Annotated in this window: 86 protein-coding genes and 7 tRNA genes (1 of these 93 cut by a window edge); 21 read left to right on the top strand and 72 right to left on the bottom strand. The window is 71.5% G+C overall.

The genetic code is table 11. The features are described 5' to 3' along the window. Window positions 1–135 precede the first annotated feature (135 nt). The 14 genes from ACZ45T_RS07880 to pyrR all read right to left on the bottom strand — a co-directional run bounded on the left by ACZ45T_RS07880 (window position 136) and on the right by pyrR (window position 16,690). Window positions 136–2,274 carry a primosomal protein N' gene (locus ACZ45T_RS07880; protein WP_468438532.1) on the bottom strand — a complete coding sequence of 713 codons (2,139 nt, stop codon included), beginning with the start codon at window positions 2,272–2,274 and terminating at the stop codon, window positions 136–138. 63 nt (window positions 2,275–2,337) lie between these two features. After that, on the bottom strand, window positions 2,338–3,546 hold the full coding sequence (gene metK / locus ACZ45T_RS07875; RefSeq protein ID WP_079404387.1) for a methionine adenosyltransferase: 1,209 nt from the start codon (window positions 3,544–3,546) through the stop codon (window positions 2,338–2,340). A gap of 197 nt (window positions 3,547–3,743) precedes the next feature. Then, window positions 3,744–4,973 (bottom strand): bifunctional phosphopantothenoylcysteine decarboxylase/phosphopantothenate--cysteine ligase CoaBC, encoded by a 1,230-nt coding sequence (gene coaBC, locus ACZ45T_RS07870; RefSeq protein ID WP_468438742.1) that lies wholly within the window; start codon window positions 4,971–4,973, stop codon window positions 3,744–3,746. Window positions 4,974–5,068: 95 nt separating this feature from the next. Further along, window positions 5,069–5,341 (bottom strand): DNA-directed RNA polymerase subunit omega, encoded by a 273-nt coding sequence (gene rpoZ, locus ACZ45T_RS07865; RefSeq protein WP_004948662.1) that lies wholly within the window; start codon window positions 5,339–5,341, stop codon window positions 5,069–5,071. Between the two features lie 72 nt (window positions 5,342–5,413). Continuing rightward, complete coding sequence (gene gmk, locus ACZ45T_RS07860) at window positions 5,414–5,977, bottom strand: guanylate kinase (protein WP_468438531.1); 564 nt, start codon at window positions 5,975–5,977, stop codon at window positions 5,414–5,416. Between the two features lie 61 nt (window positions 5,978–6,038). Beyond that, window positions 6,039–6,362 (bottom strand): integration host factor, encoded by a 324-nt coding sequence (locus tag ACZ45T_RS07855; protein WP_030008746.1) that lies wholly within the window; start codon window positions 6,360–6,362, stop codon window positions 6,039–6,041. Window positions 6,363–6,665: 303 nt separating this feature from the next. Further along, window positions 6,666–7,499 (bottom strand): orotidine-5'-phosphate decarboxylase, encoded by an 834-nt coding sequence (pyrF, locus tag ACZ45T_RS07850; RefSeq protein WP_468438740.1) that lies wholly within the window; start codon window positions 7,497–7,499, stop codon window positions 6,666–6,668. Between the two features lie 2 nt (window positions 7,500–7,501). Then, window positions 7,502–8,611, bottom strand: coding sequence for a quinone-dependent dihydroorotate dehydrogenase (locus ACZ45T_RS07845; protein WP_468438738.1), 1,110 nt, complete (start codon window positions 8,609–8,611; stop codon window positions 7,502–7,504). Window positions 8,612–8,702: 91 nt separating this feature from the next. Continuing rightward, window positions 8,703–12,011, bottom strand: a complete 3,309-nt coding sequence (gene carB, locus ACZ45T_RS07840; protein ID WP_468438529.1) for a carbamoyl-phosphate synthase large subunit — start codon at window positions 12,009–12,011, stop codon at window positions 8,703–8,705. Next, on the bottom strand, window positions 12,004–13,146 hold the full coding sequence (gene carA, locus ACZ45T_RS07835) for a glutamine-hydrolyzing carbamoyl-phosphate synthase small subunit (RefSeq protein WP_468438527.1): 1,143 nt from the start codon (window positions 13,144–13,146) through the stop codon (window positions 12,004–12,006). Before carA ends, carB begins: the two co-directional genes overlap by 8 nt. Next, complete coding sequence (locus tag ACZ45T_RS07830) at window positions 13,143–13,724, bottom strand: PH-like domain-containing protein (RefSeq protein WP_468438525.1); 582 nt, start codon at window positions 13,722–13,724, stop codon at window positions 13,143–13,145. Before ACZ45T_RS07830 ends, carA begins: the two co-directional genes overlap by 4 nt. Next, window positions 13,721–15,007 (bottom strand): dihydroorotase, encoded by a 1,287-nt coding sequence (locus ACZ45T_RS07825; protein WP_468438523.1) that lies wholly within the window; start codon window positions 15,005–15,007, stop codon window positions 13,721–13,723. Before ACZ45T_RS07825 ends, ACZ45T_RS07830 begins: the two co-directional genes overlap by 4 nt. A gap of 2 nt (window positions 15,008–15,009) precedes the next feature. Continuing rightward, window positions 15,010–16,002: an aspartate carbamoyltransferase catalytic subunit gene (locus ACZ45T_RS07820; RefSeq protein ID WP_468438521.1), complete on the bottom strand. Its 993-nt coding sequence runs from the start codon at window positions 16,000–16,002 to the stop codon at window positions 15,010–15,012. 112 nt (window positions 16,003–16,114) lie between these two features. Continuing rightward, window positions 16,115–16,690, bottom strand: a complete 576-nt coding sequence (pyrR, locus tag ACZ45T_RS07815; RefSeq protein WP_468438519.1) for a bifunctional pyr operon transcriptional regulator/uracil phosphoribosyltransferase PyrR — start codon at window positions 16,688–16,690, stop codon at window positions 16,115–16,117. A 263-nt stretch (window positions 16,691–16,953) separates the two neighbouring features. Between pyrR and bldD the strand changes: the two genes are divergently transcribed. After that, window positions 16,954–17,454: a transcriptional regulator BldD gene (gene bldD / locus ACZ45T_RS07810; protein WP_030026184.1), complete on the top strand. Its 501-nt coding sequence runs from the start codon at window positions 16,954–16,956 to the stop codon at window positions 17,452–17,454. Window positions 17,455–17,620: 166 nt separating this feature from the next. Here bldD and nusB read toward each other — a convergent pair whose 3' ends face one another. The 16 genes from nusB to rpsD form a co-directional block, all read right to left on the bottom strand. Further along, window positions 17,621–18,055, bottom strand: a complete 435-nt coding sequence (gene nusB / locus ACZ45T_RS07805) for a transcription antitermination factor NusB (protein ID WP_468438516.1) — start codon at window positions 18,053–18,055, stop codon at window positions 17,621–17,623. Between the two features lie 3 nt (window positions 18,056–18,058). Further along, complete coding sequence (gene efp / locus ACZ45T_RS07800) at window positions 18,059–18,625, bottom strand: elongation factor P (protein ID WP_030008757.1); 567 nt, start codon at window positions 18,623–18,625, stop codon at window positions 18,059–18,061. A gap of 59 nt (window positions 18,626–18,684) precedes the next feature. Beyond that, the gene (locus tag ACZ45T_RS07795; protein ID WP_468438514.1) at window positions 18,685–19,791 is read right to left on the bottom strand and encodes an aminopeptidase P family protein; all 1,107 of its coding nucleotides are present in this window, start codon (window positions 19,789–19,791) and stop codon (window positions 18,685–18,687) included. A gap of 122 nt (window positions 19,792–19,913) precedes the next feature. After that, window positions 19,914–20,684 carry an AAA family ATPase gene (locus ACZ45T_RS07790; RefSeq protein ID WP_468438512.1) on the bottom strand — a complete coding sequence of 257 codons (771 nt, stop codon included), beginning with the start codon at window positions 20,682–20,684 and terminating at the stop codon, window positions 19,914–19,916. Between the two features lie 91 nt (window positions 20,685–20,775). After that, window positions 20,776–21,216, bottom strand: a complete 441-nt coding sequence (aroQ, locus tag ACZ45T_RS07785) for a type II 3-dehydroquinate dehydratase (protein WP_468438510.1) — start codon at window positions 21,214–21,216, stop codon at window positions 20,776–20,778. Then, window positions 21,213–22,304 (bottom strand): 3-dehydroquinate synthase, encoded by a 1,092-nt coding sequence (aroB, locus tag ACZ45T_RS07780; protein ID WP_468438508.1) that lies wholly within the window; start codon window positions 22,302–22,304, stop codon window positions 21,213–21,215. Before aroB ends, aroQ begins: the two co-directional genes overlap by 4 nt. Continuing rightward, window positions 22,301–22,819, bottom strand: a complete 519-nt coding sequence (locus ACZ45T_RS07775) for a shikimate kinase (protein WP_468438506.1) — start codon at window positions 22,817–22,819, stop codon at window positions 22,301–22,303. Before ACZ45T_RS07775 ends, aroB begins: the two co-directional genes overlap by 4 nt. Then, window positions 22,816–24,000, bottom strand: coding sequence for a chorismate synthase (gene aroC / locus ACZ45T_RS07770; RefSeq protein ID WP_189972644.1), 1,185 nt, complete (start codon window positions 23,998–24,000; stop codon window positions 22,816–22,818). The genes ACZ45T_RS07775 and aroC overlap by 4 nt, the downstream gene beginning before the upstream one ends. A gap of 160 nt (window positions 24,001–24,160) precedes the next feature. Continuing rightward, on the bottom strand, window positions 24,161–24,352 hold the full coding sequence (locus tag ACZ45T_RS07765; protein WP_468438504.1) for a hypothetical protein: 192 nt from the start codon (window positions 24,350–24,352) through the stop codon (window positions 24,161–24,163). Between the two features lie 31 nt (window positions 24,353–24,383). Continuing rightward, on the bottom strand, window positions 24,384–25,208 hold the full coding sequence (locus ACZ45T_RS07760; RefSeq protein WP_468438502.1) for a shikimate dehydrogenase: 825 nt from the start codon (window positions 25,206–25,208) through the stop codon (window positions 24,384–24,386). A 6-nt stretch (window positions 25,209–25,214) separates the two neighbouring features. After that, on the bottom strand, window positions 25,215–26,981 hold the full coding sequence (gene mltG, locus ACZ45T_RS07755) for an endolytic transglycosylase MltG (protein WP_468438500.1): 1,767 nt from the start codon (window positions 26,979–26,981) through the stop codon (window positions 25,215–25,217). Between the two features lie 128 nt (window positions 26,982–27,109). Further along, window positions 27,110–27,580 carry a Holliday junction resolvase RuvX gene (gene ruvX / locus ACZ45T_RS07750; RefSeq protein WP_266578252.1) on the bottom strand — a complete coding sequence of 157 codons (471 nt, stop codon included), beginning with the start codon at window positions 27,578–27,580 and terminating at the stop codon, window positions 27,110–27,112. 2 nt (window positions 27,581–27,582) lie between these two features. Then, complete coding sequence (gene alaS / locus ACZ45T_RS07745) at window positions 27,583–30,252, bottom strand: alanine--tRNA ligase (RefSeq protein WP_468438497.1); 2,670 nt, start codon at window positions 30,250–30,252, stop codon at window positions 27,583–27,585. Beyond that, window positions 30,252–30,605 (bottom strand): DUF6167 family protein, encoded by a 354-nt coding sequence (locus ACZ45T_RS07740; RefSeq protein WP_468438495.1) that lies wholly within the window; start codon window positions 30,603–30,605, stop codon window positions 30,252–30,254. The genes alaS and ACZ45T_RS07740 overlap by 1 nt, the downstream gene beginning before the upstream one ends. Before the next feature lie 8 nt (window positions 30,606–30,613). After that, a complete protein-coding gene (locus ACZ45T_RS07735; RefSeq protein ID WP_468438493.1) occupies window positions 30,614–31,042 on the bottom strand; it encodes a DUF948 domain-containing protein in 429 nt (142 codons plus the stop codon). A gap of 165 nt (window positions 31,043–31,207) precedes the next feature. Beyond that, a complete protein-coding gene (gene rpsD / locus ACZ45T_RS07730; RefSeq protein WP_008740451.1) occupies window positions 31,208–31,819 on the bottom strand; it encodes a 30S ribosomal protein S4 in 612 nt (203 codons plus the stop codon). 55 nt (window positions 31,820–31,874) lie between these two features. Between rpsD and ACZ45T_RS07725 the strand changes: the two genes are divergently transcribed. After that, window positions 31,875–32,786, top strand: a complete 912-nt coding sequence (locus ACZ45T_RS07725; RefSeq protein WP_468438491.1) for a DUF2470 domain-containing protein — start codon at window positions 31,875–31,877, stop codon at window positions 32,784–32,786. A 42-nt stretch (window positions 32,787–32,828) separates the two neighbouring features. On the opposite strand, the gene ACZ45T_RS07720 is transcribed toward ACZ45T_RS07725, so the two are convergent. The 7 genes from ACZ45T_RS07720 to ACZ45T_RS07690 form a co-directional block, all read right to left on the bottom strand. Then, a complete protein-coding gene (locus ACZ45T_RS07720; protein WP_468438489.1) occupies window positions 32,829–33,170 on the bottom strand; it encodes a YbaY family lipoprotein in 342 nt (113 codons plus the stop codon). Then, window positions 33,167–34,159: an MvdC/MvdD family ATP grasp protein gene (locus tag ACZ45T_RS07715; RefSeq protein ID WP_468438487.1), complete on the bottom strand. Its 993-nt coding sequence runs from the start codon at window positions 34,157–34,159 to the stop codon at window positions 33,167–33,169. Before ACZ45T_RS07715 ends, ACZ45T_RS07720 begins: the two co-directional genes overlap by 4 nt. After that, on the bottom strand, window positions 34,156–35,313 hold the full coding sequence (locus ACZ45T_RS07710) for a M12 family metallopeptidase (protein WP_468438485.1): 1,158 nt from the start codon (window positions 35,311–35,313) through the stop codon (window positions 34,156–34,158). Before ACZ45T_RS07710 ends, ACZ45T_RS07715 begins: the two co-directional genes overlap by 4 nt. A gap of 145 nt (window positions 35,314–35,458) precedes the next feature. Then, window positions 35,459–36,808 carry a replication-associated recombination protein A gene (locus ACZ45T_RS07705; RefSeq protein WP_468438483.1) on the bottom strand — a complete coding sequence of 450 codons (1,350 nt, stop codon included), beginning with the start codon at window positions 36,806–36,808 and terminating at the stop codon, window positions 35,459–35,461. Between the two features lie 41 nt (window positions 36,809–36,849). Beyond that, window positions 36,850–37,467 carry a vitamin K epoxide reductase family protein gene (locus tag ACZ45T_RS07700; RefSeq protein ID WP_468438481.1) on the bottom strand — a complete coding sequence of 206 codons (618 nt, stop codon included), beginning with the start codon at window positions 37,465–37,467 and terminating at the stop codon, window positions 36,850–36,852. Window positions 37,468–37,586: 119 nt separating this feature from the next. Then, on the bottom strand, window positions 37,587–38,849 hold the full coding sequence (hisS, locus tag ACZ45T_RS07695; protein ID WP_468438479.1) for a histidine--tRNA ligase: 1,263 nt from the start codon (window positions 38,847–38,849) through the stop codon (window positions 37,587–37,589). Between the two features lie 10 nt (window positions 38,850–38,859). Continuing rightward, window positions 38,860–39,570 (bottom strand): MBL fold metallo-hydrolase, encoded by a 711-nt coding sequence (locus ACZ45T_RS07690; RefSeq protein WP_468438477.1) that lies wholly within the window; start codon window positions 39,568–39,570, stop codon window positions 38,860–38,862. A 153-nt stretch (window positions 39,571–39,723) separates the two neighbouring features. On the opposite strand from ACZ45T_RS07690, the gene ACZ45T_RS07685 reads away from it, so the two are divergent. Together ACZ45T_RS07685 and ACZ45T_RS07680 are read left to right on the top strand one after the other, a co-directional pair. Further along, window positions 39,724–40,512 carry a peptidylprolyl isomerase gene (locus tag ACZ45T_RS07685; protein WP_468438475.1) on the top strand — a complete coding sequence of 263 codons (789 nt, stop codon included), beginning with the start codon at window positions 39,724–39,726 and terminating at the stop codon, window positions 40,510–40,512. 189 nt (window positions 40,513–40,701) lie between these two features. Continuing rightward, window positions 40,702–41,931, top strand: a complete 1,230-nt coding sequence (locus ACZ45T_RS07680) for a DUF349 domain-containing protein (RefSeq protein ID WP_468438473.1) — start codon at window positions 40,702–40,704, stop codon at window positions 41,929–41,931. Window positions 41,932–41,998: 67 nt separating this feature from the next. Here ACZ45T_RS07680 and ACZ45T_RS07675 read toward each other — a convergent pair whose 3' ends face one another. The 15 genes from ACZ45T_RS07675 to pgsA form a co-directional block, all read right to left on the bottom strand. Next, on the bottom strand, window positions 41,999–44,431 hold the full coding sequence (locus ACZ45T_RS07675; protein WP_468438471.1) for a RelA/SpoT family protein: 2,433 nt from the start codon (window positions 44,429–44,431) through the stop codon (window positions 41,999–42,001). A 306-nt stretch (window positions 44,432–44,737) separates the two neighbouring features. Then, the gene (locus ACZ45T_RS07670) at window positions 44,738–45,292 is read right to left on the bottom strand and encodes an adenine phosphoribosyltransferase (RefSeq protein ID WP_468438469.1); all 555 of its coding nucleotides are present in this window, start codon (window positions 45,290–45,292) and stop codon (window positions 44,738–44,740) included. Then, window positions 45,289–46,344 carry a protein translocase subunit SecF gene (secF, locus tag ACZ45T_RS07665; protein ID WP_468438467.1) on the bottom strand — a complete coding sequence of 352 codons (1,056 nt, stop codon included), beginning with the start codon at window positions 46,342–46,344 and terminating at the stop codon, window positions 45,289–45,291. Before secF ends, ACZ45T_RS07670 begins: the two co-directional genes overlap by 4 nt. Window positions 46,345–46,347: 3 nt before the next feature. After that, window positions 46,348–48,129, bottom strand: a complete 1,782-nt coding sequence (secD, locus tag ACZ45T_RS07660; RefSeq protein WP_468438465.1) for a protein translocase subunit SecD — start codon at window positions 48,127–48,129, stop codon at window positions 46,348–46,350. 156 nt (window positions 48,130–48,285) lie between these two features. After that, entirely contained in the window at window positions 48,286–48,732 is a 447-nt protein-coding gene (yajC, locus tag ACZ45T_RS07655; protein ID WP_468438463.1) for a preprotein translocase subunit YajC, read from the bottom strand. A 166-nt stretch (window positions 48,733–48,898) separates the two neighbouring features. Next, window positions 48,899–49,969, bottom strand: coding sequence for a Holliday junction branch migration DNA helicase RuvB (gene ruvB / locus ACZ45T_RS07650; protein WP_468438461.1), 1,071 nt, complete (start codon window positions 49,967–49,969; stop codon window positions 48,899–48,901). A gap of 230 nt (window positions 49,970–50,199) precedes the next feature. Further along, complete coding sequence (gene ruvA, locus ACZ45T_RS07645) at window positions 50,200–50,832, bottom strand: Holliday junction branch migration protein RuvA (protein WP_468438459.1); 633 nt, start codon at window positions 50,830–50,832, stop codon at window positions 50,200–50,202. Beyond that, window positions 50,829–51,365 (bottom strand): crossover junction endodeoxyribonuclease RuvC, encoded by a 537-nt coding sequence (gene ruvC, locus ACZ45T_RS07640; RefSeq protein WP_468438457.1) that lies wholly within the window; start codon window positions 51,363–51,365, stop codon window positions 50,829–50,831. The genes ruvA and ruvC overlap by 4 nt, the downstream gene beginning before the upstream one ends. A 118-nt stretch (window positions 51,366–51,483) precedes the next feature. Beyond that, the gene (locus tag ACZ45T_RS07635) at window positions 51,484–52,236 is read right to left on the bottom strand and encodes a YebC/PmpR family DNA-binding transcriptional regulator (protein ID WP_008740481.1); all 753 of its coding nucleotides are present in this window, start codon (window positions 52,234–52,236) and stop codon (window positions 51,484–51,486) included. Window positions 52,237–52,293: 57 nt separating this feature from the next. Continuing rightward, complete coding sequence (gene pdxT / locus ACZ45T_RS07630) at window positions 52,294–52,887, bottom strand: pyridoxal 5'-phosphate synthase glutaminase subunit PdxT (RefSeq protein ID WP_468438454.1); 594 nt, start codon at window positions 52,885–52,887, stop codon at window positions 52,294–52,296. Between the two features lie 7 nt (window positions 52,888–52,894). Next, complete coding sequence (gene pdxS, locus ACZ45T_RS07625; RefSeq protein WP_215018835.1) at window positions 52,895–53,812, bottom strand: pyridoxal 5'-phosphate synthase lyase subunit PdxS; 918 nt, start codon at window positions 53,810–53,812, stop codon at window positions 52,895–52,897. A gap of 178 nt (window positions 53,813–53,990) precedes the next feature. Continuing rightward, entirely contained in the window at window positions 53,991–54,533 is a 543-nt protein-coding gene (locus ACZ45T_RS07620) for a hypothetical protein (protein ID WP_468438452.1), read from the bottom strand. Between the two features lie 110 nt (window positions 54,534–54,643). Beyond that, on the bottom strand, window positions 54,644–55,807 hold the full coding sequence (locus tag ACZ45T_RS07615) for a glycosyltransferase family 4 protein (protein WP_468438450.1): 1,164 nt from the start codon (window positions 55,805–55,807) through the stop codon (window positions 54,644–54,646). Beyond that, complete coding sequence (locus ACZ45T_RS07610) at window positions 55,804–56,718, bottom strand: phosphatidylinositol mannoside acyltransferase (protein ID WP_468438448.1); 915 nt, start codon at window positions 56,716–56,718, stop codon at window positions 55,804–55,806. The genes ACZ45T_RS07615 and ACZ45T_RS07610 overlap by 4 nt, the downstream gene beginning before the upstream one ends. After that, the gene (gene pgsA / locus ACZ45T_RS07605; protein ID WP_468438446.1) at window positions 56,718–57,383 is read right to left on the bottom strand and encodes a phosphatidylinositol phosphate synthase; all 666 of its coding nucleotides are present in this window, start codon (window positions 57,381–57,383) and stop codon (window positions 56,718–56,720) included. Before pgsA ends, ACZ45T_RS07610 begins: the two co-directional genes overlap by 1 nt. Window positions 57,384–57,632: 249 nt before the next feature. Here pgsA and ACZ45T_RS07600 point away from each other — a divergent pair, with 249 nt between their 5' ends. The 3 genes from ACZ45T_RS07600 to ACZ45T_RS07590 all read left to right on the top strand — a co-directional run bounded on the left by ACZ45T_RS07600 (window position 57,633) and on the right by ACZ45T_RS07590 (window position 62,094). Further along, complete coding sequence (locus ACZ45T_RS07600; protein WP_468438444.1) at window positions 57,633–59,828, top strand: elongation factor G-like protein EF-G2; 2,196 nt, start codon at window positions 57,633–57,635, stop codon at window positions 59,826–59,828. Between the two features lie 141 nt (window positions 59,829–59,969). After that, window positions 59,970–61,637 (top strand): hypothetical protein, encoded by a 1,668-nt coding sequence (locus tag ACZ45T_RS07595; protein ID WP_468438442.1) that lies wholly within the window; start codon window positions 59,970–59,972, stop codon window positions 61,635–61,637. Between the two features lie 37 nt (window positions 61,638–61,674). Beyond that, window positions 61,675–62,094, top strand: a complete 420-nt coding sequence (locus tag ACZ45T_RS07590; RefSeq protein ID WP_468438440.1) for a DnaJ family domain-containing protein — start codon at window positions 61,675–61,677, stop codon at window positions 62,092–62,094. On the opposite strand, the gene ACZ45T_RS07585 is transcribed toward ACZ45T_RS07590, so the two are convergent. Beyond that, complete coding sequence (locus ACZ45T_RS07585) at window positions 62,091–62,651, bottom strand: HIT family protein (protein ID WP_468438438.1); 561 nt, start codon at window positions 62,649–62,651, stop codon at window positions 62,091–62,093. The two genes, ACZ45T_RS07590 and ACZ45T_RS07585, sit on opposite strands and share 4 nt — an antisense overlap. 71 nt (window positions 62,652–62,722) lie before the next feature. Next, a complete protein-coding gene (gene thrS, locus ACZ45T_RS07580) occupies window positions 62,723–64,699 on the bottom strand; it encodes a threonine--tRNA ligase (RefSeq protein WP_468438436.1) in 1,977 nt (658 codons plus the stop codon). 332 nt (window positions 64,700–65,031) lie between these two features. Between thrS and ACZ45T_RS07575 the strand changes: the two genes are divergently transcribed. The 3 genes from ACZ45T_RS07575 to ACZ45T_RS07565 all read left to right on the top strand — a co-directional run bounded on the left by ACZ45T_RS07575 (window position 65,032) and on the right by ACZ45T_RS07565 (window position 67,569). After that, window positions 65,032–65,535, top strand: coding sequence for a GNAT family N-acetyltransferase (locus ACZ45T_RS07575; protein WP_468438434.1), 504 nt, complete (start codon window positions 65,032–65,034; stop codon window positions 65,533–65,535). A gap of 91 nt (window positions 65,536–65,626) precedes the next feature. Then, window positions 65,627–65,977, top strand: a complete 351-nt coding sequence (locus tag ACZ45T_RS07570) for an effector-associated constant component EACC1 (protein ID WP_468438432.1) — start codon at window positions 65,627–65,629, stop codon at window positions 65,975–65,977. Then, window positions 65,974–67,569, top strand: coding sequence for a caspase family protein (locus tag ACZ45T_RS07565; RefSeq protein ID WP_468438430.1), 1,596 nt, complete (start codon window positions 65,974–65,976; stop codon window positions 67,567–67,569). Before ACZ45T_RS07570 ends, ACZ45T_RS07565 begins: the two co-directional genes overlap by 4 nt. 22 nt (window positions 67,570–67,591) lie before the next feature. On the opposite strand, the gene ACZ45T_RS07560 is transcribed toward ACZ45T_RS07565, so the two are convergent. Both ACZ45T_RS07560 and ACZ45T_RS07555 read right to left on the bottom strand, forming a co-directional pair. Next, window positions 67,592–68,797: a hypothetical protein gene (locus ACZ45T_RS07560; protein WP_468438428.1), complete on the bottom strand. Its 1,206-nt coding sequence runs from the start codon at window positions 68,795–68,797 to the stop codon at window positions 67,592–67,594. Next, window positions 68,797–69,399 (bottom strand): DUF4365 domain-containing protein, encoded by a 603-nt coding sequence (locus tag ACZ45T_RS07555; RefSeq protein ID WP_468438426.1) that lies wholly within the window; start codon window positions 69,397–69,399, stop codon window positions 68,797–68,799. Before ACZ45T_RS07555 ends, ACZ45T_RS07560 begins: the two co-directional genes overlap by 1 nt. 227 nt (window positions 69,400–69,626) lie before the next feature. Here ACZ45T_RS07555 and ACZ45T_RS07550 point away from each other — a divergent pair, with 227 nt between their 5' ends. Further along, complete coding sequence (locus ACZ45T_RS07550; protein ID WP_468438424.1) at window positions 69,627–70,352, top strand: exonuclease domain-containing protein; 726 nt, start codon at window positions 69,627–69,629, stop codon at window positions 70,350–70,352. An 87-nt stretch (window positions 70,353–70,439) separates the two neighbouring features. Here ACZ45T_RS07550 and ACZ45T_RS07545 read toward each other — a convergent pair. After that, window positions 70,440–70,511 (bottom strand) — tRNA-Val (locus tag ACZ45T_RS07545). 129 nt (window positions 70,512–70,640) lie between these two features. Between ACZ45T_RS07545 and ACZ45T_RS07540 the strand changes: the two genes are divergently transcribed. Continuing rightward, the gene (locus tag ACZ45T_RS07540) at window positions 70,641–72,971 is read left to right on the top strand and encodes an SCO7613 C-terminal domain-containing membrane protein (RefSeq protein ID WP_468438422.1); all 2,331 of its coding nucleotides are present in this window, start codon (window positions 70,641–70,643) and stop codon (window positions 72,969–72,971) included. 80 nt (window positions 72,972–73,051) lie between these two features. On the opposite strand, the gene ACZ45T_RS07535 is transcribed toward ACZ45T_RS07540, so the two are convergent. Together ACZ45T_RS07535 and ACZ45T_RS07530 are read right to left on the bottom strand one after the other, a co-directional pair. Next, window positions 73,052–73,123: transfer RNA gene (locus ACZ45T_RS07535), tRNA-Val, on the bottom strand. A 46-nt stretch (window positions 73,124–73,169) separates the two neighbouring features. Then, window positions 73,170–73,619, bottom strand: coding sequence for a TIGR02611 family protein (locus ACZ45T_RS07530; RefSeq protein WP_468438420.1), 450 nt, complete (start codon window positions 73,617–73,619; stop codon window positions 73,170–73,172). Between the two features lie 177 nt (window positions 73,620–73,796). On the opposite strand from ACZ45T_RS07530, the gene ACZ45T_RS07525 reads away from it, so the two are divergent. Continuing rightward, window positions 73,797–74,210 (top strand): SsgA family sporulation/cell division regulator, encoded by a 414-nt coding sequence (locus ACZ45T_RS07525; protein WP_030011909.1) that lies wholly within the window; start codon window positions 73,797–73,799, stop codon window positions 74,208–74,210. Window positions 74,211–74,409: 199 nt separating this feature from the next. Continuing rightward, window positions 74,410–75,030, top strand: coding sequence for a CGNR zinc finger domain-containing protein (locus tag ACZ45T_RS07520; protein WP_468438418.1), 621 nt, complete (start codon window positions 74,410–74,412; stop codon window positions 75,028–75,030). Here the strand turns inward: ACZ45T_RS07520 and ACZ45T_RS07515 are convergent. After that, a complete protein-coding gene (locus ACZ45T_RS07515; protein WP_468438416.1) occupies window positions 74,971–75,144 on the bottom strand; it encodes a hypothetical protein in 174 nt (57 codons plus the stop codon). The two genes, ACZ45T_RS07520 and ACZ45T_RS07515, sit on opposite strands and share 60 nt — an antisense overlap. A 99-nt stretch (window positions 75,145–75,243) precedes the next feature. Then, entirely contained in the window at window positions 75,244–75,702 is a 459-nt protein-coding gene (locus ACZ45T_RS07510; RefSeq protein WP_468438414.1) for a hypothetical protein, read from the bottom strand. A 183-nt stretch (window positions 75,703–75,885) separates the two neighbouring features. Here ACZ45T_RS07510 and ACZ45T_RS07505 point away from each other — a divergent pair, with 183 nt between their 5' ends. Next, window positions 75,886–76,380 (top strand): DsbA family protein, encoded by a 495-nt coding sequence (locus ACZ45T_RS07505; protein WP_468438412.1) that lies wholly within the window; start codon window positions 75,886–75,888, stop codon window positions 76,378–76,380. A gap of 39 nt (window positions 76,381–76,419) precedes the next feature. Here the strand turns inward: ACZ45T_RS07505 and ACZ45T_RS07500 are convergent, their stop codons facing one another. Genes ACZ45T_RS07500 through ACZ45T_RS07490 form a run of 3 tightly spaced genes read right to left on the bottom strand, consistent with a single transcriptional unit; the run spans window position 76,420 to window position 79,222 of the window. After that, window positions 76,420–77,262: a GNAT family N-acetyltransferase gene (locus ACZ45T_RS07500; RefSeq protein ID WP_468438411.1), complete on the bottom strand. Its 843-nt coding sequence runs from the start codon at window positions 77,260–77,262 to the stop codon at window positions 76,420–76,422. A 43-nt stretch (window positions 77,263–77,305) separates the two neighbouring features. Next, window positions 77,306–78,127 carry an aminotransferase class IV gene (locus ACZ45T_RS07495; protein WP_468438409.1) on the bottom strand — a complete coding sequence of 274 codons (822 nt, stop codon included), beginning with the start codon at window positions 78,125–78,127 and terminating at the stop codon, window positions 77,306–77,308. 12 nt (window positions 78,128–78,139) lie between these two features. Next, window positions 78,140–79,222 carry a chorismate-binding protein gene (locus tag ACZ45T_RS07490; RefSeq protein ID WP_468438407.1) on the bottom strand — a complete coding sequence of 361 codons (1,083 nt, stop codon included), beginning with the start codon at window positions 79,220–79,222 and terminating at the stop codon, window positions 78,140–78,142. A gap of 180 nt (window positions 79,223–79,402) precedes the next feature. Here ACZ45T_RS07490 and ACZ45T_RS07485 point away from each other — a divergent pair. From ACZ45T_RS07485 to ACZ45T_RS07465, 5 genes are all read left to right on the top strand, one after another. Beyond that, window positions 79,403–79,475: transfer RNA gene (locus tag ACZ45T_RS07485), tRNA-Gly, on the top strand. 41 nt (window positions 79,476–79,516) lie between these two features. Continuing rightward, window positions 79,517–79,590: transfer RNA gene (locus ACZ45T_RS07480), tRNA-Cys, on the top strand. A gap of 1 nt (window position 79,591) precedes the next feature. Continuing rightward, window positions 79,592–79,663, top strand: a tRNA-Val gene (locus ACZ45T_RS07475). 19 nt (window positions 79,664–79,682) lie between these two features. After that, window positions 79,683–79,754 (top strand) — tRNA-Val (locus ACZ45T_RS07470). A 48-nt stretch (window positions 79,755–79,802) separates the two neighbouring features. Beyond that, window positions 79,803–79,874, top strand: a tRNA-Val gene (locus tag ACZ45T_RS07465). 245 nt (window positions 79,875–80,119) lie between these two features. On the opposite strand, the gene ACZ45T_RS07460 is transcribed toward ACZ45T_RS07465, so the two are convergent. Continuing rightward, window positions 80,120–80,305, bottom strand: a complete 186-nt coding sequence (locus ACZ45T_RS07460; RefSeq protein WP_327261602.1) for a hypothetical protein — start codon at window positions 80,303–80,305, stop codon at window positions 80,120–80,122. A 551-nt stretch (window positions 80,306–80,856) separates the two neighbouring features. Here ACZ45T_RS07460 and ACZ45T_RS07455 point away from each other — a divergent pair. Next, complete coding sequence (locus tag ACZ45T_RS07455) at window positions 80,857–82,044, top strand: serine/threonine-protein kinase (protein ID WP_468438405.1); 1,188 nt, start codon at window positions 80,857–80,859, stop codon at window positions 82,042–82,044. A gap of 53 nt (window positions 82,045–82,097) precedes the next feature. Here the strand turns inward: ACZ45T_RS07455 and ACZ45T_RS07450 are convergent, their stop codons facing one another. The 7 genes from ACZ45T_RS07450 to ACZ45T_RS07420 form a co-directional block, all read right to left on the bottom strand. Continuing rightward, complete coding sequence (locus ACZ45T_RS07450) at window positions 82,098–82,919, bottom strand: TrmH family RNA methyltransferase (protein WP_468438404.1); 822 nt, start codon at window positions 82,917–82,919, stop codon at window positions 82,098–82,100. Between the two features lie 42 nt (window positions 82,920–82,961). Then, entirely contained in the window at window positions 82,962–84,197 is a 1,236-nt protein-coding gene (gene cobA / locus ACZ45T_RS07445) for a uroporphyrinogen-III C-methyltransferase (protein ID WP_468438402.1), read from the bottom strand. Window positions 84,198–84,621: 424 nt separating this feature from the next. Further along, a complete protein-coding gene (cobT, locus tag ACZ45T_RS07440) occupies window positions 84,622–87,765 on the bottom strand; it encodes a nicotinate-nucleotide--dimethylbenzimidazole phosphoribosyltransferase (RefSeq protein ID WP_468438400.1) in 3,144 nt (1,047 codons plus the stop codon). A gap of 276 nt (window positions 87,766–88,041) precedes the next feature. After that, window positions 88,042–89,256, bottom strand: a complete 1,215-nt coding sequence (gene cbiE, locus ACZ45T_RS07435) for a precorrin-6y C5,15-methyltransferase (decarboxylating) subunit CbiE (protein ID WP_468438399.1) — start codon at window positions 89,254–89,256, stop codon at window positions 88,042–88,044. A gap of 76 nt (window positions 89,257–89,332) precedes the next feature. After that, a complete protein-coding gene (locus tag ACZ45T_RS07430; protein WP_468438397.1) occupies window positions 89,333–90,022 on the bottom strand; it encodes a GNAT family N-acetyltransferase in 690 nt (229 codons plus the stop codon). Between the two features lie 207 nt (window positions 90,023–90,229). Continuing rightward, complete coding sequence (locus ACZ45T_RS07425; RefSeq protein ID WP_468438395.1) at window positions 90,230–91,090, bottom strand: MetQ/NlpA family ABC transporter substrate-binding protein; 861 nt, start codon at window positions 91,088–91,090, stop codon at window positions 90,230–90,232. A 76-nt stretch (window positions 91,091–91,166) separates the two neighbouring features. Beyond that, window positions 91,167–91,750 carry the 3' portion of a methionine ABC transporter permease gene (locus ACZ45T_RS07420; protein ID WP_468438393.1) on the bottom strand. The gene runs 103 nt beyond the window's last position, so only the last 584 of its 687 coding nucleotides appear in the window; its start codon lies off the right edge, out of view; its stop codon occupies window positions 91,167–91,169.

The raw sequence follows: 91,750 nt of genomic DNA, 5'->3' as shown, positions 1-91,750 counted from the left end.
CACAGCAACCCCACCCCCAGGAGAAACCATGGGCCAAACCTGCGGTGGTGCAGCCCCCCCCCCCCCCCCCCCCCCCCCCGCCGGCGTTCGAGGCGCGGGGGTCCGGGGGCGGAGCCCCCAGCGGCACCCGTCCCGTCAGCCGATGTCCGGCGGATCGATCCGCACCCGCACCGCCTCCGCCGCCGGAACACCCCGCGCCATGCGGGCCGCCTGCGCCGACTTCAGGGCAGCCGCCAGCGCCGCACCGCTCCCCGGCGGAACCCGGACCAACGCCCGCTCCCCCGGCGACGGTTCCCCGCGCCGCCCCGGCAACGGCACCGGCCCCAGGATCTCCGCATCCGGCGGGAGCCCGGCCCCGGCCAGGAAGGCCTCCACGGCCTCCCCCCGCCCGGCGACGGCCGCCATCCGGGACACCGGCGGGAAGCCGAGCTGGGCCCGCTCCGCGAGTTCCCGTACGGCATGGCCCACCGGGTCCCAGCGCACGAGCGCCTGGACCGGGCGCAGCGTCGGCTCGGCGACGACCACGACCTGCCCGGTGCCCCGTACCAGCGAGGCCGCGGCCATCCACCGCCGCAGCGCGTCCTCCCCCGCCCGCAGGTCGGGCCGGGTCAGCATCGCCCAGCCGTCGAGCAGCAGCGCGGCCGCGTACCCGTCGCCCGCCGCCACCGGCTCGGCCCCCGGGGTGCACACCACCAGCGCCGGCCGGTCCGGCACCTCGTCCAGGATGTGGTCGCGCCCCGAGGTCCGGACGGGCACGGCGGGGAAGGCCCGCCCCAGCTCCTCGGCCGTGCGCCGGGCGCCCACCACCTGGGCCCGCAGCCGGAACGACCCGCACTCCTCGCAGTGCCAGGACGGCTCGCCCCGCCCGCACCAGCCGCAGTGCAGATCCCGCTCGTCGGGTGCCTCCAGCGGCCCGGCGCAGACCGTGCAGCGGGCGGGCGTCCGGCACCGCTCGCACGCCAGCCGGGGCACGTAGCCCCGCCGCGGCACCTGCACCAGTACGGGCCCGGTCTTCAGTCCTTCCCGTACGGTCTCCCACGCCAGGCTCGGCAGTCGCGCGGCCCGGGCCGCCTCGTCGCGGGCCAGCAGTTCGTCGCCCACGGTCCGGATCCGGGGGGCGCACTCCCGTACGGTCTCGCGGCTCGCGACCAGGGGCCGGGCCCAGCCCGACTCGACGAGCTGGGCGGCCTCGACGGTGCAGCTGGTGCTCCCGGCGAGGAAGCCGCAGCCCTCGCTGACCGCGCGCAGCTCCAGTACCTCCCGGACGTGCGGGAAGGGCGCGTGGTCGTCGCTGTGGCTGGAGTCGCCGTCGTCCCAGATGGCGACGAGCCCGAGGTCCCGCACGGGGGCGAACATCGCGGCGCGGGTGCCGACGACGGCCCGGACCGAGCCCCGGCTGACGGCGAGCCACTGGCGGTAGCGCTTCTCCGGGCCGGACTCGGCGGTCAGCAGCGCGTGCCGCCCCTCGCCGAGCAGGGCGGTCAGGGCCGTGTCCACCCGGGCGGCGGTCCGCCCGTCGGGGACCACGGCGAGGGCCCCGCGACCGGAGGCCAGGGTGGCGGCCATGGCCCGGGCGAGTTCGTCGGCCCAGCCGGGGCCCGGCAGGGCGGTCCACACGGCGCGCGGGGTCCCGCCGGTGGCTAGCGCCCGCAGGAAGCCGGGCCCCGCGCCGTACCGCTCCCAGCCGCCGGGCTCGGGGACGGCGGGCGGCGGCAGCGGCTGCGGCGAGGGCTTGGCCTCGGCGCGGGCGCTGCGCGCGGGCAGGGCGAGCTGGAGCACGTCGGCGAGGCTGCCGGCGTACCGGTCGGCGACGGCCCGGGCGAGGGCCAGCATGCCGGGGCCGAGCACCACCTCGGGCGAGACCACGTGGGCGAGCGCGGCGAGGGCTCCGTTGTAGTCGGACTCGGCGCGGCGCTCCACGATGAAGCCGTCGATGAGGCCGCCGCCCTCGCGGCGGCCGCCGTGCACCTGGTGGGAGCCGGCCCCGAAGCGGACCCGGACGCGGACGCCCGGCTGCGCGGCCTCGGAGAGCTCCTCGGGGACGGCGTAGTCCCAGAGCTGGTCGAGGTGGAGCACGCCCTTGTTGACGAGGATCCGGGCGACCGGCAGCTCCGCGGCCAGGGCGGCCCCCCGCCAGGTACGCGGCTTCGCCTTGGGCGCCTTGGCCTTCGCCTCGGCGACCATCTCCCGGATCAGTGCGAGCTGCTCCGGCGGGGAATCATTCGCGCTGCTCACACCTGCATTCTTACCAAACCCCACTGACAGCCACGGCATGGATACGGCCCCGGACCAGGAGGTCCGGGGCCGTTCGTCGCGAGCGGTGGTGCTTACCGGTGCTTACAGACCGGCGGCCGCGCGCAGCGCGTCCACGCGGTCGGTGCGCTCCCAGGTGAAGTCCGGCAGCTCACGGCCGAAGTGGCCGTAGGCGGCGGTCTGGGCGTAGATCGGGCGCAGCAGGTCCAGGTCGCGGATGATCGCGGCCGGGCGCAGGTCGAAGACCTCGCCGATCGCGTCCTCGATCTTCTGGACCTCGACCTTGGCTGTGCCGAAGGTCTCGACGAAGAGACCGACGGGCTCGGCCTTGCCGATCGCGTAGGCGACCTGGACCTCGCAGCGCGAGGCGAGACCGGCGGCAACCACGTTCTTGGCGACCCAGCGCATCGCGTACGCGGCGGAGCGGTCGACCTTCGACGGGTCCTTGCCGGAGAAGGCGCCGCCACCGTGGCGGGCCATGCCGCCGTAGGTGTCGATGATGATCTTGCGGCCGGTCAGGCCGGCGTCGCCCATCGGGCCGCCGATCTCGAAGCGGCCGGTCGGGTTCACCAGGAGGCGGTAGCCCTCGGTGTCGAGCTTGATGCCGTCCTCGACGAGCTGGGCCAGGACGTGCTCGACGACGAACTCGCGGATGTCGGGAGCGAGCAGCGAGTCCAGGTCGATGTCCGAGGCGTGCTGCGAGGAGACCACGACGGTGTCCAGGCGCACGGCCTTGTCACCGTCGTACTCGATGGTGACCTGGGTCTTGCCGTCGGGGCGCAGGTACGGGATGGTCCCGTTCTTGCGGACCTCGGACAGCCGGCGGGAGAGCCGGTGCGCGATGTGGATGGGGAGCGGCATGAGCTCGGGGGTCTCGTCGCAGGCGTAGCCGAACATCAGGCCCTGGTCGCCGGCGCCCTGCTTGTCGAGCTCGTCCTCGTCGCCCTCGACCCGCTTCTCGTAGGCGGTGTCGACACCCTGCGCGATGTCCGGGGACTGGGCACCGATGGACACCGACACGCCACAGGAGGCGCCGTCGAAGCCCTTCTTCGAGGAGTCGTAACCGATTTCGAGGATCTTCTCGCGCACGAGCTGCGCGATCGGCGCGTAGGCCTTCGTCGTCACCTCGCCCGCGATGTGCACCAGGCCCGTGGTGATGAGGGTCTCCACGGCCACGCGCGAGGTCGGGTCCTCGGAGAGGAGGGCGTCGAGGATCGTGTCGCTGATCTGGTCAGCGATCTTGTCGGGGTGGCCCTCGGTCACGGACTCCGAGGTAAACAGACGACGGGACACAACGCTCCCTGGGGGTTGCAGCGGCTGCTGGCTGATCATTTGGCGGAACCACACCGGGGGCTGCGCCCGATCACGTTCCGAATGCAGTTTATCGGTCGCCACCGTTTGCCGGACCACCGTCTCGCCTTATGGGAGCCGTGTGACCTGCGGCACTCACATTCTTACGCACGGATCTGACCAGGAGAAGGGGAATCGGGTCAGGCGCGTCGCGGCGGCAGCAGGGCTGCCACCTGGTCCCAGATCACTTCTGCCAGCGCTTCCTTCGGTCCATAGGGCACCTGAAGGTCCGACCCGCTGGAGGAGAGGATGACAGCCTCGTTCTCCTCCGAACCAAAGGTCTTGGTCTCGCCGACCTCGTTCACGACGAGAAGATCACATCCCTTGCGCCGGAGCTTGGCCCGCCCGTGGGCGAGGACGTCGTCGGTCTCGGCGGCGAATCCCACCACCACCTGCCCCTCCCGGGCCCGGTCGGCCGAGATCTCCGCGAGGACGTCCGGGTTGCGCACGAGCGCGACCGGCGCGGGGTCCTGCCCGTCCTTCTTCTTGATCTTCCCGCCCGCGTACTCGGCGGGCCGGAAGTCGGCCACGGCCGCGGCCATCACCACTGCGTCGGCGTCCGCCGCCGCCTTGAGCACGGCCTCCCGCAGCTGCACGGCCGTCCCCACACGTACGAGGTCCACCCCGGCCGGGTCGGCCAGCGCCGTGTTGGCCGCGACCAGGGTGACCCGGGCCCCGCGGGCGACCGCGGTGCGGGCCAGTGCGTAGCCCTGCTTGCCGGAGGAGCGGTTGCCGAGGAAGCGCACCGGGTCCAGCGGTTCCCGCGTCCCGCCCGCGCTGATCACCACGTGCCGGCCGACTAGGTCCGGCTCGGCCACCCCGCGCCCCAGACTGTGCCTTCTCAAGACGTGCTTGCACACCTCGAAGATCTCGTCGGGGTCGGGCAGCCGCCCCTTGCCGGTGTCCTTGCCGGTGAGCCGGCCGACGGCGGGCTCGATGACGAGGGCGCCGCGCCGGCGCAGCGTGGCCACGTTCTCCTGGGTGGCGGGGTGCTCCCACATCTCCGTGTGCATGGCGGGGGCGAAGACCACCGGACAGCGGGCGGTGAGCAGGGTGTTCGTGAGCAGGTCGTCGGCGAGCCCGTGGGCGGCCTTGGCCAGCATGTCGGCGGTGGCCGGGGCGACGACCACGAGGTCGGCGGCCTGCCCGATGCGCACGTGGGGCACCTCGTGGACCGTCTCCCACACCTCGGTGGAGGCCGGATTCCCGGAGAGGGCGGCCCAGGTGGCCTCTCCGACGAAGTTCAGGGACGCCGCCGTGGGCACCACCCGTACGTCGTGGCCGGACTCGGTCAGCCGGCGGAGCAGCTCGCACGCCTTGTAGGCGGCGATCCCGCCGCTGACTCCCAGGACGACCTTCGGCTTATCCACCACGCACTCCCCTTCGACGACCTCGTACCTACCCATGACACACCACAGGCCCGGCAGATGTTCTGCCGGGCCTGCGGTGAAAGGATTCTCGTGCCTTACTGCGCCGGGGCCTCGATGGCCTCGGAGGTCAGCAGACCCGCGTTGATCTCGCGCAGCGCGATCGAAAGCGGCTTCTCGTGGACGTGGGTGTCCACCAGCGGACCGACGTACTCCAGCAGGCCCTCACCGAGCTGCGAGTAGTACGCGTTGATCTGACGCGCGCGCTTGGCCGCGTAGATCACGAGGCTGTACTTCGAGTCCGTGGCCTCGAGCAGCTCGTCGATCGGCGGGTTGATGATGCCCTCGGGCGCGGTGATGGAAGAGGACACGCTCTACCTTCCGAAGAATGGGGAAAGACCGAAACGATCAAGATCGGTCGATCATGAAAAATCGACCAACAATCAGCCAACTTCCATCAAGGCTAGCAGCTCACGCGCTACGTCCTCGACGGAGGTGTTCACCAGGGTGGTGTCGAATTCGGACTCGGCAGCGAGTTCGATCTTGGCGGTGGCCAGTCGGCGCTCGATGACCTCGGGCGATTCGGTGCCGCGCCCGGTCAGGCGGCGGACCAGCTCGTCCCAGCTCGGCGGGGCCAGGAAGACCAGCTGAGCCTCGGGCATGGACTCGCGGACGAGTCGTGCTCCCTGGAGGTCGATCTCCAGCAGTACCGGCTCGCCGTTGTCCAGGCGTTCCAGCACTGCGCCGCGCGGTGTGCCGTAGCGGTTGCCCGCGAACTCGGCCCACTCCAGCAGCTCGCCATTGGCGATCAGCTTGTCGAACTCGTCGTCATTGACGAAGAAGTAGTGGACTCCGTGTCGCTCACCGGGCCGCGGCTTGCGGGTGGTGGCCGACACCGAGAGCCATACCTCGGGGTGAACCTTGCGCATATGCGCGACGACCGTGCTCTTGCCGACCCCTGAAGGGCCGGAGAGCACGGTCAGCCGCGGACGAACCTCTGCTGCCATAGAGCGATTATCCAGGTTCTCAGGACTGCCTGAGAACGCCGGGAGAACTTCAGTCGACGCCTCAGGCGCCGGTGCTGCCGAACTCGCGCTCCAGAGAGGCGATCTGGTTGGAACCGAGACCTCGGACACGCCGGGACTCGGAGATGCCGAGACGCTCCATGATCTGCTTGGCGCGCACCTTGCCCACGCCAGGCAGAGACTCCAGCAGGGCGGAGACCTTCATCTTGCCGATGACGTCGTTCTCCTGGCCCGTCTTGATGACCTCTTGGAGCGAGGCGCCGGAGTGCTTGAGTCGATTCTTCACCTCGGCCCGCTCCCGGCGAGCCGCGGCGGCCTTTTCGAGCGCGGCTGCGCGCTGTTCAGGGGTAAGGGGCGGAAGAGCCACGCCTACGTCACCTCGGATGTCGAACTGTCGGATACGGACCGGTGGGGAACCCAAAGGCACCACACCAGGCGAGCTCCCGAACAGCGGTGGATCTCGTTCGCTGCTCGTTCACTCTGCTCGGAGACTAGCGGCCAACACCGCTCCAGTCAGCGAGAACGGACGAAAAGTCCTGGTCAGCCTCCACTGAACCGTACATCACGGACAAACTACCCCGGTTTTGTCCGATGAAGGACGTTCGATTTTCGTCAAGAGGTGCGAGACGCCACGCCGCGCGGGCCCGAGAGAGGTCCCGCGGGCGGTCGGCTAAGCGGAAACGGCCTCGCTGATCTCCTCGGCGAACCGCCGCGCCGAGTCGCGCAGGGCCGTGACGTCCGGGCCGTGCTTCAGGACGCCCCGCGACACGTTCGGGACGACGTTGCGCACGGCCTTGCCGAACACGGCCGGCAGGTCCGCCGCCGTCGCGCCCTGCGCGCCGATGCCGGGAGCCAGCAGCGGCCCGTTGATGTCCAGGTCGAAGGAGGACAGGTCGCCCAGGGTGGCGCCGACCACCGCGCCGAAGGACCCCATGGGGACGGCGTCCGCGTTCTCGGCCGCCAGGTGCGCCAGCATGGTCGCCCCGATCGTCCGGCCGTCCTCGCGGACCGCCCGCTGGACCTCCGCGCCCTCCGGGTTCGAGGTCAGGGCGAGGACGAAGAGGCCCGCGCCCGACTCCCGGGCCAGGTCCACCGCCGGCTTCAGCGAGCCGTAGCCCAGGTACGGGGACACCGTCAGCGCGTCCGAGAACAGCGGCGAGGCCGGGTCCAGGAAGGCCGAGGCGTACGCGGCCATCGTCGAGCCGATGTCGCCCCGCTTGGCGTCCATGACGACCAGGGTGCCGGCCGCCCGGGCGTCCGCGACGGTCCGCTCCAGGACGGCCACGCCCTTCGAGCCGAACCGCTCGAAGAAGGCCGCCTGCGGCTTGAAGACCGCCACCGACTCGGCGAGCGCCTCCACGACCGTGCGGGAGAAGCGCTCCAGGCCCGCGATGTCGTCCTGGAGGCCCCACTGCGCCAGCAGGGCGGCGTGCGGGTCGATGCCCACGCACAGCGGGCCACGGGAGTCCATCGCCGCGCGGAGGCGGGTGCCGAACGGGGTCACAGTCACTGTGCGGCCTTTCGGGTCTCGGCGCCCACCGCATCGGCGAGCGTCGCGTGCGGGCTGGCGGCCAGGCGCGCGGCCAGGCCCTTGTGGATGGCGCGGGCGTAGCAGGGGCCCTCGTAGATGAAGGCGCTGTAGCCCTGGATCAGCGTGGCGCCGGCCAGGATCCGCTGCCAGGCGTCCTCGGCGTTCTCGATGCCGCCGACCCCGACCAGGACGAGCCGGTCGCCCACGCGGGCGTACAGGCGGCGCAGGACCTCCAGCGAGCGCTCCTTGACCGGGGCGCCGGACAGGCCGCCGGTCTCCTTGACCAGCTCGGGCGAGGACTTCAGGCCCAGGCCCTCGCGGGCGATCGTGGTGTTCGTCGCGATGATGCCGTCCAGGCCCAGCTCCAGGGCCAGGTCCGCGACGGCGTCGACGTCCTCGTCGGCCAGGTCGGGTGCGATCTTGACCAGCAGCGGGACCCGGCGGTCGGTGACCACGCGGTCCGCGGCCTCCCGTACGGCCGAGAGCAGCGGGCGCAGGGACTCGGTCGCCTGGAGGTTGCGCAGGCCCGGGGTGTTCGGGGAGGAGACGTTCACCACGAGGTAGTCGGCGTGTCGGGCGAGGCGCTCGGTGGAGGCGACGTAGTCCCCCACCGCCTCCTCCTCGGGGACGACCTTCGTCTTGCCGATGTTGACGCCGACGACGGTCTTGAAGACGGGAATACGGTGCGCCAGGCGCTCGGCGACGGCCGCGGAGCCCTCGTTGTTGAAGCCCATCCGGTTGATCAGCGCGCGGTCCGGCACGAGCCGGAAGAGCCGCTTCTTGGGGTTGCCGGGCTGCGGCTCGGCCGTGACCGTGCCGATCTCGATGTGGTCGAAGCCGAGCATCGACATGCCGTCGATGGCGACGGCGTTCTTGTCGAAGCCCGCCGCGAGGCCGAAGGGGCCGTGCATGCGCAGGCCGAGGGCCTCGGTGCGCAGCTCCTTGTGGCGGGGGGCGAGGTAGGCCGCGACGAAGGTGCGCAGCACGGGGGTGCGGGCCGCGAGGCGGATCCAGCAGAAGGCCGTGTAGTGGGCCTTCTCCGGGTCCATCCGCTTGAAGACCAGGTTGAAGAAGAGTTCGTACATCGTCGAGAAGGATCCCTCTGCGCTCATGGAAAGGGGGACACCCGTCGTGAAACCGGTGTCCCCCCTCCCGTGTCCGGGCTGTACGGGCTGCTTAGTCGCGGGCCGCGGTCAGGTGCTCCGCGTGCTCCTGGAGGGAGCGGACGCCCACGTCGCCGTGGTTGAGCGCGTCGATGCCCTGGACGGCCGCGGCGAGTGCCTGGACCGTGGTCAGGCACGGGACGCCGCGCGCCACGGCCGCCGTGCGGATCTCGTAGCCGTCGAGGCGGCCGCCGGTGCCGTACGGGGTGTTGACGATCAGGTCGACCTGGCCGTCGTGGATCAGCTGGACGATGGTCTTCTCGCCGTTCGGGCCCTCGCCCTCGCTGAGCTTGCGCACCACGGTGGCGTTGATGCCGTTGCGGCGCAGCACCTCGGCGGTGCCGGAGGTGGCCATGAGCTCGAAGCCGTGGGCGACGAGTTCGCGTGCCGGGAAGATCATCGTGCGCTTGTCGCGGTTGGCGACGGAGATGAAGGCGCGGCCCTTGGTGGGCAGCGGGCCGTAGGCCCCGGCCTGCGACTTGGCGTAGGCCGTGCCGAAGACCGAGTCGATGCCCATGACCTCGCCGGTGGAGCGCATCTCCGGGCCGAGCACGGTGTCGACGCCGCGGCCGTGGATGTCGCGGAAGCGCGACCACGGCATGACGGCCTCCTTGACGGAGATCGGCGCGTCGATCGGCAGGGTGCCGCCGTCGCCGGTCTTCGGCAGCAGGCCCTCGGCGCGCAGCTCGGCGATGGTGGTGCCGAGCGAGATGCGGGCGGCGGCCTTCGCGAGCGGGACGGCGGTCGCCTTCGAGGTGAAGGGGACGGTCCGGGAGGCGCGCGGGTTGGCCTCCAGGACGTAGAGGATGTCACCCGCCATGGCGAACTGGATGTTGATCAGACCGCGGACGCCCACGCCCTTGGCGATGGCCTCGGTGGAGGCGCGCAGGCGCTTGATGTCGTAGCCGCCGAGGGTGATCGGGGGCAGGGCGCAGGCCGAGTCGCCGGAGTGGATGCCGGCTTCCTCGATGTGCTCCATGACGCCGCCGAGGTAGAGCTCGGTGCCGTCGTAGAGGGCGTCGACGTCGATCTCGATCGCGTCGTCGAGGAAGCGGTCGACCAGCACGGGGCGGGTCGGGGAGATCTCGGTGGACTCGGCGATGTAGGACTCCAGCCGGGTCTCGTCGTAGACGATCTCCATGCCGCGGCCGCCGAGCACGTAGGACGGGCGGACGAGGACCGGGTAGCCGATCTCGTCGGCGATGGCCTTCGCACCCGTGAAGGTGGTGGCGGTGCCGTGCTTGGGGGCCGGCAGGCCGGCCTCGGCGAGGACCTGGCCGAAGGCGCCGCGGTCCTCGGCGGCGTGGATGGCCTCGGGCGAGGTGCCGACCACGGGCACGCCGTTGTCCTTGAGCGCCTGGGCGAGACCGAGGGGGGTCTGGCCGCCGAGCTGGACGATGACACCGGCGATGGGGCCGGCCAGCGACTCGGCGTGGACGATCTCCAGCACGTCCTCGAGCGTCAGCGGCTCGAAGTACAGGCGGTCGGAGGTGTCGTAGTCGGTGGAGACGGTCTCCGGGTTGCAGTTGACCATCACGGTCTCGTAGCCGGCGTCGCTGAGCGCGAAGGAGGCGTGGACGCAGGAGTAGTCGAACTCGATGCCCTGGCCGATGCGGTTCGGGCCGGAGCCCAGGATGATGACCGCGGGCTTCTCGCGCGGGGCGACCTCGGTCTCCTCGTCGTACGAGGAGTAGAAGTACGGGGTCTTCGCGGCGAACTCGGCGGCGCAGGTGTCGACCGTCTTGTAGACCGGGCGGACACCGAGGGCGTGGCGGACCTCGCGGACGACGTCCTCGCGCAGGCCGCGGATCTCGGCGATCTGGGCGTCGGAGAAGCCGTGGCGCTTGGCCTCGGCGAGCAGGTCGGGGTGGAGCTTCTCGGCGGCGGTCAGCTCGTCCGCGATCTCCTTGATGAGGAAGAGCTGGTCGACGAACCAGGGGTCGATCTTCGTGGACTCGAAGACCTCTTCCTGGGTGGCGCCGGCGCGGATGGCCTGCATGACGGTGTTGATGCGGCCGTCGGTGGGGCGCACCGCGATGCGCAGCAGCTCGTCCTTGTCACCGGGCTCGCCGACGAAGGTGAACTGCGAGCCCTTCTTCTCCAGGGAGCGCAGGGCCTTCTGGAGCGCCTCGGTGAAGTTGCGGCCGATGGCCATGGCCTCGCCCACCGACTTCATGGTGGTGGTGAGGGTGGCGTCGGCGAGCGGGAACTTCTCGAATGCGAAGCGCGGGGCCTTGACGACGACGTAGTCGAGGGTCGGCTCGAAGGAGGCCGGGGTCTTCTCGGTGATGTCGTTGGGGACCTCGTCGAGCGTGTAGCCGATGGCCAGCTTGGCGGCGATCTTGGCGATCGGGAAGCCGGTGGCCTTCGACGCGAGCGCCGAGGAGCGCGAGACGCGGGGGTTCATCTCGATGACGATGACGCGGCCGTCGACCGGGTCGATCGCGAACTGGATGTTGCAGCCGCCGGTGTCGACGCCGACCTCGCGGATGATCGCGATGCCGATGTCGCGCAGCCGCTGGTACTCGCGGTCGGTGAGCGTCATCGCCGGGGCGACGGTGATCGAGTCACCGGTGTGGACGCCCATCGGGTCGAAGTTCTCGATGGAGCAGACGACGACGACGTTGTCCTTGGTGTCGCGCATCAGCTCCAGCTCGTACTCCTTCCAGCCGAGGATGGACTCCTCCAGGAGCACCTCGGTGGTCGGGGAGAGCGTGAGGCCCTGGCCGGCGATGCGGCGCAGCTCCTCCTCGTCGTGGGCGAAGCCGGAGCCGGCGCCGCCCATGGTGAAGGAGGGGCGGACGACGACGGGGTAGCCGCCGAGGGTCTCGACGCCCGCGATCACGTCGTCCATCGAGTGGCAGATGACCGAGCGGGCGGACTCGCCGTAGCCGATCTTCGCCTTGACGGCTTCGACGACGCCCTTGAAGAGCTCGCGGTCCTCGCCCTTGTTGATGGCCTCGACGTTGGCGCCGATGAGCTCGACGCCGTACTTCTCCAGCACACCCTGCTCGTGCATGGAGATCGCGGTGTTGAGCGCGGTCTGGCCGCCGAGGGTCGGGAGCAGCGCGTCGGGGCGCTCCTTCGCGATGATCTTCTCGACGAACTCGGGGGTGATCGGCTCGACGTACGTGGCGTCGGCGATCTCCGGGTCGGTCATGATCGTCGCGGGGTTGGAGTTGACCAGGATGACCCGCAGGCCCTCGGCCTTGAGGATGCGGCAGGCCTGGGTCCCGGAGTAGTCGAACTCGGCGGCCTGTCCGATGACGATCGGGCCGGAGCCGATGACCAGGACGGACTGGATATCGGTGCGCTTAGGCACGCTCGGCCTCCATCAGGGATACGAAGCGGTCGAAGAGGTACGCGGCGTCGTGCGGGCCGGCAGCCGCCTCGGGGTGGTACTGGACGCTGAAGGCCGGCTGGTCGAGCAGCTGGAGGCCTTCGACGACCTGGTCGTTCAGGCATACGTGCGAGACCTCGGCGCGGCCGTAGGCGGTCTCGGAGACCTTGTCGAGGGGCGCGTCGACGGCGAAGCCGTGGTTGTGCGCGGTGATCTCGACCTTGCCGGTGGTGCGGTCCTGGACCGGCTGGTTGATGCCGCGGTGGCCGTACTTCAGCTTGTAGGTGCCGAAGCCGAGCGCGCGGCCCAGGATCTGGTTGCCGAAGCAGATGCCGAAGAGCGGGGTCTTGCGCTCCAGCACGCCCTGCATGACGGCGACGGGGCCGTCGGCGGTGGCCGGGTCGCCCGGGCCGTTGGAGAAGAACACGCCGTCCGGGTTGACCGCGTACACGTCCTCGACGGTGGCGGTGGCGGGCAGCACGTGCACCTCGATGCCGCGCTCGGCCATCCGGTGCGGGGTCATGCCCTTGATGCCGAGGTCGACGGCGGCGACGGTGAAGCGCTTCTCGCCGATCGCGGGGACGACGTACGCCTCCTTGGTGGCGACCTCGGCGGAGAGGTTCGCGCCCTTCATCTGCGGCTGCGCCTGGACCTTCGCCAGCAGGGCCGCGTCATCGGCGATCGCCGCGCCCGAGAAGATGCCGACGCGCATGGCGCCGCGCTCGCGCAGGTGGCGGGTCAGGGCGCGGGTGTCGATGCCGGAGATCCCGACGACGCCCTGCTTGACGAGCTCCTCGTCCAGCGAGCGGCGGGAGCGCCAGTTGGAGGGGACGCGGGCGGGGTCGCGTACGACGTACCCGGCCACCCAGATGCGGGAGGACTCGGGGTCCTCGTCGTTGACGCCGGTGTTGCCCACGTGCGGGGCGGTCATCACGACGACCTGCCGGTGGTACGACGGGTCGGTGAGGGTCTCCTGGTATCCGGTCATGCCGGTGGAGAACACGGCCTCGCCGAAGGTCTCCCCCACAGCGCCGTAGGCGCGGCCGCGGAAGATCCGACCGTCCTCCAGGACGAGTACGGCGGGAGCTTTGGCTGCTCCCCTGGTGGAGGTCGTCATCGTTCGGCGCCTTCCGTCGTGATGGATGAGTGCATGAGGTTGATGGCTTCGACCCAGGCGGCGTGTTCGGCCGCGCGGTCGGAGCGGAATCCGGAGTCGATCAGCTTGTCGCCGTGCGCCCATGTGACGACGAGCAGACCGCCCTCGGTGAGTACCTTGCCCGCGATTCCCTTGTCGAGGCGGGCGCCGCGCAGCTGCGCGGCCGGTACGAAGAAGTCGGTGGCCCCCGGACGGACCACGTCGAGGCCCGTGTCGGTGAGCGTGAGCTCGACCCGGCTGCGTACGCCCAGACCGTGGGCGACGATCCGGTCGAGCCACTGTCCGGCGGTGGTGGACCCGTGGTAGCGGCCGGTCAAGGCCAGCCGGTGCGCGGGGAGGCCGTCGGGGGCGGCGGGGAGCTCCGGCAGATCGTTCTGCAGAGCGCCGCGCCACTTCCAGCCCTGCCGCATCAGCCAGTACACGAACGCGATGAAGACGACCAGGCCGATCACCCACGCGATGCGGGCGCCGAAGCTGGTCACCTCCGCCGACTGTCGTTCGGCGGCCGAGGCGGCCAGTTGGATTACTGCAGGTGTCACGCCAGTTTCCCGTCCACGACCGTTGCCCGGCCCCGCAGGAAGGTGTGAGTGACGCGACCCGGCAGCTCACGGCCCTCGTAAGGCGTGTTGCGGCTGCGGGAGGCGAAGTGTGCGGGGTCCACGACACCACGGTACGAGGTGTCGACCAGGGTCAGGTTCGCGGGTTCACCTGCCGAGACGGCACGGCCGTGGTTCTCCAGGCCGCCGATGCGCGCCGGGGCGAAGGACATCCGCTCGGCGACGCCCGCCCAGTCGAGCAGTCCGGTCTCCACCATCGTCTGCTGGACGACGGAGAGCGCGGTCTCCAGGCCGACCATGCCCATGGCGGCGGCGGCCCACTCGCAGTCCTTGTCCTCGTGCGGGTGCGGGGCGTGGTCGGTGGCGACGATGTCGATCGTGCCGTCGGCGAGCGCCTCGCGCAGGGCGAGCACGTCGCGCTCGGTGCGCAGCGGCGGGTTGACCTTGTAGACCGCGTTGTACGAGCGCACGAGCTCCTCGGTGAGGAGGAGGTGGTGCGGGGTGACCTCGGCGGTGACGTCGATGCCGCGGGACTTGGCCCAGCGGACGATCTCGACGGAGCCGGCGGTGGAGAGGTGGCAGATGTGGACGCGGGAGCCGACGTGCTCGGCGAGGAGGACGTCGCGGGCGATGATCGACTCCTCGGCGACGGCGGGCCAGCCGCCCAGGCCCAGCTCGGCGGAGACGATGCCCTCGTTCATCTGGGCGCCCTCGGTGAGGCGGGGCTCCTGGGCGTGCTGGGCGACGACGCCGCCGAAGGCCTTCACGTACTCCAGGGCGCGGCGCATGATCACGGCGTCGTCGACGCACTTGCCGTCGTCGGAGAAGACGGTGACGCGGGCCGCGGAGTCGTGCATGGCGCCCAGCTCCGCGAGCTGCTTGCCCTCCAGGCCGACGGTGACGGCGCCGATGGGCTGCACGTCGCAGTAGCCGGACTCCTTGCCCAGGCGCCAGACCTGCTCGACCACGCCGGCGGTGTCGGCGACGGGGAAGGTGTTCGCCATGGCGAAGACGGCGGTGTAGCCGCCGGAGGCGGCGGCGCGGGTGCCGGTGAGGACGGTCTCGGAGTCCTCGCGGCCGGGCTCGCGCAGGTGGGTGTGCAGGTCGACGAGGCCGGGCAGGAGGATCTGGCCCTCGGCCTCGATGACGGTCGCGCCCTCGGCGGACAGGCCGGTGCCGACCTCCGCGATGGTCTCGCCGTCGATCAGGACGTCCTGCGCCTCGCCGCCGAGTACCTTCGCGCCACGGATAAGGATCTTGCTCATGGTTACTTCGTCTCCTCGGTGCGGGCGGCGGCGGGGGTGGTGGTGACGGCGGGCTCGGAGCCTCCGAGCAGCAGGTACAGGACGGCCATCCGAGTGGAGACGCCGTTGGCGACCTGCTCGACGGCCGTGCAGCGGTCGGAGTCGGCGACCTCGGCGGTGATCTCCATGCCGCGGTTCATCGGGCCGGGGTGCATCACGATGGCGTGCTCGGGCATCTTCGCCATGCGGTCGCCGTCGAGCCCGTACCGGCGGGAGTACTCGCGCTCGGTCGGGAAGAAGGCGGCGTTCATGCGTTCGCGCTGCACACGCAGCATCATCACCGCATCGGACTTCGGCAGCACGTCGTCCAGGCTGTACGAGACCTCGCACGGCCAGGTCTCGACGCCGATCGGGACCAGCGTGGGCGGGGCCACCAGGGTGACCTCGGCGCCGAGGGTGTGCAGCAGGTGGACGTTGGAGCGGGCCACGCGGCTGTGCAGGACGTCGCCGACGATGGTGATCCGGCGGCCGTTCAGGTCCTTGCCGAGGCCGGCGTCACGGCCGACCAGGCGGCGGCGCATGGTGAAGGCGTCCAGCAGGGCCTGGGTGGGGTGCTCGTGGGTGCCGTCGCCGGCGTTGATCACGGCGGAGTCGATCCAGCCGGAGGTCGCGAGCCGGTAGGGGGCGCCGGAGGCGTGGTGGCGGATGACGACCGCGTCGGCGCCCATGGCCTCCAGGGTCAGCGCGGTGTCCTTCAGGGATTCGCCCTTGGAAACCGAGGAACCCTTGGCGGAGAAGTTGATGACGTCGGCGGAGAGCCGCTTGGCGGCCGCCTCGAAGGAGATCCGGGTGCGGGTCGAGTCCTCGAAGAAGAGGTTGACGACGGTGAGGCCGCGCAGCGTGGGCAGCTTCTTGATCGGCCGGTCGGCGACGCGGGCCATCTCCTCGGCGGTGTCGAGGATCAGGACGGCGTCGTCGCGCGTGAGATCGGCGGCCGAGATGAGGTGGCGCTTCATCTGGATGGCTCCGTAGGTCGGGAGGGGCGGTCAGGCGGACTGACGGGCAGGCGTACGGGCGGGCAGGGCAGGCTTCGGCGCGGACCCGGTCCGGGTCCCGCACGCGGAGGGGCTACTGCCCTGCTGCCTGGGCGGTCCGCTGGCCGAGCAGCACGGCGTCACGGCCGTCCTCCTCCTGGAGCTGGACCTTGACGGTCTCCCGCAGCGACGTGGGGAGGTTCTTGCCGACGTAGTCGGCGCGGATCGGCAGTTCGCGGTGGCCGCGGTCGACGAGGACCGCGAGCTGCACGGCGCGGGGGCGGCCGAGGTCGCCGAGGGCGTCGAGGGCGGCGCGGATGGTGCGGCCGGAGAAGAGCACGTCGTCGACGAGGACGACGAGGCGTCCGTCGAGGTCGTCGCCGGGGATCTCGGTGCGACCGATCGCGCGGGCGGGCTTCATCCGCAGGTCGTCGCGGTACATGGTGATGTCGAGGGAACCGACCGGGATCTTCGTACCGGTGATCTCTTCGAGCTTGGCGGCCAGCCGGCGGGCGAGGTACACACCGCGGGTGGGAATGCCGAGGAGCACCACGTCGTCGGCGCCCTTGGCGCGTTCGACGATCTCGTGGGCGATGCGGGTCAGGACCCGCGCGATGTCCTGCGCTTCGAGCACGGGGCGCATGGAATCGGTGTGCTGCTGAGTGTCCATGAAAAGGACCTCCTTCTCCGCCTCACGGGACGGACCTTAAAGGACGTCTGATGTACGTCTCCCACGGTACCAGGGGGATGTCGGTGACTCGACACCGGACCGGTGCGCGGGAGGCCCCACGGGGCTGCTGGGGCTCTCCCTGAGGGGGCGAGGGAGGCCATTCGGCTTGACGCATCCAAGTAACGCTGCGTAACCTCACAGTGAGTTACCAGCCGCGCGGCAGAGCCGCACGTGGTCATGTCGTCACAGCGTCCGGGAGCGTTATGTCCAGCGAATACGCCAAACAGCTCGGGGCCAAGCTCCGCGCCATCCGCACCCAGCAGGGCCTCTCCCTCCACGGTGTCGAGGAGAAGTCCCAGGGCCGTTGGAAGGCCGTGGTGGTCGGTTCCTACGAGCGCGGGGACCGCGCCGTGACCGTCCAGCGCCTTGCCGAACTGGCGGACTTCTACGGGGTGCCGGTGCAGGAACTGCTGCCGGGCACGACTCCCGGCGGGGCGGCCGAGCCGCCGCCGAAGCTGCGTCTCGACCTGGAGCGCCTGGCGGGCGTCCCCGCCGAGAAGGCGGGCCCGCTGCAGCGTTACGCGGCGACCATCCAGAGCCAGCGAGGCGACTACAACGGCAAGGTGCTGTCGATCCGCCAGGACGACCTGCGCACCCTGGCCGTCATCTACGACCAGTCCCCCTCGGTCCTGACCGAACAGCTGATCAGCTGGGGCGTACTGGACGCGGACGCCCGTCGTGCGGTGGCTCACGAGGACGTCTAGTCCCGGCCAGTCCCAGCAGAAACGTTTACCGGCGGGTGCCGGACCCTCACGGGGTCCGGCACCCGCCGGTTTTTTCGTGCCTGCACCGTCCCCGCGCATACGGAAGGGCCCGCAACGCGTACGCTGCGGGCCCTTCCGTATGGCGGTGCCGGGGTGTGCCGTGCGGTCAGCTCTCGCTGCGGCGCAGGCTCGGCTTCAGGTCCTTGAAACGGGCCAGCAGCCCGTTCACGAACGAGGGGGACTCGTCCGTCGAGAACTCCTTGGCCAGCTGGACGGCCTCGTCGATGGCCACGGCGTCCGGGGTGTCGTCCACCCAGATCAGCTCGTAGGCACCGAGCCGCAGGATGTTCCGGTCCGCGACCGGCATGCGGTCGAGGTCCCAGTCCACGGCGTAGGTGACGATCAGGTCGTCGATGCGGTTCACCTTGTCGGCGTAACCCTCGACGAGATCCATCGTGAAGGCGCTGACCGGCGGCTGCCGGTCGTCCGACCGCGCGTGGCGGATCCAGTCCGCGAGAACCTCGCGGACCGGCACGTCGCGCTGGTCGGCCTCGAAGAGGATCTGGAAGGCGCGCTTGCGCGCATTGCTCCGAGCAGCCACGGGTTAGTTGCTCTTCCGGCCGAGGTAGTCGCTGGTGCGGGTGTCGACCTTGACCGTCTCGCCGGTGGTGACGAAGAGCGGGACCTGGATCTCGTAGCCGGTCTCCAGGGTGGCGGGCTTGGTGCCACCGGTGGAGCGGTCGCCCTGGACGCCCGGGTCGGTGTGCTCGATCTTGAGCTCGACCGCGGCCGGGAGCTCGACGTAGAGCACCTCGCCCTCGTGCTGGGCGACGGAGGCGGTGAAGCCCTCGATCAGGAAGTTGGCGGCGTCGCCGACAGCCTTCTTGTCCACCATCAGCTGGTCGAAGGTGGTCATGTCCATGAAGACGAAGTACTCGCCGTCCATGTAAGAGAACTGCATGTCACGGCGGTCGATGGTGGCCGTCTCGACCTTCGTGCCGGCGTTGAACGTCTTGTCGACGACCTTGCCGGAGAGCACGTGCTTGAGCTTGGTGCGCACGAAGGCCGGGCCCTTGCCGGGCTTGACGTGCTGGAACTCGACGACGGACCAGAGCTGGTCACCGTCGAGCTTGAGCACCATGCCGTTCTTGAGGTCGTTCGTGGAAGCCACGGTTGCGGAATCTCCTGCACTGGAAGACCACGGGTGCGCGCACAGCCCGGCTGAGCGGGCTAGAGCGCGAGCAGCTCCTTGGTCGTAATGGTGAGTAGCTCGGGACCGCCGTCCGCCTCGGGGCGTACGACGAGCGTGTCATCGATCCGGACACCTCCCCGGCCCGGGAGGTGAACCCCCGGTTCGACGGTGACCGGCACGCAAGCGTCCAGTTTACCCATTGCCGTAGGTGCAAGCTGCGGGTCCTCGTCGATTTCGAGGCCGACGCCGTGTCCGGTCGACGGAGCGAGGGCTTCCCCATGGCCCGCGGAGTCCAGTACGGAGCGTGCCGCGTGGTCCACATCCCGGTACGCGGCCCCGGGCAGCAGGGCCTCGCGCCCGGCCCGCTGGGCGGTGAAGACGAGGTCGTACAGCTCGATCTGCCAGTCCGCGGGGGTGGTGCCGATCACGAAGGTCCGGCCGATCTCACACCGGTAGCCGCGGTAGTTGGCACCGAGGCAGACGGAGAGGAAATCGCCCTCCTCCACCCTGCGGTCGGAGGGCCGGTGCCGCGAGCGGCCGGAGTGCGGCCCGGTGCCGACGGAGGTCGGGAAGGCGGGCCCGTCCGCCCCGTGGTCGACGAGCCGCCGCTCCAGCTCCAAGGCGAGGTGGCGTTCGGTGCGCCCGACGAGGATGGACTCCAGCAGCTCGCCGAGGGCCTGGTCGGCGATCTCCGCGGCGATCCGCAGGCAGGCGATCTCCTCCTCGTCCTTGACGAGGCGCTGCTGCTCCACGGCGGTCCCCAGGTCGGCGAGCCGCAGCTTGGGCGCCACGGAGCGCAGGGCCCGGTGCCGGGCGACGGTGATGTGGTGTTCCTCCACCGCGAGCGAGTCCGCGCGTACGGCGGCGGCCATGTCGGCGGCCGCGACGGCCGGGTCCCCGCCGGGGCTCGCCAGCACGGAGAGTCTGAGCCGGTCGTCGAGGCGCCCCTCGTCGGCCTCGCCGGTGGGCGGGCCCGCGCAGAACATCACGTCCTCGGTGGGCCCGACGAGCAGGACGGCGCCCTGCGGGGAAGCCCCGGAGAGGTAGCGGACGTTGGCCGGACGCGTGATCAGTGCGGCGGCGTTCCCCGCGGCGGCGCAGCGGTCGCGAAGCAGGCCGCGGCGGGCGGCGTACACGTCTGACATGTCTTCGAGCCTACGAGCGCCCCGCGCATCCGGCCTGATGAGCGCGTCCGGTCGGGCGTGCCGGGCCCCACTGCCGGGGCTCCGCCCCAGACCCCGCGCCTTGAACGCCGGCGAGCCCCGGATCAGGCCAGCGCACGCGCCAGGGCTTCGTCGAGGGCGCGGGCCGTGCCCTCCACGTCGAGCTGGGAGTTGTCGATGATCGGCAGGCCGGAGCCGTACCAGCCGGCCATCCGGCCGTGGATCCGCGCGACCTCCTCGTCGGAGAGCCGGCGGTTGCCGGAGCGGGCCGCGTTGCGCTCCAGGACGATCTCCAGGCCGGGCAGCAGCACCACCGGCAGCAGCGTGGGGCCGACGTGCCGTTTCCAGCCGCCGAGGCCCACCACGGGCCGGTCGGGGAAGACGGCGTCGTCGAGGATGCAGGAGATCCCGTTCGCCAGGTAGTTGCGGGCGGCGAACCCGCAGGTGCGGCGGGCGAGGCGGTACTGGGCCTCGGAGTGCTCGTTCCAGCCCGCCTGCGGGTCCGCGAAGCCCGAGCAGACCCATTCCCGTACGTCGTCCAGGCTGACGTGGGCGGTCGGTACGGGCCGGGTGCTGGCCCAGTGCCGGGCGACGGTGGTCTTGCCCGCGCCCGCCGGGCCGATCAGCAGCACGGCGAGGACGGCCCCGCCGGTACCCGCCACCGCGGGCGGCAGCGGGATGTGCCCGGTGGCATCCGGCACTGGCGGCACCGGATGCGCGGAATGCGCGGGATGCACCGGCTGCATGGGCGGACCCGGCTGGGGCTGGGGCGGCGGCTGCGAGCCCGGCCAGCCCTGCGCCGGGGGTATCGGCGGCTGCGGGGGCGCCGCCGGGTGCTGTCCCGGCGGACCCCAGCCCCCCACTCCGTGCTGCATCCGCGCCACTCCGTCTCGTTCCGGCGACTGATGCGAGAACGTTATATGACCGCGGAGGTCGGACCGTCCACCAGCACCGACACGCAGGGTGTCAGGCGGCGATCTCGTCCGCCAGTGCCCGCAGCGCCAGCCGGTACGAACCGATGCCGAAACCCGCCACCGTCCCGGTCGCCACGGCCGCGATGACCGAGGTGTGCCGGAACTCCTCGCGGGCGTACGGGTTCGAGATGTGCACCTCGATCAGCGGCGCCGTGCGCTGCGCGGCCGCGTCCCGCATGGCGTACGAGTAGTGGGTGAAGGCCCCCGGGTTGATGACCACGGGGATCTTGCCGTCGGCCGCCTCGTGCAGCCAGCGCACGATCTCGCCCTCGTCGTTGGTCTCGCGGACCTCGACGTCGAAGCCGAGCTCCTCGCCCAGCGAGCGGCAGCTCTCCACCAGCCCCGCGTACGAGGTGGCCCCGTACACATCGGGCTCGCGCGAGCCGAGCCGCCCCAGGTTCGGGCCGTTCAGCACGAACACGCGGCGGCTCACGCCGATACCTCGCCGTACGCGGCGACCAGGTGCGCCGGGTCGGGGCCCTCCAGGACCGTCGGCTTGCCCAGCCCGTCGAGGACGATGAAGCGCAGCAGGTTGCCGCGGGACTTCTTGTCGACCTGCATGGTCTGGAGCAGCTGGGGCCACTGGTCGCCGCGGTAGGTCAGCGGCAGCCCCACCGAGGCGAGCACCGCCTTGTGCCGGTCGGCCGTCGCGTCGTCCAGGCGGCCCGCGAGCCGCCCGAGTTCGGCCGCGAAGACCATGCCGACCGACACGGCCGCGCCGTGCCGCCACTTGTAGCGCTCGTTCTTCTCGATGGCGTGCGCGAGGGTGTGGCCGTAGTTGAGGATCTCGCGGAGTCCGGACTCCTTGAGGTCGCTGGAGACCACGTCGGCCTTGACCTGGATGGAGCGCACGATGAGCTCGGCGGTGTGCGGGCCGGCGGGCGTACGGGCCGCCTGCGGGTCCGCCTCGATCAGGTCGAGGATCACCGGGTCGGCGATGAATCCGGCCTTGATGATCTCGGCGAGGCCGCTGACGTAGTCGTTGACCGGCAGCGAGTCCAGCGCCGCCAGGTCGCACAGCACACCGGCCGGCGGGTGGAAGGCGCCCACCAGGTTCTTGCCCTCGGCGGTGTTGATGCCGGTCTTGCCGCCGACCGCGGCGTCCACCATCGCGAGGACGGTGGTCGGCACCGCGATCCAGCGCACCCCGCGCAGCCAGGTGGCCGCCACGAAGCCCGCGAGGTCGGTGGTGGCTCCCCCGCCGACGCCGACGACCACGTCGGTGCGGGTGAAGCCGGACTGGCCGAGCGCCTTCCAGCAGTACGCGGCCACCTCGGCCGTCTTGGCCTCCTCGGCGTTCGGCACCTGGATGGCGACCGCCTCGTAGCCCTGCTCGGCGAGGTCGTCGCGCAGTGCCTCACCGGTCGAGGCCAGCGCCTCGGGGTGGATCACGGCGACCCGCTGGGCCTTCGTACCGATCAGGGTGCCGAGCTCGCCGAGCAGCTGGTGCCCGACCAGCACCTCGTACGCGTCGTGGCCTGCGCTCGCGCCGACCTGGATCCGCGTCACCTGGTCCGTCATACGTCCTTCAACTCCAGAGCGTCGAGGACCGCCTGGGCGACCTCTTCGGGGGTGCGGTCGTCGGTGGCCACCACGACGCGCGCGACTTCGGTGTACAGGGGGCGCCGGGCGTCCATCAGCTCGCGCCACTGGCGGCGCGGGTTGACGGCCAGCAGCGGGCGCGCGGCGCCGAGGCCCACGCGCCGTACGGCTTCCTCGACGTCCATCGACAGATAGGCGACGGGCAGGCCGGTCAGCAGCTTGCGGGTGCCCTCGTCGAGGACGGCGCCGCCGCCGAGGGCGAGGACTCCGGTGTGCTCGGCGACGGCGGCGGCCACCGCGCGGCGCTCCAGCTCACGGAAGTACGGTTCGCCCTCGTCGACGAAGAGGTCGGAGATCTCCCGGCCCTGGTCCGCGACGATGTCGGCGTCGGTGTCCCGGTAGGGGACGCCGAGCCGTTCGGCGAGCAGCGCCCCCACGGTGGACTTGCCGGAGCCCATGGGGCCGACGAGGACGACCAGCGGTCCGCCGGTCACCGGATCTGCAGGTTGTCGAGGTACGAGCGGACGTTGCGGCGGGTCTCGGGGACCGAGTCGCCGCCGAACTTCTCGACGACGGCGTCGGCCAGCACCAGGGCGACCATGGCCTCGGCGACGATGCCGGCGGCCGGCACGGCGCACACGTCGGAGCGCTGGTGGTGGGCCACCGTCGCCTCGCCGGTGGCGACGTCGACGGTCGCCAGCGCGCGCGGAACGGTCGCGATGGGCTTCATCGCGGCCCGTACGCGCAGCAGTTCGCCGGTGGTCAGGCCGCCCTCGGTGCCGCCGGAGCGGCCGGAGGTGCGCTTGAGGCCCTCGGGGGTGGAGACGATCTCGTCGTGCGCCTTCGAGCCGGGCACGCGGGCGAGCTCGAAGCCGTCGCCGACCTCGACTCCCTTGATGGCCTGGATGCCCATGAGCGCGGCCGCCAGGCGGGCGTCGAGGCGCCGGTCCCAGTGGACGTGCGAGCCGAGGCCGACGGGGACGCCGTAGGCCAGCACCTCGACGACGCCGCCGAGGGTGTCGCCGTCCTTGTGGGCCTGGTCGATCTCCGCGACCATCGCCTTGCTCGCGTCGGCGTCGAGGCAGCGCACCGGGTCGGCGTCGAGCTTGTCGACATCGGCGGGGGTCGGGTAGACGCCGTACGGGGCCTTGGCCGCGGCCAGTTCGACCACGTGCGAGACGATCTCGATGCCCGCGACCTCCTTGAGGAAGGACCGGGCGATCGCGCCGAGGGCGACGCGGGCGGCGGTCTCACGGGCGCTGGCGCGCTCCAGGATCGGCCGGGCCTCGTCGAAGCCGTACTTCTGCATGCCCGCGAGGTCGGCGTGGCCGGGGCGCGGACGGGTCAGCGGGGCGTTGCGGCCGGTGTCCTTGAGCAGCGAGGGGTCGACCGGGTCGGCCGACATGACCGTCTCCCACTTGGGCCACTCGCTGTTGCCGACCATGACCGCCACGGGGGAACCCAGCGACAGCCCGTGCCGGACGCCACCCAGGAAGGTGATCTCGTCCTGCTCGAACTTCATCCGGGCACCGCGGCCATAGCCGAGCCGGCGCCGGGCCAAGTGGTCGGCCACCAGCTCGGTGGTGACCGGGACGCCGGCGGGAAGCCCCTCCAGCGTCGCCACCAGTGCCGGTCCGTGCGACTCCCCGGCGGTCAGCCAACGCAACCTGCTCAACGATGCTCCTCATGCTCGCGCCTGGTTCGGCTACGGCGCGATCTGGGGGCACCTCCCAGCGGTAGCTGGAGGAGTGCGCGGCCCGGACCCGCCTCACCCGATCCTCCCATGTCCGGAGGGGTTTACCGGGCCCCGGTCCAACTATCGGACGCCCTGTCCATCAGGTGACCCTCCGGCCGCGGTCGCGGAGCCAGGTGAACGCCATCCACGCGACGACGGAACCGACGAGTCCGATGACGATCGCCTTGACCCAGAGCGGCAGCCCGCCGAAGGCCACTCTGAGGACCGAGAAGATGACGAAGGGGAGGTCCCACTTCGACGCGAGTATCTGATCCGTGCCTGACTCGTTCATGCCACCCCCGTGAAATACGCAGGTGGAAAGCCTAACGGGTGGCGAGCGCCCGCTCTCCGGCAGCCCTCATGGCGGCCAGCGGGCCCGGGGTGCGGCCCGTCATCTGCTCGACCTGGAGCACCGCCTGGTGGACCAGGAGGTCCAGCCCGCCGACCACCTTGCCGCCCTGTCGCGACCAGGCCGCGGCGAGGGACGTCGGCCAGGGGTCGTAGAGGACGTCGAAGAGGGTCCCGGCCGCGGCCGGGACGGACGCGGCCAGCGAGTCCGTCGTACCGGCCGGGGTGGTCGCGATCACGAGCGGCGCGGCCAGCGCCTCGGCCGCCTCGGACCAGTCGGCCGTACGGACGGGGACCCCGAGCCGCTCGCCCCACTGCCGCATCTCGTCGCCCCGGGCTTGCGAGCGGACGTACGCCGTGACCTCGCCGGAGCAGATCCGCGAGAGCGCGGCGAGCGCCGAGGACGCGGTGGCTCCGGCGCCGAGGATGGCGGCGGAGGGCACCTTCTCGACTCCGCGCTCGTGGAGCGCGGCGACGATGCCGGGGATGTCGGTGTTGTCGCCGAGGCGGCGGCCGTCCTCGGTGAGGACGACCGTGTTGACGGCCTCGACGGCGGCGGCCGTGTCGCTGATGCCGTCCAGCAGCGGGATGATCGCCCGCTTCAGCGGCATGGTCAGCGACAGCCCGGCCCACTCGGGGCCGAGGCCGGCGACGAACTCCGGGAGCGCGGCCTCGTCGATCTCGAAGCGGTCGTACGACCAGTCGTCGAGGCCGAGCTCCTGATAGGCGGCACGGTGCAGCACCGGCGAGAGGGAGTGCTCGATGGGCGAACCCAGCACCGCGGCCCGTATCCGTGACATGTCCTGCTACCCGCCGTTCTTCTGCTTCTGCCGCGCGAGGAACTCGTCGGCCAGCTTCTGGTGCTCCTCGTAGGTCTGGGTGAAGGTCGTCTTGTCGCCGTCGACCGACACGAAGAACATCCAGCCACCATGATCGGGGTTGAGCGTAGCGCTCAGGGCGTCCGCGCCCGGGTTCCCGATCGGGCCGGGCGGCAATCCCTTGACATTGTGCGTGTTGTAGGGGTGCTCGAACGCCCGGGCTTCCTTGAGCGAGAAGTTGATCTCGCTCTTGCCCTTGATGTAGTTGTACGTCGAGTCGAACTCGAGCTTCTGGTTGGTGACGTCGTTCGTCTTCTTGAGGCGGTTGTAGACCACCTCCGCCATCTTCCGGAAGTCGTCGTGGTTCTTGCCCTCGGCGTTGACGAGGCTCGCCACGGTGACGACCTGGAGCGGATTCTCCAGACCGAGTTCCTTGGCCTTGGTCTCGACGCCCAGCTCCCCGTACTTGTCGGTCGCGTTCTTGACCATCTGCTTGAGCAGGGACTCGGGCGTGGTGTCGCTGCTGAGGTCGTAGCGCGCCGGGTACAGGAACCCTTCGAGGGGGTCGATCGCCTTCGGGTTGGCGGCCCAGGCGGGCAGGCCCATGTTCTTGGCCTCGCGCCTGGCGATCTCGTTGGTGGTGCCCTCCGGCTTGCCCAGCTTCGCGTCGATCAGCTTGTAGACCTCGGCGTTGCGCTTGCCCTCGGGGACCGTCACCACGTTCAGCTTCGAGGGGTCGCTCATCACCGCGACGACGGCCGCGGCGGACATCTTCTTCTTCAGCGGGTAGACGCCCGCCTGGATGGCCTTGCCCGGGGGGAGCTTGGCAGCGGCGTCGGCGAACGCCTGTGCGCTGGCGACGACGCCGGCCTTCTTGAGGATGACGCCCATCTGGAGGAGACCCGAGCCCTTGGGGATCTCGACGTCGATCGACTGGCCGGCGCCTTCGCCCACGTAGTCCTCGGGCGCGCCGAACCGGGCCTTGATGTAGGTGTAGCCGTAGTAGCCGCCACCGCCGAGCACGCCCACGATCACGAGCGTGGCGATCAGGCAGGCGGCGCCGCTGCGCTGCTTGGGCTTGCCGCCCTTCGAACGGCCGCCCCGGCGACCGCCGCCGGACGGCTCGTCACCGTCGTCATCGCCGTCGCGGCCGCCGCCGCCGCCCGCGAGGAAGCCGCTCTCGGGCTCCTCTTCCTCCTGCTCGACCGGTTCCGGTTCCAGGTGGCGCCGACCCGGGGGCTGCGGCGGCGGGTAGGCCTCGTCCGTGGTGTAGAGGTCGGGGGCCTCGCCCGGGTAGCCCGCGACGGGCTGCTGGGCGTAAGGGTCCGCGCCCACGTAGGGGTCCGCCTGCACCGCGGCCATGTACTGGCCCTGGCCGGTGTCCCAGCCCTGGGTGTCGTACACCGGCTGCTGGTGCTGGTGCTGGTGCTGGTGCTGCGGGTGGGCCTGGGGGTGCTGCTGGGGGTGCGGCTGCTGCGGGGCATAGGCCTGCTGCTGCTCGGCGTACTGCTGCGGCTGCTGGTACTCCGGGTACTGCTGCTGCGGGTATTGCTGCTGCTGCGGGTACTCGGGGTACTGCTGCTGGTACTGCTGCTGCTGTGGGTACTGCGGCTCCTGCGAATACTCCTGCTGCGGGGCACCGCCGTAAGGCGCCTGGCCCTGCTGGGTCTGGTGCCCGGTCCACCCCTGGTCCCCGTACAGGGGATCCTCGGGGTGCCACGGTTCGGGACCACGGCCCCGGCCATACTCAGTCATCGGTCCCCTAGAGCCGCGAGACGGAGGCCACGGATTCCGTCATCCGTGGCACCCGGTTCCGCCTCTTTGACGGTGGGCGACGGCTGTTCGAATGCCGTCTCATCGCGCGGAACGTTACCGTATCGCGATCAGACAACCACTTCGACGCACTCACCGGGCGGATTACCTGATACCCGTTCGGTCTCAAGAGCGTTCTGAAGGATCACCACAGCGGCCGCCTGGTCGATGACCGCACGGCCCTTCTTGGCGTTCTTTCCGGAGGCCCGCAGGCCCTGGGCGGCGGTGACCGTGGTCATCCGCTCGTCCACCAGACGGACCGTCACCGGCTTGATGCCCTTTGCGAGTTCGTTCGCGAAGACGCGCACCTTGGCCGCGGCCGGCCCCTCCCGCCCGCTGAGCGAGCGGGGCAGGCCGACCACGACTTCCAGGGGCTCGTACTCCTCGACGAGCTGCCGCAGCCGCCGGTGGGCAAAGGGAATGTCCCGGCCCGGGACGGTCTCCACCGGTGTGGCCAACACCCCATCGGGGTCGCACGAGGCAACCCCGATCCGGGCGTCACCGACATCGATGGCCAGCCGGCGGCCACGGCGCAGAGTCATCGTCAGGCCGTCTCTACGACGAGACGCTCGACGGCGCTGATGGCCTGCGGGATGGCGGCCGCGTCCTGGCCACCGCCCTGGGCGACGTCCGGCTTGCCGCCACCGCCGCCACCGAGGGTCTTGGCGGCCGTACGGACCAGGTCGCCGGCCTTGAGACCGCGCTCGCGGGCGGCCTCGTTGGTGGCGATGACGGTCAGCGGGCGGTCGTTCGCCACGGTGAACAGGGCCACGACCGCCGGGCGGTCGCCGGGGATGCGGACGCGGACGTCGAGGACCAGCTTGCGCAGGTCGTCGGCGCCGATGCCGTCCGCCACCTGGCCGACGACCAGGGCGACGCCGTGGATGTCCTGGGCGTTGGCGGCAAGACCGGCGGCGGCCTGCAGGACCTTCTCCGCGCGGAACTTCTCGATCTCCTTCTCGGCGTCCTTCAGCTTGCCGAGCATGGAGGCGATCTTCTCCGGCAGCTCCTCCGGACGGCCCTTGACCAGCTCCTGGAGCTGGGCGACGACCGTGTGCTCCTTGGCGAGGAAGTTGTACGCGTCCACGCCGACGAGGGCCTCGACGCGGCGCACGCCGGAGCCGATGGAGGATTCGCCGAGCAGCTTCACCAGGCCGAGCTGGCTGGTGTTGCCGACGTGGGTACCGCCGCACAGCTCCTTGGAGAAGTCGCCGATGGTGACCACGCGCACGCGCTCGCCGTACTTCTCGCCGAATTCGGCGATGGCGCCCTGCTTCTTCGCCTCGTCGATGCTCATGATCTCGGCGGTGACGTCGAGCTCGCGGGAGAGCACGTCGTTGATCTTCTGCTCGACGTCGGTGAGGACCGAGCCGGGGACGGCGTTCGGCGAGCCGAAGTCGAAGCGGAAGCGGCCGGGCGAGTTCTCGGAACCGGCCTGGGCGGCCGTGGGGCCGAGGGCGTCGCGCAGCGCCTGGTGGGTCAGGTGCGTGGCCGAGTGGGCACGGGCGATGGCCCGGCGGCGGTTGATGTCGATGGCGGCGTACGCGGAGGCGCCCACCGTCACCTCGCCGACCTGGACGGAGCCCTTGTGCACGGAGACGCCCGGGACGGGCTGCTGCACGTCGCGGACGACGATGACGGCGCCCGAGTCGAGCTTGATGCGGCCTTGGTCGGCGAGCTGGCCGCCGCCCTCGGCGTAGAACGGGGTGCGGTCGAGGACGACCTCGACCTCGTCGCCCTCGGAGGCGGCGGGCGCGGAGACGCCGTTGACCAGCAGGCCGACGATGGTGGACTCGCCCTGGGTGGTGGCGTAGCCGGTGAACTCGGTGGCGCCGGAGCCGTCGGCGATCTCCCGGTAGGCGGACATGTCCGCGTGACCGGTCTTCTTGGCCTTGGCGTCGGCCTTGGCCCGGTCGCGCTGCTCCTGCATCAGGCGGCGGAAGCCGGGCTCGTCCACGGAGAGGCCCTGCTCGGCGGCCATCTCCAGGGTGAGGTCGATCGGGAAGCCCCAGGTGTCGTGGAGCAGGAACGCCTTGTCACCGGAGAGAACCGTGCCGCCGGCGGCCTTGGTCTCGGTCACGGCGGTGTCGAGGATGTTGGTGCCACCCTTGACGGCCTTGAGGAAGGCGGCCTCTTCGGCGAGCGCGACGGTCTCGATGCGCTTGCGGTCGGTGACGAGCTCCGGGTACTGCTGCCCCATCGTGTTGATCACGACGTCGACGAGGTCCTGGACGACCGGGCCCGTGGCACCCATGAGGCGCATGTTGCGGATGGCGCGGCGCATGATGCGGCGCAGCACGTAGCCGCGGCCCTCGTTGCCGGGGGTGACGCCGTCGCCGATGAGCATGACGGAGGTGCGGATGTGGTCGGCGACCACGCGCATCGACACGTCGGTGCCCTGGGCGGCGCCGTACTGCACGCCGGTCAGCTCGGTGGCCTTGTCCATGACCACGCGCAGGGTGTCGGTCTCGTACATGTTCTGCACGCCCTGCAGGATCATCGCGAGGCGCTCGAGGCCGAGACCGGTGTCGATGTTCTTCGACGGCAGGTCGCCGAGGATCGGGAAGTCTTCCTTCCCGTCGCCGGCGCCGCGCTCGTACTGCATGAAGACCAGGTTCCAGATCTCCACGTAGCGCTCGTCGTTGACGGCCGGGCCGCCCTCGACGCCGAACTCGGGGCCGCGGTCGTAGTTGATCTCGGAGCACGGACCGCAGGGGCCCGGGACGCCCATGGACCAGAAGTTGTCCTTCTTGCCCAGGCGCTGGATGCGCTCGGCGGGGACGCCGATCTTCTCGCGCCAGATCTGCTCGGCCTCGTCGTCGTCGAGGTAGACCGTGATCCAGAGCTTCTCGGGCTCAAGGCCGTAGCCACCGTCCGCCACGGAGCTGGTCAGCAGCTCCCAGGCGTACTTGATGGCGCCTTCCTTGAAGTAGTCGCCGAAGGAGAAGTTGCCGCACATCTGGAAGAACGTGCCGTGGCGGGTGGTCTTGCCGACCTCTTCGATGTCCGGCGTACGGACGCACTTCTGCACGCTGGTGGCACGGGGGGCCGGGGGCTTGGTCTCACCGAGGAAGTACGGCTTGAACGGGACCATGCCCGCGTTGACCAGCAGCAGAGTCGGGTCGTCCGCGATGAGCGACGCCGAAGGGACGACGGTGTGACCGCGCTCCTCGAAGAAGCTCAGCCAGCGGCGGCGAATTTCAGCCGACTCCATCAGTGGTCCTCATTCCGGTCGTACGAAAACTTAGGTCGGTGGATCGTCTTGTCGTTCTCGATGGCCCGCAGCCGTCGCGGCCCCGGAAGGGCGGTGACGTTGTCGGGCCGGGCTGGGTCTATGGCGTCCCGCCCCAGCCCCAGTGCATCGTTCAGCTCGTCCTCGCGCTGCGTCATTCCCGCCTTGACGTCGAGGGCGAAGTCCTTGAGGCGGTGACCCGCCTCCACGGCCTTGTCGGCCGCCTGGGCTGCCAGGCTCTCCGGCGTCAGCTTCTTGAGCTGGCGGTTGACCTTGGTGGTGGCCCACACGCCGGCGGCTGCGCCTGCGGTGAACCAGAAGGCTCGGCGGAACATCGGCGGTCTCAGCCCTTCTGCTTCCGGCGCCGGGCCGCCGGCACCGTACGGCCAACGATCACGGTACGTCGGGTTGTCTTCACGGGCACGTCGTCCGTACGGCCCAGCGCCTTGCGGACGCCGTAGCCGAAGGCCGCGACCTTCACCAGGGGGCCGCCGAAGGCGGAGGCCACGGTGGAGGACAGCGCGGAGGCGTTGGACGTGACCTCCTGGACGTCGCTCGCGATGGCGTCGACCCGGTCGAGCTGGGTGCGCGCGGAGCGGACGGTGGTGGAGGCGTCGGCCAGCAGCGGCACCGCCTGGTCGGTCACGTCGGCCACCAGCTTGGTGGTCGCCCTGAGTACCTGGGCCAGCCTCACCAGCACCACGGCGAGGAAGGAGATCAGGATGGCCCAGAAGACGGCCACGATGATCCCGGCCACCTCTACTCCGGACACGTCACACCGCTCTCTGTCTGTACCTGAAACTGCTTGAAGATGCGCCCTCCGACCCTATCGCGCCGGAGATCCCCGGCCGTACCGGATTCCAGGACGGGGGCATACAGGAAACCCGCCGCCCCGAAGGGGACGGCGGGTTGACCAGTCGGTGAGACTAGGCCTGCATCAGCGGGCGTAGTACTCGACGACGAGCTGCTCGTCGCAGATGACCGGGATTTCCTTGCGGTTCGGGTCGCGGTCCAGGCGGAAGGCCAGGGCCTTCAGGTTGACCTGCAGGTAGCGCGGGGTCTCGCCCTCGCCTGCGTAGCCACCCTCACGGGCAACCTGGAACGGAACCTTCTCGCGGCTGCGCTCGCGAACGGTGATGACGTCGTCCGGGCGGACACGGAACGACGGCTTGTCGACCTTGTCACCGTTGACCTCGATGTGGCCGTGAACGACCATCTGGCGGGCCTGGTAGATGGTGCGGGCGATGCCCGAACGCAGAACCAGGGCGTCGAGGCGACGCTCGAGCTCGACGACAAGCGCCTCGCCCGTCTTGCCTTCGGCCTTCTTGGCGCGGTCGTAGGCGCGAGCCATCTGACGCTCAGAGATGTCGTACTGGGCGCGCAGACGCTGCTTCTCGAGCAGACGAACCTTGTAGTCCGAGTTCTGCTTGCGGCCACGGCCGTGCTCGCCCGGCGGGTAGGGGCGGGCCTCGAAGTACTTGACGGCCTTCGGGGTCAGCGCAATGCCGAGGGCACGCGACTTCTTGACCTTGGGTCGCTTCTGGTTCACGTGGAACCTACCTCCATGTAAGTTAGGTGAGGCTTACCTTAGCGAGGAGGACGTAATGTCTCGACCACATGGGATCCCCCTGCCCAGTGCGCATCGAAGTTCAGATTCCAACGAAACGGAATCTGCTTTCGACGACGATAAGCAAGGTCAGCCGCGTCCCAGGGAAGGCGTTCGGCAGCTCACCGGAGCCGAACGCGTACGAACCCTCGTAGAGTCCAACGCCTCAGTATCCCTCACCCTGCTCGGTGCTCATGACCAGGCAGAGCTCGGGACAGGGATGCCGGCCGCACGGACCGTCACCCCGGACGGGGACGTGATTCTCCTTGTTTCCGGGGAATCCGCGGCTGCCAGGGCAGCCGCTCACGCCCAGGACGACGACCTCACCGCCGTGATCGAGATCACGGATGTGGCGCCGGTGTCCGTGCCACATCGTATCCGAGGTCGCGCCTGGCTCGCCGGGTGGCTGACGCCGGTGCGCGGGACCGACCGCGCGGCCTGCGCGGCCCTGCTCGCCGAGCGCCATCCGGTGGGTGAGCTGCTGGGGATGTCCGACTTCCCCGAGGGCCCCCACGCCGCCGCGTACTCCGGCCGCCCGGCCTGGATGCTGCTGCGCCTGGAGGTCGGCGAGATCTCGGTGGACGACCTGTGGGGCGCCGAGCACGTCACCCCGGAGGACCTGGCCGCCGCGGAGCCGGACCCGATGGTCGCGCACGAGGCGGAGCTGCTCCAGCACCTGCACTCCGCCCACGGCGACCGCATCGGCGAGCTGTGCGGCATGCTCGGCTCCCGAGAGGCCGGGGGCGTGACCGCCGTCCCGCTCGCCCTGGACCGGCTCGGCCTGCGCGTGCGCTTCGCCGGCGGCGCCGCGGGCACCTTCGACGCCCGCTTCGACTTCCCGGACCCGGTGGCGGACATCTGCGGCCTGCGCCGGGCGATGCGCACCCTCTTCGCCGCGGCCGCTCACTGAGAGCAGGTGGCCGGCACCTGGGCGGTCGAGGGCCGCGCCCGCTCACACCCAGGCCACCGGGGCGAGCAGTTCCTGCGCGGAACCCGGGGTGACGGGCACGGACTGGGTATTGATCATGTCGCCCGGTTCCACGGTGCCCGTGCCGGAGAAGTCGACATGGACACGCAGTCCGTACGAGGCGCCGGGGTCGAGAGCGGGCACCTGCACGTCGAAGGGGACGCGGCCGTCCGGCGCCAGCGGGACGTCCGTCTGGACCTGGGCTCCCACCACGGTGGAGGGCGCGTCGGCCCGGGAGACGTTCCGGACCTCCACCAGGAGACGAGCCGCCACCGCCGAGGGCGCGTCCGGGGGCATGGCCACGAAGCCCCGCACGGTGGCGGTCATGCCGTCCGGCCCGCCACCGGCCGCCGCGGCTGCCCGGCCGGGTCCTGGTCGTCGATCCGGGACAGGAGCGCGGCGACTTCGCTGGTGATCGGAAGCCCTGTCCGCTCCTCCACGAAGAGCCACTGCCCCGCCGGATTCACCTCGAAGAACACGTACTGCCCATCGGGGCGCCTGCGCAGGTCCACGGCCCCGTACACCAGGCCGAGGCCGCGCATCAGGCGCAGGAGGGTACGGGTGAGTGCCGCGGGGAGCGCCACCGGCCGCACCGCGGCCTCACCGACCACCATCCGCATGTCCACCGGGTAGCTCGTGCCCGAGGCGTCGATCTCGGCGGCGAAGACGCGATCGCCGACCACGGTCACCCGCAGGTCCGCTCCGGGCACGAACTCCTGGAAGATCACCGGGGCGTAGCGGACGGAGTCCAGCTGGTCCAGGTACTCCCTCCGGACGAGCCGGGTCTCCCGCCACGCGTCGTCGGCGGCGGCGACGAAGGCCTTGAAGACGGTCCGTCCGACACCCACCTCCTCGATGAACCGGCGTGCCCGCTCCGGCTCGTTGGTGACCAGGGTGCGCGGCAGCGTCAGACCGACGCGGCGCACGACCTCCCACTGGTACGGCTTGTGGTGGGCGATCCCGTCCAGTGAGGGGGGGTTGACCCAGGTGCAGCCGAGCGAGTGGAACAGGCCGTGCACGGCCTGACCCGTCTCGCTGGCGGCGAAGTGCTGGTCCCGGGCCGTACCCAGCGCTCCGTCGACGGTGAACGGGCGCACCCGCCGCCACCAGGCGACCCGGCACCGGTCGAGCCGGATGCGCCCGGTGGGCGGCGTCAGCGTGTGGACCGGCTCCCCGCCCGCGGCGTACTCGAGGGTGATCGCGCCGCGGGCGGGGAAGTCGGCCAGGTCGATGCGGACCACTTCGCGGCCGTCCGACTCCAGTCGGCGGATGACCCCGAGGGCGTGGTCCTCGTCGTAGGAGACGACCAGGATCATCGGGCGGGACCGGCGCCACCGGCGAGCAGCGACACGCTCTGCTGAAGCGCACCCACGAGCTGGGTGAGCTGGCGCACCTGCTCGGCCAGCCCGTCGCCCTGACCGCCGGCCAGGCCGGGTGCCTGGTGCGGAGTGGCCAGCACGAAGGGGGCGCCGCCCTGCCCAGTCAGCCCGTCCAGTGGGGGGGCCTTGGGGAAGTCGAAGACGGGGTCCTTGATCGGGTCCTTGCCGGGGCCCTTCATGTCGAAGACGGGGTCCTTGACGGGTTCCTTGAACGTGGACGGCGCCGGGTACATCGCGTGGACTCCGTCGATGTCGCCCTGGGACAGACCGCTGCGCTGGCCCATGACCACGCCGGGGGGCAGCGGCTGCCGCGCGACGATGGTCGGCTTGGTGTCGTCGATGGCGAACGCCCCGGGCTGGTAGTGCATGATCGAGCCGTAGTCGTAGGGCCCGAGGTCGTCGCCGTCGGCGACGTGCCGGAGGAAGTTGTGCTGCATGGCCGGGTCGATGTTAGAGAACACGATCTCGACGAACTGGTCGCGGTCCTCGCGGCTCTGCTCGTGCCACAGGCCCACCGTGTGGCCGATCTCGTGAATGGCGTTGCCGGTGGAGCACTGGGAGCCCAGGGTGACGAGCTGCCGGCCGCCCTGGCGGCCGACGTTCGACGAGCAGCCTCCGCCCGGGACGAAGCTCACGAAATTCATGTCGGAAGCCGTTCGCGGGACGAACCGGATACGGGTGTGGGCCTGCCAGTGCGCGATCGCGTCCGTGACGCGCTGCGGGTTGGGAAGGCCGGGGTCGATCTCGAAGGGCACGGTGGCGTTCGGCCAGCGGAACTGCGGGCCGGTGATTCCCACCGAGTGGAGTACCGGGGCGTCCATCGCGCCCGGGTCCCGCAGCTGCTTCACGCTGCCGAGGACGATGTCGCCCTCGAACACCGCCATCCCGTCCACCTCGGCGTACGGGAGGCCCTTGGCCCGGAACGTCTCGCCGGACACCAGCGCGGTACCGGCCAGGGGGCCGGACCGGTACTCACCGGATCCGACGCCGCCGCCGGGCTTCCCGGTGGCGGATTTCTTGCGCGCGGCGGTCTTCTTGCCTGCGGCGGTCTTCTTCGTACGGCGGTTGGGCTCGGCAGGAGTCGGGCTCATGGTGCACCTCGATGCGGGGAGTGGGATTGACCGCTGCCATCCGTTCCACGGGCGGCGCTCCTCTACCCATCCGGCAGGACCATTCGGACGCCTCACCCCCGAGCTGCCGGCGCATCCGCCTCGCCGTCCTGGCCCCGCCGCACCCTCACGCGCCGCGCAGCCGCTCCCGGACCTTCTCCACCACGTCCGCGTACCGCGCCTCGGCGCCGTACCGCGTCGGCTCGTAGTACCGCTTGCCGTGGATCTCGTCCGGCGCGTACTGCTGCGCGGCGATCGCGCCCGGCACGTCGTGCGGGTACACGTACCCCTGCGCGTGCCCGAGCTTCGCCGCGCCCTTGTAGTGCCCGTCCCGCAGGTGCGGCGGGACCGAGCCCGCCAGCCCGGCCCGTACGTCGGCCAGCGCCGCGCCGATCGCGGTCGTCGCCGTGTTCGACTTCGGGGCCAGCGCCAGCGCGATCGTCGCGTGCGAGAGGGTCAGGGCGGCTTCCGGGAAGCCGATCAGCGCCACCGCCTGGGCCGCGGCCACCGCGAGCGGCAGGGCCGTCGGATCCGCCAGGCCGATGTCCTCGCTCGCCGAGATCATCAGGCGGCGCGCGATGAACCGGGGGTCCTCCCCCGCTTCGATCATCCGCGCCAGATAGTGCAGCGCGGCGTCCACGTCCGAGCCGCGGATCGACTTGATCAGCGCGCTCGCCACGTCGTAGTGCTGGTCGCCGTCCCGGTCGTACTTGACGGCCGCCCGGTCGACCGCCTCCTCCACCGTCTGGAGGGTGATCTCGCCCTCGCCCTTGGCGATGGCCGACCCGGCCCCCGCCTCCAGCGCGGTCAGCGCGCGCCGGGCATCGCCCCCGGCGATCCGCAGCAGGTGTGCTTCGGCGTCCGCCGGCAGGGACACCGCGCCGCCCAGGCCGCGGTCCTCGGTGAGCGCACGCCGCATCAGCGCGCTGAGGTCCTCGTCCGTCAGCGGTTCCAGCGTCAGCAGCAGCGAACGCGACAGCAGCGGGGAGATGATCGAGAAGTACGGGTTCTCCGTGGTCGCCGCGATCAGCGTCACCCAGCGGTTCTCGACGGCCGGGAGCAGGGAGTCCTGCTGTGCCTTGCTGAAGCGGTGGATCTCGTCGAGGAAGAGGACGGTCTCCTTGCCGTACCCACCGGCCGCGCGCCGCGCGCCCTCGATGACGGCCCGTACTTCCTTGACACCGGCGGTGATGGCGGAGAGCTCCACGAAACGCTTCTGCGTGGCCTGGCTGACCACATACGCGAGCGTGGTCTTTCCCGTGCCTGGCGGGCCCCACAGGATCACCGACGAGGCACCGGCCGGGCCCCCGGCCCCTTCCCCGACCAGCCGCCGCAGCGGTGATCCGGGCTTCAGCAGGTGCTGCTGGCCGACGACCTCGTCCAGGGTGCGCGGGCGCATCCGGACGGCGAGCGGTGAGCTCGCGGGGTCCTTCTCCTGGCGGTCTTCGGCAGCGGCGGTGAACAGGTCTGGTTCCACACCGGAAGCCTATGCGAGCCCACTGACAGGCCCGGCCGCCGTCAGGAGGTCCAGAAGTCCCACCAGCGGGTCAGGATCAGCATCCCGATGATCCCGACGTGCAGCACCGGCAGGACCCAGGTGAACTCGTCGAGGAAGCCCTTCAGCCAGCCCGGAGCCGGCAGCAGCCCCTGGCGCACGTTGTGGGCGGTGACGTACCAGAACATGAAGATCGTGGCGACCCAGGCCAGGCAGCACCACAGGCACAGCGAGTTGATGTTGTAGAGCGACTGGTACATGAGCCAGGCGCAGAAGACGACGCCGAAGAGGGTGCCCGCGTTCAGCGTCAGCCAGTACCAGGGCCGGAACCGGGCCCCCGCCAGCAGGCTCATTCCGACGCAGATCACGATCCCGTAGGCGACCAGTCCGAGCATCGGGTTCGGGAAGCCGAAGGCGGACGCCTGGTCGCTCTTCATGATGTTGCCGCAGGAGACGATCGGGTTCAGGCTGCAGCCCGGCGTGAAGTTCGGGTCCTCCAGCAGCTTGAACTTGTCGAGCGTGATGATCCAGGCGGCGAGCAGGCCCGCGGCTCCGGTGATCACCAGCAGCAGGGCCAGGGCCCGGCTTCCCCCGACGGCCGTCCTCGGGGCGGTGTCCGCGTCCGTACCTCGTGTCGTCATACCGCCCGCTCCACATCTGCAAGGTCAACAAGCACCGGCCATTGTGCCGCATGTACCTGTGAAAGGACGGGGCCGCGGAAACTTCCCCGGCCCCGTCCCCGTCCCAAGCCCCGCCGCCGTCAGGCCAGGCGCGCCCGGACCGTGTCGACCAGCTCGGCGACCGGCACGGCCGTCTGTTCGCCGGACTCCATGTCCTTCAGCTGCACGACGCCCTCCGCGAGGTCGCGCTCACCGGCGACCACCGTGAGCGGAGCTCCGGACCGGTTGGCGTTCTTCATGTGGCTCTTGAGGCCCTTCGAACCGTACGAGAAGTCGGCCGCGACGCCCGCCTTGCGCAGCTCGGTGACGGCTGCGAAGAGCACCTTCCGGGCCTCGTCGCTCAGCGCGACCGCGAAGACGCTGGTGGCGGCCGGGATGTCCAGCTCGACGCCCTCGGCCTCGAGTGCCAGCACCGTGCGGTCCACACCGAGCGCCCAGCCCACCGACGGAAGCGCCGGTCCGCCGATCATCTCGGACAGACCGTCGTACCGGCCGCCGCCGCCCACCGCGGACTGCGAGCCCAGACCGTCGTGGACGAACTCGAAGGTGGTGCGCGTGTAGTAGTCGAGCCCGCGCACCAACTTCTCGTCGTCCTCGAAGACCACGCCCGCAGCGGTGATCAGCTCGCGGACCTCCGAGTGGTACGCCTTGCAGGCGTCACACAGGTAGTCACGCAGCATCGGTGCACCGACCAGCTGCTTCTGGACGGCCTCACGCTTGTCGTCGAGCACGCGCAGGGGGTTGATCTCAGCCCGGCGCAGCGTTTCCTCGTCCAGGTCCAGGCCGCGGAGGAACCCCTGGAGCGCCTCCCGGTAGACCGGCCGGCACTCGGCGTCGCCCAGGGAGTTCAGCAGAATCCGGAAGTTGCGCAGGCCCAGCGAGCGATACGCCTGGTCGGCCAGGATGATCAGCTCGGCGTCCAGGGCCGGGTCCTCGGCGCCGATCGCCTCGGCGCCGACCTGCGAGAAGTGGCGGTAGCGGCCCTTCTGCGGGCGCTCGTAGCGGTAGTACGAGCCGGAGTACCAGAGCTTGACCGGCAGGCCGCCGGCCTTGTGGAGGTTGGCCTCCAGCGCCGCGCGCAGCACGGAGGCGGTGCCCTCCGGGCGCAGCGCGAGGTTGGCGCCGCCCTTCGTGGTGAGGGTGTACATCTCCTTCGTCACGATGTCGGTGGATTCGCCGACACCGCGCGCGAAGAGGTCCACGTCCTCAAAGCCCGGCGTCTCGACGTATCCGTAGCCGGACTTGCGCAGCGGGCCGGAGATCGCCTCGCGAACCGCCAGGTACTTGGCCGAGTACGGCGGGATCAGGTCGTACGTGCCCTTGGGGGCCTTGAAGGTGCTCACGGATCTCTCGTCACATTCCTCGTCGTGGAGCGGCGGTGCCGTCTCCCAGGCCGGCGGCGACTTCCCGCAGGAACGGGTTGGTCGCGCGCTCGCGGCCGATGGTGGTCTGGGGACCGTGGCCGGACAGCACCACGGTCGAGTCGTCGAGCGGCAGGCACACACGGCCCAGCGATTCGAGCATCTCGGCGTGGGAGCCGCCGGGCAGGTCGGTGCGTCCGATGGAGCCGGCGAAGAGCAGGTCACCCGAGAAGAAGACCGGCGGAATGTCGGCCAACTCGGGCATCCGGAAGGTCACCGACCCCTTGGTATGCCCCGGCGCGTGCGCCACGGAGAAGTCCATGCCGGCCAGCTTCAGGGCGGCGCCGTCGGTCAGCTCGCGGACGTCGTCCGGCTCCCCCACGGTCAGCTCGCCCATGAGCGGCATCCCGATGGAGCGGCCGAGGGCCTTCTCCGGGTCGCTCATCATGTAGCGGTCCTCGGGATGGATCCAGGCCGGTACGTCGTGTGCTCCGCACACCGGGACCACCGAGGCCACATGATCGATGTGGCCATGGGTCAGCACGACCGCGACGGGCTTGAGCCGATGCTTCTTCAGCGTCTCCTCGACACCCTGGGCGGCCTGGTGGCCCGGGTCGATGATGACGCACTCCTCACCGGCGGCGGGGGCGACCACGTAACAGTTGGTCCCCCAAGCCCCTGCGGGGAACCCGGCAATCAGCACGTTCGTCCTCAATCGTCGTCCGGCGGGAGGCTGCAGATCGGAATGCTGCTGCTCAGAGCCTACCGGCGCCCCTCATTACACAGCGAACCCATATACGGTACGGCCTATCCCAGCCCGGACAGCAGTACCCATCACGCACAAGGAGACGACCCGGTGGTCACGAGCGATCAGCGGCGGCGACAGCTCGCCAAGGAGAAGTACGAGCGCCAGCAGAAGCGTCGGGCCGAGGCCCGGCAGAAGGGCCGCCGGCGCGCGGCCGTGATCGGCGCGGCGGTGGCCGTGGTGGTCGCGACGCTGGTCGGCCTGGTCGTGGGCGGCGTCTTCGACAAGGACAAGAAGGACCAGGCGGCGGACCCGTCGGCGAACCCGTCGTCCTCGGCGGCGCCCACGCCCAAGCAGTCCCCCTCGCCGGAGATGGCGATCGACCAGAAGGCGAAGTACACCTTCGCCCTGAAGACCAGTGCCGGCGACGTCAACTTCACGATGGACGCGTCGAAGACCCCGCAGACGGTGAACTCCTTCAAGTCCCTCGCCGACAAGGGCTACTTCGACAACACGAAGTGCCACCGGCTGACGGCCGGCGGGATCTTCGTGCTCCAGTGCGGTGACCCCGAGGGCACCGGCATGGGCGGCCCCGGCTACAACATCCCGGACGAGAACCTGGACTCCCTCGGCAAGGCGAACGAGCAGGGCCAGGTCATCTACCCGGCCGGCACGGTCGCGATGGCCAACACCGGTCAGCCCGGATCGGGCGGCAGCCAGTTCTTCCTCGTCTACAAGGACAGCCCGCTGGCGCCGTCGTACACCCCCTTCGGCAAGATCGACGCGGCCGGCCTGAAGGTCCTGGAGGACATCGCCAAGGCCGGTACGGCCGACGGCGGCCAGGACGGTCCGCCGAAGAACGAGGTGAAGATCGAGAAGGGCACCGTCACCCAGAGCTGACGGGCCCCCGCGGCCCCGGGCCCGGCCGGCCTCCCGTCCGTACGGCGAATTCCGTCGTGCGGGATGCGGACAGCCGGCCCGGCGGTCGCCTATGTTGGCGTTGTGCAGGGCGGGCGCTGCCCGCCCCAGGAAACTGTGGACGATGCCCAGGGGGTGGACCCCTCGCAGGCATCAGGTGGAGGAGGCGCTGTGAGCAGCGACCCGTGGGGCCGAGTCGACGAGACGGGCACCGTGTACGTGCGTACTGCCGATGGCGAGAAGGTCGTCGGTTCGTGGCAGGCGGGCACCCCTGAGGAGGCCCTGGCCTATTTCGAGCGCAAGTACGAGGGCCTGGTGGTCGAGATCGGCCTCCTCGAAAAGCGGGTGCGGACCACTGATCTGTCCGCGAAGGACGCGCAGACGGCGATCGACCACCTGCGTACGCAGGTCGACGAGCACCATGCCGTGGGCGACCTCGACGCCTTGCGCGTGCGGCTGGACAAGCTGGTCGCGACCGTGGAGTCGCGCCGCGAGGAGCGCAAGGTCCAGAAGGCCAAGCAGACGGACGAGGCCCGTGCGGCCAAGGACGCGCTGGTCGTCGAGGCCGAGCAGCTGGCGCAGAGCGACCAGTGGCGCAGTGCCGGTGAGCGGCTGCGCGCCCTGGTGGACATCTGGAAGGGGCTGCCGCGCCTGGACCGCAAGTCGGACGACGAGCTGTGGCACCGCTTCTCGCACGCCCGTTCCGCCTTCTCCAAGCGCCGCAAGGCGCACTTCGCCTCGCTGGACGCGCAGCGCGAGGATGCCCGCAAGGTCAAGGAGAAGCTGGTCGCGGAAGCCGAGTCGCTGTCGAAGTCGACCGACTGGGGTCCGACGGCCGCCCGCTACCGCGAGCTGATGGCGGACTGGAAGGCGGCGGGCCGGGCGCAGCGCGAGTCCGAGGACGACCTGTGGAACCGTTTCCGCGGTGCGCAGGACGTGTTCTTCGCGGCCCGCAGCGAGGTGTTCGCGGAGCGCGACGCCGAGCAGGTGGAGAACCTGAAGCTGAAGGAGGAGCTGGCCGACGAGGCCGAGAAGCTCGTCCCGATCACGGACCTGAAGGCGGCCCGTGCCGCGTTCCGCTCCCTCAACGAGCGCTGGGAGGCCATCGGCCACGTGCCGCGGGACGCCCGGCCGAAGGTCGAGGGCCGGATGCACGCGGTGGAGCGGGCGATCCAGGAGGCCGAGGAGGGCGAGTGGCGTCGTACGAACCCGGAGGCGCGGGCGCGTGCGGCCGGTCTGACGGGTCAGCTCCAGGCGGCCGTCGACAAGCTGCGTGAGCAGATCGACGCGGCGCGCGCCGCGGGCAACAACGCGAAGGCCGACAAGCTGGCCCGGGAACTGGAGGGCCGCCAGGCCCTGCTGGACCAGGCGCTGAAGGGCCTGGAGGAGTTCGGCGGCTGATGTACGTCTGACACGAGGGCCCCGGTACGGATTCCGTACCGGGGCCCTCGTGCGTACCCGCGTACCGCTACGGCCTACGGGCAGAGGTGACGCGGTAGACGTCGTACACGCCCTCCACACCCCGAACGGCCTTGAGGACGTGGCCGAGGTGCTTGGGGTCGCCCATCTCGAAGGTGAACCGGGAGGTGGCCACCCGGTCGCGGGAGGTCTGGACGGCCGCCGAGAGGATGTTGACGTGCTGGTCCGAGAGGACGCGGGTGACGTCGGACAGCAGCCGGGACCGGTCCAGCGCCTCGACCTGGATGGCGACCAGGAAGACCGAGGACTGGGTGGGCGCCCACTCGACCTCCAGCATCCGCTCGGGCTGCTGGGAGAGGGAGTCGACGTTGACGCAGTCCGCGCGGTGAACCGATACGCCACTGCCCCGCGTGACGAACCCGATGATCGGGTCGCCCGGCACAGGGGTGCAGCAGCGGGCCAGCTTGACCCACACGTCGTCGACGCCCTTGACGACGACACCCGGGTCGGCGTTGCTGCGCCGCTTGCCGCGGCCGCGGGCGGGCGGGATCGACTCCTCGATGTCCTCGTTGGCCGCTTCCTCGCCGCCGAGGGCCGACACCAGCTTCTGTACGACTCCCTGCGCGGCCACATGGCCCTCGCCGATCGCCGCGTACAGGGAGGAGATGTCGGGGTAGCGCATCTCGTGGGCGAGGGTGACGAGCGAGTCGCCGGTCAGGATGCGCTGGATCGGCAGGTTCTGCTTGCGCATGGCCCGCGCGATGGCGTCCTTGCCGTGCTCGATGGCCTCGTCGCGACGCTCCTTGGAGAACCAGCCGCGGATCTTGTTGCGGGCCCGCGGGGACTTGACGAAGCCCAGCCAGTCGCGGGACGGGCCGGCGCCCTCGGCCTTGGACGTGAAGACCTCGACCAGGTCGCCGTTGTCGAGCGTGGACTCCAGCGGGACCAGGCGGCCGTTGACCCTGGCCCCTATGGTGCGGTGGCCGACCTCGGTGTGGACGGCGTACGCGAAGTCCACGGGGGTGGCGCCGGCGGGCAGCGCTATGACGTCGCCCTTGGGGGTGAAGACGAAGACCTCGTTGCGGGAGAGGTCGAAGCGCAGCGAGTCGAGGAACTCGCCCGGGTCCTCGGTCTCCTTCTGCCAGTCCAGCAGCTGGCGCAGCCAGGCCATGTCGTTGACCGTGTCCTGGCCGGCGCTGCCCTTGGCGGCCTGCGGGACGTCGGTCCGTACCTTGGAGGTGCCGGCGACGGTCTGCTGCTTGTACTTCCAGTGCGCGGCGATGCCGTACTCGGCGCGGCGGTGCATGTCGAAGGTGCGGATCTGCAGCTCGACGGGCTTGCCGCTGGGCCCGATGACCGTCGTGTGGAGCGACTGGTACATGTTGAACTTGGGCATCGCGATGTAGTCCTTGAACCGGCCGGGGACCGGGTTCCACCGCGCGTGCACGGTGCCAAGGGCGGCGTAGCAGTCCCGGACGGTGTCCACCAGCACCCGGATGCCCACCAGGTCGTAGATCTCCGCGAAGTCGCGGCCGCGGACGATCATCTTCTGGTAGACGCTGTAGTAGTGCTTCGGGCGGCCCGTGACGGTGGCCTTGATCCGGGCGGCTCTGAGGTCGACCATCACCTCGTCGGTGACGACGGCCAGGTACTCGTCCCGCTTGGGCGCGCGCTCGGCGACCAGACGCACGATCTCGTCGTACATCTTCGGGTAGAGGATCGCGAAGGAGAGGTCTTCGAGCTCCCACTTGATGGTGTTCATGCCCAGCCGGTGTGCCAGCGGGGCGTAGATCTCAAGGGTCTCGCGGGCCTTCTTCTCCTGCTTCTCCCGCTTGAGGTAACGCATGGTGCGCATGTTGTGCAGCCGGTCGGCGAGCTTGATGACCAGGACGCGCGGGTCCTTGGCCATCGCCACGACCATCTTGCGGACGGTCTCGGCCTGGGCGGCCTCGCCGAACTTCACCCGGTCGAGCTTGGTGACGCCGTCGACGAGCAGGGCCACGGCGTCGCCGAAGTCGCGGCGCAGGTCTTCGAGGCCGTACTCGGTGTCCTCGACGGTGTCGTGCAGCAGACCGGCCATCAGGGTGGCCGGGTCCATGCCGAGCTCGGCGAGGATCGTGGTCACCGCGAGCGGGTGGGTGATGTACGGGTCGCCGCTCTTGCGCTTCTGGCCGCGGTGCCAGCGCTCGGCCACCTGGTAGGCCTGTTCGAGCTGGCGCAGCGTCGACGTCTCGATCTTCGGGTCGTTGCTGCGGACTATGCGGAGCAGGGGCTCCAGTACCGGGTTGTACGGGTTCGAGCGCTGCACGCCGAGCCGGGCGAGACGGGCGCGCACCCGGTTGGAGGACCCGGCCGACTTCGCGGGCGCGGGCTTGACCGGCGGCGCCGGCGGAGCCGGCGGGGGCGTGGCGGCGGCCGCCGTGGCCTGCTCGGCCTGCGGGTCGGGCTGCGCGGCGGAGATTGGCTGGACCTCGTCTGGCAAGAGCGCTCCTCAGCGGATCCGGTGCCCGTGTCCGGTCCGGATAACCCATCGTAGCGAGGCTTGCGCCCCGTCGTTTCCCCGAGCCTCCTTCGAGTGCGGGTCCGCTGCCGGGGCTCCGCCCCAGACCCCGCGCCTCAAACGCCGGCGAGGCTGAAATATAGCCCCGCTGGCGTTTGAGGCGCTGGGGGTCCCCCCGACGCAGCCAGGGGGAGGGTCCGGGGGCGGCGCCCCCGGACAACGGCGGCGCAGACGAAAGCGGCGGGCACCCGGGATGTCCCGGATACCCGCCGCTTCGCGCAGCAAGGGTCAGACCACGATCAGCGCGTCCAGCGGCGCAGCCCCAAGGGCGCTGGCCAGCTTGGCCCGCCCCGGGAGGAACGACAGTTCCATCAGCACCGCCACGCCCGCGACCTCGGCCCCGGCGCGCCGGATGAGCGAGAGCGAGGCCTCGGCGGTACCACCGGTGGCCAGCACGTCGTCGATGACCATGACCCGGTCACCGGCCGCCAGATCCTCCGCGTGGACCTCGATCTCCGCGGTGCCGTACTCCAGCTCGTACGACTGCGCGAGCGTCGCGCCCGGCAGCTTTCCGGCCTTGCGTACCGGCACGAAGCCGATCCCGGCCTGTACGGCCACCGGAGCCGCCAGGATGAACCCCCGCGCCTCCAGCCCGACGATCTTCGTCGCGCCGTACAGCCCGGCCAGTTCCACCAGGGCCCGCGTCAGCGCGGCGAACGCCTCGGGGTCCGCCAGCAGGGGGGTGATGTCCTTGAACATCACGCCCTGCTTCGGGTAGTCCGGCACGTCCTTGATCCGGCTGAGCAGCAGCGCCCGGACGTCCTCGGACAGGACCTCGGTCACCGCCGCCGCCCCGACCGGCCCTGCGCCACGACCTGCGGCTCGTCCTCGGCCTCGTAGGCCTCGTCCGGGGACTCGCCCTTGGCCGCCGCGGCCGCCCGCTTCGCGAGCACCCGCTTCTTCAGCGCCTTCATCGCCGGCTCGCGCTCCTTGAGGTCCACGACCAGCGGGGTCGCGATGAAGATCGAGGAGTACGCACCGGCCGCGAGGCCGACGAACAGCGACAGCGAGATGTCGTTCAGCATGCCGGCGTCAAGGAAGCCGCCACCGATGAACAGCAGGGCCGCGACCGGGAGCAGCGCCACGACCGTGGTGTTGATCGAGCGGACCAGCGTGCCGTTGATGCTGCGGTTGGCGATCTCGCTGTACGTCCAGCGGGTCTGCTTGGTGATGTCCTTCGACCCCTCCTTGAGACCGTCGAAGACGACGACGGTGTCGTAGAGCGAGTAACCGAGGATCGTCAGCAGACCGATGACCGTACCGGGGGTGACCTCGAAGCCGACGAGCGCGTAGATGCCGACGGTGATCGTGAGGTCGTGGATCAGGGCGATCAGTGCCGCGACCGCCATCCGCCACTCGAAGGCGATGGCCAGGTAGATCACCACGAGGATCATGAAGATCCCGAGGCCCGTCCAGGCCTTGTTGGCGATCTGCTCGCCCCAGCTGGGGCCGACCAGGTCCGCGTTGATGTCCTTCTCGGTGACCTGGAGGTCGGTGGCGAGCTGCTTCTTCACGGTGGTCGCGGAGTCGGTGTCCAGACCGGAGATCTGGATCCGCAGGCCGCCGGTGCCGAGTTCCTGGACGATCGCGTCGTGGCCGGAGGCCTTTTCCGCGTCCTCCGTCGCCTTGGCGACCGAGACGGCCGTCTTCGGGGTGGTGAAGACGGCACCGCCCTTGAACTCGATGCCCATGTTGAGGCCCTGAACGGCCAGGGCCACGATCGCCGTGATGGTGATCAGGATGGAAACGCCGTACCAGAGAAAGCGCTTGCCGACGAAGTCGTAGCCGACCTCACCGCGGTACAGCTTGGCGCCGAGATCTCCCAGCTTCGACATCTCTCACGCCTCCTTTGCGTCGACGGGGGCGGGGGCGGAACCGGTACGGCGGGACCGGCGCAGCGGGGGCTTGGCGCCGAGCCGCTTGGGGTCGAGCCCGGACCACGGGTGACCGCTGGCGAAGAACTTCGTACGCGCCAGCAGCGTCATGACGGGCTTGGTGAAGAGGAACACCACGACCACGTCGAGCACGGTGGTCAGACCCAGCGTGAAGGCGAAGCCCTGCACCTTGCCGACGGTGACGATGAACAGCACCGCAGCCGCCAGGAACGACACGAAGTCGGAGACCAGGATCGTGCGGCGGGCACGGGGCCAGGCGCGCTCGACGGCCGGACGCAGGGTGCGTCCCTCGCGGATCTCGTCCCGGATGCGTTCGAAGTACACGATGAACGAGTCCGCCGTGATGCCGATCGCCACGATCGCACCGCAGACGGCGGGCAGGTTCAGCGCGAAGCCGATGCCCTTTCCGAGCAGCGCCATGATCGTGTAGGTCAGGATCGCGGAGACCAGGAGGCTGACGATCGCGACGAGCGCCAGGCCCCGGTAGTAGATCAGCAGGTAGAGCACCACGAGGAGGAGGCCGATCGCGCCCGCGATCAGGCCGGCCTTCAGCTGCTCGCCGCCGAGCGCGGCGGTGACGGTGGTGACGCTGTCCTCCTGGAAGGACAGCGGCAGGGCGCCGTACGAGAGCATGTTGCCCAGGTCCTGCGCGGACTGCTGGTTGAAGCCGCCGGAGATCTCGGCGTTGCCGCCGGTCAGCGCCTGGCTCACGGACGGGTCGGAGATGACCTCGCCGTCGAGCACGATCGCGAACTGGTTCTGCGGCATCTGCTTGGTGGCCAGCTCACCGGTGATCTTGGCGAACTTGTCGGCGCCCTTGTCGGTGAACTGCATGGTGACGATCCACTGACCGCGCTGCGGGTCGATGACGCCCTTGGCGTCCTTCACGTCCTGGCCGTTGACCTGCGCCGGACCGAGGACCCACTTGCCCCAGGCGTTGCCGCGCTTGCCACAGGCGAGCATCGGCTCCTCGGGCTTGGCGCCCTTGCCTGCGGCGGCACGCTGCGCCTCGTCGTTGCAGTCCAGCGCCGCGAACTTCGCCTGCAGGGCGGCGGCCGCCGCCTCGTCGCCCGTGGGCGGCGTGGAGGCGGAGGGGGACGGAGCCTTGTCGTCTGCCTTCTTCGACTCGCTCGCCGAGGGCGAGGGAGTGGGCGCGGCCGGGGCCTTGAGGGCCTCGCTGAGCGCGCGGCCCTGGGAAGTGGCGCTGGACGACGGGGTGGCCGAGGGACTGGTCTTGCCGTCCCCGGCCTTGGGGGCGCCGGAGCCGCTCGCGGAGGGGCTCGGGCTCTGGGTGCCCTCGGGGGCGACCGGGGCGCCGTCCGCGAAGGCCAGGACCGGGCGGAAGTACAGCTGGGCGGTGGTACCGACCTGCTGACGCGCCTGCTCTTCGTTCGTCCCCTTGGGGATGTTCACGATGATGTGGTCGCGGCCCTGTGTCTGGACCTCGGCCTCCGACACGCCGAGCCCGTTGACGCGGCGCTCGATGATGCCGACCGCCGTGTTCATGTTGGTCTCGTTGACGGCGCTCTCTTTGCCGGGCTCGCTCTTGGCCTTGAGCGTGATGCTCGTGCCGCCGGCGAGGTCGATGCCGAGCCGGGGAGTCGTCTGCTTCGAGAGGAACATCCCCGCGGTGAGCGCCACCATCGCGATCAGGATGATCGCCAGGGCGCGCCCCGGCCTCCCCTGAGCCCCCGTGGGCCGCCGGCCCTTCTTCGGTGCTGCCACCTTGTCGTTTCTCCCTGTCCAACCGCCCCGCGCCGGGTCAGCGCGCGGACGGCCACGAAAATGTGTGGTGGGGACCCCTGCCCCCCGCAGAAGTGGGTCACTGACCGGGGCCGCGACGGTCGCCGGTCTGACGCCCTCGCGGTCCCCGGCCGAGCGCTACTTCGCGCCGGCCTCGCCGTCTGCCTTGCCGTCCTTGGGCTCGTCGTCGCCCTCGGGGGCGTCCTTCTTGCCCAGGTCGAGCTTCGGCGCCTCATCCTCGCCCTTGGTGAGGGAGGAGGCGTCGTCCGGGACGACCGGCGTGTCGGTCGTCACGTCATCGCCGATGCCGTGGACGATGCGGTTGTACTCCGCATCCTCGAGAACGGCGCCGATGGCGTTCTTGGCGAAGATCGCGTGGACGCCGGGAGCCACCTCGAGGGTGACCGTGTCGTCACCGATCTCCTTCACCGTGGCGTACATGCCGCCGATGGTGCGGACCCCGGTGCCGGGCGTCATGTGGTCGCGCATCTGCGCGGCTGCCTGCTGCTTCTTCTTCGCGGAGCGGGTCATCAGGAACATCGCGCCGATGAGCACGATGAACGGGAGGAGTGTCATGAGACTCACGGGACGGTGATCCTTCGCACGACCGCACGCGGACGGCGGCCTTTTCTACGGGGGGTGGGCATACCGACCCGAAGGGTCGGCATCGGCGGAGTCTAGGCGAGTCCGCACCGATGGAACAACGCCCAGCATGGCACCGCAGTTCCTGAGGGGGCGAACCTCCGCGCCGTCAGGCCCCGAACAAGCCCTGTTGTCCGCTTGATCCGCTCCCGCCGTGCTGCGGCGGAACAAGCCCCAGGTGGGCCCATGCGGCGGGCGTCGCGACCCGCCCGCGGGGGGTACGCGCGAGCAGCCCCTCCCGTACCAGGAAGGGCTCGGCGACCTCCTCCACGGTCTCCCGCTCCTCGCCGACGGCCACGGCGAGGGTGGACAGCCCGACGGGCCCGCCGCCGAACAGCTTCAGCAGCGCCTCCAGCACGGCCCGGTCCAGCCGGTCGAGCCCGCGCGCGTCCACCTCGTACACCTGGAGGGCGGTACCGGCCACCTCGCGGGTGATCACCCCGTCGGCCCGTACCTGGGCGTAGTCGCGGACGCGGCGCAGCAGCCGGTTGGCGATGCGCGGGGTGCCGCGGGAGCGCCCGGCGATCTCGGCGGCGCCGGCGGTGTCGATCTCGACGTCGAGGAGGCGGGCGGAGCGGTGGATGACGCGCTCCAGCTCCGCAGGGGCGTAGAACTCCATGTGCCCGGTGAAGCCGAAGCGGTCCCGCAGCGGGGGCGGCAGCAGGCCGGCACGGGTGGTCGCCCCGACGAGGGTGAAGGGCGGCAGCTCCAGGGGAATGGCGGTGGCGCCCGGCCCCTTGCCGACGATCACGTCGACGCGGAAGTCCTCCATGGCCATGTAGAGCATCTCCTCGGCGGGCCGGGACATGCGGTGGATCTCGTCGAGGAAGAGCACCTCGCCCTCCTGGAGGGAGGACAGGATGGCGGCGAGGTCTCCGGCGTGCTGGATGGCGGGGCCGGACGTGATCCGGATGGGCGCGCCCATCTCGGCGGCGATGATCATGGACAGCGTGGTCTTGCCGAGGCCGGGCGCGCCGGAGAGCAGGACGTGGTCGGCGGTGGCTCCGCGCTGGCGGGCCGCCTTGAGGACGAGGTCCAGCTGCTGGCGGACCTTCTCCTGCCCGACGAACTCACCGAGGTCCTTGGGCCGCAGGGCCGCCTCGACGGCCGTGTCCTCGCCGTCTGCGGCGGCCGCCACCAGGCGCTCGGTCTCGGCGTCGGTCTCGTCGTCCCAGTTCACGGTGTCAGTCTGCCTTCTCGGTTCGTACGGTGGTCTGCCGGGTGCGGGCCGGTCCCTGCGGGGCACTCCCCCACCCCGCCCCTTCGCCGTGTCCCGGGCTCCGCCCGGACCCGCGCCTCAAACGCCGGCGAGGCTGAATACTCCAGCCCCCGCCGACACAATCCAGCCCCGCCGGCGTTTGAGGCGCGGGGGTCCGGGGGCCGGCCCCCGGCAACGGCGCCGCACGGGCGTCACCTGGCGCGGTTCAGGGACTGGAGGGCGGCCCGCAGGAGCTGCGGTACAGGGGCCGAACCGCCGGCGGCGATGGCCGCCTCGGCCTGCGGCGTCACCGCCGAGACGGCTTCGTCGGCCTCACGGGAGGCGTATCCGAGCCCGATCAGCGCCGCGGCGAGCTGCTCCGTCCACGGGGCCGGCCCCGACGCGGCGGCCCGCTGCGCCCCCACCAGGCCGCTCGAACCCAGCGGGGCGCCCAGCTTGTCCTTCAGCTCCAGCAGCAGCTTCTGCGCGCCCTTCTTGCCGATGCCCGGCACCGCCGTCAGCGCCTTCTCGTCCCCCGTGGAGACGGCCAGCCGCAGCGCGTCCGGGCTGTGCACCCCGAGCATCGCCTGCGCCAGCCTCGGCCCGACCCCGCTCGCGGTCTGCAGCAGCTCGAAGACCTGCCGCTCGTCGTCGTCGGCGAAGCCGTAGAGCGTGAGCGAGTCCTCCCGTACGACCAGCGACGTGGCCAGCCGGGCCTGCTCCCCCATCCGCAGGCCGGCGATGGTGTTCGGCGTGCACTGCACGGCCATGCCCACCCCCCCGACCTCGATCACGGCGAGGGTGGGGGCGAGCGCGGCGACCGGGCCGCTGACGAAGGCGATCATCGGGTACGGCCTTTCGAGCCAGAGGCATGCAGGGCGACCGCCTGCTGGAGGCGGTTCTGGGCGGGGGCCCGCCAGATGTGGCAGATGGCGAGGGCGAGGGCGTCGGCGGCGTCCGCGGGCTTGGGCGGTTCGGCCAGCCGCAGCAGGCGGGTGACCATCGCGCCGACCTGCGCCTTGTCGGCCCGGCCGCTGCCGGTGACGGCGGCCTTGACCTCGCTCGGGGTGTGCAGGGCGACCGGTATGCCGCGGCGCGCCGCGCACAGCATGGCGACGGCGCTCGCCTGGGCGGTGCCCATCACGGTGCTGACGTTGTGCTGGCTGAACACCCGCTCCACGGCGACGACTTCGGGCCGGTGCGCATCGAGCCATTCCTCGATGCCCTGCTCGATGGCGACCAGCCGGTGGCCCAACTCGGCGTCCGCGGGCGTCCGTACGACCCCCACTCCGAGCATGGTCAGGGGGCGGCCGGCGACACCCTCGACGACGCCGACACCGCACCGCGTCAGCCCCGGGTCCACACCGAGTACGCGCACTCGCCCACCCCTGCTCTTCGATCATCTGTCCGTCCGGTGCAGGCTATCGGGCACCACTGACAAAGCGGCGGGGCGACAGGGTGTGTCCTGTCGGCCCGCCGCGAAGACGCGTGACGCTTTAGGCGTCGACCTTCTCCATGACCTCGTCCGAGACGTCGAAGTTGGCGAAGACGTTCTGCACGTCGTCGCTGTCCTCCAGCGCGTCGATCAGCTTGAAGATCTTGCGCGCGCCCTCTTCGTCCAGCTCGACCTGCATGGTCGGCAGGAAGTTGGAGTCGGCCGAGTCGTAGTCGATGCCCGCCTCCTGGAGCGCGGTACGGACCGCGACCATGTCGGTGGCCTCGCTGATGATCTCGAAGCTCTCGCCGAGGTCGTTGACCTCTTCGGCACCCGCCTCGAGCACCGTCTCCAGCACGTCGTCCTCGGAGAGCTCGCCCTTGGGCAGGAGGACGACACCCTTACGGTTGAACAGGTACGAGACCGAGCCCGGGTCGGCCATCGAGCCGCCGTTGCGGGTCATGGCGACACGCACGTCGGACGCGGCACGGTTGCGGTTGTCGGTGAGGCACTCGATGAGCACCGCGACACCGTTCGGACCGTAGCCTTCGTACATGATCGTCTCGTAGTCGGCGCCGCCGGCCTCGAGGCCGCCGCCGCGCTTGACCGCGGAGTCGATGTTCTTGTTCGGGACCGAGCTCTTCTTGGCCTTCTGGATGGCGTCGAAGAGCGTCGGGTTGCCATCGATGTCGGCGCCGCCCATACGGGCCGCGACCTCGATGTTCTTGATCAGCTTCGCGAAGAGCTTGCCGCGCTTGGCGTCAACCACGGCCTTCTTGTGCTTCGTCGTAGCCCATTTAGAGTGGCCGGACATCTGCCTGTCTCCTTCGCGTCACCAACAGTGTTCGCCTCAGATCCTACCGGGACGCCGTTACAGCCCCGCGCGCACCATGTCGACGAAGTACGCGTGAACGCGGTCGTCGCCGGTCAGCTCGGGGTGGAACGAGGTCGCGAGGACGTTGCCCTGGCGCACGGCGACCGTGTGGCCGTCGTACGTGGCGAGCACCTCGGCGGCGCCGCCGACGGACTCGACCCACGGGGCGCGGATGAAGACGCCCTCGACCGGGCCGTCCGCTATGCCCGCGAAGTCGATCTTCGCCTCGAAGGACTCGTTCTGACGGCCGAAGGCGTTGCGGCGGACGATCATGTCGATGCCGCCCAGGGTCTCCTGGTCCTCACGGCCGTCCAGGAGCTTGTCCGCCAGCATGATCATGCCGGCGCAGGTGCCGTACACGGGCATGCCTGCGGCCACGCGCTCGCGCAGCGGCTCCAGCATGCCGAACAGCACGGCGAGCTTCGACATGGTGGTGGACTCGCCGCCGGGGATCACCAGGGCGTCGACCTCGGCGAGCTCCTCCGGACGCCGGACCGGCCTGGCCACGGCGTCCGCCGAGGCCAGGGCGATCAGGTGCTCCCGTACATCGCCCTGGAGAGCCAGGACACCGATGACTGGGGTGTTCGTCATGACGTGATTACCAGCCGCGGTTGGCGTAGCGCTCGGCCTCGGGGAGGGTGTCGCAGTTGATGCCGACCATGGCCTCGCCCAGGTTGCGGGACGCGTCCGCGATGATCTTCGGGTCGTCGTAGAAGGTGGTGGCCTTCACGATGGCGGCGGCGCGCTTGGCCGGGTCGCCCGACTTGAAGATGCCGGAGCCGACGAAGACACCCTCGGCGCCGAGCTGGCGCATCAGGGCGGCGTCGGCCGGGGTGGCGACGCCACCGGCGGAGAACAGCACGACGGGGAGCTTGCCGAGCTCGGCAACTTCCTTGACGAGCTCGTACGGGGCGCGCAGCTCCTTGGCGGCGGCGTACAGCTCGTTGTTGTCGAAGCCGCGCAGCTTGGCGATCTCGTTCTTGATCTGACGCAGGTGGCGGACGGCCTCGACGACGTTGCCCGTGCCGGCCTCGCCCTTCGAGCGGATCATGGCCGCGCCCTCGGCGATGCGGCGCAGGGCCTCGCCCAGGTTGGTGGCGCCACAGACGAAGGGGGTGGTGAACGCCCACTTGTCGGAGTGGTTGACCTCGTCGGCCGGGGTCAGGACCTCGGACTCGTCGATGTAGTCGACGCCGAGGGACTGCAGGACCTGGGCCTCGACGAAGTGGCCGATGCGGGACTTGGCCATCACGGGGATGGAGACGGCCTCGATGATCTCTTCGATCATGTTCGGGTCCGACATGCGGGCGACCCCGCCGTCCTTGCGGATGTCGGCCGGGACCCGCTCCAGGGCCATGACGGCCACGGCGCCGGCGTCCTCGGCGATCTTCGCCTGCTCGGCGTTGACCACGTCCATGATCACGCCGCCCTTGAGCTGCTCGGCCATGCCGCGCTTGACGCGCGAGGTGCCGATGGCCGACTCGGCGGACTGGGGGGAGGTGGGAAGCGTGCTCACGGATTGACCTCACTCGAAGTGAACTCGAAAAGGGACGGGTACTACTGGCAGAGGAAACCCCACCGATCAGGCCACTACAAGGGCCAATGTGGAGTCAGTGGCTCTTCCACTTGTCCCCGGCGGCCCTGGCCCGCCCCTTGCGTTGCCCCCATCTTGCCCTGGCCCGCCCCTTGCGGCCCTACGCGGGCCGGTCGGCCAGGTCCACCGGAGGCTCGTCGTCCATTTCGAAGGCGAGCGGGAAGGGGGCGTGGCCCGCCAGGCGGAACCAGCGGACCTTGCGGTGCCTGCGCAGGGCGCGGGCGGCCCGTACGGAGTCATTGTGGAACCTGCGCGCCATGGGCACCCGGCGAACCGCCGCGGCCAGCTCCTCGGTGGCCCCGGCCCCACCCGGAGCCGCCTTCAGCACCTCGACCTGGGCGGCGTCGGCGAAGACCGCCCGCAGCGCCTGGCTGAGCTCGCTCTCGGCGACCTCGCGGTGCTCCTCCTCGGCCTGCCGGGCGGCGTGCGCGGCCTCGTACAGCACCAGGGAGGAGGCGGGGTCCAGCACCCCGGAGGTGGCCACCTCCAGCACCACGGAGGCCCGCCGCACGAGCTGCGCGTCGAGCGCGGCCTTCGCGGCGTCCATCCGCGAGTGCAGCCGGTCCAGCCGGCCGGCGGTCCAGCTGAGGTAGACCCCGATGACACCGAGAGCCAGGGCAATCCAGACAAGGGTTTCGATCACGCTGCGCGACCCTACCGCTCCACGCGCCCCCGGTGCCCATCGCCCCTCACCGGCCCGCCGCGGGATCCGTCAGGGTCGTGATCCGCCGGCTGGTGCCGCCGGGACACCCCCTACGCGTCCCGCGAGAAGCCGAGCCGGGTGCGCAGCGGCACCCGCTCGTCCGTGTCGACGGCCGTCGCACCGTCCGTCACCGTCTCGTAGACGGCCAGGATGTCCGCGCCGACCGTGGACCAGTCGAAGCGCCGGACGTGCGCCGAGCCGCGGGCGCTGAGCTGCGCGCGGCGGGCCGGATCGCGCAGCAGGGTGATCGCCGCCGTCGCCAGGGCGTCGGCGTTCTCGTTGGCGAAGAGGTCGCCCGCCCCGCCCTGGTCCAGGACCTGCGCGAAGGCGTCCAGGTCCGAGGCCAGCACCGCGGCACCCGCCGACAGCGCCTCGACCAGGATGATGCCGAAGCTCTCGCCGCCCGTGTTCGGGGCGACGTACACGTCGACGCTGCGCAGCAGCCGCGCCTTGTCCTCGTCCGAGACCATGCCGAGGAATTCGACGCGCGAGCGGAGGTCCGCGGGCAGCGAGGCCACCGCCTCCTCCTCGTCACCGCGGCCCGCCACCAGGAGCCGTACGTCCGGACAGGCCTCCACGATCTTGGGGAAGGCCGCCATCAGCACGGGCAGGCCCTTGCGCGGTTCGTCGATGCGGCCGATGAAGCCCAGCGTCCCGCCGGACCACTCGGCCTTCGGCTCGGCCTCGGCGAAGAAGTCCACGTCGACCCCGTTCGGGATCACCACCGCGTCCCCGCCGAGGTGCTCCACCAGGGTGCGCCGCGCGTACTCGCTCACCGCGATCCGTGCGCTGATCTTCTCCAGCGCCGGCTGCAGAATCGGGTACGCGGCGATCATCGCGCGGGACCGCGGGTTCGAGGTGTGGAAGGTCGCCACGATCGGCCCCTGCGCCGCCCAGCAGGTCAGCAGGCCCAGCGAGGGGGAGGTCGGCTCGTGGATGTGGATCACGTCGAAGGAGCCGTCCTGCAGCCAGCGCCGCACCCGGGCCGCCGACAGGAACCCGAAGTTCAGCCGGGCCACCGAACCGTTGTACGGAACCGGCACCGCCCGCCCCGCCGAGACGACGTACGGCGGCAGCGGGGTGTCCTCGTCCGCCGGGGCCAGGACCGACACCTCGTGGCCGAGGCGGATCAGGTGCTCGGCCAGGTCGCGGATGTGGAACTGGACCCCGCCCGGCACGTCCCACGAGTACGGGCACACGATGCCGATCTTCACTGCGCGCGCTCCCCCTGATCGGTCAGGTCGTCCAGCCACAGCCGCTGCAGCATGTGCCAGTCCTCCGGGTGCTCGGCGATGCCCCACGCGAAGACGTCCGCCACGGCCTGGGTCATCGCGGCGGTCTTCTCGACCCGGGTGCCGGTCCTGGGCTCCTCCACCTCGGCGTGGATCCGGCCGTACATCTTCGGGGTGTCCCCGTAGTGCAAGGTGGCCGGAAGCAGTACCGCGCCGGTCTGCTGGGCCAGCAGCGCCGGGCCGGCCGGCATGCGCGCCGTGGAGCCGAAGAAGTCCACCTCGACCCCGGAGGCCGACAGGTCCCGGTCCGCGACCAGGCAGACCATGCCACCGGAGCGCAGCCGGCGGGCGAGGGTGCCGAAGGCGGCGCCGCCGCTGTGCGGCAGGACCTCCATGCCCAGGCTCTCCCGGTAGGCCACGAAGCGGTCGTAGAGGGACTCGGGCTTGAGCCGCTCGGCGACCGTGGTGAAGGGCACTCCGACGTGTCCGATGGCCCAGGCCCCGGCGAGGTCCCAGTTGGCCAGGTGCGGCAGGGCGACGATCACCCCGCGCCCGGAGGCGAGGGCCTCGCGCAGCAGGTGCTCGTCCTTGAACTCGACGTCCGTGCTGAACCGCTTCGGGTCCATCGTCGGCAGCCGGAAGGACTCCATCCAGTACCGCATGTACGAGCGCATGCCGGCCTTGGAGAGCTCGCGCAGCCGCTCCGGCCCGGCCTCGGGCACCACCCGCGCCAGATTCGACTCCAGCCGCAGCACGCTCTTGCCGCGCCGCTTCCACGCGAAGTCCGCGATCCGCCGCCCCAGGGCCACCGCGGCCGGTTCGGGCAGCTTCTTGACCCCGGCCCAGCCGAGCCCGTACAGCCCGTCGACCAGCTTGTCCTGCGCGGTGCCCATCAGGCCGCGCCGCCCTCGGCGGTCGCGGCCTCGGCGTCGGCCTCCGCCGACTCGCGGCGTACGGTGACCACCCGCTGGATCAGCGTGACGAGCGAGCCCACCGCGACGACCCACAGGGCGATCGGCAGGAGCACCCCGATCCAGGACGGCACCCCGAAGGTCTCCAGGCCCGACAGGCCGGCCGCGACCAGCGAGATCACCAGGCGCTCGGCCCGTTCGATGAGCCCGTTGACGGCCACCGGCAGCCCGATCGACTCGCCGCGCGCCTTCGTGTACGAGACCACCTGGCCGCTGGCCAGGCAGAAGATCGCCACCGCGCACAGCACGTTGTCGTTCCCGGAGCCCGCGTACCAGAGCGCGAGACCGCCGAAGATCGCCGAGTCGGCCACCCGGTCGAGGGTGGAGTCGAGGAACGCTCCCCAGCGGCTGGAGACCCCGGCCTGGCGGGCCATGTTCCCGTCCACCAGGTCGGAGAAGACGAAGAGGGTGATGGTGATGGTGCCCCAGAAGAACTCCCCCCGGGGGAAGAAGACCAGCGCTCCCGCCACCACTCCGGCCGTGCCGATCAGGGTGACCGCGTCCGGGCTCACCCCCCGCCGGAGCAGAAATGCGGCGAATGGCGTGAGAACACGCGTGAAGAATGCACGCGCGTACTTGTTCAGCATGGCCTTCCCGGAGGGTCGCTGGGCCGCACGGCCACCACGGCCACCGGCGGGCCCATCGTAGCCAGCGCGCCGCCGCCCGGATGCCGCGCACCCACCGGTTCGCGCCATGTAAGACGTACTTCACGTCGCGGACCGGCTCCGGGGCGCTCCCGGGGCCGTCCCCGGTACGACGTATGGACGCGGTGTGACAGCAGTGCAAAGCTCGAAGAACCGCGTATTCCTCCGTCACCACCGGGAGGCACGAGCACCATGGGAGCCACATCACACCAAGCCGGAGCCGCCGGCAGGGCACTGACGGCCGACCGCCCCTCCGCCATCCGGAATGTCGTGCTGGTCGGCCACAGCGGATCCGGCAAGACCACGCTGGTCGAAGCCCTCGCCCTGACCGCCGGAGCGGTCAACCGGGCGGGCCGGGTCGAGGACGGTGCCACCGTCTCCGACTACGACGAGATCGAACACCGCCGGCAACGCTCGATCCAGCTCTCCCTCGTCCCGGTCGAATGGGGCGGAATCAAGATCAACATCCTGGACACCCCCGGATACGCCGACTTCGTCGGGGAACTCAGGGCCGGTCTGCGCGCCGCGGACGCGGCCCTTTTCGTCGCCTCGGCCTCGGACGGGATCGACGGGGCCACCCGCATGGTCTGGGACGAGTGCGAGGCCGTCGGCATGCCCCGCGCCATCGTCGTGACGCACCTGGAGGCCGCCCGCTCCGACTACACGCAGATGACCACCGTCTGCGGCGAGATCTTCGGCGCCGAGGATCCCGACGCGGTCATCCCGCTCTACCTCCCCCTGCACGGAGCGGCCGGCCCCGACGGGCACGCCCCCGTCACCGGCCTCCTCGGCCTGCTCTCCCAGCGCGTCTACGAGTACGCCTCCGGCGAGCGCGTGGAGCGCGACCCGGACCCCGCCGAGCTCGCCCTCATCGCCGACGCCCGCTCCCGCCTCATCGAGGGGATCATCGCGGAGAGCGAGGACGAGAGCCTCATGGACCGCTACCTCGGCGGCGAGGACATCGACATCAAGACCCTCGTGGACGACCTGGAGCGCGCCGTCGCCCGCGGCACCTTCCACCCCGTCCTGATGGCCGCTCCCGCCACCGACGGCGCCAAGCAGGGCCTCGGCACGGTCGAACTCCTCGAACTGATCACAGGCGGCTTCCCCACCCCCGTGGAACGCGCCGCCCTCACCGTCCGCGCCCCCGACGGCTCCGCCCGCCCCGCCGTCACCTGCGATCCCGCCGGCCCCCTCGTCGCCGAGGTCGTCAAGACCTCCTCCGACCCCTACGTCGGCCGCGTCTCCCTCGTACGCGTCTTCTCCGGCACCCTGAACCCCGAGGAGACCGTGCACGTCAGCGGGCACGGCCTCGCCGACCGCGGCCACGAGGACCACGATGTCGACGAGCGGATCGGCGCCCTCAGCTCCCCCTTCGGCAAACAGCAGCGCACCCTCACCCGGTGCATCGCCGGGGACCTGGCCTGCGTGGCCAAGCTCTCCCGCGCGGAGACCGGAGACACCCTCTCCGCCAAGGACCAACCGCTCCTCATGGAGCCCTGGACCATGCCCGACCCGCTGCTCCCCCTCGCCGTCGAGGCCCACAGCAAGGCCGACGAGGACAAGCTCTCCCAGGGCCTGGCCCGGCTCGTCGCCGAGGACCCCACCATGCGGCTGGAGCAGAACCCGCACACCCACCAGGTCGTCCTCTGGTGCCTCGGCGAGGCGCACCAGGACGTCGCCCTGGAACGGCTGCGCACCCGGTACGGCGTCCAGGTCGACCCCGTCCCGCACAAGGTGAGCCTGCGCGAGACCTTCGGCGCCAAGGCCGCCGGCCGCGGCCGGCACGTCAAACAGTCCGGCGGCCACGGCCAGTTCGCGATCTGCGAGATCGAGGTGGAGCCGCTCCCGCCGGGCAGCGGCATCGAGTTCGTCGACAAGGTCGTCGGCGGCGCGGTGCCCCGCCAGTTCATCCCGTCCGTGGAGAAGGGCGTACGCACCCAGGCCGCCCGCGGGGTCGCGGCCGGATACCCGCTGGTCGACGTGCGGATCACCCTCCTCGACGGCAAGGCGCACTCGGTGGACTCCTCCGACGCCGCCTTCCAGACCGCCGGGGCCCTGGCCCTGCGCGAGGCCGCCGCCGAGGCCCGCATCGACCTGCTCGAACCGGTCGCCGAGCTCGCCGTCCTCGTCCCCGACGAATACGTCGGCCCGGTCATGAGCGACCTCGCGGGCCGGCGCGGCCGCGTCGTCGGCACCGACCAGGCCGGCGCCGGGCGCACCCGGGTACGCGCCGAGATCCCCGAGATCGAGATCGGCCGCTACGCCGTCGAGCTGCGCTCCGTCTCGCACGGCACCGGCCGCTTCGCCCGGGCCTACGCCCGGCACGAACCCATGCCCCCACAGATCGCGGACAAGGTGCGCGAACAGGCCGAGAAGGGAAGCTGACTGACATAGCGTCGGAAGAGTCGCCCACCCAACCTTCTTGCGGTGGGCGGCATTTCCCTGTCCCATGACCATGGGGGGAGATCCGCCGATAGGCTCATCGGCGCACCAAAAGAGCACGAACGCACAGCGATGGGGGCAGCGGTGGCGGACGACGGATTCGACTTCAGGCCCGGGGCGCAGATTCCTCTCCAGGGCGGCAGTGGGCAGACGGCGGCGACCAACGCCCTCGCCTCGGCCGCGTACCGCGACGGCGGAAACGACAGCAAACTGGAGAAGATACTCACCGCCAACAGCGAGAACCACCCCGCGACGGTCAAGCCCCCGAAGATCTCCCTCTTCGAGCCCAGCCTCGGCGAGGCCTTCTGCCGGGCCGTCGAGGCCCGCACCCTGGCCCCGGGCCGCAAGCCCCTCATCCAGTCCTTCGGCGCCGATCCGCAGTCCGTGGTGGAGCACTGCCTGGCCGCCTCCCACATCCGCAAGGAGCGGGACCGCAGGCTCCGGCTGATCATGCTGGTCTGCGGCGTGCTGTTCCTGCCCGGTCTGCTGCTCTGGCTGGGCCTGTTCCAGCTCCGCAAGAGCCTGGCTTCCAAGGAGGGCAAGCGCGGATCCGCGATCAGCACCGCGGTGCTGGTCGGCGTCGGCATCGTGGCGGCCGTCCTGATGTTCAAGCTGCCGCTCACCGGTGTCCTCGGCTTCTACGCGCGCGGCGTGATCATCGCCCCGGTCCTGGGCTGGCTGCTCGCCCGCCGGACCTGCGAGGCCACCGCACGGGACCTGCGGGCCCGCTGGGACGGGCTGCTGTCCGGCGGCGGGGTCGGAGCCAAGATCCCGGAGGCCGTGCCCGGCAACCCCGACGAGAAGGCGCGCGAGGACCTGCGCCACCAACTGGCCAAGCTCACCGCGGAGGACCGCAGCAACCAGGTCTTCTACGCGGGCCCCAAGGGCATACTCGGCATGGGCACCCGGTGGGGCAGCTGGCAGATGGCCGAGGAGCTCGCCCCCAAGGTCGAGGGCATGGAGATCCACCCCTTCCGCAGCTGGGACGTCATACGCGCGATCGACACCCAGCTCCGCAAGCTGGAGCGCGGCCCCCTGCACACCGGCGGCTTCCCGCCCGCCGCGATCCAGCACTGGATCGTCACCCCGATCGGCGAAGGCGCCGCCGAGGTGGCCCGCCCCACCGGCGAGAACGTCGAGGCCTTCCTCATCAAGCCGCACGAGATCACCCGGATCTGCAACGAGCAGCAGTTCAGCGCCGGCAACCGGCACTACCTGGGCATCCAGTACCCGCTCTGGGACGGCCAGCTGGTCATCAACATGCTGGTCACGGTCACCGTGCTCTACAAGACCCTGCGCGTCGACGTCACCGCGCACGCCCTGGGCCCCGTACACGGCCTGTTCACGACGAAGTCCGCGGCCCCGGTGGTGGAGGTGCCCAAGAGCATCCGCTTCTGGGAGACCGTGGAGCGCCCGCTGCCGCTGGTGAACGCCCAGGAGGTGGTGCGCCTGGCCGTGCGCGCCCCGCTGACCTGGTACCCGCCGATCCTCGACTTCTTCGGCGGCAAGCTGGTCCTGCCCGAGCCCTTCGGCCTGCGCCACGTCTGGGCGAGCTCCATGTGGCGCCACCGGTTCATGGCCGACGACGCCCTGCGCACGGTGGCCCCGGTCCTGCGGTCGATCCACGCCGCGACCTTCAAGGTCCTGGAGGAGAACGGCGTCGACACCGACAAGTTCACCAACCGCTCCTCGATCATGAGCGGCCTCATCCAGGAGCCGGCGCCGCGCAAGGCGGACGTGTACGACGCGTAGGTAGGCTGAAGGCCGGGGCGACTCCCGAGGAGGGACCATGACCGAGCGCAAGCCGCCTGGTGTCAGCGTCGAGTCCTGGGTGGACCGGCAGATCCGGGAGGCGGCCGAGCGCGGCGACTTCGAGAACCTGCCGGGCTGGGGAAAGCCGCTGGCGTCGCTCGACGAGCCCTACGACGAGCTGTGGTGGATCAAGGGCAAGATGCACCGCGAGGGCTTCGCCGTCCTGCCTCCGGCGCTCGCGCTGCGCAAGGAGGCCGAGGACGCCATGGAGGCGGTCCGGGCGGCCCGTTCCGAACGCCGGGTACGGGCCATCCTCACGGAGATCAACGAGAAGATCGCCGCGGCCCTGCGCATGCCCCCGCCGGGTCCGCCGCTGGGCCTGACCGAGTTCGACGCCGAGGCCGTGCTGGAGACGTGGCGCGAGACGCGCCCGGACACGCCCCCGGACAGGACCTAGCCGACGGGCCAGGCGTCGGCCAGCATCTGGCGGGTGTCCGCGAGGAGTTGGGGCAGCACCTTGGTGTGGCCGACGACCGGCATGAAGTTCGTGTCCCCGCCCCAGCGGGGCACGATGTGCTGGTGCAGGTGCGCGGCGATGCCGGCCCCGGCGGCCGCGCCCTGGTTCATGCCGATGTTGAAACCGTGCGCGCCGGAGGCCTTGCGCAGCGCGACCATCGCCCGCTTGGTGAGATCGGCGAGCTCGGCCGTCTCCGGGGAGTCGAGCTCGGTGTAGTCGGCCACGTGCCGGTACGGGACGACCATCAGGTGCCCGCCGTTGTACGGGTAGAGGTTCAGCACGGCGTAGACGTGCTTGCCCCGGGCCACGACCAGGCCGTCCACGTCGGACATCTCCGGAATCCCGCAGAAGGGACAGCCGTCCCCGGCCTCCGGGCCGGTCGGCTTGTTCTCCCCCTGGATGTAGGCCATCCGGTGGGGCGTCCACAGACGCTGGAACGCGTCCTGCGTGCCCACACCGATCTGCTGCTCCGGCTCAGTCGTCATGGCGGCAAGCATATGACCTTGCCTTCGGCTACGAGGAAGGCCCCCGGAAAGTGATCACTTCCCGGGGGCCTTCCACCGACGCATCAGACCTGGACGCGGTCCGCGACGACCTTGGCCAGCTTGGCCAGCGCCTCGTCCTTGGCGATGCCGTTCTCCTGCGAACCGTCGCGGTAGCGGAAGGAGACCGTGCCCGCGGCCATGTCCTCGTCACCGACGATGATCATGAACGGAACCTTGAGCTTCTGGTGGTTCCTGATCTTCTTCTGCATGCGGTCGGAGGAGGCGTCCACCTCGACCCGCAGGCCCTGCTTCTTCGCCGCGGCGGCGAACTCCTGCAGGTACTCGACGTGCCCGTCGCCGATCGGGATGCCGACCGCCTGGACCGGGGCCAGCCACGGCGGCATGGCGCCCGCGTAGTGCTCCAGCAGCACGGCGAAGAACCGCTCGATCGAGCCGAACAGCGCGCGGTGGATCATGACCGGCCGCTGGCGCGAGCCGTCGGGCGCGGTGTACTCCAGGTTGAAGCGCTCCGGCAGGTTGAAGTCGAGCTGGACGGTCGACATCTGCCAGGTACGGCCGATGGCGTCCCGCGCCTGCACCGAGATCTTCGGGCCGTAGAAGGCCGCGCCGCCCGGGTCGGGGGTCAGCGGGAGACCCTGCTTCTCGGCGACCTGCTGGAGGACCGCGGTGGCCTCCTCCCAGACCTCGTCCGAGCCGACGAACTTCTCCGGGTCCTTGGTGGACAGCTCCAGGTAGAAGTCGGTCAGACCGTAGTCGCGCAGCAGGTTCAGCACGAAGGTGAGCGTGCGGTCGAGCTCCTCCGCCATCTGCTCACGGGTGCAGTAGATGTGCGCGTCGTCCTGGGTGAAGCCCCGGGCGCGGGTCAGCCCGTGCACGACGCCGGACTTCTCGTACCGGTACACGGTGCCGAACTCGAAGAGACGCAGCGGCAGCTCGCGATAGGAGCGGCCACGCGCATCGAAGATCAGGTTGTGCATCGGGCAGTTCATGGGCTTGAGGTAGTAGTCGGTACCACCGTCGAGCTGCATGGGGGGGTACATGCCCTCCGCGTACCAGTCCAGGTGCCCGCTCTTCTCGAAGAGGGCGCCCTTGGTGGCGTGCGGGGAGTAGACGAACTCGTAGCCCTCCTCCTCGTGCCGGCGGCGCGAGTAGTCCTCCATGGTCCGGCGGATGATGCCGCCGCGCGGGTGGAAGACGGCGAGGCCGGAGCCGATCTCGTCCGGGATGGAGAAGAGGTCCAGCTCGTTGCCGAGCTTGCGGTGGTCGCGCTTCTCGGCCTCGGCGAGGAAGTCGAGGTGGGCCTTCAGCTCCTCCTTCGACGGCCACGCGGTGCCGTAGATGCGCTGGAGCATGGGGTTCTTCTCGCTGCCGCGCCAGTAGGCGGCCGCGTTGCGCATGAGCTTGAACGCGGGGATGTTCCGGGTGGTGGGCAGGTGGGGGCCTCGGCAGAGGTCCTTCCAGCACAGGTCGCCGGTCTTCGCGTCCAGGTTGTCGTAGATGGTCAGCTCGCCGCCGCCCACCTCGACGTTCGCGCCGTCGTCGGTGGACGCGGAGCCCTTGATGCCGATGAGCTCCAGCTTGTACGGCTCGTCGGCGAGCTCCTCGCGGGCCGCCTCGTCGGTGACCACGCGGCGGGAGAACTTCTGGCCCCGCTTCTGGATCTCCTGCATCTTCTTCTCGATGGTCTTCAGATCATCGGGAGTGAAGGGCTTGGCCACGTCGAAGTCGTAGTAGAAGCCGTCCCGGACCGGCGGGCCGATGCCCAGCTTGGCCTCGGGGAACAGCTCCTGCACGGCCTGCGCCATGACGTGCGCGGTCGAGTGGCGAAGGATGTTGAGGCCGTCCTCGGAGGAGATCTCCACCGGCTCGACGGTCTCGCCGTCCTTCACTTCGTACGCGAGGTCCTTGAGCTCCCCCGCGATGCGCGCGGCGACGATGGTGCGCTCGCCGGCGAAGAGCTCCGCCGCCGTAGTGCCCGTGGCCACCACGCGCTCGTCCCGCTCGGAATCGCGTTGGATGATCACACGGACGTCTGACACCGGTCTCTCCTGACTCAGGGGGTGCGCGAGCGAACACTGCGCGCCTGAATCGTACCGAGCGGAGTGGCTGCGCCGCTAAACGGTTACCTGGCGGCCGATCTCCCCGGCCCTGGAGGGGCTCCGGCTGCGCCGACGCGCCGTGGGGCGGGGACCCTCCGGGACGTCCCCGCAGGTCGAGCGAACCCACCACTGGGCAACTGACCGGTCCGGCTCGGGGTTCGCGAGCCGAGGAGACGTCTCGGAGGGGCCCCGCCCCACCCCGAAGCCCCGCGGGCCCCGCCCCAGAGCCCGCGCCTCAAACGCCGGCGAGGCTGGACGGGTAGCGTGGCCGTATGCCGAGCCCGCAGATACGCCCGCTGGACCTGACCGACGACGCCACCGCGGCCGAAGCGCACCGGATCGGGCGAGCCGCGTACGCGGTGGAGGCGGAGCTGATCGGCTTTGACGGCATCCCCGCGCTGAGCGAGAGCCTCGCGCAGATGCGGGCGCAGGACCTGCGCTGGGTCGGCGCCGTCTCCGAAGCCGGGGAGCTCGCCGGTTTCCTCGCCTGGGAGGAAACGGCCGACGGCGGCGTCTGCATCGACCGGCTCTGCGTGGCCCCGGCCTGGTTCCGCCGGGGCGTCGCCTCCCTGCTGCTGCGCCACGCGCTGACCGAGCTCTTCCCGGACCGCCCGGTCGAGGTCACCACGGGCGCGGCCAACACCCCCGCGGTCACGCTCTACGCACGCCTGGGCTTCACCCGCGGCGAGGACTTCTCCCCCGTCCCGGGTCTGCGCATGGCCTCGTTCACGCACGCCCGCGGCGCGGGTGCGTCCGCCGGCGCCGGCGCCGCGTAGGGAGCGCCCCGTCTGCGGGGAAGTACCGGCGGCGCCGGTGGAACCTGACTAGCATGTGCGGCCTGCGAGTTGCGACATATGGGGGTACTCCATGATCGTGCAGGTCGGCCTGACCGGCGACGGGGCGGGCGACGAGCTGCGCCGGCTGGAACAGTGGCTGCGTCAGGACCAGGAGCTCAGGCGGGTCACCATCACCGCCCAGGCCGCGCCGGTCGAGGACGGTGACATGGGCCCGGTGACGGAGGCCCTCCAGCTGCTGCTCGAACCGCAGGGCGTCCTGACCGCCGTCGCGGCCTCGCTGGGCACCTGGGCCGGCGTCCGGCGCCGGCAGGTGCGCATCCGCGTGCGCAGCGGGGAGAAGGAGGTGGAGATCGACGCCTCCCGGCTCGAGGACCCGGACGAGGTGGCCGTCCGGATCGTGCGCGAGCTGGACGGTCGGTGAGCGGGCCCTCCTTCCCGTCCTTCGGGTCCGCGCGCGCGGTGCTGATCGGCGCCGCGTCCTACACCTCGCGGGACCTCCAGCCGATCCCCCACTCCGCGCGCAACATCCGCGACCTCAAAGCCGCCCTCACCGACGGGGCACTGGGCGGCTTCGCGGCGGACGACGTACGGCTCGTGGACGACCCGGACAAGGCCCAGGACATCATGGAGCCGGTCAGGGCGGCCGCCGAGGAGGCGGAGGACGTCCTGCTGGTCTACTACAGCGGCCACGGCCTGATCGCCGCGGCCACCGGCGATCTTCACCTCAGCATGACCGAGAGCGAACCCGGTCAGGACTGGAGCAGCCTGCGGTTCTCGTACCTGGCGGGCGTCGTCAAGCAGTCCCGCGCGGACGTCAAGATCGTGATCCTGGACTCCTGCTTCAGCGGCCTGGCGCACTCCGACCTGATGGGCGCCGAGTCCCAGCTGATCAGGGACCAGCTAGCCCGTGTCAAGGGCGTGTACTCCATGACCTCGGCTCCGGAGGACAGGCGCTCCAAGGCGCCTGCGGGGGCCAGGAACAGCGCCTTCACCGGTTTCCTGCTGGCCGCCATGCAGGAGGGCGTCCCCGGCGCCGGCCCGGTGCTGGAGGCGAGCGACCTCTACCACGAGGTACGCCGGCGCATGTGGGACACGGGCCTCGCGCTCCCGCAGGAGTGCGGCAAGACGGGCGCGGGTGCCTTCCCCCTCGTACGCAACCGGGCCTTTTCACCGCCGGCCCCGAAGCCGGATCCGATCCCGGAGCCGGTACCGCGGCCGATTCCGGTACCGGCCCCCCTGGACCGCGCCCTGCCGCCCGCCGAGGGCGTCCCGGTCCCCCGGGCCGCCACTCCTTCCGGAGGGCCCGCCTTCGCCACCGTTCAGAGCGCCGGCTACCGCATCGGAGACGTCAACGCCCGCTTGGCACATGTCATCGCCACGGTGGCCGACCCCGACCGGTGGTCGCAGGCCGCCCCGCCCTATTTCCGGACCGAGGCCGGCCGGAAGTACCACGGGTACGACGTCGCCGAGGTGAACGCCTACATCGAGCGGCACCGCCACGAACCCACCACGTTCGCGGACGCCCTTCGCCTGGTGCTGATGCTCCGCGGCTTCACCCCCGTGCGGGGTACCGGACGTCCGGGCTGGATGACGGCCATGCTCGGGGACTGGATGGCGGCCACGCTCAGAAAGCGGTACGACATGGCCGACGGGGAGCAGTTGGTCGGCTATGCCACGAACAGCGCGAGCCGCTCCGTCGCGTTCACCGATACGCATCTCTGCGTTCTGAATTCCCCGAAGCTCCTGAGGGTCCCGTACTCCCGGCTCGAAGGCCTCTCCCTGTCCGTCTCGTCCCATCACGAGCGCGTGGTGACCGTCACCGATCTGGGGGGAAGCAACGAGGACGTGCTCATCGTCGTCACGACCCTCAGGTTCGGACACCACCGGATGGAGATCAGGGAGGGCGCGGACGGCCCCCTCCTGTCGGCCCTGAGCAAGTTCCTCCCGGCGATGGCCGACGTCCGCGAGCGGCACCCCGAGTGGTTCGCCCGGGCCGCCGCGCCGCCGCCCTGAGCCCAGTCCGGGCGGACAGGACCTAGTCGTCCGACGGCAGTACGTCCCCGGGGTCCAAGGCCTCGTCCAGCGACTTCATCAGCCGGTCCCGCTCCACCTCGTCCAGCGGGACCGGCGTCACATCCGTGGCATCGGAGAGCCTGCGGAAGCCGCCCCGCCGCTGCAACCGCCCGCTGACCCGGACCGGCAGGCCCACCAGGTGCGCGTGGCCCGCCACCCGGTACGCCTCCTCGTCGAGCGCGGCGCGTACGTACGGCACCTCCGCCCCGGCCAGGACCCGCAGCCGCACCGTGCCCCCGCCCCCCGGTGCCGAGCGCCGCATCCGGACCACCGCCCCCACGATCCGGACCTGCACGGCCGGCTCGTCCCGGGTGTACCGCGCCGCGGCCTCCCGCAGCACCGGCAGGTCGCCCGGCGAGAACTCCACCGGCTCGGGCCGGGCCGCGCACCCCGCCGGGACCCCCGCCGCCGGCGCCCAGGCCAGCGCGATCCGGGCTCCCTCCGAACCCCGGACCAGCGCGATCAGCGCGTCGGCGAGCTCCCGGCTGACTCCGGCCTGCACGGCGGCGTCGAAGGCCTCCATGCCACCGGTGGCCCGCTGGTAGTCCACGGCTTCGCGGGCGGCGTACAACGCGTGGTGGAGCCGGGTCATGGTGCCCCGCCCGCCGTCCACGGGCACGTACGCCGTCAGCCGCCGGCCGCCGGGATGCGGCCCCACCAGGACCCCGTCCAGGGCCCGTTCGGCCTGGGCCCGGTGCCGGGCGCCGTAGTAGCCGGCCCGCGCCCGCTCGGCGAGGGCTCCGGCGAGCAGGAGCTGCCTGGCGGCCGAGCGCAGCTGCTCCTGCACCGTCCACGCGGCCTCGCCCTGCAGCCCGTACGCCCCCTGCGGGATCTCCCGGTCCCAGCGGATCTCGTCGCTGGGCACGCTCAGCCCGTAGAGCACCTCCCGCGCGGAGGGCAGCGCGCTGCGCGAGAGCGCGGTGAGCGCCTCCTCCAGCAGGTCGGCGCAGTCGGGGAAGGTCCGGCTCTCGGGGACGAGCAGGCTGGTCCCCGAGTACCCGGGCGGCGTCCAGCGCCCGTACCGCCCGGCGGCTCCGCCCCGGCGCAGCCAGCCGTGCCGGTGCAGGAGCGCGCCGAGCACCGCCGGATCGACGTGAGCGGGGTCGGGTGCCCCCGAGGCGAACTCCGGGGACGGCAGCGGTTCGAGGTTCGGCGAGTGCCAGTGCATCAAGGTGTCCCTCCCGACCCGACCCGGGTCATGATCTCGCACAGCGCCCGGTCGTCGAAGATCCGCGTGGTGGGGATCCGTACGGTGGTCCGCCGCCGGCCGGTCACGGGGTGTCCGGCGAGATTGGTCCAGTAGCAGCAGTGCCGCAGGTCGAGCCGGTCGTGCCCGGCGGCGAGCCACTGGTCGCGCTCCCGCGGGACGAGCATCACGACGAGGATCTTGTGTACGGCGACCGGGGTGCGGGCCAGTTTCACCAGGTGCTCGTTGTCGAGGGTGAAGGCGAAGGTGGGCCCGGCCGGCCTGGGCGGTATCTGGTAGGTCGCCTTCAACTGCACCTTGATGGTGATCTCGTCGTCGACGACGTGCTCGGGGGCGCCGTGGCTGACGTGCCAGTCGATGCCGTTGTCCGGAAAGGGCTGGGAGAGCGAGCAGCCGGCCGCGGCGGCGACGGCGTGCAGGTATCCCACCTGAAGGGTCTCCATGCAGGCGGTGGTGGCGAGTGTGCCGCGCAGCGGTCCGGTCCGCGCGCCCTCCGGCGTACCGGTGCGCGGATCGATCTGCCCCGCCAGCACCCCGCCCTGTTCGGGCTGCGCGAGCGCCATGGCCGGCTCCCCATGCCTTCCGGGCCTCAGGTCCTGTCCGGTGGTGGGTGGGGTGATGACCGGTCATGTGTGCGGTCCCCCAAGGGTGTTGTCTCCGCACCCGGGTCCCCGCAAACGGCGTACGGGGCAAACAGCCCGGGTATCACCGCTTCGGGCATGGACGGCACGTTCCGAGGCGGCGGCGCCCGGATGTGCCCCATCTGCCGATCGGGGACGAGGAGTTCGCCATGACACGCTGGTACGAGGGCCCGCTGGCCGCATTCGACACCGAGACGACCGGGGTGGACGTCGAGCAGGACCGGATCGTGTCCGCCGCGCTCATCGTGCAGGAGTGTGCGGGCGGCCGGGTCCGCACCACCCGCTGGCTGGTCAATCCCGGCATCCCGGTGCCCCCTGGCGCGACGGAAGTGCACGGGCTCACCGACGAGCACTTGCAGCGCCACGGGCGCTGGCCGGCGCCGGTGGTGGAGGAGATAGCCCGCGCGCTCGGGGAGCAGCAGATGGCCGGGCGGCCGGTGGTCGTGATGAACGCGCCGTTCGATCTGACGCTGCTGGACCGGGAGTTGCGCCGGCACCGGGCGTCCTCGCTGTCGCGGTACCTGGAGAACCGGCCGCTGACGGTGCTGGACCCGCGGGTGCTGGACAAGCACCTGGACCGCTACCGCAAGGGCCGCCGGACGCTGACGGACCTGTGCGCTCACTACGGGATCGAGCTGGAGGCCGCGCACGACGCGGCGGCGGACGCGCTGGCCTCGCTGGAGCTCGTACGGGCGGTGGGCCGCCGGTTCGCGGCGCGGCTGGAGCGGCTGACCCCGGCCGAACTGCACACGCTCCAGGCGGTGTGGCACGCGGCGCAGGCGCGCGGGCTGCAGGCGTGGTTCGCCCGCCAGGGGACGCCGGAGTCGGTGGATCCGCACTGGCCGCTGCGGCCGGACCTGTCGACGGCGGCGTAGTTCCGGTCGTCGGCGCGGGACCCCGTACATCGGGACCCCGTACATGCGGAAGGCCGGTCCGTCTTGCGACGGACCGGCCTGTCCCGGTGGGCGATACTGGGATCGAACCAGTGACCCCTTCGGTGTGAACGAAGTGCTCTCCCGCTGAGCTAATCGCCCGGGAACGCACCGAACAATACAGAAGGCCTGCGGCTGGTTCAAACCGCTTCCCCGGCCGGGGCGTACTCAGACGCATCTGAGTACGCACGCCCATGTCCTGACTGCGTGACCGGCGCCACACTGCGGACTATGAACATGCCTGTGCCGCCGGCCGAGGAGCTGGCGCTCATCGACCGTGAGCTGGTCCAACTCGATGCCCGGCGACTGTATTTGCTGACCCGCCGGGACTGGCTGCTGCGGTTCCTCCAGCAGTCCGGACCCGCCGCCCCGGCCGTCGGCCGGTGGCCCGCCACGGCCGCCACTCCGTCGAAGGAGACCTCCGCCCCGAGCGCGCAGAACGTGCTGCTCGCCCTGGGCGCGGTACTGCTGGCCGTTGCCGCGCTGGCGTTCACGCTGGTCAGCTGGGGGTCGATGGGGATCGCCGGGCGTTCGGCGGTGCTGGCCGTGGTGACGGCGGCGGCGCTGGGCGCACCCGTCCTGCTGCTGCGCCGCGGGCTGCGGTCGACGGCGGAGTCGGTCGCCGCGGTGGGGCTGCTGCTGACGGTGCTGGACGCGTACGCGCTGTACGCGGTCGGGATGCCGGACGCCGACGGCACCGGGTACGCGGCGGGCGCGGCCGCGGTGCTGGCGGCGGTGTGGGCCGGGTACGGGCTGGGGCTGCGCACGCTGCGGATCCCGCTGCCGGCGGCGGTGCTGGCGGCGCAGTTCCCGCTGCCGCTTGCGGCGCTGGCCGCGCAGGGAGGCCCGCTGGAGCTCGGCTGGGCGCTGCTGGCGACGGCGGGGCTGGACGCGGCGCTCGCGCTGCGGGTCCGGACGGCGGCGATCCCGGCGGCCGTACTGGGCGCGGGGGCGCTGCTGTTCGGGGTGTCCCAGTCCTGGTCGGCCGCTTCGGCGGCGCAGGCGCTGGCGCCGGCGGTCCTGCTGCTGGCGGGCGCGGCCCTGGGCACGGCGGCGGCCTGGCGCGAGCCGCGCGCCTCGGCGGCGGCCCTGGCGGGCGGCCTGGCGGCGGTGGTGGCGCTGGGCGGTGTGGCCCGGCCGCACCTGGATCCGGCTTGGTCGGTGGTGGTGCACCTGCTGGTGGCCCTGCCGCTGCTGGCGGTCGTACGGCTCCGCAGGCTCCCGGAGGCGGTGAAGCGCGGGCTGGCCCTGGCCGGGGCGGTGGTGGCCGCCCTGGCGGCCCTGTCGGCGATGTCGGCGGTGGCGCCGACGCTGCTGGCCCGGGTCCGGGTGCTGGACGAGGTGTGGGCGGTGACCAGCCCGGCCCGCGATCCGTTCTGGCCGGGGGCGGCGGTTCCGCTGGCCCTGCTGGTGACGGCGGGGGCGGCCTGGTGGCTGTCCCGCGCGCTGGCCCGGCCGGAGCCCGGGGTGGTCTCGGTGGTGCTGGCCTGGTCGGGGCTGTTCACGGCCCCGGTGCTGCTCGGCTTCCCGGTGGCGGCGGTGTTCGCCGCTCAGCTGGCGGTGACGGGCGCGGCGGGGTTCCTCGCCCTGCGCTCCCCCGCCCGCGGAGCCGGGATCGCGGCCGCCGCGTGCGCGCTGACGGGCGCCGCGAACGTGTCCCTGGGGGCGCTGGACGGCCGGACGTCGACCTTCGCGGTCTGGGGGCTGCTGGGCGCGGGCTGCGCCGCGGCGGCGGCGTACGGGCGCGCCCCGCTGTGGGCCCGTTCCGGCGCCGCCGTGTGCGCCGTCGGGTACACCACGGGGGTGCTGGTGGCGGTGGGCGCGGTGACGGACCTCGCGGTGGTCTGGTGGGCGCTGCCGGTGCTCGCGGTCCCGGCGCTGGTGGCGGCGCTCGGTCCGCGGCTGGGCGGCGTACGGCTCCCCGCCGAGATCGCGGCGGCCGTGTCCGGCGCCCTGGCGGTGGCCCTGTCGGCCGGGCGGGCCGGGACGCTGGCGCTGGCCTTGGCGCTGGCCGGGGTGATCTGCGCGGGGTCGGCGGTACGGCCGGACCGGCGCGTGCTGGGCTGGGCGTCGGGGGCGCTGTTCGTGGCGGCGACCTGGGTCCGGCTGGCCGAGGCCGGGGTCACGGCGCCGGAGGCGTACACCCTGCCGGTGACGGTGCCCGCCCTGGCGGTGGGCCTGCTGCGCCGCCGCAGGGACCCGCAGGCGTCGTCCTGGACGGCGTACGGCCCCGGCCTGGCGGCGACCCTGCTGCCGAGCCTGCTCGCGGCCTGGGGCGACCCGGACTGGACCCGCCCGCTGCTGCTGGGCGTGGCCGCGCTGGCGGTGACCCTGACGGGCGCCCGCCGACGGCTCCAGGCCCCGCTGCTGCTGGGCGGGGCGGTGCTGGCGGCGGTGGCGCTGCACGAGCTGGCCCCGTACGTGGTGCAGGTCGCGGGGGCGCTCCCGCGCTGGGTGCCGCCGGCCCTGGCGGGCCTGCTGCTGCTGGCGGTGGGGGCGACGTACGAGAAGCGGCTGCGCGACGCGCGCCGGCTGCGGGACGCCATCGGGAGGCTCGGCTGAGGGCGGGCCGAGGCCTGGCTGAGAGCGGGCCAACGCCAGAGGCCCGGAGACTGTGAAAGTCTCCGGGCCTCTGGTCCGGGTGGGCGATACTGGGTTCGAACCAGTGACCCCTTCGGTGTGAACGAAGTGCTCTCCCACTGAGCTAATCGCCCGGACGCACCGCAAACATTACCGCATGTCAGCGGTGCTCTTTGACCATCACTGGTCCTTGAGGTTCCAGGGCAGGACGAGCCCGTACTTCCACAGGTAGAAGCCGATCAGGGCGCCCGCGATGACGAGGCCCACGCTGGTCAGGATGATGTTGCGGCGGCGGACCTTCGGGTCGAGCGCCTTCTGCGCGGCCTCGGTGACCTTGCGCTTGGTCCAGCGCAGCACGAGGTGGGCCCAGGCGAACTCGGTGGCCCAGATCGCCAGGCCCGCGAAGATCGCGACCCAGCCGGGGCCGGGCAGCACGAGCATGGCGACACCGGCGGCGATCACGGCCAGGCCGACGACGAAGACGCCGACCTGCCAGCTGAGGTGCAGGCCCTTGCTCGCCTTGATGAAGGCGGGCGCCTTCGATACGTGCGGCGCTTCGGCCGCGGCTTCCGCAGTGGATTCGTCGTCGGCGGCGGACTCGTTGGCCCCGCGGTCACTCCCCGTATTCATGAGGTCGAATCTACCGGAGCGCGAAGCACACGTGAATGGTGGTTTGGATCCGCCGTCCGAGGGACCCAGAGGTCCGCAAAACGGTCAGAGGGGTTTACAACGGCACCGTAGGTGGCATGTCGATTTCGCCGACGTGCGAATCCCCGAGCGCACACTGAGCGAAAGGCCCTGGCGCTTATGAACACCACGGTCAGCTGCGAGCTGCACCTGCGCCTCGTTGTGTCGAGCGAGTCCTCACTGCCTGTTCCCGCGGGCCTGCGGTATGACACGGCCGACCCCTACGCCGTGCACGCCACCTTCCACACCGGCGCCGAGGAGACGGTCGAATGGGTATTCGCCCGCGACCTCCTCGCGGAGGGCCTCCACCGGCCCACCGGTACCGGCGACGTCCGCGTCTGGCCGTCCCGCAGCCACGGTCAGGGCGTCGTCTGCATCGCCCTGAGCTCACCGGAGGGAGAAGCGCTGCTCGAAGCACCCGCCCGAGCACTCGAGTCGTTCCTCAAGCGGACGGACGCCGCGGTCCCACCAGGGACCGAGCACCGGCACTTCGACCTCGACAAGGAGCTCTCCCACATCCTGGCCGAAAGCTGAGCCAGGCCTACAGCCGCTCGACACCGTCCGACTCGGGGCGACGGTGCGACGCGGACAACCACATACGGCAGTGCCGGCGCTGTTCCCGCGGAAGCCACCCGCGAGGACGGCGCCGGTGTGCTTTGCGAGACCCGCTAGAGTCGGGCGGCAGCGGCGGCAGCGGTCCGTCGCCGCAGGCCCGGCCCCTGAGGGAGACCCCGTGCAGATCCCCCACGACACTCGACGCGCGCTCGACGTCGTCGTCGCGCTGGTGAACACCGCGGCCGAGGCGGACCAGCCCGACGGACTCTCGGACATCAGCGAGCTGCGCTCCTTCGTCCAGGAGTACGCGATCAGCGACGTCGGCGAGCTGGGCGCCCGCGACCTGGCCGGCGTCCGGACCGTGCGCTCCAAATTCGCCCAGGTGTTCGCGGCACCGAACCCCCGTGCGGCGGCCGTACTGATCAACGAGCTCGTGGCGACGGCCGGCACGACCCCGCAGCTGACCGACCACGACGGCTACGACTGGCACGTGCACTACTTCGCGCCGGGCGCGTCGGTGGGCGACCACTTGGCGGCCGACGGCGGCATGGCACTGGCCTTCATCGTGGTCTCCGGCGAGGAGGAACGGCTGCGCCGCTGCGAGGCCCCGGACTGCCGGCGTGCCTTCGTGGACCTGTCCCGGAACCGTTCCCGACGCTACTGCGACAGCCGGACCTGCGGGAACCGGCTGCACGTGGCCGCGTACCGGGCCCGGCGCAAGGAGGCCGACGCGGGGGCGTCAGAGCACGAAGAGGTCGTGCACGGCGGCGAGCAGCAGCAGGATGCCGATCACCGCTAGGAAGATCATCAGGGGTGGCTGGGAGAGCGCGAAGAGACAGCCTCGCGGCTCCTCGGCAGCAGGGGCGGGTACCGGCGCGGGAACCGAGGAGTCGGTCGGTGATGTCTCGAGCATGTCGGGGCGATGATGGCGCAGCGGGCCGCCGCGCGTCCGTCAACACGCCAACATCGGCGCGGTAGTTCGCCCGATCTTGTGGACCTGGGGGCTCCGGGGTCAGATGCCGTGCTTCTTGAGGATGGCCTCGATGTCGGAGAAGTCGTCCCCGGGAGCGGCGGCCGGCGCCTTCCCGTGCGCCTTGGGCTCGGGGCGTACGCCGGCTCCGGCGGCGCCGAGCGACGGCGCGGAGGCGGCCGGGGCGACGGCCTCGGGGGCAGCGCTCCCCTTGACCTTCTTCGCGGGCTTCTCGGCCTTGCCGAGGCCGCGGCGCTCGATGGCGCGGGTGGTGACGAAGAGCAGCCAGGCCAGTGCCAGCAGTCCGAAGCCGGCCCAGACGGTCGGCTTGAAGACCATCCCGGACACCCAATCCACGACGCCCGTCATCACGAGGCCGACCGGCACGAGCGCGTACGCGGCGATCCGCGCGGCGGACAGGAAGCGCTTGCGGTAGGCGGTCAGCGCGGCGATGCCCAGGCCCGCCGCGGACACCGCGGAGCAAATGGTCTCGGCAAGCATGCGGTCCTCCGGGCTCTGGGCGGCTGGGCGATCTGTCCCCATCCATCCTGCACCGCCCGGCGCCGCAGGGGCCAGGTCGAGGGGCCCTCCCGCACGGATCTCGGGGACATCTCGGGGTTCGCCTCCTCCCCAGGGGGTGTCTTGCCGGTCGGTGGGGTGGGCGGTGGCTGGGAGAATGTCGGTATGACCGATCCCGTGATCCTCGACGTCTGGTGCGAACTCCAGTGCCCGGACTGCCACAGCGCTCTGGACGACGTACGCGCCCTGCGGGCCCGCTACGGCGACCGGCTGGACATCCGGCTGCGCCACTTCCCCCTGGAGAAGCACAAGCACTCCTTCGCCGCGGCGCAGGCCGCCGAGGAGGCCGTCGAGCAGGGGCGGGGCTGGCCGTACGCGGAGGCGGTGCTGGCGCGTACCGCGGAGCTGGGTGAGCGCGGCGAGGCGGTGCTGCTGGACGTGGCGCGTGCACTGGATCTCGACGTGGAGGAATTCGACACCGCCCTGATCGACGGGCGGCACATCCTGATCGTCGACGCCGACCAGGCCGAGGGCAAGGCCATCGGCGTGACCGGCACCCCGACGTACGTGATCGGCGGCGAACGCCTCGACGGCGGCAAGAGCCAGGACGGCCTGCGCGCCCGCATCGAGGAGATCGCCGACCGCCTGCTCGCCTCCTGAGGCCCGGGGCCGGTCCTGGGCCTGGTCCTGGGCCTGGGCCTAGATCAGCTCCTTGACGGCGTTCACCGTGGTGTCCCGGTACCCGAGCGACTCGTAGAGCCGCCGGGCCGGGGTGTTGCCCTCGACCACGTACAGGCCCAGGAGGCGGCCGCCGGCGGCCAGCGCGGCGCGCTCGGCCAGCAGCATGAGGGTCCGGCCGTGCCCCTGCCCCCGGTGTTCGGGCGCGACCCGGACGTCGTACACGTACGGGACGCTGCCGAGGCCGGGCAGTTCGCGCTCCCCGACCCACACGCTGCCCAGGATCCCGTCCTGCGGCGTCTCCACCACGAGGAGGGCCGTGCCGGGGGTGTCCCGGCCGGCCGGCAGCATCTCGGCGTGCTCGGCGCGGGAGGCGGCCACGCCCTGCTCGGCGGTCATGCCCGGGGCGACGAGGCGGGGGGCGTACTCCACGACGGCGAGCTCCAGCCAGGCGTCGAACTCGGCCTGCGTCATCGGGCGGCCGGAGCTGCCCGCGGGGAGCGCGGGCGGTCCGGCGGCCAGTTCCTTGATCATGACCCGCCCGGTCTCCCGGTAGCCGAGGGCCGTGGCCATGCGCAGGGCGGGCGCCGCGTCGGCGGGTACCGACACGGCGACGCCGGTGCAGCGCCAGGAGCGCAGCACTTCCTCGGCGGCGAGCGCGGCGACCGTGCCGCGGCCGCGCCGGCGGTCCGGTTCGTCGATCCACAGCTCCCGGATCACGCCGATCCCGGGCTGGGCGGCGGACCGGGTGGCCAGTTCGAGGGTGCCGACGTGCCGGCTGTTCACCCGGACCTCGTAGGTCCGGGATCGGGTGCCGTCACTGTTCTCCTGGAGCGGCTGTGCGGGCCGCAGGGTGGTGGTCATCACTTGGTGTTCTACCTGCCCCGCGGCTCCGCGTCACTGGTGCTCACGGATCCAGGTCCGCACCGGCCTTCGCTTCGAAGATCCGCATCGCCTCGGCCGTGACCGGTCCCGGGGCGGTCCCCAGCTCACGGGAGTCGACCCGCAGGACCGCCTGGACATCGCGCAGCGAGGAGGTCAGGAAGATCTCCTCGGCCTGCTCCAGCGCCTCGAAGGGCAGGTCGGTCTCCTTGGCGCCGGCCCATTCGACGACGAGGGCCCGGGTGATGCCGGCCAGGCAGCCGGAGGTCAGGGGCGGGGTGTGCAGCTCGCCGTCGAGCACGACGAAGACGTTGGAGCCCGTGCCCTCGCAGAGCCGGCCGACGGTGTTGGCGAGGAGCGCCTCGGAGGCCCCGGCCCGGTGGGCGGCGGCGAGCGCGACCACGTTCTCGGCGTACGAGGTGCTCTTCAGGCCGGCCACGGCGGAGCGCTCGTTGCGGACCCAGTCCACCGTGACGACCTCGGTGGTGTCGGGGCGGCGGGGGGACTCCACGGCGGCGACGATCAGGGTGGTCCCGGCGTCACCGCGATCGGAGCCGAGCGGGGAGACTCCGCCGGTGTAGGTGACGCGCAGCCGCCCGTGCTCCATCGGGTTGGCCTCCAGTACGGCCGCGCAGGCCCGGCGCACCTCGTCGAGGTCGGGGTCCGGGAGGCCGAGGCCCCGGGACGAGCGGGTCAGCCGCTCCAGGTGGCGGGTGAGCGCGAAGGCCCGGCCGCGCTCCGCCTTCAGCGTCTCGAAGACGCCGTCGCCCACGGTCAGCCCGTGGTCGAAGACGGACACCTTGGCGTCGTGCACGTCTCGCAGCGTTCCGTCGAGCCAGATTCTCATCGTGCGCCTTTCCTATGGTGCCGTTCGTCCTATGGTGCCGTTCGCCGCCCGGGTGGCGGTCGTCTCTCGGCCCGCGGCCACCCTCAGCAGGCGGGCTGCCTTCAGCTCGGTCTCCGCCCACTCGCGGTCGGGATCGGAGCCCCAGGTGATCCCGGCTCCGGTGCCGAAGAGCAGGCTGGGGCCACCGGGGGCCTCGCGGTCGATCCAGAAGGTACGGATGCCCACGGCGAGCTCGGCGGTTCCCCGGTCGGCGTCGACCCAGCCGATTCCTCCGCAGTAGGGGCCGCGCGGGGCGGTCTCCAGGGCCTCGATGATCCGCAGGGCGGAGGACTTGGGCGCGCCGGTGACGGAGCCGGGCGGGAAGGTGGCGGCGAGCAGCTCGGGCCAGCCGGCGCCGTCGGCGAGCTCGCCGCTGACGGTGGAGACGAGGTGGACCAGGCCCGGGTGCTCCTCGACGGCGCACAGCTCGGGGACGGTGACGGAGCCCGTGGCGCAGACCCGGCCGAGGTCGTTGCGTACGAGGTCCACGATCATCACGTTCTCGGCGTGGTCCTTGGGGAGCAGGTCGGCGACGGTGCGTCCGGTGCCCTTGATGGGGCCGGATTCGATGTGGCGGCCGGCCCGGCGCAGGTAGAGCTCCGGGGATGCGGTGGCGATCTCCACGCCGTGCGCGGCCAGCCGAATCGTTCCTGCATAGGGCGCGGGGTTGCCGCGCGCCAGGAGCGCCGTGAGGGCGTCGACGTCGGCACGGTCCGGGTGGGGCAGCGGCGCGGACATCACGCGGCACAGATTGGCCTGGTAGACCTCACCGGCGGCGATGTGCTCGCGGATGCGGCGGACGCCGTCGACGTACGCAGCGCGGTCGAGCGAGGAGGTCCACTGGTCGGCCTCGGGTCCGCGCCAGGCACCGGGGACGGGCGTGGGGACGGGGTCGGGGCGTACGTCGCCGAAGCGCGCGCAGACGAGCCGCCCTTCGAAGTCGGCGGCCACCGCCCAGAAGCCGGTGGAGTCGAGGGCACCGGGATCACTGGTGACGTCTCGGAGGTCGGTCGCGAGGAGGCCGCCGAAGCGGGCCATGGGGGGCAGGTCGTGCACGGCTGCGAGTCTATGACCGGTGACGCGGCGGCGCCGGTGCGGTGACGGCCGGGTGACCTGTGGTGATCGAGCGGCAGCACGCTGCGGAAACGCGTTTTTGAGCTGGCCCCGGAATCCGCTAGAGTTCAACACGTCGCCAGGGAGCGAAGGGGGAAAACCCCGGAGTGAACACGGTGACCTGCGGACGTAGCTCAGTTGGTAGAGCACCACCTTGCCAAGGTGGATGTCGCGAGTTCGAGTCTCGTCGTCCGCTCGAAGTGGGGGATTTCTTCCCGAGAACCCCTGCAGCTCCATGGTGGAGTGGCCGAGAGGCGAGGCAACGGCCTGCAAAGCCGTCTACACGGGTTCAAATCCCGTCTCCACCTCCAAGGACGATTAGCTCAGCGGGAGAGCGCTTCCCTGACACGGAAGAGGTCACTGGTTCAATCCCAGTATCGTCCACTGATCCGCAAGGATCCCCGCGCGATTAGCTCAGCGGGAGAGCGCTTCCCTGACACGGAAGAGGTCACTGGTTCAATCCCAGTATCGCGCACGCAGCACCTGCACCACCTGCTTGACCTGCGGCTTGATAGCCGTTCCCGCGCGATTAGCTCAGCGGGAGAGCGCTTCCCTGACACGGAAGAGGTCACTGGTTCAATCCCAGTATCGCGCACAGCCCGAAGCCCCGGCCGTCTCCACGGCCGGGGCTTTCGCGTTCCCCCCGTCCGGGCCAGCGGGCACGGGGACGTCCACGGGGACGGGCCTGCGAGAGGTTCGAAAAAGGGTGCTGCCCGTCCGACTCCCCAGTCGTACGGGCAGCACCCTTCACCTGCCGTCCGTCCGTCGCGCCCCCGTCCCCACGGGGTTCGACAGGATGATGTCTTGGCCCGGGCCGCTCTCCCGGGCCTGGGGCGCCGCTCAGCGCCCCAGCATCACGCCTACGGACGACGCCTGTGCCGCCAGCTGATCGAAGCCTCCGAAGAGGAAGAGCAGTACGGCGGCCAGGGGGAGCACCATGGCCGCGGCCACCAGTGGGTGACGCGTGCCGGACTCATGGCCGTTGAACGCGAATGCCTTGCGTCCCTGCCGGGCGATGTCCGCCATGGTCCTCTCCCTGTCGTTTGGAAGCGGCGGGCTTTTGACCTCGGGGGAGGGGCACGTCACCCGCCGCTTGTCCTCAACACTAGGCGGGCTCAACGTTCCTGGCCTCATGCCTTCGTACCCCTTGCCGGGCCTCCGGGAGGATGACGGGGCCTCCCCCGCGTACTCCCCTGGGTGGAGATCGCTCATCCGCTGTCGGGGTCTTCCCGGAGGGGATGACCGGAGGGTAGTGACTTCGCTCACTTTCGTCACTCCCTGTTGATGCGTGTCCGTCCACGGGACACCGGCAAGATCGACTCGGGTGTGGGCGGCGCACGGCCGCACGTTGGCGGGAGCCGGCCCGCCCGGAGGCCTCAATCCCCTTGCCGGAAGGGCCGTTTGGGCGTGCGGGCCGGCTCCGCTGCGCCATCGCGGATTTTCACTGAGGCTCCCTCAAGTGTGCTGTGCCGCACTGACAATCGAATCCTCCGGCGAGGGCGCGGCCTCTGAGCGCGCATGCCGGATGGTCCGTAAGCTGTGCCAGGTCAACAGGACGACCGGTCAGCGGGGTGGACATGGCGATGATGCGGCTCCGGCGCGAGGACCCGCGTGTCGTCGGCTCGTTCAGACTGCACCGACGGCTCGGTGCCGGCGGCATGGGCGTGGTCTACCTGGGCTCGGACCGGCGCGGGCAGCGCGTCGCGCTCAAGGTCATCCGGCCGGATCTGGCCGAGGACCAGGAGTTCCGCTCGCGGTTCGCCCGCGAGGTGTCCGCCGCCCGGCGGATCCGCGGCGGGTGCACCGCACGCCTGGTGGCGGCTGACCTGGAGGCCGAACGGCCCTGGTTCGCCACCCAGTACGTGCCCGGGCCCTCGCTGCACGACAAGGTGGCCGAGGAGGGCCCCCTGACGGCCGCACAGATCGCCGCGATCGGCGCCGCGCTCTCCGAGGGTCTGGTCGCCGTGCACGAGGCGGGAGTCGTCCACCGGGACCTCAAGCCCTCGAACATCCTCCTGTCCCCCAAGGGCCCGCGGATCATCGACTTCGGGATCGCCTGGGCCACCGGCGCGAGCACCCTCACCCACGTGGGTACGGCGGTCGGCTCCCCCGGCTTCCTCGCGCCCGAGCAGGTGCGCGGCGCCGCCGTCACGCCGGCCACCGACGTCTTCGCCCTCGGCGCCACCCTGGCCTACGCGGCGACCGCCGACTCGCCCTTCGGGCACGGCAGTTCCGAGGTCATGCTGTACCGCGTGGTGCACGAGGAGCCCCACCTCCAGGGGGTCCCGGACGCGCTGGCGCCCCTCGTACAGGCCTGCCTGGCCAAGGACCCCGAGGAGCGGCCCAGCACGCTCCAGCTGTCGATGCGGCTCAAGGAGATCGCGGCCCGCGAGGCGCAGGGTCTCTCCGACGGGCGCCCGCCGGCGCAGCGGGCCCGCACCGAGCGGCCGACGGGGCGGCTGGCCGAGCCGTACACGGAGCGTCGTACGGGCGGCACCCCCGCGCCCCGGCCGCACGGGCAGGGCCAGGCGCCGCAGAGCGGACCGCACTCGCGGCCCTCGTCCCCGCGCAACCCGAGGGTCCCCGGTGGCCCGTCCTCGCGGCCGACGGCGGGGCGTACGGGCGGCCGCCCGGCACCCCGTACGACGGGGACGGGGCGGCGGCCTTCGCGGCCGGACCCGAAGCTGATGCGGCAGCGGCTGATCGTGTTCGTGGTGGTGACGCTGATCGTGGCGCTGGGCATCGCGGCGGCGCAGAAGCTCTGACAGGAGGAGGGGGGCGGACCCCGTGGGCCCGCCCCCCTCCTGTCCGCGCCCGGCTACTGCCCGGCTTCGCGGCCCTGGGCCACCGCGTAGAAGGCCACCGCGGCAGCGGCGCCCACGTTCAGCGAGTCCACACCGTGCGCCATGGGGATCCGTACCCACTCGTCGGCGGCGACCAGCGCCTGCGTGGACAGGCCGTCCCCCTCGGCGCCGAGCATCAGCGCGACCCGTTCCAGGGACTGCGGCGCGGCCACGTCGATCGGCGAGGCCTTCTGGTGCGGGGTGAGGGCGAGCAGCTTGAAGCCCGCCTCGCGCACCGAATCCAGGCTCTTGGGCCAGGCCTCCAGTCGGGCGTAGGGGACGGAGAACACCGCACCCATGGAGACCTTCACCGAGCGGCGGTAGAGCGGGTCCGCGCAGTCGGGCGACAGCAGCACCGCGTCCATGCCGAGGGCGGCGGCGCTGCGGAAGATGGCCCCGATGTTGGTGTGGTCGTTGACCGCTTCCATGATGACCACGCGGCGGGTCGTGGCGAGCAGTTCCTCCGCCGTGGGCAGCGGCTTGCGCTGCATGGAGGCGAGGGCCCCGCGGTGCACGTGGTAGCCGGTGACGCGTTCGGCGAGCTCGGGGCTGACGGCGTAGACCGGGGCCGGGAGTTCGTCGATGACGTCGCGCATGACGTCGACCCACTTGGCGGAGAGCAGCATCGAGCGCATCTCGTACCCGGCGTCCTTGGCACGTCTGATGACCTTCTCGCCCTCGGCGATGAAGAGGCCTTCCGCGGGCTCGCGCCTGCGCCGGAGTTCGACGTCGGTCAGGCCCGTGTAGTCGCGCAGGCGCGGGTCGTCGGGGTCTTCGATGGTGATGAGATCAGCCACAGGGTGATACTGCCTTGTCCTGGGTGCGAAGCCAACGGCCTGTCAGGCGCTGGTGGTGGGGGCGCTCGGGGAGCCGACGCGGACGACCTCGCCGATGACGATGACCGCGGGCGGGCGGATCTCCTCGGCGCGGACCGTCTCGCCGACCGTGGCGAGGGTGGCGTCCACCCGGCGCTGGGTGGCGGTGGTGCCCTCCTGGATGACCGCGACCGGTGTCTCGGGCGAGCGTCCGTGACGGACCAGCGCCTCGGCGATCAGGCCGATCTTGTCGACGCCCATGAGGATCACCAGGGTGCCGGTGAGCTTGGCGAGGGAGGCCCAGTCCACGAGCGAGCGCGGGTCGTCGGGCCCGACGTGCCCGCTGACCACGGTGAACTCGTGCGCCACACCCCGGTGTGTCACCGGGATGCCGGCGGCGCCGGGCACCGAGATGGAGCTGGAGATCCCCGGCACGACGGTGCACGGGATCCCCTCCTGCGCCAGCGCCTGGAGCTCCTCCATGCCACGGCCGAAGACGTACGGGTCCCCGCCCTTGAGCCGGACCACGGCCTTGCCGGCCTTGGCGTGCTCGATCAGGGCGTTGTTGATGGCCTCCTGGGCCATGAAACGGCCGTACGGGATCTTCGCGGCGTCGATGACCTCGACGTGCGGGGGGAGCTCGTCGAGCAGGTCGCGGGGGCCGAGCCGGTCGGCGATGACGACATCGGCCTCGGCGAGGAGGCGGCGGCCGCGCACGGTGATGAGGTCGGGGTCGCCGGGGCCGCCGCCGACGAGGGAGACGCCGGGGGTGGACTTGTGGCGGTGGGCCGGGGCGGCGAGGGTGCCGTCGCGCAGGCCCTCGACGATGGCGTCGCGGACGGCGGCGGAGCGGCGGGGGTCGTTGCCCGTCAGCACGGCGACGGTGACGCCCTCGATGCGGCCGGTGGCCGGGGTCCAGGCGGTGGCGGCGGAGGCGTCGTCGGCGCGCACGCACCAGACGCGCTCGCGCTCGGCCTCGGCGGAGGCGCGCTCGTTGGCCTCGCGGTTCTGGGTGGCGATGAGCGCGTACCAGGCGTCGGCGAGGTCGCCGTCCTCGTACCGGCGGCGCTCCCAGCGGATCTCGCCGGTCTCGGCCATCGCGTCCACCGACGGGGTGGCGGAGGGCGAGATCAGCAGCACATCGGCGCCGGCCGCGACGAGGGCGGGCAGGCGGCGCTGGGCGACCTGGCCGCCGCCGATGACGACGACGCGGCGACCGGCGAGTCGGAGACCGACGGGGTACGCGGGGTGTTCGGCCATGGCGGTGCGCTCCTGATGCGGCAGTCGTTCTGTCTTGCCGCTGCGGCTTTGGAGCGGCGGGGTGCGAGTGCGGTGCTGACGTGCGGTTTCTTGTGCGGGTCCACCATACGGCGCGGGCCGGTCCGTAGCGCGGACGGGGCTGCGCCCGCCCTCCCGGGGCTCCGCCCCGGACCCCGCGCCTCAAACGCCGGCGAGGCTGAATGGGCTCTGCCGTGGGGTGGGGACACTCCGGGACGTCCCCGCAGGTCGAGCGAACCCACCGCCGATCAGCGGGCCGGTCCGGCTCGGGGTTCGCGAGCCGAGGAGACGTCCCGGAGGGGCCCCACCCCACCCCGAAGCCACCCCCGCCCCCGGGGATCGGCCTCGGGGCCGGGACCCCGCCCGGGCGAAGGCGGCTTCCCGACCCGGGCCGGCCCGGTCCGGGCTACTTCTCCGTGACGCCCGCCGAGTCGAAGGTGGCGACCTCGTGCATCGCGCGGGCCGCGCTCTGGACCAGCGGGAGGGCCAGGAGGGCGCCCGTGCCCTCGCCGAGGCGGAGGTCCAGGTCGACCAGGGGGCGCAGGCCGAGCTTGTTCAGGGCCGCCACGTGGCCCGGCTCCGCGCTGCGGTGGCCCGCGATGCAGGCCGACAGGGACTCCGGGGCGATGGCGCGGGCCACCAGGGCGGCGGCTCCCGCGCTGACGCCGTCCAGGATCACCGGGGTGCGCAGCGACGCGCCGCCGAGCAGGAGGCCGACGATCGCCGCGTGCTCCAGGCCGCCGATGGCCGCCAGGACGCCGATCGGGTCCGCCGGGTCCGGCTGGTGGAGCTCCAGGGCGCGGCGCACGACCTCGACCTTGCGGGCGTGGGTCTCGTCGTTGATGCCCGTGCCGCGGCCGGTGACCTCCGCCGGGTCGACCCCGGTGAACACGGAGATGAGGGCCGCGGAGACCGTGGTGTTCGCGATGCCCATCTCGCCCGTGAGCAGGGCCTTGTTGCCCGCCGCGACCAGGTCGCGGGCCGTCTCGATGCCGACCTCGATCGCGGCGATCGCTTCCTCGCGGGTCATCGCGGGGCCGGTGGAGAGGTCGGCCGTGCCCGGGCGGACCTTGCGCGGCAGCAGGCCGGGGGTCGCGGGAAGGTCCCCCGCGACACCGACGTCGATCACGCAGACCTCGGCGCCCACCTGGTTGGCGAAGGCGTTGCAGACCGCTCCGCCGCCCAGGAAGTTGGCCACCATCTGGGTGGTGACCTCCTGCGGCCACGGGGTGACGCCCTGGGCGTGCACGCCGTGGTCACCGGCGAAGATCGCCACGGCCGCGGGCTCCGGGATCGGCGGCGGGCAGACCCGGGAGAGGCCGGCCAGCTGCGCGGAGATGATTTCGAGCATGCCCAGGGCCCCGGCGGGCTTGGTCATGCGCTTCTGCCGCTCCCACGCCTCGCCGAGCGCCTTCGCGTCGAGCGGGCGGATGCTGGCGACCGTCTCCGAGAGGAGGTCGTGCGGCTCCTCGCCGGGCAGCGCGCGGCGCCCGTACGTCTCCTCGTGGACGACCCACGAGAGCGGCCGGCGCTGGGACCAGCCGGCCTGGGCCAGCTCGGGCTCCTCCGGGAACTCGTCGACGTAGCCGACGCACAGGTACGCGACGACCTCCAGGTGCTCCGGCAGGCCCAGCTCGCGGACCATCTCGCGCTCGTCGAAGAAGCTGACCCAGCCGACGCCGAGGCCTTCGGCGCGCGCGGCGAGCCAGAGGTTCTCGACGGCGAGGGCCGAGGAGTACGGGGCCATCTGCGGCTGGGTGTGCCGGCCGAGGGTGTGGCGGCCGCCGCGGGTGGGGTCGGCGGTGACGACGATGTTCACCGGGGTGTCGAGGATGGCCTCGATCTTGAGTTCCTTGAACTGCTTGGCCCGGGCCTTGGGCAGCGAGTTGGCGTAGGCCTCGCGCTGGCGCTGGGCGAGCTCGTGCATCGTGCGGCGGGTCTCGCCGGAGCGGATGACGACGAAGTCCCAGGGCTGGGAGTGGCCGACGCTGGGCGCGGTGTGGGCCGCCTCCAGGACGCGGAGCAGCACCTCGTGCGGGATCGGGTCGGTACGGAAGCCCTTGCGGATGTCGCGGCGCTCGCGCATGACGCGCAGGACGGCCTCGCGCTCGGCGTCCGCGTAACCGGGGGCGGCCTCGCCCGCGGCGGCCTCGGCCGGGACGACTGCCTCGTCGCCCGCGGCGGGCTCGGCGGCGAGGAGCGGCTCGACCTGCTCGACCGGCTCGACCGCTTCGCCTGCGGCGGGCTCGGGCTGGGCGGCCGGAGCCGCCGCCTCGGGCTGTGCCTCGACCGGCTCGCCCGCGGCGGGCTCGGCGGGGACGAGCGGCTCGGGCTGCGGCGCGTCGCCCGCGGCGGGCCCGGTGGGACCGGCCGCCTCGGGCTGCGCCGGCTCGGCCGCCTGGGGCTGCGCCTCGGCGAGTACGGGCGTGACCGGTTCGGCCAGTGCCTCCGCGACGGGCTCGACCACCGGCTCCGCCACGACGGCCAGGGCTTCGGCCGGTACGGGCTCGACCGGCTCGGCCACCGGGAGCAGGGCCTCGGCGGCTACCGGCTCGGCGGGCGTCGGCTCGGAGAGAACCGGCTCGGAGAGAACCGGCTCGGCGGGAACCGGCAGGGGCTCGGCCGGGACCGGCTCGGGCTGCGCTTCGACGGCTACGGGCCCGGGTTCGGCGGGCTGGGCCGGCGGCTGTGCGGCGACGGCCACCGGCTCGGCCGGGAGCGGGGCGGGCTCCACCGGCAGGGCCACGGGCTCGGCCGGGAGCTCCACTGCCACCGGGGCCGCCGGGAGCGGCTCCGGCTCGGCCTGCGCCGCGGGGGCCTCCGGCGCGGGCTCCGGGGCGAAGTCCGGCTGCGGCTCCGGCTCGGGGGCCGGGGCGTCCTGCGCCACGGGCTGCGGCTGCTCCGCGAGCGGCGGTTCCGGGGTCCACGGGGCGCCGGCCTGCGGCGGGATCTCGGACAGCTGCGGGGCGGGGGCCGCCGGGATGTCCAGGTACTCGGGACCCGCGGTGGGCGGACCGGGCTGGCGCGCGGGTGCCGGCGCGGCGGCGGGGCCCCGGTCCGCGAGGGACCGTACGACTCCGCCGGTGGCCTCGGGCATGGGCGGGCCCATGTGCAGCGGGCGCCGGACGGGGGCCGCGGGGGCCACCGGGGCCGTGGGGGCGGCGGGCGGCGGGACGACGAGTCCGCCGAGGTCGAGCGCGCCGGAGTCACGGCCGCCCGCCTCGTGGGCGCCCGCGCCGTAGGAGGGGAACTCGGGGTACGCGGCCGGCTCGGTGTACACCGGGGCCTCGGGGTAGGCCTGCTCTGCGCCGTAGGCCGGGAAGGCGGGGGCCGGCGGGACGACCTGCGGGTCGCTCCACGCGCCCTGGCCGCTCGGCATCAGCAGCAGTTCCTCGTCCTCCGGCTCGGCCGGGTTGTCCATGAGGTCCTGGAAGGCGTAGCCAGCGGGAATCGGTGCCGGGATCTGGACCGGAGCGGGGATGCCCTGCTGATCCACCATGCCCGCGTTGTCCGGGAGACCCTCGCCCGGGACCTGGCCGGTGTCAGTCATGCTTACCCCTCGCCCATCGGTGTTGCCTCTTCGATCGCCCGGTCGCCCACAGGGCCGCCGGACGGAGTGTTCCTGCGGGGTTGGCGTGTGATGGAGTTCGCCTCGCATACGCCTTCACGACAACCAGTAAGCATTGTCGCGCCCGTTAGCCATCGTGGCGGCCATAACCGCCACGGTCCTCTGTGGACTGCGCCACGTCGCGCGTCCCGGCGGTGTCGCGATGCCCGAATCGTCCGAGGCAGTACGACGATCGGCCAGCCTACCCCCGGCCTCGAATCAGCGGGTCACGGGGCGTTCTGCCGCCAGGAGGAACACGACGGAACGGTCCTGTTCGGCCCAGGTGCGGGGGTCCAGGCCGACGGACTGGAGCAGTGCGCACTCGACGGCGTACCCGTGTTCGGTGAGTACCCTGCCGATGGCCTCGGCCTCGTCGCGCGTGGAGGCGTGGCTGACGATCCGTTCGGGGCGGCGGTCGGCGACGGCCGCGACGACCGCGGCTCCCCCGCCGCCGACGCGGACGACGTCGGGCTCGGGCAGGTCCTCCAGTACGTGCGGTGCGCGTCCGGCGACGACCTGGAGCTGTACTCCTCGCTTGCGGGCGGCGGCAGTTACGCGGGCGCAGGCGTCCGGGTCGGCGTCCACCGCGATGACGGCGGCGCCGAGGGCGGCGGCGTCCACGGCCACGCCGCCGGAGCCGGCGCCGATGTCCCAGACGAGGTCGCCGGTGCGCGGACCGAGGCGGGCGAGCTGGGCCGCCCGGAGCTGCGCCGACTCCCCCTCCCCTGCGCCGGCGCCGGTGTCGGCCTGCGGCCGGGCCCAGCCGCGGTCGGCCGAGTGGGCGGCGCTCTGGCCGAGGAGCCAGCCGGGGTCGGCGGCGGGGGCCTGTCCCGCGCCGCCGATGACGATGACGACGTTCGGGTCGCGCCAGCTGTGGTCGGCCGCCTTGTCGGAGGTGAGGACGCTCACCTGTTCGCGGTCCGTGCCGAGTTCCTCGCAGATGACGAAGGTGCGGTGGATCCCGCCGAGGAGCAGTGCGAGTTCGGCGGGGCCGGCGCCGGGCGAGGTGAGGACGGCGACCTTGGCGTGGGCACGGCAGACGTTGACGGCGCGGCGCAGGGTGCGGGGGTGGGCGACGACGACCTGGGCGTCGTCCCAGGGCATGCCGGCGCGGGCGAAGGCGGCGGCGACGGAGGAGACGGCCGGGACGACCTCGACCTCCAGGCCGTGCTCGGGGGCGCGCAGGGTGCGTACGACGCCGAAGAAGCCGGGGTCCCCGTCGGCGAAGACGACCGCGGTGCCGCGGTGGCCGGCGATGCGGCGGGCGGCGAGGCCGACGCTGCCGAGGCGGATGCGTTCGGCGGCGGGCGGGACTTCGGGGAGGGCGAGGTGGTGGGCGGCGCCGGCCACCAGGGTGGCGGCGGAGAGCGCTGACCGGGCGGCCGCGGTCAGGGGCGAACCGTCCCAGCCGATCACCGTGACCCGGTCGGCCATCGTCGTCAGTCTCCTGGTGTGGGGGGCGAAGCTTCGTCGAGGGGGTCGGGCACGGTGAGACTACCCGGTCATCGGTTCAGGACCAGTCGGCGCCGACGGCGTAGCCGTTCGCGTCGGCCGGGTGCCCGAAGCCGCTGCTGCCGGCGTAGTTGTCGTACCCGTCGTAGCCGTCGTACCCGTCGCCGTCGTCGAGGTCCTCGGGGACGAGGCTCCAGACGATGAGGTCGGTGCGGGTGTCGGTCCAGCCGCCGTCGGCCGTCTGCGTGCGCACTATCCACGCGTTGCGCAGGACGCCTTCGCTGATGCAGCCGATCTTCTGGGCGACCTGCTGGGAGGCGGTGTTGTCGGCGGCGGTGCGCAGTTCGAGGCGCTCGAAGCCCTGGTCGCGGAAGAGCCACTGGGCGACGGCGAGGACGGACTCGCTGGCGTAGCCCTCGCCGCGTGCCCAGGGGGCGGTGACGTAGCCGACCTCGGTGGCGCGGGTGCGCCAGTTGGTGTTCTGGAGGTGGACGATGCCGACGAGGCGCTGGGTGAGGAACTCGGTGACGGCGAAGACGATTCCGCGGCCCTCGGTGCGTTCGGCGTGGGAGTGCCGGGTGGCGAATCCGTGGGCGTCGGCCTGGGTGTAGGGGTGCGGCACGGAGGTCCAGGCGGTGACGTTCTCGTCGTTCATCATCTCGGTGAGCGCGGTGACGTCCTCTTCCTCGAAGGAGCGCAGCACCAGCCGGTCCGTGCTGATGGTGACGTCCGGGAAGGTGGTAGTCATGCGCAGCTCCATGCCGTTGCTGGACTGTTTGCGTGGGTCTTAGGCCACAGCATGCAGCATGGGCCGCGGGAAGCGCATGGCCGGGTTGCCCGGAACCGGGCAGAGTTAGGGCCTGCCTCTTGGACCATGCCGGGCGCATGGTCCAAGAGGCAGGCCCTGAGCCCCGCACGCCTGTGGAGGGGTGCGGGGCCGGAAATCAGCCGTGGGTCAGGACTTCGGGGCGCCGAAGGCCGGGATGACCGAGCCCTGGTACTTGTCCTCGATGAACTTCTTGACCTCGTCGGAGTTCAGGAGCTTGGCGAGCTTCTGGATCCGCGGGTCGTTCTCGTTGCCCTTCTTCACGGCGAGGAAGTTGGCGTACGGGTTGCCCTCGGCCTTCTCCAGCGCCAGGGCGTCCGTGGCGGGCTTGAGGTCGGCCTCGATGGCGTAGTTGCCGTTGATCACGGCCGCGTCGACGTCGGACAGGGCGCGGGGCAGCGTGGCGGCCTCCAGCTCCTTGAACTTCAGGCCCTTGGCGTCGGCGATGTCGGACAGCTTGGCGGTGGCGCCCACGCCGTCCTTGAGGGTGATCAGACCGTTGTTCGCGAGCAGGTGCAGCGCGCGGCCCTCGTTGGTGTTGTCGTTGGGGACGGCGATGGTCTGGCCGGACTTGATGTCCGCCAGGCCCTTGACCTTCTTGGAGTAGAGGCCGAGCGGCTCCAAGTGCACGTTGACGACCGGCGCGATGGTGGTGCCGTTCTTCGCGTTGAAGTCGTCGAGGTACGGCTTGTGCTGGAAGTAGTTGGCGTCGACCTGGCCGTCCTGGGTGGCCTTGTTCGGCAGGACGTAGTCGGTGAACTCCTTGACGTCCAGCTTGAGCCCCTCCTTTGCCGCCAGGTTGTCCTTGACGAACTTGAGGATGTCCGCGTGCGGAGTGGGGGACGCCGCCACGACGAGCGCGGCGTTGGTGTCGGTCGTGCCGTCGGCCTTCTTGGCGGCCGGGTCGGAGGAGCTGCCGCAGGCGGTGAGGCCCAGGGCGAGCGCGGCGGATGCGGCGGCGACAGCGGTGACCTTGATGTTCTTGCGCACGAAGAGTGCCTCTTTCTTGGTGGTGCGGACTACGCCCGAGCACGACAAGTGCGGGCTATGGGGGGAGAAAGTCTGTTCAGGCCGCCCGGCCGCGGCGCGCGAGGAGTCGTACCGCGCCGTCGCCGATCAGCTGGATGGCGGTGACCATCGCGACCAGCACGACCACCGTGGCGAGCATGAAGTCGCCTTCGAAGCGCTGGTAGCCGTAGGTGACGGCCAGGGTGCCGAGTCCGCCGCCGCCGACCGCGCCGGCCAGGGCCGAGTAGCCGATGAGGGCGATGACGGTAGTGGTGAGGCCGGAGATCAGCGAGGGCAGGGCCTGCGGCAACAGCACCTTCCACACGATGGTGGGGATGCCGCCGCCCATCGCCTGGGCGGCCTCGACCAGACCGTGGTCCACTTCGCGGACGGAGGTCTCGACCAAACGGGCGAAGAAGGGGATGGCGCCGACGGAGAGTGGCACGATCATCGCGGTGGGCCCGATGTAGGTGGGTATCGGGGTCAGGACCCCGATCACCCACGTGGTGACCGGAATCATCCAGATCAGCAGGATGATGAACGGCATCGAGCGGCCGATGTTCACGATCTGGCCGACGACCTTGTTGACGGGACGGTTCTGCAGCAGTCCGCCCTTGTCGGTCAGGACCAGCAGAACGCCGA

The sequence above is a fragment of the Streptomyces sp. NPDC030995 genome (assembly GCF_055571215.1).
Note: the sequence above shows the minus strand (reverse complement) of the source record. Positions and strands in the feature narration are given on the sequence as shown.

Excerpts from the sequence above, each read along its gene's own strand:
- ACZ45T_RS07880 (WP_468438532.1), bottom strand. The coding sequence starts at position 2,274 with ATGCCGTGGCTGTCAGTGGGGTTTGGTAAGAATGCAGGTGTGAGCAGC.
- gmk (WP_468438531.1), bottom strand. The coding sequence starts at position 5,977 with ATGGCAGCAGAGGTTCGTCCGCGGCTGACCGTGCTCTCCGGCCCTTCA.
- ACZ45T_RS07845 (WP_468438738.1), bottom strand. The coding sequence starts at position 8,611 with ATGTACGAACTCTTCTTCAACCTGGTCTTCAAGCGGATGGACCCGGAG.
- carA (WP_468438527.1), bottom strand. The coding sequence starts at position 13,146 with ATGACGACCTCCACCAGGGGAGCAGCCAAAGCTCCCGCCGTACTCGTC.
- ACZ45T_RS07825 (WP_468438523.1), bottom strand. The coding sequence starts at position 15,007 with ATGAGCAAGATCCTTATCCGTGGCGCGAAGGTACTCGGCGGCGAGGCG.
- ACZ45T_RS07820 (WP_468438521.1), bottom strand. The coding sequence starts at position 16,002 with ATGAAGCGCCACCTCATCTCGGCCGCCGATCTCACGCGCGACGACGCC.
- pyrR (WP_468438519.1), bottom strand. The coding sequence starts at position 16,690 with ATGGACACTCAGCAGCACACCGATTCCATGCGCCCCGTGCTCGAAGCG.
- bldD (WP_030026184.1), top strand. The coding sequence starts at position 16,954 with ATGTCCAGCGAATACGCCAAACAGCTCGGGGCCAAGCTCCGCGCCATC.
- ACZ45T_RS07795 (WP_468438514.1), bottom strand. The coding sequence starts at position 19,791 with ATGTCAGACGTGTACGCCGCCCGCCGCGGCCTGCTTCGCGACCGCTGC.
- ACZ45T_RS07790 (WP_468438512.1), bottom strand. The coding sequence starts at position 20,684 with ATGCAGCACGGAGTGGGGGGCTGGGGTCCGCCGGGACAGCACCCGGCG.
- aroB (WP_468438508.1), bottom strand. The coding sequence starts at position 22,304 with ATGACGGACCAGGTGACGCGGATCCAGGTCGGCGCGAGCGCAGGCCAC.
- ACZ45T_RS07765 (WP_468438504.1), bottom strand. The coding sequence starts at position 24,352 with ATGAACGAGTCAGGCACGGATCAGATACTCGCGTCGAAGTGGGACCTC.
- ACZ45T_RS07760 (WP_468438502.1), bottom strand. The coding sequence starts at position 25,208 with ATGTCACGGATACGGGCCGCGGTGCTGGGTTCGCCCATCGAGCACTCC.
- mltG (WP_468438500.1), bottom strand. The coding sequence starts at position 26,981 with ATGACTGAGTATGGCCGGGGCCGTGGTCCCGAACCGTGGCACCCCGAG.
- ruvX (WP_266578252.1), bottom strand. The coding sequence starts at position 27,580 with ATGACTCTGCGCCGTGGCCGCCGGCTGGCCATCGATGTCGGTGACGCC.
- alaS (WP_468438497.1), bottom strand. The coding sequence starts at position 30,252 with ATGGAGTCGGCTGAAATTCGCCGCCGCTGGCTGAGCTTCTTCGAGGAG.
- ACZ45T_RS07740 (WP_468438495.1), bottom strand. The coding sequence starts at position 30,605 with ATGTTCCGCCGAGCCTTCTGGTTCACCGCAGGCGCAGCCGCCGGCGTG.
- ACZ45T_RS07725 (WP_468438491.1), top strand. The coding sequence starts at position 31,875 with ATGTCTCGACCACATGGGATCCCCCTGCCCAGTGCGCATCGAAGTTCA.
- ACZ45T_RS07720 (WP_468438489.1), bottom strand. The coding sequence starts at position 33,170 with ATGACCGCCACCGTGCGGGGCTTCGTGGCCATGCCCCCGGACGCGCCC.
- ACZ45T_RS07715 (WP_468438487.1), bottom strand. The coding sequence starts at position 34,159 with ATGATCCTGGTCGTCTCCTACGACGAGGACCACGCCCTCGGGGTCATC.
- ACZ45T_RS07710 (WP_468438485.1), bottom strand. The coding sequence starts at position 35,313 with ATGAGCCCGACTCCTGCCGAGCCCAACCGCCGTACGAAGAAGACCGCC.
- ACZ45T_RS07700 (WP_468438481.1), bottom strand. The coding sequence starts at position 37,467 with ATGACGACACGAGGTACGGACGCGGACACCGCCCCGAGGACGGCCGTC.
- secF (WP_468438467.1), bottom strand. The coding sequence starts at position 46,344 with ATGTCGAAGCTGGGAGATCTCGGCGCCAAGCTGTACCGCGGTGAGGTC.
- ruvA (WP_468438459.1), bottom strand. The coding sequence starts at position 50,832 with ATGATCGCCTTCGTCAGCGGCCCGGTCGCCGCGCTCGCCCCCACCCTC.
- ACZ45T_RS07635 (WP_008740481.1), bottom strand. The coding sequence starts at position 52,236 with ATGTCCGGCCACTCTAAATGGGCTACGACGAAGCACAAGAAGGCCGTG.
- pdxT (WP_468438454.1), bottom strand. The coding sequence starts at position 52,887 with ATGACGAACACCCCAGTCATCGGTGTCCTGGCTCTCCAGGGCGATGTA.
- ACZ45T_RS07610 (WP_468438448.1), bottom strand. The coding sequence starts at position 56,718 with ATGGGCACCGCGCAGGACAAGCTGGTCGACGGGCTGTACGGGCTCGGC.
- pgsA (WP_468438446.1), bottom strand. The coding sequence starts at position 57,383 with ATGCTGAACAAGTACGCGCGTGCATTCTTCACGCGTGTTCTCACGCCA.
- ACZ45T_RS07600 (WP_468438444.1), top strand. The coding sequence starts at position 57,633 with ATGGGAGCCACATCACACCAAGCCGGAGCCGCCGGCAGGGCACTGACG.
- ACZ45T_RS07590 (WP_468438440.1), top strand. The coding sequence starts at position 61,675 with ATGACCGAGCGCAAGCCGCCTGGTGTCAGCGTCGAGTCCTGGGTGGAC.
- ACZ45T_RS07585 (WP_468438438.1), bottom strand. The coding sequence starts at position 62,651 with ATGCTTGCCGCCATGACGACTGAGCCGGAGCAGCAGATCGGTGTGGGC.
- ACZ45T_RS07575 (WP_468438434.1), top strand. The coding sequence starts at position 65,032 with ATGCCGAGCCCGCAGATACGCCCGCTGGACCTGACCGACGACGCCACC.
- ACZ45T_RS07570 (WP_468438432.1), top strand. The coding sequence starts at position 65,627 with ATGATCGTGCAGGTCGGCCTGACCGGCGACGGGGCGGGCGACGAGCTG.
- ACZ45T_RS07560 (WP_468438428.1), bottom strand. The coding sequence starts at position 68,797 with ATGCACTGGCACTCGCCGAACCTCGAACCGCTGCCGTCCCCGGAGTTC.
- ACZ45T_RS07555 (WP_468438426.1), bottom strand. The coding sequence starts at position 69,399 with ATGGCGCTCGCGCAGCCCGAACAGGGCGGGGTGCTGGCGGGGCAGATC.
- ACZ45T_RS07550 (WP_468438424.1), top strand. The coding sequence starts at position 69,627 with ATGACACGCTGGTACGAGGGCCCGCTGGCCGCATTCGACACCGAGACG.
- ACZ45T_RS07540 (WP_468438422.1), top strand. The coding sequence starts at position 70,641 with ATGAACATGCCTGTGCCGCCGGCCGAGGAGCTGGCGCTCATCGACCGT.
- ACZ45T_RS07530 (WP_468438420.1), bottom strand. The coding sequence starts at position 73,619 with ATGAATACGGGGAGTGACCGCGGGGCCAACGAGTCCGCCGCCGACGAC.
- ACZ45T_RS07525 (WP_030011909.1), top strand. The coding sequence starts at position 73,797 with ATGAACACCACGGTCAGCTGCGAGCTGCACCTGCGCCTCGTTGTGTCG.
- ACZ45T_RS07515 (WP_468438416.1), bottom strand. The coding sequence starts at position 75,144 with ATGCTCGAGACATCACCGACCGACTCCTCGGTTCCCGCGCCGGTACCC.
- ACZ45T_RS07510 (WP_468438414.1), bottom strand. The coding sequence starts at position 75,702 with ATGCTTGCCGAGACCATTTGCTCCGCGGTGTCCGCGGCGGGCCTGGGC.
- ACZ45T_RS07505 (WP_468438412.1), top strand. The coding sequence starts at position 75,886 with ATGACCGATCCCGTGATCCTCGACGTCTGGTGCGAACTCCAGTGCCCG.
- ACZ45T_RS07500 (WP_468438411.1), bottom strand. The coding sequence starts at position 77,262 with ATGACCACCACCCTGCGGCCCGCACAGCCGCTCCAGGAGAACAGTGAC.
- ACZ45T_RS07495 (WP_468438409.1), bottom strand. The coding sequence starts at position 78,127 with ATGAGAATCTGGCTCGACGGAACGCTGCGAGACGTGCACGACGCCAAG.
- ACZ45T_RS07460 (WP_327261602.1), bottom strand. The coding sequence starts at position 80,305 with ATGGCGGACATCGCCCGGCAGGGACGCAAGGCATTCGCGTTCAACGGC.
- ACZ45T_RS07455 (WP_468438405.1), top strand. The coding sequence starts at position 80,857 with ATGGCGATGATGCGGCTCCGGCGCGAGGACCCGCGTGTCGTCGGCTCG.
- cobA (WP_468438402.1), bottom strand. The coding sequence starts at position 84,197 with ATGGCCGAACACCCCGCGTACCCCGTCGGTCTCCGACTCGCCGGTCGC.
- cobT (WP_468438400.1), bottom strand. The coding sequence starts at position 87,765 with ATGACTGACACCGGCCAGGTCCCGGGCGAGGGTCTCCCGGACAACGCG.
- cbiE (WP_468438399.1), bottom strand. The coding sequence starts at position 89,256 with ATGGCCGACCGGGTCACGGTGATCGGCTGGGACGGTTCGCCCCTGACC.
- ACZ45T_RS07430 (WP_468438397.1), bottom strand. The coding sequence starts at position 90,022 with ATGACTACCACCTTCCCGGACGTCACCATCAGCACGGACCGGCTGGTG.